This window comes from Flavobacterium yafengii (assembly GCF_030010375.1).
Lineage (GTDB): Bacteria > Bacteroidota > Bacteroidia > Flavobacteriales > Flavobacteriaceae > Flavobacterium > Flavobacterium yafengii.
Window position 1 is genome coordinate 115,344 of record NZ_JASCRY010000001.1, and the last position, 115,343, is coordinate 230,686.

The window sequence follows — 115,343 nt, forward strand, 5'->3', positions numbered from 1 at the left end:
GGCGAGATACACAATTCAGCCATAGTATGGAAAAGATACACCAAAATCAACCAAATCATACTTACTGAAGCTGTTTTTGCACCCGCTTCGATTCCGCTTGCGCCAAAAGCTACACAAGCCATACCAAGCGCTAATAATCCCATTCCGATTCCGTATTTTAAATTAGCTGCAGGATTGTATTTACTTTCCCACCATTTTGAAAATAATGGCGCTAACGAAATAATAAACAAGGAGTTTAAGGTAGAAAACCAGGTGGCTGGAACTTCGGTTAATGCAGTCGTAACTTTATCAATTTTCAACGCTTGCAAGGTGTCATCTGACAATGATAAATATCCTGCAGTATAATAATCTTTAGCCAACATCCATATTGCTATTGCCCAAATAATTATAAAACTCACACTTAGAATAATATTTGCAATAGCATAAAATTTAAACGTTTGTTTGAATAATAAAATCAATACCCAAGTGATAATTACTAATGGTAAAATAGTAATCAATGAATTCATTACTAAGAATACCACACTCCAATTACCTGTTAAAACTCTATCCGTATAATCATTCGCAAAAATGGTTAAACTGTTTGGAGATTGTTCGAAAATTGCCCAAAAGAAAATAGTCAGAAATGCGAAGAATGTAACCGCTATTAATTTTTCTTTAGTAATTTTAGAATATTGAGTAAATCTATAAATCAACAATATAATAAATACAACCAGTGCTGAAACTATAGCAATAGAGTTCCCGCTTTCGCCAAGGAATGAAAAAATATTTACTTTCCCTCCCGATATTTTGGAAGCTGGATCATTTAAAAGCCACAATAAAGCTAGTAATGATGAAAATGCAATAGCTGCTAATTGTATTGGTGAAAAAGGATTTCTTTTATCTGTATCCAAAGCTTCTGCTTTAGCTTTACTTTCTTTGTTTGGTTTTAAACCAATGTCTCCAAAGATATTTTGAGACAACCAAAACTGTAACATTCCAAAGAACATAAAAATTCCAGCTAAACCAAAACCGTAAGTCCACCCAACTTTTTCTCCTAAATAACCACAAAGTAAAATACCAAAGAAAGCCCCGGCATTTACACCCATGTAGAACAAAGTATATGCACCATCTTTCTTTTCAGGACGGTCTTTGTACATTTCAGATACAATTGATGTCATGTTTGGTTTAAAAAAACCATTACCAAAAACCAACAATACTAATCCTAAATAAATAGAAAATTCTGTTTCAACAGCCATAGAAGCGTGTCCTAAAGTCATCAAACTAGCTCCAACAACAACAGCCCATCTAAAACCAATTACTTTATCGGCAAAATAACCACCTAACATCGTGGATAAATAAACCAATCCTACGTAGGATCCAAATAATGCAGAAGCATTTTCACGAGTCCATTCCCAACCACCGTCTGTAAAGGAAGCGGTTAAAAATAATATCAATAAAGAACGCATTCCGTAGAATGAAAAACGCTCCCACATCTCTGTGAAGAATAAAACGAATAATCCCGCTGGATGTCCTAGAACGGTACTTTTAAAAAATTGGTCTGTAGTATTTTCACTCATATTATTAATTATTTAATTCTTTATCTACTCCGTGCATTAATTTTTTGATTATTGGCGAAAGTACTAATAGTAGTAATCCGAAACCAAGTCCTGTATAAAATAAATATTCAAAAAGTACTAAGTAACTCTGTTTAGCTAAGTTCAAATCAGGTGCTGTACCATTTGAAGTATCGACAGAAGCAATATTAGCTAAAATGGAAGCAATAAATTCAGAACTGGCTGTTGCCAAAAACCAAACGCCCATCATGAACCCAACGATTTTTGCCGGGGATAATTTAGTCACTGCAGAAAGTCCTACCGGTGATAGGCATAATTCCCCACAAGTGTGTAAAAGATACGTAAGAATCAACCAAATCATGGCTACTTTTCCCATTCCTGACAAACTAATTCCTAAAACTAAAGACCCAAAACCTAAACCTACCAACAACAATGCTATTGAAAATTTCACTGCTGTATTTGGATTGTATTTCCCTAGCTTTACCCACAACCAAGCAAAAACCGGTGCTAATAAAATTATAAACAATGCATTAAAACTCAAAAATTGGCTAGCGGTTATGGTATATCCAAAAACTGTTCTGTCTAAAATACGGTCTGCAAATAAATTTAATGAAGTATACGCTTGTTCAAATAATGCCCAAAAGATAATCGTAAAAACAATCAAAATGGTTAAAGCCATTAATTGCTCTCTTGCTTTTTTATCCAATTGCGTAACGGCATAATAGACAATATAAATAAACGAAACTGCTCCAGCAAACATCAAGGAATAGGAAACCACTTCATGACGTTGCACCATTTGCCAAAAAATCAATGCCGAAGAAGCACTTAGCAAATAAATTAGCCATTCGTTCTTTATCCCGAACGATCTTTTTTCCAAAATTTCAGGCACGGTAGTTTCCCCTTTCCCCATTAATAATTTCCTTCCGGAAATAAAAGTCAATAGTCCAAAAAACATTCCTATACCGGCTGCTGCAAAACCATAACTCCATCCATAAGTTTCTCCAAGCCAACCACAAATTAATGTAGCCATAAAGGACCCTAAGTTGATCCCCATGTAAAACAAAGTGAATCCAGAATCTCTTCTTTTATCGCCCGTCTCATATAATTCTCCCACTAATGAAGAGATATTGGCTTTTAGAAAACCAACCCCGACAATTATTAAGGATAATGAAAAGTAAAATATTTGCAAGGCGGTTTCGTCCCTTGTAATTTCGCCAGTAATGGATTGTGTGGCGGCATTCCCTTCATAAGCCATTCCTACATGACCTAACACAAGCATTATACCTCCAAAAACAATTGCTTTTCTAAATCCCAGATAGCGATCCGCAATAAAACCACCTAAAACGGGTACTGCATACACCAAAGCAGCGTAGCTTCCAATCAGTAAATTCCCTGAAGTATCCGAAAACAAATGGTACTTTGTCAGATAAAAAATCAACAATGCTTTCATACCGTAGAACGAAAACCGTTCCCACATTTCGGTAAAAAACAATATAAAAAGCGCCTTTGGATGTCCAAAAAATTCTTCCTTATTCAATGCGTCGTTTGTCATAAAGCGCTGTTATAAATTTTCTTTGATAAAATTAGTCATTTTTGTATACAATTGAATTCTGGTTTTTCCACCATAAATCCCGTGATTATTGTCTGGGTAAATTTGCGAATCAAATTGTTTATTAGCCTGAATCAAAGCTTCCATCATTTGCATGGAATTTTGAACATGAACGTTATCATCTCCTGAACCGTGAATCAAAAGAAATTTTCCTTTCAATTTATCCACATGGTTTATTGGTGAATTATCATCATATCCGCTTGCATTTTCCTGTGGTGTCGTCATGTAACGTTCCGTGTACACACTGTCATAGAATCTCCAGTTTGTAACCGGAGCTACAGCAATTGCCATTTTGAAAACATCGTTTCCTTTCATGATACAATTAGACGCCATAAAACCACCATACGACCAGCCAAATATACCAATTCTAGATTTATCAACAAATGCGTAATTTCCTATTACTTTGGCGGCATCAATTTGATCTTCCACTTCGTATTTTCCTAATTGCAATTGAGTCACTTTTTTGAAATCAGCTCCTTTAAAACCAGTTCCGCGTCCATCAACACAAGCTACAATGTAACCTTGTTGTGACAACATCATAAACCAATAATCATCCGTACTGTTCCACTCATTATTTACCTGTTGCGAACCTGGACCAGAATATTGGTACATAAAAACAGGGTATTTTTTTGTTGGATCAAAATCTTTAGGTTTAATCATCCAAGCATTTAGTTCATTACCTTTTGCTGTTTTTAAAACAAAAAACTCTTTAGCCGGCAAATTATAGCTTTTTAGTTTTGAAGCCAATGATTCATTGTTTTCAATAACCTGAACTTGTTTCCCAACTTTAGCCTCGTTCAATGTATACGTCGTAGGTTGAGACGCACTAGAAAATGTGTTGATGTAGTATTGAAAATTCGGGCTGAATGTCGCTGCATTCGTTCCTGTATTTTGTGACAAACGCACTTTGTTTTTTCCATCAAGTCCTATTCTGTAAACATCTCTATTAATAGATCCATTTTCTACAGACTGATAGAAAACTGTATTTGTCTTTTCGTCTAAACCATAGTAATTCGTTACTTCCCATTTTCCTTTGGTCAGTTGGTTTTTCAATTTTCCATTCTTGTCATATAAGTAAACATGATTGAAACCGTCTTTTTCTGAAGTCCAAATAAAACTGTTGTCTTTCAAGAAAGTCAAGTTATCCGTAACATCAACATACGCTTTGTCTTTTTCGTTCAAAACTACTTTTGCAGCTCCTGAATTACCGTCGATAAACAACAAATCCAAATTATTTTGATGACGATTCAATACCTGTGCAGATAATGTATTCGCATCATTCGTCCATTTCATTCTGGCGATATAAAAATCAGTGTAATTCCCCAGGTTTACATTTTTTACTCCATTCAAATTTACATCATAAATATGTAAAGAAACTAAAGCATTCTTTTCACCGGCCTTTGGATATTTAAACGTTTGCATCATTGGATACAATTCTTTACCAAACATGGACATAGAAAATTCCGGAACCTGACTTTCGTCAAAACGAATGTAAGCCACTTTTTTGCTGTCAGCACTCCAATCGAAAGCTTTCACAAAAGCAAATTCTTCCTCGTAAACCCAATCCGTAATACCGTTAATAATGCTATTTTTTTGTCCGTCTGTAGTTATTGGAGTTGATTTATTAGAAGCTAAATCATATACATACAGATTATTTTCTTTAGCGTACGCTATCTTTTTTCCATCAGGTGAAAAAGTAGGTTCCTGAACCTGAAAATCAAATAGTTTTTTTAATTTTTTACTGGCTATATCGTACAAATAATAATCAGCAGTAAAGGAGTGGCGGAAGATTTGATTCGTGTTACACGCCAATAAAATCATTTTTTCTGACGCATCAAATGTGTAACTGTCTATCCCGTTTGAAAGTTCTTTGTGGGATTTTGTATCTATAAGTGTAGCTACTTTTTTTAAAGTTGCAAAATCATACAAATCGATTTGCATACTTCTGGACTGGTTGTCTAAATTCAATACAGTGTATTGATTTGTATTTTTCATGGATTGTAATTCATCCATTCCTTGCGCACGAAAAGTGCCGTTGTAAATTTCATCAATTGTAATTTTTTGTTGGCCGACAACAGTAAAACACAGGAATAAAAATAATGCAATAATTTTTTTCGAATACATGATATTTATTTAAATATAAAAACCGTCAATTTTAGTGAAAAATTTACAATAATTTCACATTCGATGTGTTAAATGTTAAAAACAATATTCTAAACACCCATTTATTGAGGATATTATCATAGTAAACAAAACAGCTAAAATCGTATCTTTGCAAGTATACATATTATAATCTATTGAGAATGAATAAGGCCATTAGCGGATTTTCTAAATTATCCAAAGAAGAAAAAATTAAATGGATTGCCAATCAATATTTTTCAACACCTACAGAAGCCATTTCCTTGCTGAAAAACTACTGGAATTCTGATGAAAAAATACAGAAATTACATGATGAATTCATCGAAAACACGATAACCAATTTCTACATTCCGCTGGGAGTTGCTCCTAATTTCCTGATTAATGGAAAATACAGCACGATTCCTATGGCAATTGAAGAAAGTTCTGTGGTTGCCGCTGCCGCAAAAGCTGCTAAATTTTGGTCCACGCGTGGCGGATTTAAAACAACCGTAATCAACACCGAAAAAATTGGTCAGGTTCATTTTATCTATAAAGGAGATGTTTCCAAACTGAACTTATTTTTTGCCCAAAACAAAAGCAAATTTTTCGCAGAAACAGAATCGATTACCACAAATATGCAAAAACGCGGTGGCGGAATTTTAGACATTGTTCTAAAAGACAAAACTGATTTGTTGCCCAATTATTTTCAGCTGCATGCCACTTTTGAAACCAAAGACAGCATGGGCGCTAATTTTATTAATTCGTGTCTGGAACAATTTTCCAAAACATTAAAAGAAGAAGCACATAATTATGACTTGTTCACTGAAACTGAAAAAGATCTTGAAGTCGTGATGAGCATTCTCTCGAATTATGTTCCAAATTGCATCGTAAGAGCCGAAGTTTCTTGCCCAATTACCGACTTAGAAGAAAAACACATTCTAAATCCACAGGAATTTGCAGAGAAATTTGTTCAAGCCGTTCAAATCGCCGAAGTCGAGCCGTATCGAGCCGTAACGCACAACAAAGGAATCATGAACGGAGTGGATGCAGTAGTTCTGGCAACAGGAAATGATTTCCGTGCAGTCGAAGCCGGAATTCATGCCTACGCTTCCCGAAACGGAAAATATTCCAGTCTTTCCCATGCCAAAATCGAAAATGATATTTTTACTTTTTGGTTGGAAATTCCTTTAGCATTAGGAACTGTTGGTGGTTTAACTTCCCTGCATCCATTGGTAAAATTGTCATTGGAAATGCTGGAAAAACCATCTGCCAAGGAATTAATGCAGTTTGTAGCCGTAGCCGGTTTGGCCCAAAACTTTGCCGCTTTGCGTTCCTTGACTACAACAGGAATTCAGGAAGGACACATGAAAATGCATTTAAACAACATCATCAACCAGTTTGAAGCCAATGATGAAGAGCGCATTTTAATCCTAAAATATTTCAAAAAAAATACTGTTTCACATAGTGCTGTAGTCACTTTTATTGAAAATTTAAGAAAGTAATTTTTATCTAGAAGCAACAAAAAAGAAGATTGCTTCGTTCCTCGCAAAAACAATGAAAAAAACATTCTACAGTAACGGAAAACTTTTAATCACAGGAGAATATCTGGTTCTTGATGGCGCAAAAGCCTTTGCATTACCCACAAAAATGGGGCAAAATCTCATTATAGAAAAAGGAAACAACAAGGAAATCATCTGGAAAAGCTATGATGCGGATGGAAGCATTTGGTTTGAAAACACCCTTTTATTTTCTGATATTTCAAAGGAAATAAATCCTGAAAATGAATCGGTTAAAACTACACTTACGACCATTTTACACGAAGCTTTTAAACTAAATCCTGATTTTATTTTAAATTCAAACGGATACCATATTACTACTGAACTTGGATTTCCTAAAAGCTGGGGCCTGGGAACATCATCGACTTTAATAAACAATATTGCTCAATGGCTACAAATCGACGCGTTTACACTGCTTAAAAACAGTTTTGGAGGAAGTGGTTACGATATTGCCTGTGCTCAAAACGACACTCCTATTGTATATCATCTGGAACACGGCAATCCTATAGTTGAAAAAGTACCCTTTAATCCAGAATTCACACAAAACCTATACTTTGTATATCTCAACAAAAAGCAAAGCAGTAAAACCGCAATAGCGGCATACAACATTAATAAAAAAAACAATCTGGCGAGAACTATTGCTTTAAATGACGTGATAACTTCTGAAGTTTTGAATGCTCCCACGCTTCAATCTTTTGCTACAGCAATACAAAAGCACGAAGTACAAATGAGCATTATTCTGGAAACACAAACTATAAAAGAATCCTTGTTTCCTGATTTTAATGGCGTGATAAAAAGTCTTGGTGCCTGGGGAGGCGATTTTGTAATGGCAATTGCTGCTGAAAATCCCAGCGCTTATTTTATTTCAAAAGGATATAAAACTATCGTTCCGTATAATGAAATGATATTGTCATAGTTTCTATCATTATTACAGCTTTCAAAAACTACATTAAAATAAAAATCCCGATACATTCAACATGTATCGGGATTTTTTATTTTGATTAATTACTTCTTAGAAAATTAGTAATTAAAATCTTTTCTATTGTCTTCAATTTTAGCATTAGCTTTCAATGCAGGAATTACTCTACTTGCATCTGAAGCGCTTTGTGCTTTTAATTTAGTCACATAAGCCGCGTGGCTTTTTAAAGCTGGTGCTTTTACTGTACTTGTGTTTTTCACCACATAAATTCCTGTATTTCCTTCAATTGGAGCAGATAATTTATTAGCCGCTAATGCAAATGCATTTCCAACTACTTTTGGCTCTTGACCAACGCCAGGTAACATAGTATTTTCCATAGTAAGATCAGTTGCTTGTTGCACTGTTCCGCCTACTGCTTTTGCAATTGCTTCAAGAGAAGAACCTGTCATTTTTGCTTTGATAAGTGCTGCTTTTTTCTTGTTTTTAAGAATTGGCTCCACATAAGGTCTAACTACTGAAACTGCTACTAAACCAGAATCGTCGATACTTTTCAATTTTGCAATTACGTGACCTACGTTAGCCACTTCAAATCTTTTTACAGCTCCTACTTTAACACCATCCTCAAAAGCCCATCTTACGATTGTTCTTTGATTTCCTAATGTTCCAAAGTTCTCATCCATTCCTTTCACAGAAACAGCCGGTGAAACTTTAAGTCCCATGTCTTTTGCTACTTTATTAAAATCTTTATCAGTAGCATCCATTTCTAATTTAGTTGCCTGAGTAAATATTTTATCAGAAGTTGCTTCTGAAGCTTCGATTTTTTGAGCTACAGTAGCCAAACGAATTCCGTCTTGTTTGTCCGTAATTTTAATAATATGAAAACCAAAATCAGTTTCTACTAAACCAACTTTACCGATACCATTATTAAAAACAAAATCATTAAAAGGTTTCACCATTTGGTTTGGACCAAAATAACCTAAATCACCACCTTGTTGTGCTGATGAATCATCAGAACTTGTAAAAGCCAACATCATGAAACTATCCGGATTAGCATTTACTTGTGCCAAAATACTTTCTGCTTTTGTTTTTGCTTGTTCTTTTGTTCTTTTTTCTTTTTGGTTAGGAACTTGTGTTCCTTCATAACCAATTAAAATATGACTTGCTTTAGCATTAACTCCTGATTTCATCCCCATAGATTTTGAAATACAGTAGTATTTTCCAAACATATATGGTCCATAAACTGCACCTGGAGCAAGGTTAAATAATTTATCAGCATCTACAGCCGGTAAATCTTTTTTAGCGATATAAGTTGAATCATAAGGAACGTCTGAATTTGAATTAACAAATTCAACCGTGTTTGTAGTAGTTCTAAATCCTGGTAACGTATCGTTTTTACCTGTCGCTTGGTTGTAAACCACACTTCCGGTTAACAATGTATTTATTTTTGTTTTAACTTCAGTTTCATCAGCAGCAGAAGCTTTGTCTTCGATCAAAACATATTCTACTTCACGAGATTCGTCCGCTTTGTATTTTTTTTCATTTTTCTTCATGAAATCAACAATTTCAGCATCAGTAACTTTAACTTCACTGTCTTTAATTGTAGAATATAAACCTGCAACGTAAGCAAAATTTACTTTGTTTGCTTCCATTTCATATTTCAACTTTCCTTCGCTTTCAGTTGTATAAACTGCTGCTTTAATCAAAGTATTATACATTTGGTATTTAGCATTCAAATCAGCATCTTTCTCTCTATCTTTCAAGAATTGAGCTTGTGCAGGATTTGCTTTAAAGTATTCTTTAAATTTTACAACATCAAAAACACCAGCAGCATTTAAAAACAATGGATTTCCACCAATATTTTGATCAGCTTTCAAAACTTCCAACAAGTGTTTTTCACCTACTCTAAGTCCTAATTTATCAAATTCAGAAGTTAGTAAAGCAACAGAAACCTCTTGCTCCCAAACTCTGTTAGCTGCTTCAGTTGACGTAATCCCTTGACCACTTTTTTCAACATTACTTACTTTAACTCTAAAATCTTCAAATGAAATATCTTTTCCATCGATGCTTCCTACATCTTTTGATGTACTGCTAAAACCACCGCTATTGAATATATCACCTATGATAAATGCTAATAAACAAAACCCGATAACGAGTATCAGAAGAAGTGAACGTTGTCTAATTTTTTGTAAAACTGCCATTTTATTGTTGTTAATTTTTATATTCAGTTTGCGAAAATACAATTATCTAATTAATAATTATACTAGTAGCGTTTTATTTTGCAAGAAATTTTATTTTCCTAAAAAAAATCACTCTTGTACGGTCATTTTTACTAATTCTATTTTCTTATTTGTGGCTTCTTCAATTATAAAATGATAGCTGCCTATGGTAATTGCCTCCCCTTTTTGAGGGATTTCTTTTGTAAAATCGACTATAAAACCGCCAAGCGTTCCATAAGAATCACTTTCGGGAATAGCTAATTTATAGGTATCGTTTAAGTATTCAACATCAAAACGAGTTGAAAAAATAAAGACTCCATCACCCAATTCTTTTTCTATCAATTCTTCGTCTGAATCGTGTTCATCTTCAATTTCGCCAAAAAGCTCTTCTACAATATCTTCTATAGTAATAATCCCCGACGTTCCTCCGTACTCATCTAATACTACAGCGACACTTTTTCGCTTTTTAGTAAGCAAATTCATAGCGTCTTTTATGAATATTGTCTCCGGAACAAACTCAACCGAAATCACAATTTCCTTGATATTATTTGGTTTTTTAAACAAATCAAACGAATGGACATAACCAATGATATCGTCGAGTGAATTTTGATACACCACAATCTTAGAATAACCCGTTTCTATAAATAATTCTTTGAGATTTTCAATTGAATCGAATACTTCAACCGCAATAATTTCGGTTCTGGGACTCATCACATCTCTGGCTTTCACACCAGAAAATTCCAAGGCATTTTGAAACATGAGTATTTCAGAATCTACCATTTCGTTGTCCTCCACACTACTCATTTGTTCGGTAATGTAATTCCCAAGTTCTATTCTACTGAAATATAACTGAACGTTATCTCCTTCAGTTTTGAAGAATTTCTTCAAAATAAAATCAGAAATCCCAATAAAAAAAGTAGAAATGAAATAGAAAAACTTATAAAAAACATAAGCTGGAACAGCAAAAATCTTAATTAATGAGTTCGCATAAATTTGAAAAAAAACTTTAGGAAGAAATTCTGCAGTGATTAATATCACGAGCGTCGAAACCAGAATTTGAAGCACTAAACTGAACCAATCTGACAAATGATATCCTAAAGCAGCAAACCAGCGCAACAACAATTCGCTCATAAAATAACCATAAACCACCATCGCTATAGTATTACCAATAAGCATGGTTACTATAAAATTAGTCGGTTTTTCAGTAAGCTTCGTAAGTATTTTTGAAACGAAATTATCTTGTTTTTTTTCAATCTCAAGATAAATTTTATTTGAAGAGACAAAGGCTATCTCCATTCCTGAAAAAAAAGCACTTAGTATTAGACACAATATGATAATACTAATTTCCATTAATTAGGATTTTTTGTTTCGATCATCAAATTTTTTGGCAAATTTTCTTCTAAAGAAAAACATGAAAATAGCCAATCCTGCAATCATGAAACTCAACCAAAACGTTCCTTCGGGATCATTTAATTTAGTAACACCATCGTAAATGAAATAGGCTCCAAAAACAAGGTAAACGTATTGTGTATATTTTAGGTAATTCATAATGTATTTATATTAATCGGCGGATTCTATTTCGCCAGTTATTTTTTGAGAATTAATTACTTTGAAATCTTTACTAAAATCGATTCCTTGTCCATTTGAAGTTCCTTTTGGGTCTGATAATTTAAATTTTCTTTCCGTAAAGAACCATTCGTTTTTTTGATCAAAATACAATTGTTCGGTTTCTAAAGTCTGGCCATCTTCCGTGAAAATTTTTACTTTTCCTTGTAAATCAATAATGCTTGTGCCTTTGTACGAAATAGCATAATTGGATTTGATAAATGTTTTCTTCGCTTTTTTATCAAATAAAGTAACATCGATTCCTTTTGGAAATTCGGTGAAAGGAAAATCAACACTGGAATAATCCAACATTTTAGCACTTACAAGAATTGCAGTAATTCGCCCCGAATCAGTGTATTTCAAATTTACCAAATCAGCGTCACTATTTGGAATAAATTCCGAAAAATTAATCTTCTGAATTTCCTTAAAATTACTTTCGCAACCAAAAAATAGTGTCACAGCAAAAACTGTGACAACTAATTTAAGATACTGTTTTTTGACTAAAGCCATACGCTGAACTTGACCAAGATATTTGGTACTACTACCTATTCTTGTTATTAGTTGAATTTTCGTTTTTCAAACCATTTGTCATTAAGTGAAAAACTCACACTTAAGTTTGCATAGTTCTCCTGAACAAGATTTGCTTTTGTAGTTCCTTTTTTCCCTAATTCGAAACCAAAATTCACATTTGAGAAACTACCCGTTATAGGAAGTCCTAAACCAAAAGTAACTCCCATATCATTTATAGATTCAGAGTTGATAACCAATCCTGTTTTTTCATATTTAAGACCAGCTCTGTAAACAATTCTTTTTGTATAACTAGAAAACGAATTGTAATTAGGAATATAATACCCTCCTAAACTCACGCTGCCATATTTCCCATAACCTACATTAGCTGCATCATTGTATTCATTAGCCTGCCCCGAAGTTTTACCGTAAGAAATCTTACCGCCAACAAGCCATTTTTTAGCCTCTCCAATCCCTGCGCTTAACGATATTTTACTTGGCAATGTTATACTTGCTTCAGTTTTTACATCATCAAGAGCATCAACAACAGCCAAATCAAAATTTGAATTATAGATTACTGTCGAAATATTTCTAGTGTTTTTAGATGTTAAAGTACTTTCCAAAGAATAAGTCAAACTACTGAAAACAGATATTTTTTTGTAAATCTTGGTTTGATACATCATTCCAAGATTAAAATTCACTCCTGATAAATCTGCTGAATTCAATTCGCGTGTCCCAATAGGAACTCCAGTAATAAATTCTAGGTTATTGGTTTCAATTTTTCCAAAGTTATAATTCACATCGGCACCAATGTTAAAATTTGGAGCGATTTTATATCCAACACCAAAAAAAGCTTTATTCAAACCACCTGTACCATTAAAACGCTTGTTGTTTTCTGTGGCACTTTCTGAAATAGATTCAATTTTATACCCAACAGAAGAATATGGAATCAATCCAAAACCAAAACCAAACTTACCCAAAGGCAAACCAACTGCTAAATAATCCAAAGTAGTTCTTCTGGCATTAGCTGATTCAGTATTGTTTTTTAAAGTTGTAGTCCCGTAAGTTCCTCCTAAAGTAAACGTAGTTAATTTAAGATTTGCGTAACTGGCTGGATTTTGTAAGTTCATGTGTATACTATCCTGCTCAACAGCCACTCCTGCCATAGAGCGGTTTTCAAGCGTTCCTTTGAACCTTACATCCCCAATTCCGTAAAAAGAATATGGAGAAGATGTTCCTTCTTGAGCAAAAGACACTAATGATAAAAGCAAACATGCGCTTATTATAATTTTTTTAATCATTTTTGATTTTATATTGAAATGTTTGATTCAAACTCTCCAGAAGAAAATTTGAATTGGCAAATATGGTATTTTTTAATCGTTTAGCCAAAAAATCTGTGTCGCCACCCGTTAAAATTATTATAAAATTTGAATACCTTGCTTTATATTCATCGATAAAACCGTCAATCTCATAGACGAAACCGTTAACCACACCAGAATGAATCGATTCAGAAGTGGATGTTCCAATGAAATCTTTTGGACTTTCTAATGATAACAAAGGAAGTTTGGCCGTAAAATTATGCAAGGCTTCGTAGCGCAATCGCAATCCTGGCGCGATGGCTCCACCCAAATAATTATTTTCTTCATCAATAAAATCATACGTAACACACGTTCCTGCATCAATAACCAATCGATTCTGATTTGGAAACTGAAGCGTGGCTCCTGCTGCAAGAACCATTCGGTCAATTCCCAAAGTTTTAGGAGTCGCATAACGATTCAGGAACGGAAAAGGATCTTCATGGGATAGAAAATGCACATTCAATACATTGTTATAGGCTAAAAAAGACTGTTTTTCGACATCTCCAACAGACGAAACGATCAAATCAGTTATTTTTTCGAATTTTTTTAAAATATTTTCAATATTTTTTTGAAGTTCTATTTTAGAAAAAACAAAAATTTCAAAAAGGGTAGCATCCTCAAAGACAGCCGCTTTAATTCTGGTATTTCCAACATCGACAACTAAAATCATAATTTGGTTTTTGATGTTGCGAAGGTACGAATTGATTTTTTTTAAAAAATGTTTTGGATAAACTAAAAATCATTCTATATTTGCACCCGCAATAGCGAGGTACCTTAGCTCAGATGGTAGAGCAATGGACTGAAAATCCATGTGTCCCTGGTTCGATCCCTGGAGGTACCACAAAACCCGAATAGAAATATTCGGGTTTTTTGTTTTTAGACAATTCCCAACCAGGTACTCCTTTTAGCTACCAGCATTAAACATCTCCAACTCATTTCCCACAAAATATAACGCTTTTAAAATTCTGCCAAAAGCTGAAACCATTCCTAATGTTCTAATTATTTAAAAGAATAATAAGACAAAAACTCCCTCAATCTCCTTTTTTAAAATTACTTAGAATAAAAAAAATTTAAATTAAGTATTTAAATATAAGTATTAATACTTATATTTGCGTAATAATACTTAATTAATTAGATTATGATTAAAGTAATAGTAGTCGGAAACGGCATGGTAGGTTACAAATTTTGCGAAAAATTCATTGCGAAATCAGGACATGAAGAATACCAAATCACCGTATTTGGAGAAGAACCAAGACGCGCTTACGATAGAGTTCACCTAAGTGAATACTTTGCAGGTAAAAGCGCTGACGACTTATCATTATCAACATCAAATTGGTATGAAGAGAATAATATCATCCTAAACACCTCTGAATTAATTACTGATATTAATAGAGAACAAAAAACAATACATACCCATTTAGAAAAAACCCATACTTACGACTACTTAGTTTTAGCAACAGGTTCAGCCGCTTTTGTGCCACCTATTGAAGGAGTGGAAAAAGAAGGCGTTTTTGTATACAGAACCATTGAAGATCTGGATGCAATTATGGCTTACGCCAAAAAAATAAAACGAAATGGCGCTACCGAAGCTGCCGTTCTGGGTGGTGGATTATTAGGATTAGAAGCCGCTAAAGCAGTATACGACTTAGGATTAAATCCTCACGTAGTCGAATTTGCTCCTCGATTAATGCCTAGACAATTGGATAAAGGCGCCAGTGACATGCTACAATCAAAAATCGAAGAACTTAATATTAGCATTCATCTTAACAAATCAACACAATATATTGCTGGAGAGCATGCTATCACAGGAATGATGTTTGAAGGAGATGATTTACTTAAAGTAGACATGCTGGTAATTTCTGCAGGGATAAAACCACGAGATGAATTAGGAAGGGTTTCCGGACTGGAAGTGGGAGTACGAGGAGGAATTGTAGTAAACAACCAAATGCAATCTTCAGATCCATACATCTATGCGATAGGCGAAGTGGCACTTTACAATCATATGATTTATGGTCTTGTAGCCCCTGGATATGAAATGGCCGATGTTGCCGCTGAACAAATACTGAAAGGAGCAAAAACGATGAGAGACACCATCGACATGTCGACACAATTAAAATTAATTGGCGTTGAAGTGGCGAGTTTTGGAGATCCATTTATAGAAAATGAAGAAGTGACCGCCATTGTTTACGAAAATAAATTAAGCGGAATTTATAAAAGAATCAATGTTACTAAAGATTCCAAAACCTTATTGGGCGGAATTTTAGTAGGCGATTCCAGTGATTACAATGCATTATTCCAAATTTACAGCAATGCCATGCCGTTACCTAAAAACCCGGAAGATTTGATTCTTGGTTCGAGAGGTGGCGAAGCAGCTTCTTTTGGAAGTGCAATGGATTTACCGGATACTGCCGTAATCTGCTCTTGCGAAAATGTGACGAAAGGCGCTATTTGCTGCTCTATCGTTGATGAAACTTGCGCTACTTTTGGAGATGTAGTAAAACACACTAAAGCAACAACGGGTTGTGGCGGATGCAAACCAATGGTTGTTGATCTTGTAAAAGCAACTCAAAAATCATTAGGAAAAGAAGTCAAAGATGTGATTTGCGAACATTTTGCATACAACAGACAAGAATTATACGACATTATAAAAATCAACAAATTTACCAGTCACGACGAAGTCTTAGGCGTTGTAGGAAAAGGAGATGGATGTGAGGTTTGCAAACCCCTTATCTCTTCCATATTTTCCAGTATTTATAATGACACTGCTAACAAACACGTTACTGCACAAGATTCAAATGATAGATTCTTGGCAAATATTCAACGCAACGGAACCTATTCAGTAGTACCAAGAATTGCAGGTGGAGAAATAACTGCCGACAAACTTATCGTTATCGGTGAAGTGGCCAAAGAATACAATTTGTACACCAAAATTACCGGAGGGCAACGGATCGATTTATTTGGGGCGCAACTCAATGATTTACCTAAAATTTGGAAAATTCTAATTGACAATGGTTTTGAAAGCGGTCACGCGTACGGAAAATCACTGCGTACTGTAAAAAGCTGTGTGGGTAACGCTTGGTGTCGCTACGGAATGGATGAAAGTGCCGGTTTTGCTATCGAATTAGAGAACAGATACAAAGGACTTCGCTCTCCTCATAAAATAAAAGGAGGCGTTTCTGCTTGTATTCGCGAATGCGCCGAAGCAAGAGGAAAAGATTTCGGATTAATCGCAGTTGAAGGTGGCTGGAACTTATACATCTGCGGTAACGGTGGTGCAAATCCTAAACATGCCGTATTATTGGCCGAACAAATTGACAGAGAGACTTGTATCAAATACTTAGATCGTTTCTTGATGTTTTACATCCGTACAGCGGGTCCATTAGTGCGAACTTCTACTTGGCTGGAAAAACTGGAAGGCGGATTAGATTATCTAAAAGAAGTAGTAATCAATGACAGCCTAGGAATTGTAGAAGCATTAGAAACCGAAATGCAAGGCTTGGTAGATACTTTCGAATGCGAATGGAAACAAGCCATTGAGGATCCTGAAATGATGAAACGTTTTAGCCATTTCACTAATTCTGATGAAGCGGACGACAACATTGCTTTTGTTTCTCTTAGAGATCAAAAAATGCCAAAACCTTGGTAATCTGACATTTTAAAATAAAACGACTACTACATAATACACAACTAATTAACTGTTTTTAGCCTTTGATTCCTCTCCTTTGGAGAGGGGGCCAAGGTGAAAATTAAAAGATTATTCAAATGGAAAACATTCTAAATCAATACGAAACCGTAAACTCAGACGAAGTAAAAGTATGGTTCAAGGCAGGGAAAATAGCTGATTTTCCCAGCAATGGCGGTGGTTGTATTAAATACAAAAACAAACAAATCGCTATTATAAAATTCGACAGAAGAAACGAATGGTACGCCTGCCAAAACTTATGTCCCCACAAAATGGAAATGGTACTTTCCAGAGGAATGATTGGTTCCGCTGATGATATTCCTAAAATTGCCTGTCCAATGCACAAGAAAACATTTTCTCTTGTCGATGGATCAAATTTGAATGGAGATGATTTAAAAATTGCCACTTATCCGGTAAAAATTGTTGAAAATGAGGTCTTCGTAGGCTTTTTGGAATAATTATGTATCTTTGATTTTTAACTTTTCAAATGACGACAACTCCATTCCAAAACGCCAGCGCTTGGATTGATGCAGAAAATGCACAAGATCCAAATCACGAAATCTACCAATCTGTTTCTCATCCAAAGGAGCTATTGTATTCTAACCGAATGTACGAAAGGCTTATGGATTTTTATCCAAATGCATCCGAAACCGTTCAGATTGCATCCAAGGCACAACACATTTGCCGATGGAAAGTAGCCAGAGAATCCTACCCAATGGACCGTGTGGGGTATTTGAAATGGCGCGAAGATTTGAAAAAATTCCACGCTAAAACTACGGCAGCAATTTTAGAAAAAGCTGGATATTCCGAAGAATTTATTGCACGGGTTTCTTTTTTAATCGAAAAAAAATTACTCAAAAAAGATACCGAAACGCAACTCCTCGAAGACGTAATTTGCCTGGTATTTCTAGAATATTATTTAGACGCATTTGTGCACAAACACGACAGGGAAAAACTGAAAAATATCATTCTGAAAACTTGGAATAAAATGTCTGAAAAAGGACATCAGGAAGCACTAAAAATCAACTTCAGCACTACAAACTTTCAATTGATAAAAGAGGCTCTAGGATTGTAATTCGATTTCTTTATGAAAAACAAAGCTGCAACATCCATAGATACCGTTTCATTCAAAAATTTAAGGCGACTGTATTTATTCGCCTTATTGACGATTGCAATAACAGTACTATTGAGCCAGCTTTTGATACAATACAACCTAAACAGTCAGCGAAGCGATTCTCGAATAATCAACATTTCCGGAAAACAAAGAATGTTGAGTCAGAAATTGACAAAGGAGATTTTGATTCTGAATTTTGTAACGGATACTTCCAAAAGCAAGCAGGAAATTATCCGAATCAATGAAATAATCTCACTCTGGAAATTCAACCATAATGCGTTGGAAAAAGGAAATGACAGTCTTGGTTTCCCAAAAGAAAAAAGCCCCGCACTCACTAAATTATTTGTAGCTATCAAACCCAATTTTGATACTATACTTAATGCTGCAACCCGACTTTTAGAAAACAAAAAATCACACACAAAAGAACAGGAGAATCAAAAAGTAGTTCAAACCATTCTTGAAAACGAAAGTATTTTCCTTTCGAAAATGAATGAAATTGTTGGTGAATATGATAAACAAGCCCTTGAAAAAGTAACGTTGCAAAGCAAAACAGAATATGCAATTTTACTGTTTACACTCTTGGTTTTGCTATTGGAATTCATTTTTATTTTCAAACCAACCAACAAAAAAGTAGAGACACTTATTTTTAAACTTTTGTTCTCCGAAAAAAAGGCTTTAAAACTCGCCCACGATACTGAAATCATAAGTGAAATAAAAGAAAACTCAGTCAAAGAATTGAAATCACTCAATTATGCGATGGAAAACACCTTGCTCTATTGTCGCGTTTCACCCGATGGAAAACTGATACACATTGGAGAAAAATTCTCTAAACTACTGCAATACAATCCCTTTATTTCTGACAAAACGTTCTCTCAAGTCGTAACTCCAATAGAGAAAGAACAAATCGGTATTGACCGGATTATTGCTGAAAAACAGCGAAGTGGCTGGCAAGGGGAAATCAACATTACCAATAGAAATGGGGAATCGATTTGGCTGGACTTATCAATGGTTCCCGTAACCATAAAAAAAGAAGAATCCGAATTATTGATTATCTGTTTTGATATTACCGAACGTAAAAAAGCAGAACAGGAAGTCGAGCGATTGAACACTGAAAATGTAACAGACAAAATCAATCAGCAGAAGGTTATTTCGAGTAAAATTGTCGAAAATCAGGAAAATGAACAAAACAGAATTGCACGAGAAATCCACGACGGAATTGGGCAAATGCTCACCGGATTAAAATTCAGTTTGGAAAGCATTAATTTGGACGACAAAGAAAAAGCAGCGCAGAAAATTGAGTACCTCAAAAAACTGTCTTTAGACATTATAAAAGGTGTTCGCACCGCCACATTCAACCTAATGCCACCGGAATTAAGCGACCACGGGATAAACTCTGCGCTTGCAAAACTCACTCAAGAATTATCAAAACTGACGGGAAAGAATATTCTTTTTTACAACAAGACTAATTTTGATAAACGTCTGGATTCTTTAATTGAAATAAATATTTACAGACTTACTCAGGAAGCCATAAACAATGCAATTAAGTATGCCGATTCTTCTCATATTATCGTACAACTTTCGCATAGTAATTCTATTTTGAGCATTACAATAGACGATAACGGAAAAGGTTTTGACATTGAAACGGCAGAAAAGAAGCGAAACAGCGAGTCTGGGATGGGATTGCTTTTTATGAAAGAAAGAATACAATATATTAATGGTCGTGTTTTCTTTAACTCCATTCCTGGTGAAGGAACCCGAATCACCTTCAACATTCCTATTTAAAAGATAAATTTTAGAATTTGGACTTTATTTTTAAGAATTACGTATCTTAGCCTTCCTTTTAGGTTTTTATACGTAAAAATTAGATTTTAAAATTAAGTAAATTATGAGTAATACTATTCGAGTTGTATTGGCAGATGACCATGTATTTGTGAGAGACGGAATTAAATCATTATTGGAAAACGAAGCAAATATAGAAGTTGTCGGCGAAGCGACCGACGGTCTCGAAGCATTGAAAATAGTAGAAAGCTGCAAACCTGATTTATTAATTTTAGACATTCGTATGCCTAATATGACAGGAATTGAAGTTGTCGAAAAACTACGAAGTCAAAACAATTTGGTAAAAATTGTTATGCTGTCCATGCATGAATCAGAGGAATACGTATTAAAATCAATCAAAGCTGGAGCCGACGGATACTTACTAAAAGGATCCAGCAAGGAAGAATTCCTTAAGGCATTACAGACTATTGCTAATGGTGGAAAGTATTTCAGTGGGGACATTTCATCCATATTAATTGGACAACTGAACAACTCCACTTCTATTCAGGAATCAAAACAAATGCCCGACGAAGAGCAGTTGATTACAAAAAGAGAACGAGAAATTCTTAAACTTTTATTGTCAGGTAAAGGAAACAAAGAAATTGCCGAAGCTTTAGATATCAGCAAAAGAACTGCCGAAGTGCATCGTTTTAATTTGATGAAAAAATTAAAAGTCAAAAATTTAATGGAACTTTCCAATAAAGCCAACGAGTATTCCTTGATATAAGTACAATTACAAAAACACTTGTTTTTTAAGAATACGTATGCTATTTTCTTTATTTGTTGTTTAAAACAATCCAAACTCCATATTTAAAAAGAACGACTTTTTTGATGATTTCATAATATATAGATTCAATTATGGCTATTTAGAAATAAATGCATTGAATTTTAAAATATTCATATAAATACGTATTTTTACGTATAATTTATTTAAATTAAGTAATAGTACTTATATTTGTAAAAAATATAGGTACGATGAAAACTTCAAACTCTTTATCCCAATCGCATAAAATTTTGTTTTTAAATACACTGGCATTCACGATATGTTTTGCTTGTTGGACTTTAAATGGTGTTTTGGTCACTTTCTTGGTAGACAACGGTATCTTCAAGTGGAGCGTTGTACAAGTGGGATGGCTTCTGGGAATTCCGATTCTTACGGGTTCCATTATGCGATTACCAATTGGTATTTTGACTGATAAATTTGGAGGAAAATATGTCTTCTCCATACTACTCCTTCTCTGCTCTATTCCCTTATTTCTACTGCCATTAGCGGATAGTTTTTTTATGTTTGCCCTTTTAAGCTTTTTGTTTGGTATGGTAGGAACAAGCTTTGCCGTTGGTATTGGCTATACTTCTATTTGGTATCCAAAAGAATGGCAAGGTAGAGCATTGGGGATTTTCGGAATAGGAAATGCAGGAGCCGCCATAACTACTTTTTTGGCACCTTCATTATTGAATCATTTTTCAATTGAAGATCCGCAAAATGGTTGGAAATTATTGCCTGTTATATATGGTTTTGCTTTAGTCGTTATTGGGATATTTTTCTTAATTTTTGCTAAAAACAAAAAAATAGAGAACCACACCAAAACTGTTTCTCAAATGCTGCAATCCTTAAAAAGTGTGCGTGTTTGGCGATTTGGAGCCTATTACTTCTTGGTTTTTGGATGTTTCGTTGCCTATTCACAATGGTTGTTGCCTAACTTCATGAATGTATACCAAACGAGTCTTGTCATGGGCGGATTATTCGCCACCATGTTCAGCTTGCCGTCTGGGGTGATTCGCGCTTTTGGAGGCTATTTATCAGATAAATTTGGTGCTCGAAAAGTGATGTATTGGGTATTGGGTTCCTCCGTAATCCTAAGCGCGTTGTTGATGATTCCAAAAATGGATATTACCACAACGGGACCTGGAGTTTTGGCCACCAAAAAAGGAACAATCACAATGATTTCTGACTCGAAGGTGAAAATTGGCGATACTGACTTTGCCATTGCTCAAAAGACAATACAACCGCAGCAAAGTTCTATTTTTCCGGTTCGAACATCATGGCAACAAGTTATTGTGAGTCAGAATCAAGATGTAAAGAAAAAGGAATTGATTGCTAAAGGAATTACCCACATTCGTTTTGATGCCAATATGTGGGTGTACTTAGTCTTGGTGATTCTGATTGGTATTTCCTGGGGAATTGGCAAAGCTGCCGTTTACAAACACATTCCTGAATATTTCCCGACAGAAGTTGGCGTTGTAGGTGGAATGGTAGGAATGATTGGTGGATTAGGTGGTTTTTTTGGACCAATTATCTTCAGTTATTTATTGACAGCCACCGGCATTTGGTCCAGCTCTTGGATATTCATCTTGCTTTTTTCAGCTATTTGTTTGATTTGGATGCACTATACAGTAACGAAAATCATGAACGAAAAACAACCTACGCTATCCCGAGAAATGGAACGTAAAAAATAAAAATATACTTTTTTGAATGGGTTATTTGGGTTAAAGAAATTGTTATTCACACACTAATTCCCTATTATACAGTAGAGACGCACTGCAGTGCGTCTCTACATTTCGATTCCTCTAGAAAGTTTTTACTTCATACACAGATATAAGACTAATTTTCCTATTACGGTTTTATGTCTTGTGTAGAAGCTAAAAAAAGTATTCAACCGCAAATTCACAGATTTTAAGTTTGTGGGTTTGCGGTTTTTGTGTTTTAAAAGAATGTGAGAAATCAACGATGAATTTGCTGATTAGCGGTCATTTTTTAATTGCATTTGTGATGTATTTTAGATTAATTAAAATACTTACGAACCAAAAAAACCAATTAACCTATTTATCATATCGACAGTAGAGACGCACTGCAGTGCGTCTCTACAGTGCGTCTCTATAATGTTGCATAAATTAAACACATACACAACAACAAAATCCCTGTAACGTCAAAACATCACAGGGATTCTTACCATAAACAAATTAAATAAAACTAACTTTTATACACCATACCCATATCTTCGATGGAGAATTTATCCGTTAAAAGGTGTAATAATTTATCTCTTAGCTCAATATATTCGGGTAGTTTTACGATTTCGATTTTGTTTCTGGGTCTTGGCAAATGCACTTCTACGATTTCCCTGATGGTGGAAGCCGGACCGTTATTCAGTACTACAATTCGATCGGATAAAAACAAGGCTTCTTCAATATCGTGCGTAATCATAACGATGGTTTTCTCTCGGTTGTTTAAATTCCATAATTTCAACACTTCTAGTTGCATCGAACCTTTGGTTAAGGCATCCAAAGCGCCAAAGGGTTCATCTAATAGCAACACGCCCGGATTGATGGCAAAGGCTCTGGCAATGGCGACTCTTTGTTTCATTCCGCCCGATAATTGTCCCGGTAATTTATCTTTATGCTCATATAAATTAACCATTTTTAGGTTTTTTTCTACGATTTCCAGTTTCTCTTTTTTGGAGCAATCCATAACGGAATCTACCGCTTGAAAAATGTTTTGTTCAACGGTCATCCAAGGCAAAAGCGAATAATTTTGGAATACGATTCCGCGATCCGGTCCCGGTCCTTTTATTTTTTTATTATCTAATACTACTGTCCCTCCTGTTGGCGTAAGCATTCCTCCTATCGCATTCATAATAGTCGATTTTCCACAACCGGAATGTCCAATGATGGAGATGATTTCCCCTTTTTTGATGGACAGATTAATATCTCTTACGGCTACATATTTTCCTTTTGGTGTTGGAAACGAAATTTCCAAATCTTTGATTTCTAAATAACTCATGATTTCTTTATTTAATGATTTAAAGATTGGCTCTAAAAATCGATGTTATTTTATAGTGAATTCTTTGTTTATCGGGTTTGCGTGAGTGATGGCAGTGGAGCTCTTTTTTGAGCCGATTTTTTTCGGCTTAAAAAAAGCGGGAACGTACAGCACGTCCCAAAGTTGCGAGGCGACAGACGAAGCAATCTGAAGGGGCACGCCCAAAAGAAAAACTTCATGATTTTAAAACTACGCTTTGTAAGCTACTTTATTTTCGATAAAAGTGAAGATTCTGTCAAAAAGCAATCCTACAATCCCGATGATAATAATGGCCGAAATTACTTTTTCGAGACTTAGCGCATTCCAGCTGTCCCATACAAAAAACCCGATTCCTGCGCCACCGGACAACATTTCGCCCGCTACAATTACCAACCAAGCGACGCTGATACTCAATCGCAATCCGGTAATGATGTGTGGCAAACTGTACGGAATTAAGATTTTAGTCAAGTATCTCATCTTGGAAAAACCAAAAGCTTTGGCCACATTTTTATGATCTTGCGGAATCGACGCCACTCCAAAAGAAGTGTTTATCAGCGTGGACCATAATGACGTGATGAATACGATAAATATGGTTGCCATTCCGGTATCTTTGAAAACGACCAAGCCAATTGGAAACCAAGCCAGCGGTGAAACCGGCTTGAGCAATTGTACGATTGGATAAAAAATTTGTTTGCAAATAGTGCTTGCTCCCATTAAAATCCCGATTGGAATGGCGATTAAAGAACCCAGCAAAAATCCGGAAAGTACTGTTTTGATAGAGCTAAACAATTGCAATCCAATTCCTTTGTCATTTGGCCCGTAATCATAGAACGGATCGCTTAACATCTCTTTTAAAACGGTCAAAGTAGCCACTGGTCCCGGAAGCGCGTCTTGAGTAAAATAACTCAATACGCTCCAAAAACCTCCAAAAATAACCAAACCAATTCCGGCAAAAAAGCCTGATTTAGATTTTTCAAGTAGTGCATTTACGGCTAATTTGAGTTTATAATTTTCTGCTGCGACACTTTTTTTGCTTTCTGTCGCCACATTGATGGATGAATCTAATGCATCAATAGTTAGTGTGTTTTTATCAGACATGGTTCTAAAATTTAGTTTAATAATTCATTTATCTTTTTACAACTTTCAAATAAGCCGCAGGATTTGCAGGGTCAAAAACCGTTTTGTCCATTGTAAGTGCAAATGGTTTCATATCATCATTTGGCACTTTAATTTTCATGCTTGCCGCTACTTCTTTATACAAATCATCCAAAATCAATTTATCTGCAATTGCTGCATAATTTGGTGCTTCTTTCAAATATCCGAATCTAACAAACTGTGCCATCGCCCATATTGCGTGTGATTTACGGGGAAAGTTCACCATTCCTCCTTTGTGAAACAACATATAATCTTTGGCATATACTTGTGTTCCTTGGTTGCAACCCAAATCATAATTTCCCATCAATCTGTTTTCGATTACATCAGCCGGAGCGTTCACGTATGGCGCTCTACCGATAATCGCCGCTGCTTTTTTACGATTTACAGGATTGTCTAACCAAATGCAGGCTTCCATAACGGCTTTCATTACTTTCACTAAATCGGCTTTGCGTTTGGCACTGAAATCCTTGTTTACTACCAAAGCTTTTTCCGGGTGATCTTTCCAAATATCCTGAGAAGCCACTTGTGTAAATCCAATTCCTTGTTTTACTGCAACGCCGCCCCAAGGTTCACCTACACAAAATCCATCCATATTACCCACTTTCATATTGGCAACCATTTGAGGCGGTGGAATTGTAATGATTTTTACTGCTTTTTGATTCAAACCAGCAATTGACATCCAGTTGCGCAACCATAAATCGTGTGTTCCTCCAGGAAATGTCATCGCAAAAGTCACTTCTTTTTCGGCTTTTAATTTGGCCGCAACAACCGGAGTCACTTTATTCATTTGCTTGAATCCCACTTTTCCACAAAAATCTTTTGAAAGTGTAATCGCTTGTCCGTTTACATTCAACATCATTGCAATTTTCATTTCGGAACCTGCTTTTCCACCTACTCCGGTGTATACTGAAAAGGGCATGGAATACAAACAATGTGCTCCGTCTAATTCTCCTGTCAGGATTTTGTCACGAACATTTGCCCAAGACGATTCTTTGGTTACCACAACCTCAACACCGTACTTCTTGAACAAACCCAATTCTTTTGCCATAACTATTGGCGAGCAATCCGTAAGTGGAATAAATCCTAATCGCACCGGATCATTTTGGGCGGTTATTGTTGTAAAAGCAGAGCTGAATACTACCAAAACCATCAATAGTATGGTTTGGAAAGTCCTTGTTATTTGTTGATTTGATTTTTTCATTTTAAAAAGATTTAAAAGTTGTTTTTTTATTTTTTAGCTAAAAAATTAGGTTTAACATTGACCATCACATACGCAAATTGCGGACTTAAATCTGGTGTTGTAACATTTTTAACCGCTGCAGAAGCCATAGAATTTGTCGCTTTCATGATAGAATAACCTGCTTCAATATTGATCATTTTGGTTAAATTGTATTTCACTAACAAATCCACTTCGGTTCCTAAATAAGAACTTAATTCTCCTCCGGCTCCGTTAGATAATTTATCCGCAGCTTGAAAACCATGAACATCTAAAAAGAGACTCAAATTATCTTTTACATTGTATTTCACTTTGAAGAAATAGTTTAGCAATCCTTGTTTTCCAAAGCCATTCGCCGCATAGAAATAATCCATGCTTCCCCAGAATTTATGTGGTGTTCCGTAAAGCGGATCAAAACGATTATTATCTGACGTCGCCGTTACTGTTTTTGTACCATCATCACCCGATAAATAATCGATTCCGGGACCTACAAATAATTTTCTTCCCACTTGTAAAGTTGAAGTAATCGAAGCCAGATTGGCACTTATAGAACGACCATCTTTGTCCTTTCCACCCTGATGGTAGAGACTTCCCGTAAGATTCAGTTTTCTGGTAATGGCGGAATTAAAATAAAATCCGGTTGTATTGCGGCTCCAAACTCCTTCTCCATATACTTTGGTAGTTACCGCCGGAGCTCCTGAAGTTACAGTAGTGTATTTATTGAAATCATCTTTAAAAAACAGAAAAGACAGGTCTCCAAAGAAGAATTTTCGACCTAAATACGCATACTGAAACGATTTATACATCGTTCCAATTCCGTTTGTACCGGCACCATAAGCAGGATTTGTCCCGTTATAAATGGTGCTTGTGTTTAGTTCTTTATTTTGGTTAAAAGCAGCTCCAACATCGGCAATCCAACCTTTATTTGCAAACTTAAAAACAACCGCATCGTGTCTTCTTCCTTGTTGCAACCAGTCTAAACCGCCCAATACTTTTTGGTCATCATACGAGATCTCCTGGCGTCCAAACTTTACGGATAGATTTTGGATTTTACTAATCGTATCATTCAACATAATCTCTCCCCAAGCTTCATGCAATAAAATTCCGTTATTCGCTTCAGTAGTTGTTCTGTTTATCGTTGAAGCATCTTGACCCCAAACGCGTACGTCTTGCAAAGCCATAAATACTTTAAAACGATACCCAGTATAACCTATATTTAATCTCGCTCTTTGAGAAGTAAACAAACCTGCTTTGTCATCTTCTTTCTGTAACGCTCCCTGTCCTGCTCTAAGTTCTGTTCTTTCTCTTACTTGTCCTGTTGCTGTTAATTGCGCTTTGGTTTCGTTATAACTTAAAAATGTTAAAGCAATGCCTAAGAAAATAGATTTCGAAAGAGTTCTACTTGACATTTTTTCTTTGCTTAATCCTTGAATACGTAATGATGTGGTTTTAATCTTTTGCATAATCATCTGTTTTAATTAGTATGAAACAAATTTACGTAAGTATAAATACTTACGTATAATATAAAAAACAGCTGTAAATAGCTTTTTAATACCAGAAAAAAAGTAGTTATGTCAGTTTAATTTCTGCCTTTTAGCAGTAAATAGCAACAAACACAGCAATAGCTTGAGGTTAGCTGAATTGAATACGTAGAAAAGGAAGTGTAAACTTCTGGGATTTTCTGGAGAGGCATTTTGATAATTGACTTTTAAAGACTTTCGATGTCAATTAAATGGGAAATGAGTGGTGAATCTAATCCGAAATTGAGCACTAAAGGTATTTGTGTTCTTTTATTTCAGATTTTAATTTGTCGGTATTGACCAATCCTATTTTCTTACCGATGGTTGTAATAAGGACTTCTTTCTTTAAACTTGAAATCACTCTAATTACCTGCTCATCAGTAGTTCCTGCAAAATCGGCAATTTCTTTTCTGGATAAATCCAAATCGATAACACCGTTCAACTGACCGAATTTTTTATGAATATACAATAAGGTATCAATGACTCTTTCCCTTACGTTCATTTGGGCAATTTTTCGAATGTTATTCTCGCTTTTATTCAATTCTTCTGCGTAGAACAACATTAAATCAAAGGTAAATTCGGGAACATTATGAAGTATTTCCAGCATATCTTCATTACTGAAATTACACAACATCGTATCTTCTAAAGCATACGCACCAATGTGGTAGCGCTTGCTCGTACCGAAGCCTCTAAAACCAACTGTATCGCCATCTTTGGTCAAACGCACAATTTGTTCTCTGCCGTGAATGCCTGTTTTTACAGTCTTTACTTTTCCTTTGTAAATAAAATACAAACCTTGAATAGGCGCCCCTTCAATTATAAATTGTTGCGATTTTTTACAAGTGAAACTTCGATTTTTATCAATGTACTTTTTCATTTGTTCTAAATGAAGGTGCTTTTTTATAAAACAATTTTCATTTACGCAACTGGTACAAGTGGCTAATTCTTCTTTCATACGTAGCTAAAATTTAAAAATCGTTTACAAAATGATGGGATGCATTCATTTATTTTAACCAAAAATATAAAATAATATTCATTTAATACGTATTAATACGTAAAAATACTTATTTTTACATTTCAATATCTTAGTTAGCGCTCAAATACAGGCTTTCATTATTAATAAAGAAATTCGATAATGCAAAATTCAGAAATCAAAACTACGTGTTCCTATTGTGGAGTAGGATGCGGAATTATAGTAACCAATGATTCTAAAAATGGAGTAACGGTAACTGGCGACAAAAACCATCCTGTCAATAAAGGAATGTTATGTTCCAAAGGGATGAACCTGCATTATGTAGTCAATGATACTTCTGACCGAATCCTATATCCGGAAATGCGATGGAGTAAATCACATCCTATGGAACGTGTGAGCTGGGATACTGCATTGGAACGTGCAGCGGCAGTTTTTACCTCCATCATAAAAAAACACGGTCCTGACAGCGTTGGATTTTATATTTCTGGACAATGCCTTACCGAAGAATATTATTTGGTAAACAAGCTCGTAAAAGGATTTCTGAAGACCAATAATATAGACACCAACTCTCGCTTGTGCATGAGCTCGGCTGTGGTGGGTTACAAAAAAACATTTGGCGAAGATGCGGTTCCCATCGCTTACGACGATATTGAACTCGCCGATACCTTTTTGATAACAGGTGCCAATCCTGCTTGGTGTCACCCAATTCTTTTTAGACGTATCGAACAACACAAAGAAAAGAATCCAAAAGTAAAAATCATTGTAATTGACCCCCGAAAAACAGATTCGGCCTTAAACGCCGATTTGCATTTACAAATCATTCCGGGGACTGACATTATTTTATACCATGCTTTGGCCAAAAGGCTCATCGAACAAGGATATGCCGACACTGATTTCATCAAAAACCACACTGAAAATTTCAAACTATATAAAGATTTAGTTCTTGCAAGCTCGCTAGAGAAAGCATCAAAACTCTGTGGAATACCCGTAAACGACATCAAACTAGCTGCTGATATTATTGGCAAAGCCAAAGGATTTCTTTCGCTTTGGGCGATGGGACTCAACCAAAGTGCCATTGGCGTAGACAAAAACACCGCTTTACTCAACCTTTCTTTACTAACCGGACAAGTAGGAAAACCAGGCTCTGGTCCTTTTTCATTGACGGGCCAACCCAATGCTATGGGCGGTCGTGAAGTGGGCGGAATGGCAAATTTACTCGCAGTTCATAAAGAATTGAACAATCCCGTTCACCGAAAAGAAGTTGCTGATTTTTGGGGAGTGGAAGACATCTCCGAAAAACCGGGATTAACGGCAACAGAAATGTTTGACGCCTTAGAATCTGGAAAAATGAAAGCGATTTGGGTTATTTGCACCAATCCGTTGGTGAGTTTACCCGATTCCCGACGCGTCGAAAAAGCATTGTCGAACGCAAAATTTGTGGTAGTTCAAGAGATTTCCCATAATGCCGATACGTCAAAATTTGCCGATTTATTATTACCCGCTGCTGGCTGGTTAGAAAAAGAAGGTACGATGACAAATTCGGAAAGACGAATTTCCTATTTACCAAAAGGCATCAATGCTCCTGGCGAAGCACTTCCCGATGTGGAAATCCTAACTCGCTTTGCTAAAAAAATGAATTTTAGCGGGTTTAATTTCAACACCACCGAAGACATTTACAAGGAATATTGCCTGATGACAAAAAACACCAGCATTGACATTTCCTTTTTAAATTACAATCGATTAAAAAACGAAGGTACTTTTCAATGGCCGGTTCCCGATTATGGACATCCCGGAACGCCTCGTTTATTTACCGATAAAAAATTCTATACGCCTTCGCAAAAAGCGATTTTTAATCTGCCGACAGCGATTGAGAACACCTCGGAACAACCCAGTAATCAATTTCCGTTTATTTTAACAACGGGACGCATTCGAGACCAATGGCATACGATGACCAAAACGGGAAAAGTATCCCGATTGATGACGCATATCCCAAGTCCGATGCTGGAAATAAATCCTATTGACGCCTACAAAGCAGCCATAAAAAGCGGCGATATTGTGGTGGTAACTAGTAAAAATGGCACTGTTCGCGTGAAAGCAAAAGTATCTGATTCGATTAGAGAAGGCGTACTTTTCTTGCCGATGCACTGGGGAAAACAACTGGAAAATGATTTGAACAGAACCAATAATTTGACCAACACCGTTGTTGATCCAACCTCTAAAGAACCCGATTTTAAGTTCACCACCGTTTCTGTTGCCAAATATGTAAAACCTTTTGAGAAAATCGCAGTCGTTGGTGCTGGAGCAGCCGCTTTCCGATTCATTCAGAACTACAGAGAAATCAACACTTCTGATGAGATTATCGTGTTTTCAAATGAAGAAAATCCTTTCTATAACCGCGTTTTATTGCCGGAATATGTAACGGCGGAACTTTCGTGGGAGCAGCTTTTGAAAATCAAAGACGAAGCCCTGAGCAAGCTAAATATCACGATGAAATCAAATGTTTCAATTGATACCATCAACACTAAAGAAAATACAATTCTTGATAGTGATGGCATCGTTCATACTTTTGATTCCTTGATTTTGGCAACCGGAAGCCGACCTTTTATTCCTGAAAATGCGCAATTGCACTTACCGGGACGCTTCACCATCAGAAAAAAAGAAGATGCAGACCGATTGAAAAACTATCTGGATGACACTAATTTACCTCCCGAAGAGCAACATGTTGTTATTGTAGGCGGTGGATTATTAGGATTGGAATTGGCTGCAGCCTTAAAACATAAAAAAGTAAAAATTACCATAATTCAAAGGGCTTCCCGATTAATGGAACGTCAATTAGACCGAATCTCCAGTAAATTGCTGGCCGAAGAAGTACAGCTTCGGGACATTCAAATTTATTTTGATAATGAAGTCAGCACGGTATTCGAAACCGAAAATTCGAACGAAATTGAAATTGCCCTGAAAAGTGGTCGAATTATTACGGCAAATGCCATCGTATACACCATTGGAACCATTCCAAATATAGAATTAGCCAAAGAATCGGGTATTTCCTGCGGGCGTGGCGTAAGAGTAAACCAGTATTTGCAATCGTCGAATCCAAATATTTTTGCCATTGGCGAAATAGCCGAATTCAACAATCAGTTATTCGGCATCACCTCAGCGGCTGAAGAACAAGCAGATGTTTTGGCAAATTTTATGGCCGGCGACATCAGCAGTTTTTATAAAGGTTCCGTTTTAATGAATATCCTGAAACTCGAAGACATCAACCTATGCAGCATTGGAGAAATTGAAATTCCAGAGAATGATGATTCCTACGAAGAAATTGTGTTTTCTGATTTGGGAAAAAGATACTATAAAAAATGTATCGTCAAAAATGATTTGCTGGTAGGCGCCATTTTGATGGGCGATAAAAATGAGTTTGCCGAATTCAAAACCATGATTGAAAGCAAGATCGAACTATCGGACAAGAGAAATACATTGCTGAGAGGAAGTTCGAATGCGAAACCCGTTTTAGGAAAACTAGTGTGCTCTTGCAGCCAAGTGGGAAGCGGCAATATTGAAGAAGCCATAAAAAGCGGCGTGACTAATTTTACCGAATTATGCAAAACTACCGGCGCCGGACTAGGTTGTGGAAGCTGTAAAACCGAAGTAAAAGAAATTTTAGCAAAAAATAAATAATAGTGGTCAGTGATCGGTGGTCAGTTTACAGTCAGTAACTGAACACTAATTACTGAATACTGAACACTAAATAAACATGGAATTGACAAGACTAATAGTAAAAGGAGGCGTGATTTCACCAGGTGAATTGCGAGAAATTGTAAATATGGGTTTAGAACAAGGGCTGGATTCCATCTCCTTTGGTTCGCGACAGGACATTATATTTCCAAAAGATTTTACGGCGGTAGACAAGGAAAAAGTAGGCAAAAATCTTTTTGTTCATCCCAATGAAAAAAGCGGAAATAACATTGTTTCGTCCTATGTTTCCACCGATATTTTTAGAAACACACCTTGGCTTACGGGAAATAAATTTTTATATATTTTAGAACAATTCAAGCAACATCCTAAGCTAAAAGTTAATATCACCGACCCAAAACAACAGTTGGTTCCTTTGTTTACGGGACACATCAACTTCATTGCTTCGGATCACGAGGATTACTGGTTTCTATACATTCGTTTGCCAAAATGGGACAAAATGGAAATGTATCCCGTACTGATTTACAGCTGGAATATTGCTGAAATATATTATGAAATAGAAAAGAAACTTATTGAAGAACCGGATTCTGTTGAGATGATTTTTCAATTGGTCAGCGATGCTTTGGACACCAATAATAGAACCATAGACAAGCCCTTGAACATTCCTTTTTATCCTTTTCCGTATTACGAAGGCATGAACCGATTGGGAATTGATCAATATTGGCTGGGTTTGTATTGGAGAAATAACCTCTATGATTTAGACTTTTTAGCAGCAATGTGCGATTTGTGTTTTGATTGTAAAATTGGAAAAATATGCATCACGCCTTGGAAATCTTTTATCATAAAAGGGATTCCAAAAGACCGAAAATTAGACTGGGAAAAATTCCTGGGCAAAAAAGGAATTAACGTGCGTCACTCCTTATTGGAACTCAACTGGCATTTACCCGTTGCAATGGAATGGGCATTGAATCTCAAAACTTTTCTGGTTCGAACGCTGGATCAATTTGACATCAGTACGTACGGACTTACTTTTGGAATATCAGAATACAACCGAGACGGACATTATTTCACTTCGATTGTAGTAGAAAAAAATGAGTTGCCAAAAGACTTGGAATCCATCAAAATCAGAGACACCTATAATGTTTTGTATGCCAAAAATTTTGACCCCAATACCAAAGAATACATTGTTCATGCGCAAGATGTCGACAAACTGGAATTGCCTACTATTTTGATTGAATTGAGCAGAAAATATTTTGATGAATTAGGAAATCAAATTGCCGAAGTACCTGCAAAAGCAACTAAAAAAGAGACAACAACACAAGACATTCATCAATGTCCGGAGTGCTTGACTTTATACAATTCAGAATACGGCGATGTTATTCAAGGCATTGAAAAAGGAGTTTTATTCAAAGATTTACCGGAGGATTACTGCTGTTCTTTATGTGAATCTCCAAAAATAAACTTTGTCGTATTAGCCGGAGAAAAACTGGGCACTTTATAAAAAGCCATTTGTAAAAATAAATAACGCATCAAATGAACACCACTTTCAAAACGGTAAGTTCCTCACACATCACCATTTCAGAATTAATGCTGCCTTCGCACACTAATTTTAGTGGTAAAATTCACGGAGGTTACATTTTATCCTTACTCGATCAAATTGCTTTTGCCTGTGCTTCCAGATTTTCAGGGAATTATTGCGTAACGGCTTCTGTGGATACGGTGAATTTCTTGAAACCTATTGAAGTGGGCGAATTGGTAACCATGAAAGCCAGCGTAAATTACGTGGGAACGAGTTCTATGATTATTGGCATTCGTGTGGAAGCCGAAAACATTCAAACCGGAGTCGTAAAACATTGCAATTCGTCTTATTTTACGATGGTTTCCAAAGACAAAGAAGGGAAAAATGCTCCCGTTCCAGGATTAATTTTAACCACTCTAAAAGAAGTGAGTCGGTTTCAAAACTGCGTGAAACAAATCGCTTTGAAAAAAGAAAGAGAATACCAAAGAAGCATTGCGACTTTTGGATCTATTGAAACTATTTTGAGTTTAAATCAGTATAATGTTAAGGTGGAATTGCAGTAAATTCCACAAATTATAAAACACAAAAATGGGTACTTATTCTACAATCTGATTGTAAAATAATTACCCATTACTACTATATAGACTTTACTTATCAAGAAAGAAAGCCGAAGAACTATGCTACTTTCTACTCAAAGCACTGCTGTCCACTCTTGATGGCGTATCTTTTCCGTTTACGATAGTAGCAGAACTGATGGCAATGGCTTTAATGATTTGTGTCATATTCACCATATCAAGAGTTTCTATTTCATCACTTACTTTGTGGTAATTCGGTTCGCTGTCCATTTTAGACGTCGATATCGTATGTGCAGGAACGCCCAGTTTTGCCAGAGTCGCATTATCGGAACGATAGAATAATTGTTGTTCAGGATAAGGATCAGGATAAAACTTAAACGCTGATCCTTGTAAGTTTTTCTGAAGTATTTCTCCCATACTTGATTTTTCAAAACCAGTAATATAAGCCGAGTTTTTACCCCATTTCGATTCCGTTCCAATCATTTCCAAGTTAAACATAGCCATAACTTGATCTGGGTCTAATTGTTTCGAAAAATATTGCGCACCGTAACCGCCTATTTCTTCTGCTACAAATGTGGTAAACAATATCGTACGCTCATTGTTATTTAGTTTTTTAAAATACTTAGCCAGCATGATTACGGCTGTAGTTCCAGCAGCATCATCATTGGCACCATTATAAATAGAATCGGTAGCATCGTGCTCCACTCCTTCTGCAGGGGAACCAACACCTAAATGATCATAATGTCCGGAAAACACAACATATTCATTGGGTTTGCTTTTGCCTTTCAAAACGCCTACTACATTATTTAATGCATTTTTTGTAATTGTATTGGTGCCTTCTATTGAAAATTGAGTCGCATCAGTTGGACCAAAAACAAACACCACCGAATTTCCTCCAGGACTAGCAGTCATTTGCGGAATGTGTCTCATATTTGGGATTCGGGGTTTAAAAGAAGCATCCACAAGAACCAAAAGGTTTTTATCACTCTGGTAATATTCGTAAAACTTTGGGCCAAATTTATCTCCGGCATTTATTTTTACAACCTGAACATCACTTTTTTCAGTCATGGTAAGTTGCGGTTGGTAGGAAAAAGAAACCACATCCGCTTTATCTATCGCTTTACCATCAATCAGCACCTTTAGGGAAACATTTTTAGACTCCGTCATAGAAAATTCCTGCTTGAAATCTTTCGCTCCGTTAAATGTTTGCAGTCCTATTTTCTTAAATTCAGATTCAATATAAGAGGAAGCCTTATCGATACCCGGAGTAAACGCTCTTCGGCCTTGCATATCATCCGCCGAAAGCACTTTCTCTATTTTGGTAACGTCTTTTGTATTGATAATTTTATTGATGTTCTGGGCCTGCAACATACAAGTTGAACAAAGTACAACGGCACTTAAAACAATTTTTTTCATAAAGTATAGCTTTTAATAACAATAGGTTCTACAGTAAGAGTGCAGTATTGAAATTGTGTTACAGTAAAACTACTAAAAAGGTTTGGACCTATTTACAATTTGGAGCAGAATGATTGCCTTTTCAAGAACGAAACCTCCCGCTGTGCGCTGTATCTCTCCACTGCGTTACGAGGATGCCGCTACCATCAGGGCTAGGAATAATGAACTATTTTCATAATACCATTTCAATAGAAACCACACGAAAGGATTCGTGCGGTAGGGGAGAGATTTCGCAGAGCAATCCCTAATTTTAATTATCTTTTCGGTTTTTATGGAACACTTCATGGAGCGGGTTCATTGTAAATTACCAAATCGACCCAAGTACAAAACTTACTTCTCAACGCTACTGCACGAAATGAAATTCGACGAAGTCAATCCTTTCGTGTGGTTCGTTGTCATTAAATAGTAAACATTCTAAAAACAACTACCCCGCTACCGCACGAATCCTTTCATATGGTTCGTTGAAAATTGCCAAATCAACTCAAAGACAAAACTTACTTCTCAACGCTACCGCACGAATCCTTTCGTGTGGTTCGTTATCATTAAATAGTAAACATTCTAAAAACAACTACATCATCAATTAACCCTTTTTGACCTGAATAATCAATAGCACTACTGTATACATAATCTTCTGCTTTATAAACTAAGCCTCCTTCTACAGGGTTATTGTGTACATAATCTATCTTTTGTTGAATAACGGCATTGCTCCACAACTCAATAGGTTGATTATCATGACGCCAAAATTGATAGTGTTTTACATTTGAACTTTTTTCAGCTTCTTTTTTAAAAAAATCCAATAAGAATTCTTTTCTGCTCTCTCTTGGATTTTCTTGTATACTTTTTACAATTGATTGACTGGTAAACCGTTTTAAATCACCAATCAATAATTCAGGCTTCTGATCCTTTATACTTCTAAAAACTAAATGAACATGATTACTCATAATACACCAAGCATGAATTTCTAACCCTTTATTTTTTTGACAAAATGCTACACTTTCAAGAAATAAATCTTTGTACTCATTACGAGTAAATACATCTAACCAACCTACCACTGCAAAACTTATAAAGTACAAACCCTCTGGATTATGACCCGAGACGATAGTCGAACGGACGAAGTAAATTTATAATTTCTACTCATCGTTACTGTTTTTAGGATTAAGTTTAGTTATAATTTATACGAACCACACGAAAGGATTCGTGCGGTAGCGGGGCTAGCAGGAGTTATTTTATATCCAAAAGTTATTTCCGGATTCTTTTAATATATGTGAATAAATTATTCTGTCAATATTATTAATTATTTCATTGACATTTTTAAAGTGTCTTTCAATGTCAATAAATGTTATTGCAGGCGCACCTTGATGAGCAATTGATTCTCTTAAGCTTAAAAAAGATTCTAATGATGTTTTTAAATCTTTTTTTGATTTCTTGTTTAATTCTTTAATTATATCTGTTATCCCAATTCTTAAATATAAGATTTTTAAGTTTTTTACTGAAGGATATTTATTAGTTCCTATAATATTTGTTGAATGGATTTGCGAATTAAAAGTCATTCCATCATCTAATAAATCATAAAAATTATTTTCAATTGATATGCTTTTTAATAGACTCCTTTCATCAGAACTGTTATAATAGTTTCTGAAATGATGCACTTGTTTATCAAGTAATGCCTTTGTCCTTATATTATTCGGGATATTTGATAGTATTGCACCATTAGTTTTATACTTATAAATTAAATCTTCAATTAGAGTTTTAGTATAATCTTCTATTCTTGCACTTAATAAGAAAATACAAGACTGGTTAATTAATTGTTTATGATCATAATTTAATGGTGAAGAATTATAAGAAACTTTTTTGGCAAGTTTCACCAATTTGTTTGATTCAACTTCAAACTCTTCTCTTGCCTTACTTTTCGAATATGGCATATTAAAATATAGTTTGTAAAAAAGCAGTGTAATCAGATATCCTTTTTTTTACAACACGATTATCCGTTGTTCCTTTTGTAATAGTATTATAAAAATCTTCAGTATTCAATAACTCTAAAACTTTGTCAATTACACCTACTTTATTTACAGCTTCAATTTGTTCTAATGTTGGATCAATATTATTCATTGAGAGCATTTGAGCTTCAAATAATGCAGTGTTTGCTTTTAATCTTTTCTTTGTTTCGTCAAAAGTTTTAAATGTAAAATCGCCATACAATAAATGACATTTATTTAAATTTGACTTGAAATTTTCGGACAATATTTCAATTCTGTCTGCAGGCAAAAATCTATTATCTTCAGCATATTTATTTAAAAACACAGTCATTGGTTTCTCGTAATTTTGAAGACGTTCTAATAAAGTAAAATATCTTAAAATTAATTCATCACCTTTCATTCTGTTGTCGTTCGTAGTTGAAGTTAATTTTTTGAAAAGAGAACCTTTGCCTAATTCCTCTATTTCTGTTAAAAATTTACCGCTATATATTCCATGTCTTAATTCTTGAGGATTTAATCTAACAGAACCTGTATTTAGTCTTTCAAAAACATCAAACTTAATTTGAGGATGTGTATCTTTTAAAATAGCAATACATCTAATTGTACGATTAATAATATGTCTTTGAAATCTCGGGTCTAATTCATTAAATGTCAAACCTTCTAATTCAGGATATGTTACTAATCCTGTTAATGGAAATTCATTGTTTAAAAACAAACTGATACTTGTTAATCTTTGGTTTCCATCAATTACTGATAGAGTTTCGTCGTTATTTTGACTTAAATATATAACTGGAATTGGACATTGTATAATTAAAGATTCGATAAGTCTTGATGCTTGAGCTCTATTCCATACATAACCACGTTGAAAATTTGGAATAACAATATGTTTATTGTTTATATATTCAACAATTGTAGAGACTGTAAAATCATAAGTTTCGGTTATCAATTTCCTTTTTTCTGCAGGGATATTTATGACTTCAACCTCAAAATCATCATTGTCTGGAAAAATTCTATTTGCTAATACCGTTGATTTATTGTCCATATTTTCCCTTATTAATTATTTTTATTTTCTACTGCTATATAATGTCTGCCAACTAGCGTATAGGTCTGAAAATCGTCATACATTACTTATTTCAAATGTAACATTTAATTACCGAAAACACTTATAATAACTAATTAAGCATTATTTCTTTTTCAAAAATAATTCCTTCTTACTTGTAAACTTTACGGGAAACCGCATTCATTTTCTTTTTTGCGCAAAAGCCCTAGCCCCGGTAGCAGTTAAAAGCGGGTTGTAACGAATAACGGACCCGAGTGAAACGAACAGACGAAGTAATTAGCTCCCAATAATAATGAAGTATTAACCGCCAATAGCAATCATGCTGCGGTTGTCTTGATTCAAAGCGGGATTGTTTACATCCTCGATAGTAGTCATTCCTGCGCGTACTTTCTTTTTGTTTTTAATGGCAAAAGCAATCATGTCTTCTATCGCTTCGCCATTTCTGAAAGGTGTCAATACATCTGTTTCGGAGTTGGAGAACAGACAGTTTTTAATTTTCCCGTTGGCTGTAAGGCGAATTCTGTTGCAACCGTCACAAAAAGGATTGGTTATCGAACTGATAATCCCAAAACTGCCCATGTAGTTTTTTATTTTGAATTCTCTGGCGGTGAAGTTTTTATCGTCTTCTAATTTCTCTACATCCGATTCTGGGAAATGACGTTGCACCTGATCCAGAATCTCCTTTTGAGAAACCATTTTGCTCTTGTCCCACTCATTTCCTGCAAAAGGCATGAATTCTATAAACCGAATCGAAATGGGTAAAAATTGGGTGAGTTTAATAAAATCAATGATTTCATCGTCATTGAATCCTTTGATCAAAACCACATTGACTTTGATTTTGAAATCATTGTTCAACAACAAGTGTAAATTATCAATAACACTCTGAAACTGGTTTCTAAGCGTAATCGAATGAAATTTTGAAGCCACCAAAGTATCTAAACTCAAGTTGATTTTCTTAACATTAAATTGCTTTAAAACGTCTATATGTTTGTCAATCAGAATTCCGTTTGTAGTGATGGAAATCTCGGTTTTAAGCGACCCCAGTTTGGCGATTATTTCAGGAAAATCTTTTCTTAATAGCGGTTCTCCGCCGGTCAATCTTATTTTGTCAACACCATTATTGACGAATGTTTGGGCGATGGCGTAAATTTCGTCAGCCGTCATCAAGCTCGCTTTTGGACTTAATACAATTCCATCGGCTGGCATGCAATAGGTACAACGCAAATTGCATTTCTCAATTAGAGAAATACGCAAATAGTTGTGTTTACGTCCAAAATCATCCGTTAAAACAGTATTATTTGGTGTCATGATTATTGCCTTTTAAAATATGAAAAACATGCAGCACATGAGGAAATATGGCGTCCATAGATTCCTTTGCGCCATTGGTTGAGCCCGGTAAAGCCAGTACCAACGAATTGCCTAAAGTTCCCGCAACGGTTCTGGAAAGCATGGAATACGGCATGCGTTGTTGCCCGTAATTGCGTATGGCTTCCTCAATTCCCGGGATTCTGGTTTCTAATAACGGTTCCAGTGCTTGCGGCGTAACATCTCTTGGCGAAAGCCCGGTTCCTCCTGTAAAAATGATCAATTGATTTTCTTTTGCGAAAGCTTTAGTTCGCTCTTGAATCACATCCATTTCATCAGGTATGATTTCGTAATGCGTAGTTTCGACTCCGCTAATTTCCAGTTTTTCGACAATTATTTTACCGGAACGATCTTGTTTATCTCCCGCAAAAATAGAATCGGAACAAACGAAAACCGCCGCTGTAATGGTGAATGGAAATCTATTTTTGAAAGACGATTTCCCGCCTTCTTTATTGATTAATTTTATCGTCGAAATCTCGATGTTTTTGTCAATAGGTTTCAGCATATCATACATCGTAAGCGCCACAATCGAAGCACCGTGCATCGCCTCGACCTCAACTCCGGTTTTATAAACCGTTTTCACATTGAAAATAATATCAATGCTCAATTCGTTGATTTCATATGCTACCGATGTAAATTCAATTGGAATAGGATGACAATCCGGAATGGATAAATGCGTGTTTTTCACCGCAAATAACCCGGCAGTTTTTGCCATTTCCAGCACGTTCCCTTTTGGCACCAGATTATTCACAACGGCATCAATAGTTTCTTGCTTGCTGACTATAACTGTTGCTTGAGCTGTTGCGGTGCGGAGCGTAATTATTTTATGTGTGATATCAACCATTTTTATATGTCTAAAGTTTTAAAGTCTAAAGTTGCAAAGTCAGCCTCTTGGAAACAATAAAACCGTTATTTTTAATTCGTTTGGATTATTCTATTTATAGTATTCAAAAAGACTTTCGACTTTATGACTACAAACTATTTTTCTTCCAGGTAAAAGTACTATTTTCAAATATTTCTTTACCAAAAATAGGTACATCAGTTTTTATCCAATTCACAATCGTTGCCGTAGCTTCATACACTTGCTTTCTTCTCGTTGCCGAAACAAAGACAAACAAACAGATTTCGCCAGCTTTCACCGTACCCAAACTGTGATAAATGTGCATGCAAATCAAATCGAATTGCGCGAAAGCTTTCTCTCTAATCGCGCTCAGTGCTTCGTCTGCCATTTCCTCATAAGCAGTATAATCAATTGCTGCTACGGTTTGGCTGTCAATTACATCGGCTCTGACCTGACCCAAAAAAATATTGTGTGCTCCAATAGTGGTTTTCGATTGGTGTTTGGCAATCGACTGCCCTATAAATTCCGAAGAAATGGGTCCTTGAATGAAAACAGTTTTGGTACTCATGATTTTATTTTATTAATACTTACAAAGTCTCCAAAACCTTGTAGACATCTATTTTATCTAATGCTTTAGCGCCACCGGCAATACTTTTGGCATTCATGAAATTATTATTTCTAAGAATCTCCACTGCCTTTTTACTTCTAATTCCGGATTGGCAAAAAACAAGCAACGTTGCATTCGGTTCCAGTTGATGCAATTCAGATTCTAAACGGTCTAACGGTATTTGAATCCCATTTTTGATTGTTATTTTTGGATACTCCTCTGAATTTCGAACATCAAGAAAAACAATTGCCGGATTGCTTATTTGTTCCATTGCAAGAGCTGCACTGATTTCAAGAGTTGCAGTTTCAACTGAGCTATATTTATTTTCGAAAGCTAGTAAATCAATAGTATGCATCGCTTTTTTTGAAAACTCAAACTTCTGTTGTTCGTTAGTCAACATATTATACACCAATAATTTTCCAGACAACAAATCCCCTATTCCCAAAACCATTTTCAATACTTCATTTGCTTGAAACATGCCGATGATTCCCACCGATATTCCCATAACACCCGCATCATTACAGTTCTTAACCTCATTGGATTCATCAGGAAATAAACAGCGGTATGTAGGTCCGTTTTCATAATTAAAAACAGAAACCTGCCCTTCAAATTTATAAACAGAGCCGTAAACAAAAGGTTTGTTGGTTACGCCACACGCGTCATTAATCAAATATTTAGTGTCCAGATTATCCGTCGCATCGACTATAATATCATAGTGTTCGAATAACAAAATTGCATTTTTCGAATCTAATTTTTCAGTGATTGCGTTTATTTTTATCGAAGGATTGAGTTCCAAAGCCATTGCTTTTGCTTCGAGAACCTTACTTTTCCCCACGGAACTGCTTTTGTAAATCACTTGGCGTTGCAAGTTGGTCACTTCGATTCTATCATCGTCAATAATTCCAATTTCCCCTATTCCGGCTGCAGCCAAATACGGTAAAACAGCCACACCCAATCCACCTGCGCCAACAATTAAGACTTTGGCTTGCTGCAGTTTTTGTTGCCCTTCAATTCCTACTTCAGGAAGTATAATTTGTCGGTTGTATCGTGCTGTTTCCATAAATTTAGTCTTTTATATTTCCCCTTTAGTGGTTAGGGATTTTATCCTCCCGCAAATGGAGGCAATAAAGCTACAATATCGTTACTTTTTAGAATATAATTGGTAGTATCTTGTATTATTTTTTGGTTAATGGCTACGCTAAATGAAAGCAAATCCAATTCGTATTTATATTTCAATACAGACAACAAATCTTGTAAAGGCATATTCGAAAAAGAAAATTCTTCTCCCTGACTTTTTGTTTTCTCGGCTATGGCGCCAAAATATTTAACTGCTATCATGACATTACATTTAAATTTTGAAAAATAAACTCATCTTCTAAATTCTCCTCTTGAAAATAAGCCGTTAATTTTGAAGCATTTCGCACCACTTCACCAATGACGATGATTGCAGGAGAGGAAAGTTGGTGCTCTTCCACTAATTTCGCAATCGAACTGATAGTCCCCACTACCTTTTTCTCCGTGTCTTTTGTTCCGTTTTGAATGATGGCAACGGGCAAATCATCGGTTCTGTTGTTTTGATAAATCGAAATAATTTCGTCCAATTTATTCATGCCCATCAATATCACCACCGTTGCTGATGATTGTGATGCCAAAGCCACGTCTTTAGACAATTTATGATCTGAAGTAGTTCCAGTAATTACCCAGAAACTTTCGGCAATTTTTCGTTGTGTTAAACTGATTCCGTTAGACGCCGGTACACCTAAAGCCGATGAAATTCCAGGAACAATAGCAGTTTCTAAATCAAATTTTTCAGCATATTCTATCTCTTCGCTTCCTCTTCCAAAAACAAATGGATCGCCGCCTTTCAACCGAACAACATGACCAAAACGTTTTGCCATCGATACAATCAATTCATTAATTTGATCTTGACTGTAGGCGTGACAACCAAAACGTTTTCCCACAAAAATGATTTCTGCATTCGACGCATATTGTAATAATTCTTCATTTACAAGAGCGTCATACAAAACAACATCAGCACTTTCCAGCGCTTTGATAGCTTTTAAAGTAATCAACTCTACATCTCCGGGACCTGCCCCTACGATTGTCAATTTTGGTGTATTTGAATTTTTCATTTTAACTGGGATAAATTGGTATTCAATTCGTTCAACTCGGCAACAGAATTTATATTTTTAAACAAGTGTCTTTTGGCATCCGTAATCGGAATCAATTGATGTTTTACATTTGAAATGAAGCGCATCATTTTCAAATCATTTACATCAATTGCCTCTTTTAAAACAGGTAGTATTCTTTTTGAATATATTCCTATCAAAGGATGAATCCGATTTGTATCTTCAAAAACAGAAACATCAAAATTTGCACCATGCTTTTCAATCAACTCCAATATTATTTCGCTAGAAATCAATGGAATGTCGCAACTCAATATCAAATTCATTTCTGTTTCTGAATGAACCAGCGCGGTATATATTCCGCCCAAAGGTCCTTTATCAACTACTATATCTTTTATTTTTTTGTATGCTAAATAATCGTAATCGTTTGTATTGGTAATCAATTGAATGTTACTTGAAATTGGCAAAACCGCATCAATAATATGCTCGATAAAAGGTTTGTTTTGGTACAATACCAATCCTTTCTCCGACTGCATTCGGCTACTTTTCCCTCCACAAAGAATTGATACTTGCATAAAAAATAATTTAATGATTAAACGATTGTTTAGCTACAACTGCTTCTACATTCTTGAATCTTTCAATAAAAAAAAATTCACGCTCTTTCTAACTATTATAGTTTCTATCCGCTATCAATAAAGCGGTATAACCTGTACTTCCTGATCTTTTGCAATATCTACCACATCATAAGGCAAATAAATTAAAGCATTCGCTGTTGCAAAAGTGTTTAACATTGCTGAACTTTGACTTTCTAATATAGTGACTTTTTCATCGTCATACAACCCTTTCAAGAACACTGTTTTTCCGGATGTATTTTCAAACGGAACCGTAATTTTTCGTTTAATTTTTGGCAAATAAATGGATTCAAAACCCATACTTATTTTTAGCGCCGGATGAACGTAAATATAAAAACCGGTCAATGTTGACGCTGGATTTCCAGGCAATGCAAAAACTATCGTTTTGTCTTTTTTTCCAAAAAACAAAGGTTTTCCCGGTTTCTGATTGATTTTATAAAACAACTCTTCTACTCCATTTGACAAAAGTGCCTCTTTTACAAAATCATAATCCCCAACCGAAATTCCGCCAGAAACCAAGACCACATCAAACGCAGAAAGACAGCTTTTCAACACTCTTTTTGTCGCTTTCAGATTATCCTTTACACGGAATACTTCTATTTTCTTAATCCCTATTCCCTGCAAAGCGGATTGCAGCATAATCGAATTACTTTCGTAAATCTTTCCTTGAGCTAATTTTCTTCCGGCTTTCACCAATTCGTTTCCCGTGACTACAATGGCAACTTTTGGTTTGACATAAACTGTAATTTCCGTGATTCCCAAACAAGCTAAAAAACCAATAGCAGCAGGAGTAATCAAAGTATTCTTTTCTAATACGAGTTCGTTTTCTTTGATTTGCTCGCCTTTGTTTCTGACATTGGCAAAACGAACAGGCATTTTAGTTATTTCAACCTTTTTATTTTTAACCGCAGTATGTTCCTGCATCACAACCGTATCCAAATCATCAGGAACATAAGCCCCCGTAAATATTCGAATCGCCTGATTTTCCTTAATTTTTTTATTCGAAAAGTCACCTGCCTGCGAAGTGCTTACTACATCCAATTGCTGCAATTCACTATGTATAAAAGCGTAACCGTCCATCGCTGATTGCCTGAAAGGCGGCATATCCATTGGCGAATAAATTGTTTCCGCCAAGATAAAACCAAGTGATTTTGCCACTTTAATTTTTCTGATGGGCATCTTGCAACTATTCTTTGCAATTATCGATAAGGCTTCTTCGACTTGTACCATAACACTTTTTAAAAAATAAGTATAAATACTTATTACAAATATAAGTACTTTTATCTAGTTAGATTGTTTTTTATGAAAAAATTTTACAGCAAAAATTTCATGCCATCGAGTTACTGAATATAAAACAAAAGATACTATTGCAAACAAAGCGATTTCAAAACACATTTGGGATTCTAAACAATCGCTTTATTTTAAATGAGGTAAAATTTATCAAACACACACATTTTTTTCAATAAAAATGCGCCTTTAATAAATTTAAAACGATTTTATTATATAATTCTCTTTTATATAGTTGCTAAATTACTATATTTATGCAAAATTTATATATATGGAACTTTTAACGTGTCCGAAATGCCAAAGCAACCACATTATAAAAAGTGGTATAATCAACAGTAAACAAAGGTATTTATGTAAAAAATGTAATTATTTTTTTACGGTAAATAAAATAGGCAAAAAGATCGATGATTACTATGTAACCAAAGCATTACAGCTCTATCTTGAAGGGTTGAGTTTTCGTGAAATTGAGCGAATTATTGGGGTTTCCCACGTCACAGTAAGCAATTGGGTAAAGACGTTTAACATAAAAAAACCGTCTCATGCCAACTACCATCCTACTTATAAGATTTTTAACCATTTAGAACTGGTGGAATATCTAAAAAATAAACAATTACTTTCCGGTGCAGGTATGATAATAACGGAACTTGGAGATAAATTTATGCTCATAAAATGGGAAAGATTTAAAGATTAGCTATATACATTTACACATAAATATATCTAAATTTTTTTTCAGAATAAAATAATAGAATTTGGCACTTTATTAACCAACCATTTAACAACCAAAATTTTATTTATGAAAAAAATATTTTTTATAGCGGCAGTGCTCCTATTGTCCCTAAAAGGTTTTTCACAAGGCTCAGTTGACTACGGCAGCGGAATGAAATTCAATTTGAACGAAGATGGTTCAAAATACATGCGATTTATTGCATGGAACCAAATATGGTTTCGTTCCAGCCAAATGAACCCCGGAACAATGATTGGAAATGAAGCGGCAACAAACGGAACCGACATTGGAAACAGACGTTTGCGTTTTCTTGCCTACTCTCAATTATCTAAAAGATACATGATTGTAACGCACTTTGGAATCAACAATCAAACCTTTACTAATGGTGGTGCAGCGGGAACTTCAGGAACTGGCGGATACGGTGCCGGAAAAAAACCGGGTTTGTTTTTTCACGATGCATGGAATGAATACGCATTAGTTTTACCTGAAAAAGACAAAAAATTCAGCTTATCTCTTGGTGGAGGATTACATTATTACATGGGATTATCCAGAGCAACAATGGCCTCTACATTAAACTTTTTAACAATTGATGCGCCTATCTTCAACTGGCCGTTAATTGAAAACTCAGATCAGTTTGCCAGACAAATGGGTTTATTTGCCAAAGGGAAATATGGTAAATTAGAATACCGATTGAGCTACAATAAACCATACGCAACAAATCTAGTTCCTACTAATGTAACTACAGCAGATAATGCGGTAGCCGTTGACAACAGTGGTAATACAAAATGGTCTAAAGCAGGTTATTTTGAATATCAATTTTTAGATCAAGAGGCTAATTTATTGCCTTATAAAGTGGGCAGTTATCTTGGAACTAAAAAAGTATTTAATATTGGTGCTGGTTTTTACACTGCGCCAGATGCTACTAAATCTTCCGTAAACAATACAATTAACAAACACAACATCAACCTTTTTGCAGCAGATGTTTTTCTTGATTTGCCTGTTGGAAAAAAAGAAAACAAAATGGCTGTAACTGGATATAGTGTTTTCTATGATTATGATTTTGGACCAAACTATTTACGTAATGTAGCCATTATGAATATTGGTTCCGTTGACCCAAACTTCACAGGAAACAGAGCATTGGCTGGACCTGGAAATGCACAAGCTACGATTGGATCAGGAAATATCTGGTACACACAAGCCGGAATTTTATTACCAAGCAAAGTAGACAAACCTAAAGTACGCGTACAGCCTTTTGGAGCATTTACTTATAAAAGCTTTGACGCTTTAGATAAGTCCAGTACCCAATTTGATCTTGGAACCAACTTTTTCTTGGACGGACAACACGCCAAAATCACAGCACAATATTCAACAAGACCCGTTTACACGACTCCATCTAATATCTCAGGATCAAAAGGGGAATTCATAGTACAACTACAAATCTATCTATAAACTAATTTTAAAATATATAATTTATGAGTACTAAATCAACAAAAGGAATTTGGAAAGTCATTTCCGCATCCTCAATGGGAACAATGATCGAATGGTATGATTTCTACATCTTTGGAAGTTTAGCCGTTGTAATTTCAACTAAATTTTTCCCTTCAGATAATCCTACAGCAGCTTTCTTGTCAACCTTGGCAACATTTGCAGCCGGATTTGTAGTGCGCCCTTTCGGAGCCCTTTTCTTCGGAAGATTAGGAGATTTAATTGGAAGAAAATACACGTTCATGGTTACGTTGTTATTAATGGGTGGCGCGACATTCTTGATTGGGTGTATCCCGAGTTATGAAACTATTGGATTCATGGCGCCTTTATTAGTATTAATTCTTCGTTTGCTTCAAGGTCTTGCTTTGGGTGGTGAATATGGCGGAGCCGCAACGTATGTGGCTGAGCATGCTCCCGTCGGACAAAGAGGATACTGGACTTCTTGGATTCAGACTACTGCAACGGTTGGATTATTCATCTCTTTGATGGTAATTTTAGCCACCAGAAACATTCTTACTCCAGAACAATTTGACGCATGGGGATGGAGAGTTCCGTTTTGGGTTTCTATCATCATGGTATTTGTTTCCTATTTGATTAGAAAAAACATGGATGAGTCTCCTGTTTTTGCTAAAGCAAAAGCGGAAGGAAAAACAAGTACAAATCCATTGAAAGAAAGTTTTGGAAACCGTTACAATTTGAAATTTGTCTTGTTGGCTTTATTTGGAGCAACCATGGGACAAGGGGTTGTTTGGTACACTGGCCAATTTTACGCTATGAATTTCATGAAAACCGTAATGTCTATTGATTCTTCTCAAGTAGACACATTACTTGGAATTGCATTAATACTTGGCACACCATTTTTCATCTTTTTTGGTTGGTTAAGTGATAAAGTAGGTCGAAAATACATTATGATGGGCGGGATGTTACTAGCTATCATATTATACAGACCTATCTACAAAAGTATGTACGAAACTACATCGGTAGCTAATAAAACTGAAATGGTAGAAAAAACAACTCTAATTGCCGAGTTGAAAGAAAACAAAAAGCAAACGATGGACTCTATTTATACTACCAATAAAGAGTATGTAGATGGAACTACTTTTCAAGAAATAAAAACCGTACATTTAGAAAACGGAATAGCTATAGTTGTAGATGGCAAAGCAAAAGTAGATACCAAAACAACAATTAAAATCACCACTGCTGACGAATGGGCATTAATATTTTTAGTATTCGTTCAAGTCCTATTTGTTACTATGGTTTATGGCCCAATTGCGGCTTTCCTTGTAGAAATGTTCCCAGTTAAAATTAGATATACTTCTATGTCATTACCATATCACGTAGGAAATGGAATTTTTGGAGGTTTACTTCCTGCAATTTCCACCTATTTTGTTATAAATGCAAAAGAAGCCGGAAATCCGGAATTTTATCTCGAAGGCCTTTGGTATCCAATAGTTATTGCTGCTGTCAGCTTTGTAGTTGGAATGGTATATATTAAAAATAAAGACAAAAACGCTCACATTTAAAAAAATAGCTATGAATCAAATAAAAAGAATTTTAGGATTAGTTTGGATTGCATTAGCAGCTGCTGCAGCCTATTTTTGCATCTTCACTTTCGGATTACCCAAATTTGTATCCGGTAAACAAGAGGATTTAGTATTCGGGATTATCATCCTATTCATACTTACCCCACTAATTGTTTTAGGGTTAGGCACTTTTGGATATTATGCCTTAATGGGTGATTACGATGAAAAAAACGATTAATTAAATCCATTTACAGTAGACAATCTCTGCATTTATTTGCAGAGATTGTCTATTTTTATCACTATAAATCGGAATAATTCAAGAATAGAAACACGCCGTAAAACAGCGATTCTACATTCCGCTGAAAAGCAAATTTTATCTTAACATGAACAAAAGACATGAACAAAAGTTAGTTATACTTTCAATGCTACTATTATTGGCTTTGAATGTGCCGCTTTTGCTATTGTTTGACAGCTCAAAACCTCTTTTTGGATTTCCAATTATATACATCTATATTTTTTCGGCATGGTTATTTTCAATTGCTACGTCTTATTTAATCATAAAAAGATATTATGAATAGCATTGGACTTTTGGTAATACTGGTACTTTATTTATCCATTCTTTTTTACATTGCCTATTGGTCAGAAAAAAAAAGTCATTCAAAATGGACCAATAATCCCTACGTCTATTCTTTTTCACTTGCCGTGTACTGCACTGCTTGGACCTATTATGGCAGCATTGGCGTAGCAGCAGAATCAGGATTAGGCTATCTCCCCATTTATTTAGGGCCAATATTAATTATTCCTACTTGGATGATTATCTTAAAAAAAATTGTTCGAATTTCAAGAGTGAACAAAATATCGAGTATTGCTGATTTTATTTCTTTACGATACGGAAACAGTAGATTTCTTGGTGCATTAGTCACTATGATTTGTATTTTTGGAATTTTACCGTACATCTCTTTACAACTAAAATCAATTTCAGATACGTTCCATATTGTGACAAAAACCCAGTCGAGTGATAATATTTTCACGGACACCACGACTTATGTTTGTCTTGCTTTAGCTTTATTTGCCTCTTATTATGGTACAAAATACGTAGATGCTTCCGAAAAAAGACGCGGTATTGTAACCGCTGTAGCGATGGAATCCATCCTGAAATTAATTTTCTTTCTGATCATAGGTATTTATGTAACTTTCTTTGTTTTTGACGGATTTGATGACATTTACCAAAAAGCATCTGTCCTTAAAGATTTTGACAAAAAAAATACAATTGGTGGCATCACAAACGGAATCAACTGGTTCTTCCTTTGTGTTTTGTCTATGTTTGCTATTTTTCTTTTGCCAAGACAATTTCATACGGCAATAGTAGAAAACAATAAGGAAAACCATATTCGAACAGCGATCTGGCTTTTTCCATTGTATCTATTACTTTTTAATATTTTCGTGTTTCCAATAGCCTGGGGCGGAAACATTCTTTTTGAAGGCAGAGGACACAATTCAGATACCTATTCATTATTGATTCCTCAGTTTTTCAACAATAATTTATTGACCGTTTTAGTATTTCTAGGAGGATTCTCAGCAGCCATATCCATGATTATTGTTTCCTCAATAGCATTAGCAACTATGCTGAGCAACAACTTATTGATACCCTATGGATTCATTGGTTCGCTACAAAATTATTCACAAGAAAAAAACAATAAACGAATCTTGATTAGCAGAAAAATAGGGATTTTTTCACTTATTATTTTGGCGTATGCCATATACCGAATTTTCATTCTGGATTATTCCTTGGTTTCTATCGGATTAGTAGCTTTTGTAGTTATCGCGCAATTAGCCCCGTCCTTTTTTGGTGCCATATTCTGGAAAAGAGGCTCTAAGAATGGTGCTATAACCGGAATTATTCTTGGTTTTTTAACTTGTTTTTATACGCTTTTAATTCCTTACGCCATTGGAATTACTGAATCAACAAGCCTATTTATTCAAGAGGGACCAGGGGGAATTGAATTATTAAAACCATTTCAACTTTTTGGATTGGATTATTTAGAACCCATACCACATGCTGTTTTTTGGAGTTTATTAATCAATTTGATGAGTTATTTGGCCGTTTCCGTAAGTTTCAAAGGAAATTATAGAGAACGCAATTATGCCGAAATGTTTGTGGATATTGACAAATACATTACCAATCACGAAAATGCTTTTGTATGGAAAGGAACCGCTTACATCTCTGACATTCAAAAAGTGCTGCAGCGATTTCTGGGCGAAGAAAGAACAAAACGAGCGCTTACTATTTTCAATTTAAAATACAATATTGATAAAAATATCACAACAGCAGATGCCCGATTTATAAAATTTGCCGAGAATTTATTGACGGGGCATATTGGTACAGCTTCCGCCAAAATATTAATATCAAGCGTAGTCAAAGAAGATAAAATCAGCTTGCCCGAAGTGTTGCGAATTTTGGAGGAATCCAAAGAAAACATCATTATCAACAAGAAGTTGACGGACACTTCGAATGAATTAAAAAAAATATCCGAACAGTTAAAAAATGCCAATCAGGAACTGGTCAACAAAGACATTCAAAAAGATGAATTTCTGGATACGGTTACCCATGAATTGAGAACACCAATAACGGCTATTCGTGCCGCAAGCGAAATTCTTCACGACGATGATGACATTCCGGAAGAGTTGAGAAAACAGTTTTTACAAAACATCATATCCGAGTCGGATCGTTTGAACCGTTTGATTGATAAAATTCTGGATTTAGAAAAATTTGAAACCGGAAAACAAAAGATTTATTTGTCCAGAAATAACATTACAAAGACCATTAAAAACACGTTACATTCCCTGAATCAATTAATTAAAAACAAAAATATAAGTATTGAATTCGATGGTTCAAACAAAGAAATAAGAGCTTTTTACGATGAAGAACGAATTATACAAGTGATTCATAATTTATTGTCGAATGCGATAAAATTTTGTTCGGAAATAAATGGAAAAATAGTCCTTTCTATCCTTGAAAACGAAACCAATATAGAGGTCAAAATTCACAATAACGGTAAAATAATTAAAAAAGAAGATGCCGAAGCGATTTTTGATAAATTCTATCAATCCAGAAACCAAAACATTAAAAAACCAATAGGAAGCGGTTTAGGTTTAGCCATTTGTAAACAAATTATAGAACATCATAAAGGAAGTATTTGGAGTGAAAATAATGTAACTGACGGAGCCACTTTCATTTTTACATTACCAAATTACAATACAACAGAAAATAGTTGAAAAATGAAGAAGATTTTAATTGTAGATGACGAGCCAAACATTGTTATGGCACTGGAATACACCTTCAAAAAGAATAATTTTGAAGTTTTTATAGCACGCGATGGCCAAGAGGCATTAAATATTTTAGAAGTACAACTCCCGGATGTGATTATTTTAGATGTGATGATGCCTATGGTCGACGGTTTTGCCACATTGGAACAGATAAAAAAAGATGAACGCCTGCGGCATTGCAAAGTTATTTTCCTATCGGCAAAAAACAAAGAGAAAGACATTGAAAAAGGACTTTCATTAGGCGCTAATTTATATGTAGTCAAGCCCTTTTCAATCAAAAAATTAGTAGAACAAGTACAGGATTTAATTCAATAAGGAACAAATTCAACACCATGAAATACGAAGAAATTTATACCAGAAGCATCGAGAAACCAGAAGCATTTTGGGCAGCGCAGGCCGATGAAATTGAGTGGTACAGTAAACCGGAAACGATTTTGTCGAAAGATGAAAACGGCTATCCGCTTTGGTACAAAGATGGCGAATTGAATATTTGTTATCTCGCATTAGACAAGCATATTCAGGACGGATATGGCGATCAAACTGCCTTTATTTATGATTCCCCAGTAACACAAACTGTAAAAAAATACACCTATTCAGAAGTAAAAACCGAAGTGGCAAAATTAGCCGGAGGCATGCAATCACTTGGATTAAAAAAAGGAGATACTGCCATAATTTATATGCCCATGATTCCTCAAACTGCATTTGCCATGTTAGCTTGTGCGAGAATTGGAGTGATTCATTCGGTTGTTTTTGGAGGTTTTGCGCCGCATGAATTGGCCATCAGAATTGATGATTGCAAACCCAGAGCAATCATAACAGCATCATCCGGAATTGAGATTGACCGATTAATTGCGTACAAACCTTTGGTAGATGAAGCCATTGCACTTGCTTCACACCGACCAAAAAAAGTAATTGTTTTCAATAGAAAATTAGGCGCCCGAATTCCGTTTAAAAAATATGATGTAGATTACGATGCATTAGTTTACGGTTCCGAAGAAACGCCTTGTGTTCCTTTGCATTCGAATCATCCGCTGTATATTTTATACACTTCCGGAACTACGGGAAAACCAAAAGGGATTGTAAGAGATACCGGTGGTTATGCCGTGGCATTGAAATTTTCCATGAAATACATCTATAATGTAAAGGAAGACGAGACTTTTTGGGCGGCTTCAGATATGGGCTGGGCAGTGGGTCACAGCTACATTCTTTACGGACCGTTATTGAATCGAAATACCACTATAATTTTCGAAGGAAAGCCTATAAAAACTCCTGATGCGAGTACGTTTTGGAGAATAATTTCAGAGCATAAAGTAGGCACCATGTTTACCGCTCCAACCGCCATTCGAGCCATCAAAAAAGAAGATCCTGACGGAGAATTTATCAAACAGTATGATTTAAGCGCCCTAAAAAATCAATTTTTGGCGGGAGAACGTTGTGACAATGCCACATTAGAATGGTACCAACAACACATTCCTATTCCTGTAATTGACCATTGGTGGCAAACAGAATCGGGCTGGCCAATGATTGCCAATTCTCTTGGTATTGAAAAAATGCCGGTCAAATCCGGTTCAGCAACAAAAGCAGTTTGCGGGTATGATATTCGGATTTTTAATGAAAACGGAGAAGAATTAAGCGCCAATGAAGAAGGTTTGGTCGTAGTAAAACTACCTTTACCTCCAGGAAATATGTTGGGCATTTGGGAGAACGAAGTTCGCTTTAAAGCCAGTTATTTCAGTAAATTTGACGGTTATTATCTCTCCGGCGACGGTGGTTACAAGGATGAAGACGGTTATATTTTCATCACCGGAAGAACGGATGATGTCATTAATGTAGCTGGACATCGTTTATCGACCGCGGAAATGGAGGAAGTTGTTGCTTCCCATCAGTCCGTTGCTGAATGTGCCGTTATTGGAATTCACGACGAACTAAAAGGGCAAATTCCTTTGGCTTTGGTGGTAACCAAATTAGGAGATGAAATCGAACATTATCAATTGGAACAAGAAATCATTAAACTGGTTCGCCAACAAATTGGGGCAGTTGCTTCGTTGAGAAATGTAGTCATTGTACAGCGATTGCCCAAAACGCGCTCGGGGAAAATCCTCCGAAAACTAATGCGCAGTATTACAGATGGAGATGAATTCCAGATTCCGTCAACTATCGATGACGAATCCATTGTGGAAGAAATCATTGCAACATTAAAAAAATATAAAATAGGCGTTTATAATTTATAAAATTTATCAATAATCATGAGTTACTATAAAATTAACAATTTAGAAGAATACTTCAAACACTACAAAAAATCAATTCGCGAGCCAAGAAAATTTTGGGATAAAATTGCTTCCGAAAACTTTACTTGGTACCAACAATGGGATAAAGTAGTTGATTTTAATATGGCTGAAGCCGAAATAAAATGGTTTACCGAAGCTAAAGTAAACATTACAAAAAACTGTATCGACAGACATCTTGCTAAAAAAGGAGACAAAACGGCTATCATTTTTGAGCCGAATGATCCAAATGAAGAAGCATTGCATATTTCGTATAATGAATTGCACGAGCGCGTTTGTAAAATGGCAAACGTATTGAAAGAACAAGGCATCCAAAAAGGAGATCGTGTTTGTATTTACTTACCAATGATTCCTGAATTAGCCATTACTACTTTGGCTTGCGCCAGAATTGGAGCCATTCACTCGGTTGTTTTTGCAGGATTTTCCGCTTCGGCAGTTGCTGCAAGAATAAATGACAGCAAATGTAAAATGGTCATCACTTCAGATGGTGGCTATCGTGGGAATAAAACAATCGATTTAAAAAGTATCGTTGATGAAGCTTTATTGAATTGCCCTTGTGTGGAGAACGTTTTGGTTGCCAAAAGAATCAACTCAACTATCAATATGAAAGAAGGTCGTGATCAATGGTTGCAACCTCTTTTAGACAAAGCTTCGGATAATAATGTAGCCGAAATCATGGATGCCGAAGATCCATTATTCATCCTTTACACTTCTGGTTCAACCGGAAAACCAAAAGGAATGGTACATACTACAGCCGGTTATATGGTATATACTGCTTATACATTCAAGAATGTTTTTAATTATGAAGACAATGATATTTTCTGGTGTACCGCTGATATTGGTTGGATTACCGGACATTCTTATATTCTTTATGGACCGTTATTGAATGGAGCAACAACTGTAATTTTCGAAGGCGTTCCATCTTATCCTGATTTCAGTCGTTTTTGGCAAACTATCGAAAAACACAAAGTTACTCAGTTTTACACGGCTCCAACAGCCATTAGAGCCTTGGCAAAAGAAAGCATTGAATACGTACAACGCTACCAATTAACTTCTTTGAAAGTGATTGGATCTGTGGGAGAACCTATCAATGAGGAAGCTTGGCACTGGTACAACAACCACGTAGGAGATAAAAAATGTCCTGTTGTAGATACGTGGTGGCAAACAGAAACCGGAGGAATTATGATTTCGCCAATTGCTTTTGTAACCCCAACAAAACCTACATATGCTTCTTTACCATTACCGGGAATTCAACCCGTTTTGATGGATGAAAAACGCAACGAAATTGAAGGCAATCAAGTTACCGGAAGTTTATGTATTAAATTTCCTTGGCCGGGAATTGCCAGAACCATTTGGGGCGATCACCAGCGTTATAAAGACACGTATTTTTCTACCTTTCCAGGCAAATATTTCACCGGAGACGGCGCTTTGCGTGACGAAGTTGGGTATTATAGAATTACGGGTCGTGTAGATGATGTAGTTATCGTTTCCGGGCATAATCTAGGTACTGCACCAATAGAAGATGCCATCAATGAGCATCCCGCAGTTGCCGAAAGTGCTATTGTAGGTTTCCCACATGACATCAAAGGAAATGCCTTGTATGGTTTTGTAATTCTAAAAGAAACGGGAGAATATCGTGACAGAGAAAACCTTAGTAAAGAGATTAACCAACACATTTCCGATCACATTGGACCCATTGCCAAACTTGATAAAATTCAGTTTGTTTCTGGTTTACCAAAAACACGTTCGGGAAAAATCATGCGCAGAATTTTGCGTAAGATTGCCGAAGGAGATTACTCTAATTTTGGTGATATCTCAACATTATTGAATCCTGAAATTGTGGAAGAAATCAAAGAGGGTAAAATTTAGATTTTAGTTTTAATTGTTGTTAAAAACTGCTTCATTCATGGAGCAGTTTTTTTATATAAAAAAGGCTGTCTTTGTAGAGACAGCCTTTCAAACATTTAAAACAAACAAACCGTATTATTCCTTAATGAACTTCAATACCTGAACTCCATTATTCTCATCATACGCTTTTACTATATAAAAACCTTGATTCAAATCACTAATTATATATTGATTCCCTTCAGATTGATTTGCATCAAACGTTTTTACCAATTGTCCTGTTATAGAAAAAATCTGAACTTTAGAAGTCGCTGCATTTAAAGTAAAATAACTCGAAGCCGGATTTGGATATAACAAAACTGTTGGTGTTTTTTCATAATCAACTATTGCCAAAGAAGCCGTTTTGTTTCCATAGATTCGGTATTCACCTGCCGGAATTGTTATTGGATCATTTACATTAGTAACTGTAATTATTGTATTATCCATCAAATTGTACCATTGTCCTGTGTAAGGAAATCCAGTTGCTACATTTTGCGTGGTTACATTAAAATTAGCCAAGATTAAAACATCTTTAAGTTGGCTTGACGCCAAAGTGCTATTGGTAATTTTGATATTTGGATATAACGAACTGGTATTCGACATGGTTGCAGTTCCTGAAAAAACAGGTTCTACCGTTTTCATCGTAATCATTTTGGACCAATCGTTATAAATTTTACTTCTATTCGTATCTCCAAGCCAATTATTAACCCATTGTGGTTGCTGTTTGGTATCTAATTTACAATCCCCAGATGTTGCATCTGACGAAGTGTTTACCGTTCCATTGTTACAAGCAAAAATAGAATTTTCCCAACCTAATTCCCCAAAATGCCAAATCATCTTTGGTCCTGGAACCAATAAAGAAACTGCTCCAATTGCTGACATTCTAGACAAAGCTACATTTAGTGTTTTTACATTATGGGCTGCATTGGCACTATTCCCGAATTGTAAATTTTTATACATTAATCGTTCCTCATCATGACTTTCAGCATAACCCATCAATCTGTTTGTGGTAAAACCTCTGCTCGTACTATTCATACGAGAAATATTTCCAGAATACCCCATAGACAATTCATTGTATTGACTGGTCATTATTCCCCACATCATAATTCCTTTACTTGGCGTTTCATTAATTCTGTAATTCGCCCAAAGCTGCTCTTCATCATCATTCCCTAAGTGTTCAAAAATAGTATAATGAGTTGGGTCTAAACTCCAAGAATAATCAGCATAGGTTTTCAAAACATCTACACGATCTTGTTGTTTAACATTGGTACATGGATCTTGACCACCAACGACATTCGAAGGGCAATTTTGCGTAAATCCCTTGGTTAAATCCCAACGTAATCCATCAATTTTATATTCTTCAACCCATTGTTTAACGACTCTTTTTACGTAGTTCTGCGTTCTAAGCTGTTGATGGTTAAAATCCTCACCCACACTATAACTGTGCATTGCCGTTGTATTAAAATAAGGATTTTCAGTTGAAGGAGAACCCCAACCATCTCCGTCAGGATCATTCATCCACATACGAAGCATTGGATTTCTTCCAAAAGCATGATTCAATGCCACATCAAGAATAACGGCAATTCCGTTTTGATGGCATAAATCAATAAACTCTTTTAACTTATCAGAAGTACCGTAAAATTTATCCAAGGCCATGTGAAAAGAGGTATTATAACCCCAACTTTCATTGCCTTCATATTCCATTACAGGCATTAACTCAATCGCATTTATTTTCAAATTTTTGAAATAATCGATTTTATTAATCAAGTCTTGATAGCTTCTATTGGCATCAAAATCGCGAACCAACAATTCATAAACCACTAAATTTTCTTTAGCAGGTTTAATAAAATTTGTAGTTGCGCTGCTCCAAGCGTAAGGAGTTTTTCCTGTTTGTAATACCGTCACTTCTCTATCTTGACCTACTGGATAAACCGGAAGACCTGGATACGTAGAAGCTGGAATAAAAGGATCATCATCAGGAGACAAAACAAGTGTCGAATACGGATCGGCAGTTTTCACTAAAGAAGGCGTTCCTGCAATAGGAGTAGCATCAACTACCCAATACTGATAGGTATAATTTGTACCTGAAACCAATCCGGTTAATTCTAACCAAAACTTACCTGAAACAGGATCTTTTTTCATCGCATAAGAAGCTGTAGGTTGCCAATTATTGAAACTTCCCGCTACATAAACAAAATCTTTGAACGGCGCATCCAACACTAAAGTTGCTCTTGTAGCATCAGCAGCGTTATAATTGATTCCGTCTAATAAACCGGTCGGCATTGTCTCACTAACCACATTTGGATTAACTACAGCACTGAATTTTTTAGTGATTACAGTTGTTCCTTGGGTTACCAGCAATTCATAATTTTGATTTCCTGTAATATTCGTATGATTATACGAGTAACTGGAAGTGGCAGCATTTGTATTTAAAGTTGTACCGTTTGCCTTTAGCACATAACTGGCATTTCCACCGGTATTAGTAGCTGCAATATTCAAACTTCCACCTGAAGCAATAATTGTTGAACCATTTTCAGCCGGAGTAGTTAGTGTAACTTGATACGCACCAACTTCAACAAAATTATCTTGCGATTTTTTATCTCCAGTTCCATCCTTTGCTTTAACAAGAAAACCTATTTTACCAATTCCGTTTCTATTGTAAAAGGTATTTGGAGTAACTGTTTTAGTATAGGTATCTGAAACTGAATTGTAAGTAAACCTATTCGCTTCATTAGACGCAGTCCAAGAACCGTTAGTAGGACAATCAAGACTGTTCGCATCATTGATATCAAAAGACCATGTCCACATGTATAATGCGTTTCCGGTAACTCCCCAGGTTCCTTCATTTACACTATTCCCATTGATGGTAATGGTAATAGCAGTTGTCTCCTCAAAAGTAGCCGGACTAACAGTATAACTAATAGCTTGTTGTTGAGCTGAAGCGACAATTGAAAGGAAAAACAATAAAAAAAGTATAGTTTTTTTCATGGTTTAATGTTAATTAAATTAAAAACTAAAAAAAAGGGCTATCCCACAGATAGCCCTTTTTTTTTATAGAAATAAATTATTCTTGATTAGGAATCATTAAATAACTACCATCTAAATCGTTGAAATAGATTTTGTATTTTGATTTAGCAACTGGCAAATCACCTCCGCTAGCTCCATTATTTGGAAATCCAGAAAAAGCAGTGTTACCACCCCAACTTACATCCCATGCATTATTTGCTCTGAATTTAGCTTTACCATCATTTAATGGTAATACATTCGATGACCAAACATGTGAATTAAATGTTGATTGAGTCAATGCTGTTGAAGCATCCCATCCTAATGGTGTGCTGTCTCCAATAATACCTACTGTCGTGAAAGTTGCAGCAGCAGCTGCATTATACGCTACTAAAGTATACTTTAATGTTTCCGTATTCATTGTGAAAGTATAATATCCTTCAGTTGCGATTTCAAAAGATGATGGATCTGGATCAGCTTCTGTAGGCCTGGCTACAATAGCTCCATTATCACCTTTACCATACATTGGAGCCCATTGTCCAGGTTTAGAAATCAATTTGAATGCACCCGCTTTAAAGAATCCAGTGAATTGATATAAATTAGGATTTGTTCCACTTCTAAATAAAGGTTGGTGTTTCGTATCTGCATTATTAGTCCAGTCTCCTTGAACTGCTGCACCAATTAGGTACCAATCAGTAAACTCATAAGGAATTAATCCTGTGTACGCATTAACTAAAATAGTTAATGGAGTTTCAGACATCATTTTTTCAATTCCTGCAAGGCTTGACACCACTTTAATATCATAAGACCCTAATTGATCAGGTGTACCACCCAATTCAATTACTGCTTGATTTAATATTTTTACTGTAACTTCGGTTTGAGTGGCACCAGATGTCCCTCCTAATTCGATTGCTTTTGTAAAATCACCCCCTTTAACATCTATCAAAAGTTTGTATCCTATTTCAACATCACCGGCATACGTTGCTTTGGTCCAAACAAAACGCTCTGCAACATCGTCAGCATTTTCTTCAAGTAATACATATGATTTATCATTTTCAGGCGCAACTAATTCAGGAGTGTCAACTCCTTGAATTACTGGTCTATCTTCTACATCTTCAACGCTACAAGACAAGGCAAGTACCGCGAATAAAGCAATTACTGATTTAGTTATATTTTTCATTTTTCTATTTATTTTTTAATATTATTAATATCCAGGGTTTTGTTGTAATTTACTGTTTGATGACAATGCCGTAGCAGGAATAGGAAATAAATTTCTAAACGCTTGAGTTGGCGCTCCACCTGCTACATTTCCTTTCCAAGGCCATATATAACTACCGCCTGAAAATTTACCAAAACGAATTAAATCCGTTCTTCTGTGACCTTCCCAGTGTAATTCTTTTGCTCTTTCGTCAAGAACTAAGTTTGCACCTGTAGCATCAGCAGTAAGAGAAGCTATCGTTGAAGCATTTGCTCTGGTTCTCAAAGCATTTACATATCCTCTAGCGGTTCCAAGATCACCCACTTTACCAACTACCACACACTCAGCATACATTAAATACGCATCTGCCAAACGGAAAATTGGAAAATCCGAATCAGAGAAATCTCCCGATTTATCAGAACCTTGCACTCCATTAACAGTTACATTCCTGAATTTTTGAATAGCATATCCATCCGTAAATGAGCTAATATCAACGATTTCTTTCATTTGTCCATCCGTGTAGAATTGCCCTCTTGCATCTGTAGTGTTTGCACTAAACTTATCTACAAATGCCGATGTAGTTCTGATTCCAGCCCAACCACCATTGATTCCAAATTCAGAAGCTTTCATAGTACCACCAACCGGTGCATGCGTCAAGAAAGTAGTTCCTCCATAAGTTTGAGTTCTAAGACCATCAAAAGCAATTGCAAAAATGAACTCGTTTTGAGCTCCATTTCTATCATTGTCTGCTAAAAACAATTGATTGTAATTAGTATGTAAAGAATAACTTGTTCCAATTACTTTAGTGATTAATGGCAATGCCCCTGCATAGTTATCAGTACCAATATATACTTTGGCATTCATATACAATTTAGCGTGTAACATCCAAGCAGCTGCTTGGTCTGCACGATACGCTTCATTGGTTTTTGGCGCTTTCAATTCTGGAGTAATCGCTGTTAATTCCTCATCAACAAACTTGTATAATTCTGCTCTTGTAGCATATTCAGGGTAAAAGAATGTGCTTGGAGAATTTTCAGTAACTAAAGATCCACCACCAAACATATCGATTAAGTGCCAATACGTCAATGCTCTTAAGAAACGTGCTTCTGCTCTGTACGTTTTAATTTCTGCTATTAGACCTGCATCAAGTCCTCTAGATGCTAATTTCTCATCAGTAGTTTGTCTTAAAAACTCATTGCAGTTTACAATTTGAAAAGAGAAACGTGCAAAAGTAGCCGTGATAAAACGGTCTAAAGAAGTCCATGTTTGAGAATGAAGATCTTTTATTGTTCCATCATTCCAACCGATAACAGCTTCGTCTGTAGTCAATTCCTGTAGTAACCAAAATCCTCTGATATACTGACTTTCTCCTTCATCAATTCCAGAGATATCAGGAGAACCAGCTGCAGTTTGACCTGAGGTAGCAAATCCTGCGTAAAGTTTAGCTAAATATTGTTTATATGATTCCGGTTTGCTAAAAAATTCTTCCCCAGAAACAACATCATCATTGTCTGGCGATTGTGTCAATTCATCTGTACACGATGGGAATAACATCACCAACAGTAACAAAGAAATACTCAATATTTTTATTTGTGTCTTTTTCATTTTTCTCTTTATTTGTATTAGAAATTAACGTTTAAACCTAACGTGAAAGTTATTGGTCGTGGGTATAAATTTCCGTCTATACCTCCAGAAATTTCTGGATCTAATCCTTCATATTTAGTAATTACCAAAACATTTTGAGCTGATAATATCAATTTAACTAATGAACTTGAATTCTCTTTTTGATTGAAAGTATATCCAACACTTACGTTATCCAATCTAATAAACGAAGCATCTTGAATGTAGTAATCAGATTCGAAACGTTTGGTATCATTTGATCTGAAACCTGTTTCCAAAAGATTTTCAACACCGTTAGCCAAGTCTGTATTTCTTATTAAAATGTTATTGAAAGAACCTTTACTAGAATCTACATTATTGTAATTATAATTACCCCATGATCCTCTCCAATTCATTCCCATATCAAAGTTTTTGTAGGTTACGCTTGTATTGAAACCGTAAAAAACATCAGCTGCTGGTTTGTGAAAGCGGTATTTGTCTTGTTGCGTAATCAATCCATCTTTATTTCTGTCAATATACACCCCATCTAATGGTTTTCCATCTACGCCATACGCTTGTTCATATACATAAAAAGAACTTGGCGCATATCCTACTTGGTGATTTTGAATCGTATTTCCTGTAGCACCTTCATAACCTCCAATATTAATACCCGGAGTATTAGGTTGCGTAGTTGTCAATTTAGTAATTTTAGAATCTTGGAATGTTATGTTTCCTCCAATTCTCCATTCAAAATTGTCATTGCGAACAGGAATAACTTCTGCAGCAATTTCAATTCCCTTATTTTCGATTGTTCCTACGTTGTAATTATCAAAGTTTGAAAACCCAAAGAATGAAGGGTTTTGTGTGTACAATAATAAATCTTCAGTAGTTCTTTTGTATAAATCAACACTACCAGTAATCCTATTGTTTACAAATCCAAAATCTAAACCTGCATTAACAGTAGTGGTTTGTTCCCATTTCAAGTTACTGTTATACGGCTGAGGTCTGAAAGTGGTATAATATTCACTTCCAAATTGGTATTGTGCAGCATCGTTAGAAGCTAAATACAAAGGAATTGATGGATAACCATTTCCTCCAATATCTTGTTGTCCTGTAATACCCCAACCTCCACGAAGTTTCAAAGTAGAAATACTTGTTACATCTTTCAAGAAGTTTTCTTCATTCAATTTCCAAGCTAAAGCAACTGCAGGGAAATTTGCCCAACGATTTTCTTCTGTAAATCTTGAAGTACCATCACGTCTGTAAGACACTGTCAATAAATATTTATCAGCAATACTTATGTTTGTTCTTGCGAAATAAGACTGTAGGTTGATACGAGTTGGTATAACAGGATCAGTGGTAACTGTGTTATTTTGAAAATTAAAACGTGAAGAATTAAAAGACTCTCTAAAATCTTGGTATGAATACCCTCCAGTTACATCAAAAACAGTATTGATAGCTTCTACTTTTTTGTTATAATTTAAAAACAAATCCATCAACTTATTGAAACGTGATTGTGTTCTATCTGTAGTATTGTTATATCCAGAACCCGCAAGTCCATTTCTGTAATTTGGCGCAATAACCTCATTGTAGCTTCCAGTTAATTGGTCGTATCCAAGATTAGCTACCGCTTTTAATTCCGGTAAAAAATGCATTTTGTATTCTGTTTGGATATTACCAATACTTCTGTATGCATTACCAGTTCTATTAACCTGATCAATCATAGCAACTGGATTTAAGCCCGCTAGAGGATTAATATCTAATCCTCCTGAACTATTCAATGTATACCATTGAAAATAAGTTCCATCAGCATTTTTTACCGACTGAGTTGGATCAAAACGGATTGCCGCACCAATAGCATCACGATTACTGTAAACACTATTTATAAGCGAAGTATTATTATTCAATTCAATTTTTAAATGCTTATCCAAAAAGTTTCCTGTTACACCAACACCTAATGTTGTTCTCTCCATATTATCCTTCTTCAAGATACCATTAAGATTAGTGTATCCTACAGATGCTCTATACACAACATTATCAGTACCACCGCTTAATGCAATGTTATGATCAGTTCCAATAGCTGTTCTGTATATTTCCTCTTGCCAATCAGTATCAGCAGCACCAACTAAAGCTTGTTGTGCAGCATTACCATTAGCTGTTATGAAATCTCTAAATTGCGTACTTGACAAAGCATCCACTTTGTTTGTGATTTCAGATACTTGAAAATTTCCGTTATAATTTACCTGTAAATCACCCGCTTTTCCTTTTTTGGTAGTAATGATAATTACACCATTAGAAGCACGAGATCCGTAAATTGCAGTTGCCGAAGCATCTTTCAAAACTGAAATAGATTCAATATTATTTTGGTTGATTGTGGACAATGGATTTCTACTTCCCTCTACTCCACCAGCAGCAACCGGTACACCATCAATTACATATAAAGGGTCGTTGTTTGCATTTAGAGAAGATCCACTTCTGATTCTAATTGTAGCACCCTCACCTGGAGAACCTCCACCATTAATAATTTGCAAACCAGCAACTTTACCTTGAATCATTTGATCCGCAGAAGTTACAGGTCCTTTATTAAAATCTTTAGTTGTCAATACGGTTACAGCTCCTGTAGCATCTTTCTTCTTAACTGTTCCGTATCCTACTTGGATTACAACTTCTTTTAATTGATTCGCATCTTCTTCTAAAGAAACGTTTAATGATTTTTGGGCAGCATAATCCACTACAGTATTTTTATATCCGATATAAGAAAATACTACTTTATCACCTTTCTTAACATTAGATAACAGATATTTACCATCAAAATCAGTAGAAACACCATTAGCGGCACCTTGTACATTTACATTTACCCCCGGAATTGGCTGTCCTGACACTTTATCAAGAACAGTTCCGCCAACAGTATTCTGAGCCAGAATACTAAAAGGGAGTAGCAGTAATAAAATTAACAACTTTTTATAAATTGTTTTCATACTTTTTGTTTAAATTAATTTAATTTTTTGTTGAGTTTTCAACCTTAACTATTACTTCGAATGTTAAATTTATGTAAATTTCACCACGCCCGACAAGGCCTGTTTTTATTTGACTTACGAAAACGTAATAGTGTTGAAAACTTTCTGATTTACATAAATTTTTATCAGTTTAATTACCATTTATAAAATTTAATTTTATCTTTATTAAGAAATAATTTTTTACCAGATCTTCACCATGAAAAGGAAAATAACGCTTAAACAAATTGCAAAAGAATTAGATGTATCCATTTCTACCGTTTCAAAATCCTTGAGAAATAGCCTCGAAATAGGTGAAGAAACCAGACTAAAAGTTCAGGCATTTGCTAAATTTTACCACTACAAGCCAAACAATATTGCCCTTAGTTTAAAAAATAGGAAAACCAAAACTATTGGAATCATCATTCCCGAAATAGTCCACCATTTCTTTTCAACAGTTATTAACGGAATCGAACAGGTTGCAAATGAAAATGGATATAGCGTTATCATCTGTCTCTCAGACGATTCATTTGACAAAGAAGTCTTAAATATGGAAATGCTTGCTAATGGCAGTATTGATGGTTTCATCATGTCACTTTCAAAAGAAACCCAATTCAGAGGCGATTTTCATCATATTACAGAAGTCATTAATCAAGGAATGCCCGTAGTGATGTTTGACAGAGTTACAAATGAGATTCTTTGCGACAAAGTTATCATAGATGATAAATATGCCGCTTATGAAGCTGTTCAAAGCTTAATTGATAAAGGAAGAAAAAAAATTGCCCTAGTTACTACCGTTGATTATGTGAGCGTAGGAAAACTAAGGACTGATGGGTACACAAAAGCACTTCTTGATAACGGAATCCCTTTTAATGAAAACCTAATTATCAAAATTGAAGACATTGACACCTGCGAAATAACCATTGGAAAACTATTGGAAGACAAAGCTATTGATGCTGTTTTTGCAGTAAATGAACTTTTTGCAGTTACCATCATCAAAACAGCTAATAAAATAGGACTTAATGTCCCTAATGACTTAGCGGTTATTGCCTTTACAGATGGTATAATTTCCAAATATTCTACACCTACTATTACTACCGTAAGTCAGAGTGGAATAAAAATGGGAAATAAAGCCGCAAAAATGCTAATTGAAAGACTCGAATCTGAAGAGGATGAAGAGGACGAAAACTATAAAACCGAAGTAATTGAAACCCATTTGATAGAAAGAGAATCAACTAATTAATTTTTATTTGTTAGTTTATTCATTACTACAACCTTGTAGTTGAAAATGTTTCCTTTTATTTCTTTCTGAAAAACAAAAGTTTGAAATATATTTTTATATTTACCCGTTCAAAGCTTCAACTTTTACTTCGAAAATAAGATAAGTTTTGATAAGCATAGCGCTTATCGTATTAATTTTTTAAATTACGATAATGGAAAAGCGTAAATTAAGTTTCTGGCAAATTTGGAACATGAGTTTCGGTTTTCTAGGAATACAATTTGGTTTTGCACTGCAAAACGCAAACACTTCAAGAATTTTTGAAACATTAGGTGCAAAAGTTGATGAAATCCCTATTTTATGGATTGCTGCTCCTGTAACAGGTTTAGTTATCCAACCCATAATTGGTTATTTTAGCGATAGAACTTGGACAAGATTAGGCCGACGCAGACCTTATTTTCTGATAGGCGCCATTTTATCATCGATAGCTTTGTTCATAATGCCCAATTCGCCTACGTTGTGGATTGCCGCAGGAACATTATGGATGATGGATGCCTCAATCAACGTTTCGATGGAACCTTTCCGTGCCTTTGTTGGGGATAATTTACCCGAAAAGCAGCGTACCTTAGGTTTTGCCATGCAAAGTTTTTTCATTGGATTGGGTGCCGTTGTCGGTTCATTACTTCCTTACATTTTCACAAACGTTTTTGGCGTAAGCAATACTGCAGCTGAAGGAATCATCCCAGATTCTGTAAAATGGTCCTTCTATATAGGAGGAGTTGTTTTTCTACTGGCTGTATTGTGGACGGTTTTTAAATCTACTGAATATTCTCCTGCAGAATTAGAAGCTTTTGAACAAAAAGACAGAGACACTAAAGAAGTAGCTCCAATTGAAACTGAGTTGGAGGCTAAAGCAAATATCAAAAGACAATTCAATTTAGGACTTGTAATGACTTTATTAGGAAGTGTCATTTCTTTTATTATTTACGAAAACGAACTTACTAAAGAGCTATACATTTTATTTGTAGGCTTAATTGTGATTGGAATTTTATTCATGGTTACCGCCAGACTTAGAGTTGTCCAAATAAAAAATGGTTTTACAATCATCATGACCGATTTATTGAACATGCCCACCACAATGAAAAAATTGGCTTGGGTTCAATTTTTTTCTTGGTTTGCACTTTTCTCCATGTGGATTTACACGACTCAAGCCGTTACACAACATATTTTTGGAACAACAGATACAACTTCAAAAGTGTATAATGATGCTGCTGACTGGGTATCCGTACTTTTCACTGTTTATAATGGAGTAGCCGCTGCAGTTGCTTTTCTATTGCCTGTAATAGCAAAAAAAGTAGGCGTTCGATCCACCCATTTATTGGCATTGTGCTCTGGTGGTGTAGGATTACTTTCTATTTATTTTATTGGAGACAAATATTTATTATTAATTCCAATGTTAGGAGTTGGTATAGCATGGGCCAGTATTTTATCAATGCCTTACGCTATGTTATCAGGTGCTTTACCCGCTGCAAAAATGGGTTATTACATGGGAGTTTTCAACTTTTTTGTAGTTATTCCTCAAATTGTTGCCGCAACAATCTTAGGTTTTATTGTCAAACAATTTTTCCAAAACGAACCTATTTACGCATTATTAATTGGCGGAGTATCGATGATATTTGCCGGTTTACTTACCCTTAGAGTAAACAACAGAACAAAAATTGAAATTCATGAATAATAGAAAAGCATTCATATTTGACCTGGACGGAGTGATTGTAGACACAGCAAAATACCATTATTTAGCGTGGCAAAAAATCGCAAATGAGTTAAATATTGAATTTACACTGGAACATAATGAATTATTAAAAGGAGTAAGCCGCGTGCGTTCTTTGGATATTATATTAGAATTAGGAAAAGTGGAAGCTTCGCAAGAAGACAAAGACAGATGGTTAGTTCAAAAAAACGAGGATTATTTATCCTATTTAGTTGACATGGACGAAAACGAAATTCTCCCTGGCGTTTTTCCAGTTTTGAAATTTCTAAAAGAAAAAAATCAACCGATAGCATTGGGTTCAGCCAGTAAAAATGCGAGACCCATTCTGGAGAAAACTGGAATATTATCTTATTTTGATGCTATCGTAGATGGAAATGATGTTACCAATGCTAAACCTGATCCTGAAGTTTTCCTGATTGCAGCTAAATTATTAGACACAAAACCGGAAAATGCCTTTGTTTTTGAAGATTCAGTGGCAGGAGTTCAAGCGGCCAATATTGGAAACATGACCAGTATAGGAATCGGGGAATCTGGTATTTTGCATGAAGCAAAATACATCTTTAAAGATTTCACAGCAATAGACACCAACTTCATAGAAGATTTAATAAACAGATAGAATAAAAAATAAGAGGTTCCATAAACGGTGGCAAAACCATAACAGAGAACCTTTAAACCATACATTTTTCAAACTTTAAACAACAAAGAAAGAATGAATCAAGATTATATAAAACCAGATAATTGGTCCATCATAGAAGAAGGATTTGATGTAGAGAGCGTAAAATCATCTGAAAGTTTGTTCAGCATTGGGAACGGTGCAATGGGACAACGTGCTAATTTTGAAGAAAATTATACTGGTGAAACATTCCAGGGAAGTTATATCGCCGGAATATATTATCCGGACAAGACTAAAGTGGGCTGGTGGAAAAACGGTTATCCGGAATATTTTGCCAAAGTTCTAAATGCTCCAAACTGGATTGGAATCGACATCGAAATCAACGGAGAAAAACTGGATTTGAATGCCTGTACCGAAGTCAAAAATTTTCGTCGTGAGCTGAATATGAAAGAAGGTTGGTACAATCGTTCTTTTGAAGCGACTTTAAAAAACGGAACCGAAATCGCAGTTACTATTCGTCGTTTTCTTTCTATCGTTCTGGATGAAATTGGGGTTATCAATTATGAAATCACACCTTTGAACAAAGATTCAAAAATAGTTTACAAACCGTATATTGATGCTGGTGTAACCAATGAAGATGCTAACTGGGAAGAAAAATTTTGGGAACCGCTTGACGTAAAAAAATCAGGAAATGAAGCTTTTGTAACGGCTCAAACGTTCAAAACACATTTCAAAGTAACTACTTTCATGCAGAATAGCATTTTGTCTAATGGCGAAAAAACGGCTATTTCTCCTTCCAATATTGATGCAACTTCTGATAAAATTCAATTTAGTTATGATGTAATTGTGGCTCAAGGCCAAAAATCATCCATCCAAAAAATTGGGGGTTATACTGTTTCTTTAAACCATGAAAATACCGTTACTGCAGCTGAGAAAGTGATTCAATCTGCATTAGCATCAGGATACGACAAAATGTTACAGGACCAAATTGATGCTTGGGCAAAAATTTGGGAAATGTCAGACATCACCATTGATGGCGATGTAAAAGCACAACAAGGAATCCGTTTCAATATTTTTCAGTTGAACCAAACCTATTTAGGAAAAGATTCTCGTTTAAATATTGGACCAAAAGGATTCACAGGAGAAAAATACGGTGGATCTACGTATTGGGATACCGAAGCATACTGCATACCGTTTTACATGGCGACCAAAGACCAAGAAGTAGCTCGAAATCTATTGACATACCGCTACAATCAATTGGACAAAGCCATAGAAAATGCTGCCAAATTAGGATTTACTAACGGTGCTGCTTTGTACCCAATGGTAACAATGAATGGCGAGGAATGTCATAACGAATGGGAAATTACTTTTGAAGAAATTCATAGAAATGGAGCCATTGCATTTGCCATTTATAACTTTTACAGATACACTGGCGATTACAGTTACATTCCTGAAAAAGGACTGGAAGTATTAATAGGAATTGCTCGTTTTTGGCATCAAAGAGCTAACTTTTCAACTAATTTAAACCAATACGTAATTCTTGGTGTTACAGGTCCAAACGAATATGAAAACAACGTAAACAATAATTTCTACACGAATTATATTGCAAAATGGTGTCTGGAATATACCTACGAGCAAATTCAAAAAGTGTCTCTGGAATATCCTTCAGATCACAAAAGAATTACCGAAAAAGTAAAAATATCGGATTCAGAATTACAATCTTGGAAAAAAGTTTCGGATAATATGTACTTCCCTTTTTCGGAAGAACATAACGTGTATTTGCAACAAGACGGTTTCTTGGACAAAGAATTAGTTCGTGTAGCTGATTTGGATAAAAGCCAAAGACCAATCAATCAAAAATGGTCTTGGGACCGAATTTTACGTTCGCCGTACATCAAACAAGCCGATGTTTTGCAGTGCTTCTATTTCTTTGAAGATCATTTTTCGAAAGAAGAACTGAAAAACAATTTTGAATTTTACGAATCATTTACCGTTCATGAAAGTTCACTTTCACCTTGCGTGCATTCGATTCAAGCGGCTTTATTAGACAAAATGGATATGGCATACACGTTCTATTTGAGAACTTCTCGTCTGGATTTAGATGATTATAACAAAGAAGTGGAAGAAGGTTGTCACATTACCTCAATGGCCGGAACCTGGATGAGTATCGTGGAAGGTTTTGGCGGAATGAGAATTAAGGACGACACACTTCATTTTTCTCCAAAAATTCCAAAAGAATGGGAAGGGTATTCCTTTAAAATCAATTTCAGAAATCAAATTCTGAAAGTGACGGTGAATCATACAGAAACTTCATTTTCAATTATTGGAAACAAAGAATTGGAAATCGTAGTAAATGGCAAGACTCTTGTGGTCACTGCAGAAAATTTAGTTACCGTAAACTAAACAATTGCTAGAACTTGTAGTTAATTCTATCATTTGATCCCAAGCCTCGCTAGGCTTACTAACAATCCCAATAACATTGGGATTGTTTAATTGATAACTGTTCTTAATTCAAATTTGAGCATTTCAATTTCTATAAAATCGGCTGACTAGTTTAAAGTAAAAAACTTTATTTTAAGTTAGCGAAAAATCTAAATGTCAATAAAATATATTTCACAATGCATAAAACAGGTTCGTTTCCGTTCATAAATAGGAGCTTTCTAAAAAAAATAACCTTATTCCTTTTTTTTATGTCTTTAACTTTAAATGCTCAAATCGACAAAATTGAACCGCCTTTTTGGTACGCAGGAATGCAAAATCCAGAACTGCAAATTCTTTTTTATGGCAAAGACATTTCTCAATACCAAGTCACAGTTTCTAATGGCATAAAAATAACTAACGTTAAAAGAACGGAAAACTCCAACTACATTTTTGTTACCATTGACACCAAAAAAGTGGCTGCCTCTGATTTCGTTTTTACTTTTAAAAACAACAACAAAGAAACGTTTACACAAAAATACAGCTTGCGCCAAAGAAGAGAAAATTCAGCGCAACGCAAAAGCTTTGATTCTTCGGATATGATGTATTTATTGATGCCGGATCGCTTTGCCAATGGAAACAGAAACAACGACAGTGAAAACGCCACCCAAGAAAAATACAATAGAGAATCACCTGGCGGAAGACACGGTGGCGATATTGAAGGCATCATAAAAAACTTAGATTATATAGCAGAACTGGGCGCAACGACCATTTGGAGTACGCCACTTTGCGAGGATAATGACGCTAGACATTCGTATCATACCTATGGTCAATCTGATGTTTATAAAATAGATCCACGTTTCGGGACTAATGCAGATTATGTTCGATTGGCTGCCGAAATGCATAAAAGAGACATGAAACTCGTGATGGATTATGTGACGAATCACTGGGGAATTGAACATTGGATGATGAAAGATTTACCTACAAAAGAATGGATCAATCAATTTGACACCTACACACAAACCAATCATAAAAGAACGGTCATTCACGACACCAATGCAGCTGAAATTGATAAAAAAGTAGCGATAGACGGTTGGTTTGTTCCATCGATGCCCGATTTAAATTTAAAGAATCCTTTGACTTTAAAATACCTGATTCAAAATGCCATTTGGTGGATTGAATATGCTGATTTAGATGGTTTCAGAGTCGACACGTATAATTATTCAGACCCAAAAGGAATCGCAAAATGGACAAAATCCATTACGGATGAATACCCAAATTTTAATATTGTAGGGGAAGTTTGGATGCAAAGTCAAGCGCAAATGGCGTATTGGCAAAAAGACAGTAAAATTGCTGAAATACAAAATTACAACTCGTATTTACCTAGTGTAATGGATTTTACATTATATGAGGCAACCAGCAAAGCGTTCAGTGAAGACGAAGGAACTTGGGACAAAGGAGTGGTGAAAATGTATGATAATTTTACAAATGATTTTCTGTATCCAAACATCAATAATATGTTGATTTTTGTTGAAAATCACGACACGAATCGTTTCAATCAAACCTACGGAAACGACATCAGAAAATACAAGATGGCAATGACTTTGATGGCTACCGTTCGTGGAATTCCTCAATTGTATTATGGAAGTGAAATAGGTATGGCCGGTGATAAAAACAAAGGCGATGCTGATATTCGTCAAGATTTCCCTGGCGGTTGGGAAGGCGATCAAAACAATGCTTTCATCAAAGAAGGAAGAACTCCGGGACAAAGCGATTATTTTAATTTTACTTCTAAATTATTCAATTGGAGAAAAACAAAAGCGGCGGTTCATTTTGGAAAAATGACACATTACATTCCGGAGAATAATATCTACGTTTATTTTAGATACAACAAAGATGAAACGGTGATGGTTCTAATGAACAATAGTAATGAGACCAAAACTGTCAATACACATCGTTTCAAAGAAAACATCAAAGACTTTAAAACCGGAAAAGATGTAATTTCTGAACTTACATTTGACGTTACAAACGAAATTATAATAGAACCTAAGTCCGTTTTGATTTTAGAACTTAAGTAATTTGAACCTTGTAAAGCATTTAAGCGATTTGATAATTCCTTATATGTTTCAAAAAAAAATAATCATTTAATGCTATAAAAATGAAAAAATATTCAATCCCACTTTTACTATTAACCATGACAATAATAAGTAGTTGCTCCAGTACACAAACAGTTGCTGAGAGTAACAAAACACCTTTCGTTTGGGAAGGAGCGAATGTTTATTTCTTAATGACAGACCGTTTTAATAATGGCGACACTTCAAATGATATAAACTTCAACAGAACCAAAACAACGGGAAAACTTCGTGGTTTTGAAGGTGGTGATATCAAAGGAATTTCTCAAAAAATTGACGAAGGTTATTTTGATAAATTAGGAATTAATGCCATTTGGTTTACACCAATAGTGGAGCAAATTCACGATGGTGTTGATGAAGGAACCGGTTTAAGTTATGGCTTTCATGGCTATTGGGCAAAAGACTGGACGAACTTAGATCCTAACTTTGGAACAAAAGAAGATTTGGCTGCATTAGTTCAAAAAGCACACGCACACGGAATCCGAATCATTCTTGATGGCGTAATCAATCATACCGGTCCCGTAACTCCCAAAGATACGGTTTGGCCAAATGACTGGGTGCGAACAGGACCCAATTGCGATTACAAATCGTTTGAAAATACAACTGCGTGTACGCTGGTTTCTAATCTTCCGGATATAAAAACAGAAAACAATCAAGCTGTCGCTTTACCTCCTTTTTTAATCGAAAAATGGAAGAAAGAAGGACGTTACGAACAAGAAATGAAAGAACTTGATGCGTTTTTTGCGCGCACGGGATATCCAAGAGCGCCAAAATATTACATCATCAAATGGTTGACGGATTATATTACGGATTACGGAATTGACGGTTATCGTGGCGACACGGTAAAACATACCGATGAAACGGTTTGGGCTGATTTCAAGACCCAATGTGATTATGCTTTTGCAACTTGGAAGAAAAACAATCCGACAAAAGTTTTAGATAATAATCCTTTTTACACCATTGCTGAAGTTTATAATTATGGTATCAGCGGCGGACAAGATTTTGATTTTGGAGACAAAAAAATAAACTATTTTAAAAATGGTTTCAACAATATGATCAATTTTGAGTTCAAATGGGATGCACAAAAAGACTATGAATTTATATTTTCCAAATATTCTGATAAGTTAAACAATGACTTAAAAGGATATAGTGTTTTGAACTATTTGTCTTCACACGATGACGGCGGACCATTTGATGCAAATCGTACCAAAACTATAGAAAGCGGAACAAAATTATTACTGAGTCCTGGACTTTCTCAAGTATATTATGGTGATGAAAGCGCTCGTTCTTTAGTTATCGAAGGAACAAAAGGCGATGCAACATTACGTTCATTTATGAATTGGGAAGCTATCAAATCAAATCCTGAAACCCAAAAAACATTGTTGCATTGGCAAAAATTAGGTCAATTCAGGAAAAACCATCCTTCGATTGGAGCAGGAATTCACAAGCAAATTTCGGCTCAACCGTATGTTTTTAGCAGAACTTTCTCTAAAGGAGATTATACAGATAAAGTAGTTGTTGGATTGGATTTGGTAATTGGTACAAAAGAACTTGCTGTAGATTCAATTTTCGCAGACGGCACATCATTAAAAGATGCCTATTCCGGAAAAGAAGCAATTGTTTCCAATGGAAAAGTGACAATCAATACTGAATTTGATATTGTTTTATTAGAATTGAAAAAATAATTCGAAAATAATTTCATCCAAACGCCTTTAGAAATGAAGGCGTTTTTTTTATGTTTACCTTTACCAAAAAATAAAAGACAATGCTCAAAATTGGACATCGTGGTGCAAAAGGACATGAACCCGAGAATACCTTTATTTCGTTCCAAAAAGCATTAGACATGCAAGTGGACGGCATTGAACTTGACGTGCATTTGAGTGCTGATGGCGAAATAATGGTTATTCATGACGAATCTATTGACCGAACGACCAACGGAAAAGGTTTTGTAAATGCATTATCTTTGCGCGAATTGAAAGCCTTTAGAATAAATGGAGAGCAGCAAATCCCAACTCTGAAGGAGGTTTTTGATTTGGTAAACCAAGATTGTTTTATCAATATTGAGCTCAAAAGTTATGAGGCAACCGATAAAGTAGTTTCGCTTATTGAAAAATACGTCACTAAAAAAGGATGGAAATACGACCGGTTTTTAATTTCCAGTTTTGATTGGAATGCGCTGCAACAAGTGGCGTTTTTAAATGATAAAATCCCTATTGGCGTTTTAACGGAAACCGATTTAGACTTGGCTTTGGCTTTCGCCAAATTCATTCAGGCAAAATCCATTCATCCGCATTTTCATTTATTGACAAAAGAAAACACGGCAAAAATACAGGAAAAAGGATTGCAGGTTTTCCCTTGGACCATCAATGAATTAGAAGACATTCAAAAAATAAAAACATTCAACGTAAACGGAATCATCACTGATTTCCCAAATAGAATATGAACCAGAATTACGATATAATAATAGTAGGCGGCGGTGCGGCAGGTTTTTTTACAGCGATTAATATTGTGGAAAAAAATCCAAAATTAAAAGTTGCAATTCTGGAACGCGGAGCTGAAGTATTGCAAAAAGTTAGAATTTCCGGTGGCGGAAGATGCAACGTAACGCACGCTTGTTTTGAACCGAATGAATTGGTGAAGTTTTATCCGCGTGGCGAAAAAGAATTACGCGGTCCTTTTCATCAGTTTTGTTCTGGAGATACGATTGAATGGTTCGAGAAACATGGCGTAGAACTCAAAATTGAAACGGATGGACGCATGTTTCCCGTTTCGAATTCATCTCAAACAATTATTGATTGTTTCCTGAAAGCAACACAAAAACTAGGAATTGCAGTGCTTACGGGACAAAGTGTGCAATCTATTTTCAATGCCGAAGTTTCGGGAGGAAATTTTTGGAAAATTGAAACCCAAACCGAAAATTATCTTGCCGAAAAGCTGATTTTAGCCACAGGGAGCAATCCTAAAGTATGGGAAATGTTACAGAATTTTGGTCACGCAGTTATCAGCCCGGTTCCTTCCCTATTCACTTTCAACATCAAAGATTCCAGAATAAAAGAATTACCCGGAGTTGCGGCACAAGTTACCGTAAAAGTAAAAGACACCAAACTTACTTCAACGGGACCGTTGTTAATTACCCATTGGGGAATGAGCGGGCCCGCAATTTTGAAACTCTCCGCTTGGGGTGCCCGAATCTTGCATGACAAAAATTATCAGTTTACCATTTTCGTAAATTGGTTGAATGATGAAGACACTGCTGATGTCGAGAAAAAGCTAAAAGATTTAAAACAAGAACACGCTAAAAAATCAGTTTCAAAAAAATCACCTTTCGAATTAACCAATCGATTATGGGAAAGTTTAGTGCTTGCTTCCGGAATTGAAGTGGAGACGAAATGGGCCGATTTATCTAAAATACAATTGCAAAATCTAGCCAATCAGTTGACGAATGGGACTTTTCAGGTAAACGGAAAAAGCACGTTTAAGGAAGAATTTGTAACTGCTGGCGGGATTGATTTAAAAGAAATCAACTTCAAAACAATGGAAAGCAAACTACACGAAAATCTTTATTTTGCTGGTGAAATCGTGAATATTGATGCCATTACAGGCGGATTCAATTTTCAGAATGCGTGGACCAGCGGGTTTATTGTGGCAAATGCCGTTTAGACCAAAGTCATTATACTACAAAACTTTAATTAAGAGAACTTTAGTTTTTGATTAACATGAATTTATTATTCTGTTTTCATTTTCACCGAATGATTTGAATATGTTTGTAATCAAAATATTACGAATGATTAAAAGCTACTTTTTTGTTTTCTTACTGTTTTTTGTACTTCAATCTGGTTTCTCACAAACCGAAAAATTAATTCACGGAAAAGTTTTACACGAACAATTTCCAGTGGAAAAAGTTGAGGTTGCTAATTTTAGTTCTAAAAAAATCACCCTTACTAATGCATCCGGGGAATTTTCTATTTTGGCAAAATCGGGTGACGAACTCATTTTTATTTCGAAAAACCATGATGTCAAAAAATTTGTCTTGGATGAAAAGACCATTAGCAAAAACAACCTCATCATTTTGTTAATCCTAAAACCAGAAGAATTAAAAGAGGTTATGGTTACAAAAATGCCTTCCATTAAATTAAGCACTGATAAAGCGTATGAACAAGGAAAGCTTGATAAATTAGCTTTAGAGAAAGCCGCAAGAACTCTAAAAAACTCCGGAGTTTACACCGGAACTATTGAAAACGGCATGGATTTTATGCGAATTGGCGGAATGATTTTAGGACTATTCAAAAAAGAAAAAGAGGAAGTTCCAGAAAATAAGCCACAAATTGAATTCAAACAATTGGCAAAAAGCAGCTGTGATGAAAAGTTTTATTTTCAAACTTTAAAATTAAAACCAGACCAAATAGATCTTTTCCTCGAATTTTGCGATGCAGATCCAAAATCAAAAACAGTAGCTGAAAGCAACAATGTATTAAGTGTAATGGATTTTTTGCTTGCGAAAAATATTGAATTTAAAAAACTATAAACAGAATACTATCGATTCAACCACCAAATACTTCCATTTAAAACGGCGGCAAAACTTACCCAAGCCAAATACGGAAGGAATAAATAGCCCGCAATTTTATTGATTTTGGCAAATTGAACGTACGTTTCAAAAATCATCAACCACAATACAATAATTTCTAATCCGGCTAGCATTGGGTTGTGTAATCCAAAGAATAAATACGACCATAAAGCATTTAATGCCAATTGTATCGCAAAGAAAACCAAAGCTTTTTTCACAACTTCTTTTTCAGTTTCTATTCGATCCCAAACTAATCCTGCCGCAACACCCATCATCACATAAAGCATACTCCAAACGGGTGCAAAAATCCAATTGGGCGGATTAAAACTTGGTTTTATTAAAGTGGGATACCACGTTGTAATGGCAGAACGAGTAACTATTCCAGAGAAATAACCAATGGCAAGACACGTAACAACAACTGCTAATATTCGGGTGATTTTATTCATTTTTATATTTTTCTAATGCGAGCCAAATTTAATCAAAAGTTTAGTACAATTCGACAAATAAACAAATCTGCTTGTAAATCAAAAAAAGTATCTTTGCGTAAATTTATACATTCATGATTTCAGTAAACGATTTTATTCCATCAAAATATACGCATTCGATTGAAAAGGGAAATTTTCAATGGAGCGCACCCAGCAACATTGCCCTTGTAAAATATTGGGGAAAAAAGGACAATCAAATTCCAGCGAATCCTTCGGTGAGTTTTACCTTGAATAATTGTAAAACGATTACCAAATTGGCTTTCGCCAAAAAAGAAAACGATGATACATTTTCATTTGATTTACTTTTTGAAGGACAACCAAAAGAAGATTTCAAACCGAAAATTCAAAAGTTTTTGGAACGAATAGAAATCTATTTGCCGTTTTTAAAAGAATATCACTTTACGATTGACACGGAAAATACCTTTCCACACAGTTCCGGAATAGCTTCATCAGCATCTGGAATGGCAGCTTTGGCGATGAACTTGATGAGTTTAGAAAAAGCGTTACATCCTGAAATGACTGAGGAATATTTCTATCAAAAAGCATCTTTATTAGCGCGTTTGGGTTCTGGAAGCGCTTGTAGAAGTGTAAAAGGACAAGTGGTAGTTTGGGGTAATCATGCAAATATTTCCGGAAGTTCTGATTTATTTGGAGTTGTATTTCCAAATGCGATTCATACTAATTTTAAGAATTTTCAAGATACTATTTTACTGGTTGACAAAGGTGAAAAACAAGTTTCAAGTACCATTGGGCATGATTTAATGCACAACCATCCTTTTGCCGAAAGGCGATTTGCACAAGCCCATGAAAACTTGGATCAACTAATTTCAATTTTTGAAAGTGGAAATCTGGACGAATTCATCAAAATTGTAGAGAGCGAAGCCTTGACTTTGCATGCCATGATGATGACCTCGATGCCTTATTTTATATTGATGAAACCGAATACTTTAGAGATTATAAATGCGATTTGGAAATTTAGAAATGAGACTAAAATTCCGGTTTGTTTCACGCTGGATGCTGGTGCAAATGTGCATGTTTTATATCCTGAAAATGTTGCCAAAACAGTTTTACAATTTATTAAGAACGAATTAGTTGGCTATTGTCAAAATGGTCAGTACATTTGTGACGAAATTGGAAATGGGGCTTTGTTGATTTAATTTGTTTTTTTCCTATCTTTATTTTTTAAAGAACTAAAATTATGGATATTCAATCCGAGAAATTAGAATTGATAAAAATGTTGTTAGAAACTGACGACAAGACTATAATCGAGACTATCAAAAACATTTTCAAAGCACAAAAAAAAGATGTCTGGAAAGAATTATCTCCTGAACAACAAGAAGAAATTGATCTTGAAATTCTAGAGGCAAATCGAGGAGACCAAGTTGATTTATAAAAACTATTTGTTACAACATATAATTATCAAGCTTAAATTGTTAATTTACACCCCAATATGAAAGGACCTTTATTTTATTCAAAAATATTACTCTTTGGAGAATACGGAATCATTCGTGACTCAAAAGGGCTTTCAATTCCATACAATTTTTATAATGGTGCGCTTAAAAGAGATGAAAATCCATCTGAAGAAGCCATCAAATCTAATGGTCACTTGAGACGTTTTGTAACTTATTTAGAAACTTTGCAAAACGAACAATCTGACTTAGTTACTTTTGACCTGACTGCATTGAAAAACGATGTTGAAACTGGAATGTATTTTGATTCCAGTATTCCTCAAGGCTATGGCGTAGGCAGCAGTGGCGCGCTTGTAGCGGCTATTTATGATAAATATGCACAAAATAAAATCACTGTTCTGGAAAATCTGACCCGTGAAAAATTATTGCAGTTAAAAAATATATTTTCTCAAATGGAGAGTTTTTTCCACGGAAAAAGTTCTGGCTTAGATCCTTTGAACAGTTATTTAAGCATCCCGATTCTGATTAATTCTAAAGACAATATTGAAGCAACCGGAATTCCTACTCAAAGTTTTGACGGAAAAGGCGCAGTGTTTTTATTAGATTCAGGAATTGTAGGTGAAACTGCTCCGATGGTGAATATTTTCATGGAAAGTCTGAAAGACAAAGGTTTCCGTGCGATGTTGAAAAATCAATTTGTAAAATACACGGATGCTTGTGTGGAAAATTTCCTTGGCGGAGACATGAAATCATTGTTCATGAACACCAAGAAATTATCAAAAGTAGTTTTGAATAACTTCAAACCAATGATTCCGGAACAATTTCACGGAATTTGGCAACAAGGAATTGACAGCAATGATTATTATTTAAAATTATGTGGTTCTGGCGGTGGCGGTTATATCTTAGGTTTCACCGAAGATTTAGAAAAAGCCAAAGCGTCTTTGAAAGATTACAAACTAGAAGTAGTCTATCAGTTTTAAAAATTTCCAACTACTACAAATTTAAGCTGACAGCACAATTTTGTGTAATAAATAGTATTCAGTTGGCATCCTATAGATATATATTCCATTTTTTTGGAAAACAACTAATTTCAAATTAGAAAAACACGAATTTACTGGGTCAAATAACCTTGTAACATTCGTGTTTTTTTATGCTTCCGTGGCAATGCGTTTATTGAAAAATAATATGTTTTTTGGCAAAACCTTAAAAACAAAAATTAAATTATTCAATACAAATAAATTTGAAATAAATTTAAACCAAATCTTACATTTCAATAAAAACAGCTTATCTTTAAGCATCTGATTTTTTTTGCCCCACTACCTACAAAAAAACTATATGACTGAAAATAAAATTCTTGAAAATTTTAAGCGAAGTAATATTTTCATTCCTCTGATTATAATAATTATATCTTGCTCTTCGTTGATTATCATCAACTACCTGACCATTAAAATCTTGTCGGCATCCAGAGCGTATGTAAATGGAGAATCTCATTATTCTAAAGGACAAAAAGATGCAACACGCCACCTCATCACTTATTTATTTACTAATGACACCACTCAATGGAAACTATTCCACGAAGAATTGAGTGTTCCTATAGGAGATAAAACTGCACGAATTGGCTTAGTTAACAATAGCGATATTGAAATAATCAAAGATGGATTTAGAGCTGGTCGAAATGACGAGAGAGATCTTGATGATATAATTTGGTTATTTAAACATTTTCACTCCGTTCCTTTTTTAGCAAAAGCGATCAATGAATGGGAAAAAGGAGATCAATTAATTGACCAATTGGCATTGATTGGAAATGAAGTCCATAAAAAAATAAGTGCCAATACTTTAAGCCCAGACGAAAAAGAAAAAATTTTGCAACAGATAAATAGCATTACCTATAAACTAACTATAAATGAGCGTAATTTCTCTGATTCACTAGGAGAAGGCACTCGCTTAATTAAAACCTATCTTCTTTTTACCAATATCTTTTTTACGTTAATAATCATTGGAAGTGTCAGTATTTATTACTCCGTAATGATTAACAAGCTCAGACGCTCGAAACAAGAAACAGAAGATAAAAACAGAAATTTAATACTAGCCAATAAAGAACTTGATAAGTTTGTATACAGCGCTTCTCATGATCTAAGGTCGCCCATCTCTTCCTTGAAAGGATTAATAGAAATTATAAAATTAGAAGATGATTTGGATGAAATTAGAGATTATTTAGACTTAATGCATCAAAGTCTTGATAAGCAAGATCAATTTATAAGAGAGATAATCGATTACTCCAGAAATAAAAGAAAAAAAGTAACTGCTGCTTCTGTTAGTCTAAATGAAATTATAGATGAAATTATTTCTCAACATTTTTATATCAAAGGAACCAATGAAATTGCCATCAAAAAAGACTTATCCGTTGATGAAGTCCAAAGTGATGGTTTGCGATTAAAGATTATCTTAAATAACTTACTATCAAATGCTATCAAATATTCTGACGAGAAAAAAGAGAAACGTTATATTTCTATTAAAACGTATACCAAAGGGGAATTTTACAAAATAGAAATTGAAGATAATGGCATTGGAATTAATAAAGAATACCAAGTCAAAATTTTCGAAATGTTTTTTGTAACCAATAACAATAAGAAAGGTTCTGGTTTAGGTCTTTACTTAGTAAAAGAAGCTGTTGAAAATCTTAAAGGAAACATAACCGTAGATTCAAAAATGAATATAGGAAGTAAATTTATAGTAACGATACCTATACAACATGAGTGCCAATTATAAAGTTTTGATAATTGACGGCAATGTAATTGATCAAATTGTCACGAAACAATTACTAAGGAAACACTGGGTGTAACTGAAATAAGCACTGCAAATAATGGCGAAGAAGCAATTCAATGGCTTACTAATTACAGAATCAGTCTGAAGAATCGCTACTTATTCTGTTAGACATTAAAATGCCCGAAATGGATGGATTCGAATTCCTTTTAGCATATGAAATGCTCTCCGGAGAATTGAAAAAGGAAACTCAAATTTTCATGCTTTCCTCCACATTAGACCCAAACGATATTACACGTGCAAAAAGAATAAATACGTCAAAACTCTTTTGAGTAAACCTTTACCAATTAAAAAATTTGGCGAAATGATTTATCCTCATTGTTCCCTATAATAATGCAATTGATTTTGAATCAAATGAAATTAGATTTATCTCCAATAGAATTATCCAAAATAAGGGTAGTATTTCCCAATATCCTCTTAAAAGAATTCCCGTTTATGAGTTTTTGTAAAGAAATCAAGTTGATTTTAAAAACAAAAACCTAAATTTGAAAATGAATAGGCAAGTTTGCTATAACAATTTAAAAACTTGACAAAAAACTACTAATAAACAATGTTAAGCAGGCAACATAAGCTTTTAGTGATGAAAATTGTCAGTTTATTCTCTGTAGTAAGAGGATATAACATTCCAATAATAATTTTGGCGCAATACCTTTCCGCTATATTTATTTTGGCTCCAGAAAAAAGAGCGTTGGACATTCTGCTCGATTTCAATTTATTTATTCTGGTTTTTGCTTCTTCGCTAACAATTGCTTCTGGGTATATTATCAACAATTTTTATGACAGTCGAAAAGATTTAATCAATCGTCCTAATAAGTCGATGCTGGATCGATTAGTGAGTCAAAAAACAAAACTGAGCGTCTATTTTACGATCAATTTTATTGTGGCTTTAATGGCTATGTTTGTTTCCTGGCGGGTACTTTTATTTTTTTCAGGATATATCTTTTTCATCTGGTTTTATTCCCATAAAATAAAAAAATACCCAATAATAGGAAACCTGACTGCTGCATTACTGGCTGTTTTACCTTTTTTTGCCATACTATTGTATTTTTATACTCGGATTCCATATGAAGAGATTGAAAATTACAAAAGACAATTAGGCGTGATTTTTTCTCATGCTGTTTTTTTATTTTTGTTACTATTTATTCGGGAAATGATTAAAGATTTAGAAAATCTAAAAGGTGACTTAGCCAATGATTATAAAACGATTCCTATAGTTTACGGTGAAGAGATATCAAAAAAAATCATTACTGTTTTAACAATTCTAACTATTTTTCCAGTGTACGCTTTAATCGATATTTACGATGTGGGTTACATGGATGTTTATTTTTATTCTTGTCTGATTATCCTGATTTTTTTCTTGGTTTACTTGTGGAAATCAAATGCTAAGCCACAGTTTTTGATGCTTCATAACACCTTAAAATTCCTTATTGTAGCTGGTGTTTTTTGCATTGTATTGATTAATCCGAGTGTTTTATGGCACGGAAAAAGATTGTTGATGGCGGTTTAGATTATTTCTGCTTTGGAATTATAAAAGGTTAAAATCAATTTTCTCAAAAATTCCCAAATACCTCTATTTGGTTAGCCCCGATTACAACGGCATCCTTTTTCTTTTTTCTTTAAAAAGAAAAAGATAGAGTGGAAAGCGGGAAATAGCTCCAAAAAACGAAACTAAAACGAAACTAAAACGTATTAATTAGCTTATTAACTAGATAGTTAGCGTTTTTATAATTGGCTGTTATTGATTGTCAACTATATAAATAGTATCTTTGCACAAATTATTGGAATATTATGAATAACAAGGAAGGCAATAATAAGAAAAGTGGTCCTAGAGCAGCTAGCTCAAGACCAAGTTCGAATAAGCCAAAACCTGCCATGCAGAAGCGCGCTCAAGGGCCGAAAAAAGTTAAAGTAAATACTAAAGTTGCCGATATCGCTACTGATAAAGTAGAGAAAAAACCAAATCAAGCACCAAAGAGACCGAAAGTAAAAGACGAAATTCGTTTGAATAAATACATCGCTAATTCTGGTGCGTGCTCGCGTCGTGATGCTGATATTTATATTCAATCCGGGACTGTAAAAGTAAACGGAATTCCTGTTACCGAAATGGGATACATGGTAAAACCAGGAGATGTTGTGAATTTTGACGGTGCCACTTTGACTCCGGAGAAAAAAGTATACATTTTACTGAACAAACCTAAAAACTTTACAACTGCCATGGACGAAGGTCAGGAGTATCGTAATGTATTGGAACTAGTAAAAGGTTCTACGACTGCAAAAATTGGCGCAGTAGGAAGAATGGACAAGAATACAACTGGTTTGTTATTGTTCACGAATGACACGGATATGATTCGTAAATTTACGTTACCTAGTCAAAAATCATCTAAAATTTACCAAGTTTCATTAGATAAAAACTTAAAATTTGAGGATTTAGAAAAAATAAACAAAGGGTTGACTCTTGACGGACACCGCGTTTTTGTGGAAGATGTAAGTTACATTGACGGAGAAGCTAAAAGTGAAATTGGTCTACAATTAAGATCATCTAACGTAAAAGTGGTTCGTAATATTTTTGAACACTTTAGTTATGATGTATTGCGTATTGACAGAGTTTCTTTTGCCGGTTTGACCAAAAAGAATTTACCAAGAGGAAACTGGAGATTACTTACCGAACAAGAAATTATCAATTTGAAGAACGTTTAATATTTCTTTGAAATTATAAAAATGAAATCCCTTTCGCATAGCGAAATGGGATTTTTTTAATTAAAAATTCAATCCTAAATAAGTATGACACCAGAAAAATTACAATCAATTGCTTTTAAATGGTTTGAAACTTTCAATAATAAAGAATTAGAAAAACTATTGTCTTTGTATGACGAAGATGCCGTGCATTTTAGTCCAAAACTAAAAATGTACAAACCAGAAAGTAACGGTTTTGTTACCGGCAAAGAAGCTTTACGAGAGTGGTGGAAAGATGCTTTTGAGCGTTTACCATCTTTAAATTATAAAGTAAAATCACTTACTGCCAATGGCGACCGCGTTTTTATGGAATACACAAGAACAGTTACTGGCGAAGAAGATTTGCTGGTGGCGGAAGTATTGGACATTAGAGAAGACAAAATAATTGCTTCCCGAGTGTATCACGGATAAGACCTTTTTAGAAGAGCAACAAAAAACCCTACAACAAATTATTTATGTTGTAGGGTTTTTAGTTTTAAAAGAAAATGGACTTATCCTTTTACTTTTTTAAGTGGTTCTGCTTTTTTGTCCAGACCACGTTTTCTCAACAGCGGCTCGATACTTGGTTCGGCACCTCGGAAACGTTTGTACAACACCATCGGATCTTCGGTCCCTCCTTTTTCTAAAACATTCTCACGGAATAATTTGGCTTTTTCAGGATTGAATAAAGTAGTTGTCTTGAATGCTTCAAAAGCATCCGTATCTAAAACCCCTGACCAGATGTAGCTGTAATATCCGGAAGAATATCCTCCAGAGAATATATGACTGAAATACGTACTACGGTATCTTGGAATGATCGATTGAATTAAACCAATTTTTGTCATTGCTGCTTTTTCGAAAGCGTTTGCATCAACGGTAATGTCTTTGGTTTGAGAATGGTATTCTAAATCTAATAAAGAAGCCGCAAGATATTCCGTTGTTGTAAAACCTTGATCAAAAGTGCCAGCTTTCTTCAATTTATTCACTAAAGTTTCTGGTATTACTTCGCCAGTTTTATAATGCTTAGCATACATTTTCAAAACCTCTGGTTCAGCCGCCCAATTCTCCATAATTTGAGAAGGAAGTTCCACAAAATCTCTTGGAACACTTGTTCCCGCTAAACTTTTGTACGTCACATTCGACAATAAACCATGTAAAGAATGTCCAAATTCATGGAAGAAAGTCGTCACTTCATCAAAAGTCAAAAGTGCCGGAGCATTTGCTGATGGTTTTGTAAAATTACAAACGATAGAAACTACTGGAGCAACACGTTTCCCATCAACCGTTTTCTGACTTCTGTATGAAGTCATCCATGCACCGCCACGTTTCGATTCACGCGGATGAAAATCCATATATAAAACACCCAGATGAGTACCATCTTTTTCTGTTACTTCCCAAACAGTTGCGTCTTGATGGTATTTTGGAACATTAGTCAACTCTTTGAATTGTATTCCGTATAGTTTTTCAGTTACCTGAAAAACACCCTTTCTAACATTCTCTAAACTGAAATACGGTTTTAATTCTTCTTCGTCTAAATCAAAACGCTCTTTCCTGATTTTCTCTGTGTAATATCTCCAATCATATGGCTGTACCGCGCCTTTCACTCCTTCTTTATCCATCATTTTCTGAATATCTGCGGCTTCCGTTTTAGCTATTTCCAAAGCTGGTTTCCACAAATCATTCAGCAGCTTGTTTACATTTTCCGGTGTTTTAGCCATCGATTCTTCCAACACATAATTAGAATGCGATTTATAGCCTAACAATCGTGCTTTTTGTCCACGAAGATTTGCTAACTCAACTGCATTCTTCTTATTATCAAATTCATCGTCATGGTTGCCTCTGGTTTGGTACGCATTCCAAATTTGCTTGCGCAATTCTCGATTCGCACTGTATTGCAAAAACGGCATTACACTGGAATTAGAAAGCGTAAAAACCCATTTTCCTTCTTTACCTTTTGCTTTAGCATCAACAGCGGCAGCATCAATTAATCCTTGTGGCAATCCGGCTAAATCTTTTTTGGCATTAATAACCAACTCATATTTATTGGTCTCTGCCAAAATATTCTGTCCGTACTTTAAGCTGGTAATCGAAAGTGCTCCGTTTATTTTCCGTAATATTTCTTTGTCTGCATTCGATAAATTGGCTCCACTTCGAACGAAATCTTTATAGGCATTATCTAAAATTTTAGCTTGCTCTAAATTAACACCCAACGTTTCTTTTTTGTCCCAAAGCGTTTTTACTCTTGCGAATAATTTTTCGTTCAGGTAAATATTATCTCTATGAGCGGAAAGATTTGGTGCTATTTCTTTGGCAATATTCTGAATCTCTTTATTGGTATTCGCCGAATTCAAATTAGAAAAAACCGTATTCACATTTGCCAATAATTCTCCTGCATTTTCCATAGCAAGAATCGTATTCTCAAAAGTGGCCGGTTGTGTATTATTTGCAATAGCGTTAATTTCAGCTTGATGTTTACTGATCCCTTCTAAAATAGCGGGTTTAAAATGTTCATTTTTAATTTTGTCGAAAGGCGGCACATTAAAAGGCGTGTCGTAAGCTTTAAAAAATGGATTCATAGTCGTGTTTTCTTTTTTCTCTTGGGCTTCAATTGTTAGCATATTTCCGATGACCAACAAAATGAAAAAGGATTTTTTTCTCATTTACGTGTAAATTATTAGAACAGTAAATTTAGAGGAAATCTATTTAAAATAAGCACTCCAATGACGCGTTAACTAAATTTTATGAGAAAGAAAAACCGCTTTTTTAAACATATAAATACTGTTATATTATAAATCGAAAAAAAATGAATAAATTAGCTAAATCTATTATCAAACATTCATTATGAGAAAAATAAGCGCACTTTTCATTACATTGACAACTTCTATATTGCTGGTCAACTGTAAACCCGAAGATAAAAAAGAAAGCTTTAGCAGTTTAACAGAAAACTATTTTGACGATAGAAATGCGATGAGCCCTTTGGATGCAACGCAAAATGGTCAAAATGAGTATAACGATCAGTTGCAATTTGAAATGACGGACAGCTACAGAAAGTCGCAAGAAGCATTTTTTGACAAATACCAAACTGCCTTAAAAACTATTAACAAAGAAAACTTATCTGAAGAAGAAAAAAATAGTTATGAAATCATAAAATGGGAAGTTGAGATTGGTAAAAATTTACTAAGACAGCCTACAAATCTTCTACCAGTTCATCAGTTTTGGGGAACGCACCTAACGATGGGACAGTTTGCGGGAGGTACCAGCGCGCAACCTTTTAAAACAGAAAAAGACTATACTAATTTCCTGAAAAGGATGGACAAATATGCTGTTTGGATAGATTCTGCAATGGTGTACATGAAAAAAGGGATGGTAAAAGGAATTGTGCTGCCAAAATCATTAACAACAAAGTTAATTCCACAATTTGCTGAAATGGCTACGCCAAAAATTGAAGATAATTTATTTTACTCCTCGATAAAATTAATGCCTGCCACTTTTTCTGATGCTATAAAAAAAGACTTAACCGCAAAATATACAGCAACCATCAATGATAAATTGATTCCGCAATATAAAAAAATGGCTGATTTCTTGACCAATGAATACCTTCCTGCATCAAGAGCAACCAGCGGAATAGGAAGTTTCCCTTTCGGAAAGGATTTGTACGCTACGTATGTAAAACAATGGACTACAACCGAAATGACTCCGGAGGAAATTCATGAATTGGGATTAAAAGAAGTAGCCCGATTGAGTGCCGAAATGGAAAAAGTAAAAACTCAAGTAGGCTTCAAGGGCACTTTATTGGAATTCTTTGAAGAGGTTAGAAACAAAAAGGAATTAAAACCTTTCACAAAGCCAGAGGAAGTTATTGCCAATTTCCAAAGTATTTATACCCGAATTAAACCGAATGTAGACAAATTATTCGCACTACAACCCAAAACAAAATTTGAAATTAGAAGAACTGAAGCGTTTAGAGAAAAAACGGCAAGTGCCGAATACATGCAAGGAACAGCTGATGGTTCTCGTCCTGGTATTTTTTATGTTCCAATACCGGATGTAGCCAATTATAATCTTTATGGAGATGAAGATTTATTTTTGCACGAAGCCATTCCAGGACATCACTTCCAGATTTCATTACAACAAGAAAATGCCAGTCTTCCTGATTTTAGAAAATTCAATTGGTTTGGTGCTTACGGTGAAGGTTGGGCTTTATATACCGAAAGTTTAGGAAAAGAGCTTGGATTGTATCAAGATCCATATCAATATTTTGGAATGCTTAGTAATGAAATGCACAGAGCAATCCGATTAGTTGTAGATACTGGATTACATTCCAAAGGATGGACTAGAGAACAAGCTATAAAATATTCGTTAGCAAACGAAGCCGAAAGTGAAGCAAGTATTATTCCAGAAATAGAGCGTTATATGGCAATTCCAGGTCAAGCTTTATCTTATAAAATAGGTCAGTTAAAAATTATTGGACTTCGTAAAAAAGCCGAAGCCAAAATGGGTACAAAATTTGATATTAAAAAATTCCACGAAAAAGTATTAGAATCTGGAGTAATGCCTTTAGCGTTATTAGAGATGAAAATTGACGCTTGGATAGAAAGTAAATAATTTTCACTAATACATACAAAAAAAGCTTCTCGATTGAGAAGCTTTTTTTTGTGCGGATAATAGGACTCGAACCTACACGCCTTGCGGCACCAGATCCTAAGTCTGGCATGTCTACCAATTTCACCATATCCGCGCAATTGTGGGTGCAAAGATAAACATAACTTCCAATTTTCAAAGTAAATTTCACAAAAAATATTCATACTCTTTTTTGTACTTTTGAAATATAAACAAAATTCAAATAATGGAAAATATTAAAGCATACGTTCAAGAACACAAAGATCGCTTTATCAACGAGTTAATCGAATTATTGAAAATTCCGTCCGTAAGTGCTGACACTGCTTATTCGCATGATGTTTTTGAAACTGCAGATGCCGTAAAAGCCAGTTTAGAAAAAGCAGGCTGCGATTTTGTTGAAATTTGTGATACTCCAGGTTATCCAATCGTCTATGGTGAAAAAATCATAGACAAATCATTACCAACAGTTTTGGTTTATGGTCATTATGATGTTCAACCACCAGACCCAATGGAATTATGGACTTCACCTCCCTTTGAGCCAGTAATCAAGAAAACAGAAATTCATCCCGAAGGCGCTATTTTTGCCCGTGGATCTTGTGATGACAAAGGCCAAATGTACATGCACGTAAAAGCATTAGAATATATGGTTCAATCCAATACTTTGCCTTGTAACGTAAAATTTATGATTGAAGGCGAAGAGGAAATTGGATCAAAAAGCTTGAGTTGGTTTGTAGAACGCAATCAAGAAAAATTAAAAAACGATGTGATTTTAATTTCGGATACCGGAATGATTTCTAATCAGCAGCCGTCAATTACAACAGGTTTACGTGGATTAAGTTATGTAGAAGTAGAAGTTACGGGACCAAACCGTGATTTGCATTCCGGACTTTATGGTGGTGCTGTTGCAAATCCAATCAATGTTTTAGCAAAGATGATTGCTTCACTTCATGATGAAAACAACCACATTACCATTCCCGGGTTCTATGATAATGTAGCAGAATTATCACTTGAAGAAAGAGCCGAAATGGCTAAAGCGCCTTTCAATTTAGACAATTATAAAAAAGCATTGGACTTAAATGACGTTTATGGCGAAAGCGGCTATGTAACTAACGAAAGAAATTCCATTCGTCCTACACTGGACGTCAACGGAATCTGGGGTGGTTACACCGGAGAAGGTGCCAAAACGGTTATTGCGAGTAAAGCTTTCGCCAAAATTTCGATGCGTTTGGTACCTAATCAAGATTGGGAGCAAATCACTGAACTTTTCACAAAACATTTTACAAGCCTTGCCCCTGCCGGCGTTACCGTAAAAGTAAAACCGCATCATGGCGGTCAGGGATATGTAACCCCAATAGACAGCATTGGCTACAAAGCCGCAAACATGGCGTATACTGAAACCTTCGGCGTTCCCGCAATTCCGGTGCGTTCCGGAGGAAGTATTCCTATCGTAGCATTATTCGAAAAAGAACTGAAAAGCAAGACTATTCTAATGGGATTTGGTCTGGACAGCGATGCCATTCACTCTCCAAACGAACATTTCGGAATCTTTAATTACCTAAAAGGAATTGAAACCATTCCGTTGTTTTACAAATATTTTGTAGAACTGTCTAAATAATAGTTAGCGATATCGTCAGTTCGAGTTTTTTTGTAAAGAGAAACGGAACAAAAAAGTATCGAGAACCTTCATTAAATTTTATATCCGCTCTTATAAACAGAGCGGATTTTTTTTGGGCGTTCCCCGCTGAAAAAAGCGGGTCAGGCTGTCCATTCTCAATCTTTTTATTTTTTGAAACAAAAAAATGAAAAGGATTTCCACTCCCATCCTTAACGCAAACCGCTGACTACCAAAATATTTTTCTCTAAAAACTTGTTTATCTGATTTTATATTCTACATTTGTAGAGCAATGTTTTAATCTGTAGAAATGAAAAATCAAAACAAGTATACAATCATCATCATTCTTTTGTGCATAAGCCTCACTAGTTGCAAAATTAATCAAACCAAAAACGGATTAAAAACTGGAAAATGGATCCAAACCGAAAAATTCATGAACATCGAATCTGTCGCAATAGGAAGATACAAAAAAGGAGATAAAACAGGAACTTGGAAAGAATTCATGAGCGATAGATTACTTTCAAAAGAAAAATATAAAAAAAACAGTTGCCACGTCATCAAATATCATAATACAGGAAAAATTCAACAAATAGGAGTTTCCAATAAAGCCATAATAAATTCAAAAATAGAATGGCTGCCCACTGGAGAATGGAAATTCTATGACTCCGAAGGAATACTACTTGGAACAAAAATCTATGAAAAAGGAATACCTATTCAAGAAATTTACACAAAATAAAAATAAACATGCAACAACTAACAAACGCCGAAGAACAAGTAATGGAGCACCTTTGGAAACTCGAGAAAGCCTTTATGAAAGACTTGCTTGAAGCCTATCCAAAACCAAAACCGGCTACCACAACTGTGGCTACTTTATTAAAAAGAATGATCGATAAGCAATTTGTAGCCTACAGGGAGTTTGGGAACTCACGAGAATATTATCCTTTGGTCAAGAAAACCGATTATTTCTCGAAACACGTCAACGGATTGATTAGTAATTTCTTCAACAATTCGGCATCGCAATTTGCTTCTTTCTTTACCACCGAAACGAATTTGTCTCAAACGGAACTGGAAGAACTTAAGAAAATAATAGACAGTGAAATTCAAAAAAAGAAAAAATGAGCGACTTTCTAATCAAATCGACAATTACTTTATTCATGCTATTGGCGGTGTATTATTTGTTTTTGGAAAAAGAAAAAATACATGTATTCAATAGGTTTTACTTGTTGTTCAGTCTTGTTTTCTCGATGGTGATTCCATTTATAACTATTGAAGTTATTCAGGAAATAACACAACCTACAGTCAATCCGGGAAATATCCAAATACTGCAAGGAAACGCTGTAATACTGGAGGAAACTAACTATCTGGCAATAGGATTATGGAGTTTGTATGGTTTAGTAACACTTATTTTGGCGATACGTTTTATCAGCAATATCAATAAGATTTCGTCTAAAATGAAGTCGACTACACCTATTGACTATAAGAATGCCAAATTGATTTTGGTTCCCGAAAAAACCTTGCCGCATACTTTCCTGAATACGATTTTCATCAACGAAAAGGAATACAACAACCGTCAAATTGAAGCTGAATTGTACACGCACGAACTCACTCATGTATCCCAAAAACACACTTTAGATATTTTGTTCATCGAACTATTGAAAACCGTTTTTTGGTTCAACCCTATTTTTATTTTTTACAAAAAAGCCATACAACTCAACCACGAATTTCTTGCCGATGAGAAAGTAGTGACCTTCTATAACAATGTTCCGTTCTACCAATCTTTATTATTATCGAAAGCAAACGAGAACCAAACTTTTTACTTGGCCAGTAATTTGAATTATTTAATAACTAAAAAACGATTACTCATGATGACAAAAACCACATCAAAAACAGAAGCTTTATTAAAAAAAGCAATGCTAATTCCTGTAGTAACTTCCTTATTGTTTTTATTGTGTACGAAAGTCATTGCACAAGAAACCAATGTAAAAAAAGAAACTACTCCTAAAAAATCTGAAAATTTAATTAAAACGTATTACGACAAAACTACTTTTAAAATCAAAGATGAAAAAGGAAAGGTTGCCAGCGAAAAAAAATACAATGAACTAACTCCTATAGAAAAGAGGGCAATACCTTCTATCCTATCCAAGCAAAAAGAATTGCCTACAAACGAGGAACTTCTGGGGATTTTAAGTAAAGGAGCTCCTGAAGTAATTGAAATTGATGCGTACGATTCTGAAAATCAGTTTGTCCAAAAAGGGGAAAATGAAGTCTATAATACTGCTGGAATAACCGAAAAACCAGATTTTCCGGGAGGAATTATGGAATTTTACAAATTTGTCGGCAATAATTTTAAAACTCCAGAACAACCTAATTTAAAAGGAAAAGTATACATCACCTTTATAATAGAAAAAGACGGCAGTTTAAGCGATATAAAAAACATACGAGATATTGGTTTTGGAACGGGTGAAGAAGCCATACGTGTTTTGAAAATATGCCCGAAATGGATTCCCGGAAAAATGAACGGCGTTCCTGTGAGAGTAATGTATAGCTTACCTATAACTATTCAATCTGGAAAGGCGTAATTGTAAAAAAAGAAATCCGCTTCTTTGAAGCGGATTTATCAAACTAAGGTTTTTGCTTTGAGATAGTGGTGAATTCGTAAGCTTTCAATTTTTGACTTAACAAAGAGTTTATGCGAAACTGTAATTACATTTAAACACACACTATATCAAACAGCTGGTTAGTTGCCTTTGTTTAGTATGTTTCAGAATCTTTAATTCCGTATTTTATTCTTATGTCTTTCAATATTTTGGTAATCCTTATTGCTAAAACTATAAACGCTACGTCATAATTATATTCCTCTGCATACTCAATTGATTGATCAATATGGTATTCAATTCGTGAATAGTAGAACTGGTACATTTTTTTAATGAAGAGTTTCTTATTCTGTTCATTAAGATTGCTGTTTTCTAGTTCCTCAATAAAGTATTGTATTAAGTACAGAACATATTTAAATTGATATTCAAAAGTTATATTGCCCTCTTGTCTAATTTCTAAATCCCGACAGTAAACATCAATTGGAGATTCAAAAACAATATCTTTAAGATTTTCGTGAATTTCTTCTTTGCTAAAGCCAACAAGATGAAATTCTTTTTTTATTTCCTCATAGTCATTTCTAAATCGGTCAATATTCTGATTTTCTATTTGTTGTGTATTTGCTTTTACTTGTTCTTGAAATGAGATATAAATTAAAATCGCACCTAAAATATTTACTAATGGCGCTGTAATTCCCCCAATAGTATCTCCTATTGCTCCAGATTCAGCATTAAATGATATGATTCCGCTAAATTGAGTTAATACTATAGGAGAGACAACAACTAAAAGAAGGAGTCCAATGATTAAGTATTTATAAGATTTGTTCAAAGTTTTTTTAAAATTGCAGAGCTCTTGTGCTACAGCGTGTTTGGGACTAAATTAAGACCTATTTTCGGATTTGCCAAATCTCACAAATACAAAACCAACTTTTCACTAAGCCTATCGCCCAAATCCGTTATTGTATTCTTGTTGGCAGTTTTTATGCAGTTATAAACCTTAAAAATCGTCTTCCAGTGTCTGTAAATTTATAAAGCGCTTCAGGTTTATGAATAATATCGTACGATTCTAATAAAGCGATTAATTTAGTTGTGGTTGCATCATTTTGGATTCTGTAATTATTTTGAATTGCTCTTGTAAGAGTATTAAAAGCCTCTAGTTCATAACTATTATTCATTATTCTTTCTGCTAGCTTTTCAAGTTCAGAATTTGAATCATCTATTTTTTCATCAACTTTTTCTACAGTTTTGTCACTTTCAATTTGTTTTTTTAACGATTCAATTTCTGAATTTTTGTCTTGAACTAATTTTGAAAATCTTTCTTCTTGTTTAAAGATTTGTTCCCTTAATTCAATTGATTGTTCAACGGTTAATAACTGTTTACTTTCAATTAAATTTTTATGTTTTGATTTCCAGTTTTCAAAATTGATTGATAGCCAATATGCGCCGTTAGAAAGAAAAGGAATAATGGTCAGTAATATAAGAGTTGATATTAAAGGATAAGTTATCAAATAATGAGTGTCATTATAATTAGCAATTATGTATTCAATTTTATTGATTTTAAATTTATTTTCAGAAACAAAAAAACTTAAATATGGGATTTTCCAATTCCATAAAAGCCAAGAAACTATAAAAGTTCCGAAAAGTGGACTGGTAGTTCGCTCGTATAAAATTGCACTAATCGATTTTTTTATTTCTTCCATAATATTAATTTCATTAATTCTGTTCTTTGAAATTGCCTACAACTTCTATAAAGCCGAAACAAACCCTCTTATACACACCTAATTTTGTGTAGATTAGAGAAAATATGTTTCGCTCTGTGTTTTCCAAATATAATCAAATTTTCTTACAATTTAGTAAAAAACGGCGCATCATTGTAATGCGCTGCGTGAGGGATGGCAGCGAAAATCCTTTATGTTTTTTCTTTAAAAACATAAAGATTGCACCGAACAGCCCGACCTGAAGTTGCGAGGAGGAACGACGAAGCAATTTGCAGGGTCACGCCCATACTTCGGCTACGCTCAGCATAAATAAAGAATTTTAAAAAACAAATCCGCTTCAAAAGGAGCGGATTTATCAAACTAAAAATCTAAAAAAAACTACTAACTAAACTCTTTATCAGGATTATATCCTAAATACGACATGGATTGTTCTTTGAAAACAACACCATATTCCTCTAATTCTTTCAAAATAGGCTCATAGACTTCCTTACGAATAGGCAATTGAACTCCCGGAGTCGTAATTTTACCATTCAATATTAATAAAGTCGCCATGGCAACTGGTAAACCCACTGTTTTTGCCATAGCCGTATACGTTTGATCGTCGCCAATACAAACCATTTTGGAATCTATTTGTTCTTTCTTGCCATGTATTTCGTATCCAAATTTATGATACATGACAATCATATCTTTATCTTTAGGTTGAAGTGTCCAACTATCACTGAGTATTTTCTCTAAAATTTGAGCTGGAGTAGCATTCTTCAACCCTACTTTTTTATCCCGATTGAACAAATCCAATTCTAATAATTTGTCCCACATGATATCATCTTGGTCAATCTTGAGAATCAAACGCGTTTTAATTTCTACAGAATCCGTGGGATGATATGGCAGGAACGAATTCACAAATTCTCGGTAACTCATGTTTTCCGAATCCTCCATAACGTAACTATCATCCGTCATTCCTAATTGCACAAACATATTCCATGCTTTAGAAAAACCAACTCTTCGGATTGTTCCTCTGTATAACGTAAGCACATTGTCTAAGCCATACACACTTCTATATTTCAAGGAATCCCGATTCGAATACGCTTCAAATCGACCATAACCCTCAACATCCAAAAACTCGGTTCTACGGAATAAATTACAATACGGAATGTATTTATAAGTTCCTTCCTGAATAAATTTGGCAGCGCCACCTTGACCGGCAAGAACAACATTTCGTGGTGCCCAGGTAAATTTGTAATTCCAAAGATTCGTATCGGATTCCGGAGCTACAAGTCCGCCACAAAAGGATTCAAAAAGAAGCATTTCTCCGCCTTTTTCCTTAATATCATCAATCACTTTCATCGCACTCATGTGGTCAATCCCAGGATCCAATCCAATTTCATTCATGAAAATCAGATTATTTTCCTTTGCTGCAGCATCTAATTCCTGCATGGCATCACTCACGTAGGAAGCGGTAACCAAATGCTTTTTGTAAACAATACAATCCTTAGCTACCTCAATATGCAAATGAGCCGGCAACATCGAAATAACAATGTTGGCTTTCTCAATAGCTGCTTTTCTTTGATTTTCATCAAAAATATCTAAGGCAATCGCCGTTGCATTGGGATGATTATTTGTCTTTTTTTCAGCTAATGCCAATGACAAATCACCAATAATAAGATGCAAGTTCTCTTTTTCTGATTTACTTAAAAGATAATGTATCAAAGATGAAGCTGATCTTCCTGCCCCGATGATTAAAATTGTTTTCATTTTTTATAATTATAACACAAACATACAAAATTGTTGTATTTATAACAAATAGTGTTGCGAAAAAAATTATACGAGTTATAAAACCTGATTTAGGATAAATCAACCGCTAAAAAGTATCTTACAAAACGTTTTTAATTTAAAGTGAGATGAGATACTTTTGCAATAAAAACAATACTAACATGGACAAAAAGATAATTTCAACAGGAGCTATTTTAGGAATGATTGCTATAATTCTTGGTGCTTTTGGCGCGCATGCCCTAAAAAAAGTACTGTCTATTGAACAATTATCGACTTTTGAAACCGGTGTACGCTACCAAATGTACCATGCACTATTTTTATTGTTTTTTGGACTAATGAAAGACATCCCTCAAAAAACAAAAAAAGCAATCTATTTTTTAGTTCTTTTTGGTGTAATTTTATTCTCTGGGTCTATTTATCTATTAGCGACAAACGACCTTACTACTTTTGATTTTAAAATTATAGGATTCGTGACTCCTATTGGCGGACTCCTATTAATACTGGCCTGGGGCGTTTTATTGATGAATATTATGAATAAAAAATCACAAAATTAGAAGAATCAAACTGTATCTGAAATATAATTTCTACTTTTGCAGTCTATAAAAAGAAACTACACAACAATAAATTTATGGACAATAACACGCTTTTCTCGCAATCGATTTCGTTAAAAGAATTAGGAATTGAAAATGCAAAAATTCATTACCAGTTATCCCCTGAAGAATTACACGACATAACAATAAAATTAGGTCAAGGAATTGAAAGCTCAACCGGTGCATTAGCAGTAAATACAGGTGAATATACTGGTCGTTCTCCTCAAGACCGCTATATAGTAAAAGACAGCATCAGTGAAAATCAAGTTTGGTGGGGAAAAGTAAATATCCCTTTTGAATCAGATGCTTTCGAAGCACTTTACAATAAAGTAACCTCTTATTTATCCAATAAAGAGGTTTACGTAAGAGATTCATATGTATGTTCTGATCCAAATTACAGATTAAACGTTCGCGTAATCACAGAAACTCCTTGGGCAAATTTATTTTGTTACAATATGTTTTTGAGACCTGAAATGGACGAATTAGCAAACTTCGATCCAGAATGGACTTTACTTTGCGTGCCTAGCTTTATGGCAGATCCAGCGGTAGACGGAACGCGTCAAAGCAATTTTGCAATTCTTGACTTTACAAGAAAAGTAGTTTTGATAGGCGGAACTGGCTACACAGGAGAAATGAAAAAAGGAATTTTCTCTGCATTGAATTTCATTTTACCAGTTTTCAAAAATACTTTACCAATGCACTGTAGTGCCAATGTTGGAAAAGACGGTGATACTGCTATTTTCTTTGGATTATCAGGAACTGGAAAAACAACTTTATCTGCAGATCCAAACAGAAAATTAATTGGTGATGATGAACATGGTTGGACTAATGAAAATACAGTTTTCAACTTTGAAGGAGGCTGTTATGCAAAAGTCATCAACCTTTCCGAAGAAAACGAACCAGACATTTTTAGAGCTATAAAAAAAGGGGCAATCCTAGAAAACGTAGTAATCAATAAAGACACTAATGAAGTTGACTTTGAGGACATTTCTATCACTCAAAACACCAGAGTAAGTTATCCTATTTATCATATTGATAACATTCAACCTGGTTCTATTGGGAAAAACCCAAAGAATATATTTTTCTTAACTGCCGATTCATTCGGAATATTACCTCCAATTTCTAAACTGACTCCAGGACAGGCTGCCTACCACTTTATTTCTGGTTATACGGCAAAAGTTGCTGGAACTGAAGCTGGAATTACAGAACCTCAGCCTAATTTTTCTGCTTGTTTTGGCGCACCATTTATGCCATTACACCCAACAAAATATGCTGAAATGTTGGGTAAAAAAATGAAAGATGCCAATGTAAAAGTTTGGTTAATCAATACGGGTTGGACAGGTGGTCCTTACGGAATAGGAAGCAGAATGAAATTAAAATACACGCGTGCCATGATTACCGCTGCATTAAACGGAGAATTGGACGACGTAGCGTATGAGAATCACAAAGTATTTGGAATTGCAAAACCGCAAACGTGTCCAAATGTTCCTAGTGAAATATTGAATCCGAGAAATACATGGGAAGACCCTGAACTATACGATAAGAAAGCGGTAGAATTAGCTCAAAAATTCAAAGCTAACTTCGCCAAATTTGAAGAATTTGCCAATGCCGAAATTATGGCAGGAGCACCATTAGCTTAAGTTAATATTAATTCAAAACCAATAGAGCCGTTCGTAAAGAGCGGCTCTATTTTTATATATAAAAATCGTTAATTAAAAACATATCAAGTATTTATACCAATATTCATTTTTTGGCGTTAAATTTGCAACCATCAATCAATCAAAAAAATCAATCATGTTAAAACAATTTTTCATCCTTTGTTCCGGAGCTGACAAAGACCTTCTTGAAGGCTGTTCCGAAGGCGAACAAACCAAATATGTAGGTATTGGCGCCACTGTTTTCTTCACCGCAGTGATGGCTTTACTAGCCAGTTCTTATGCACTGTTCACCGTCTTTGACAGTATTTATCCCGCAATCGCATTTGGTATCGTTTGGAGTTTACTTATTTTTAACCTGGATCGTTTTATTGTTTCCACTATTCGAAAAAGAGACCAGTTTGGAAGTGAATTTTTACAAGCTACTCCCCGAATTATTTTGGCGGTAATCATTGCCATTGTAATTTCGAAACCATTAGAAATTAAAATCTTCGAAAAAGAAATTAATACCGTTTTATTGAAAGAAAAAAATGCTATGGCTTTGAATAACAAAAAGGAAGTGGCGAATTATTTCAAATCGGATTTAGACAAGAACAAAGCCGAAATAGCAGGTTTGAAATCGGAAATTACTAAGAAAGAAAAAGAAGTCAATACGCTTTACGAAACGTACATCACAGAGGCTGAAGGAACCGCAGGAACCAAAAAATTAGGCAAAGGACCTGTTTTTAAAGAAAAAATTGCCAAACATGATTTGGTAAAGAAAGAACTGGACACCTTACAAAAAACCAACTTGGCTAAAATTGCTGAAATGGAGAAAAACACCAAAAACCTTCAAACTGACTTAAACAAGAAAGTCACCGAAACCCAGCCTATCATTGATGGATTTGACGGTTTAATGGCACGAATCAATGCCTTGAATAAATTACCTTGGTTGCCTTCGTTTTTTATTATGTTGTTGTTTCTGGCTATAGAAACTTCCCCTATTATTGCTAAACTTTTATCTCCAAAAGGGGAATACGATTATAAATTAGAAGATTTAGAAACAGCCTTAAAAGCAACAATCGAGCAAGACAAATACCAACGCACTTTATTGGTAAAAACTAGTGCAACGATGCACGACAAAGTTTACGGAGACATTGCTGACGACAAGCAATTGTATGATTTACAACGAAAAAACGCTACCGATCTACTAGAATTACAATCTAATAATTTCGTAGAAAAGCAAAAGAGAACTCTTTAGTCTGAATATTAGAAAGTCGAAAGTCATAAAATCAAGAGGTAGTGAAATATCTTTTGATTTTATGACTTTCGGCTTTAAGACTAATTACATAAAACACTACATTCAATTTGAAGCTTGAACAAGAGTTTGATCTATTTTAAATCATAAAAAGATCTAGTGTAAGGATGTCTGGAAAGCTCCAATAAAAGAAAGACAATTTTGTAGTCCTATCGAGTTTTCTGAAACTGATGGGTGTAAATCCATAAAACAGTTTAAAAGCTGCCGAAAAATGAGACACATCTTTGTAGCCACACTTATAGGCTACTTCCCCTACATTTGTAGCCTTATTTTTGAATAAGTTTTTAGCATATTCCATTCGGAGTTTAGTGATGTAGCCTTTTACTGTTGTTTCAAAGCAAGATTTAAATCCTTTTTTTAGTTTAAATTCATTCAGCGATATTGCTCTGGAAAGTTCCGGAAGTGATGGCGCATTTGTAAAATTAGCTTCTAAAATTAATTTGGCTTTCTGAAGTTTAAGATAGTCTTCCTCATTTATAAGTACTTTTTCTAGAGGTTTTTTTACCAAGGTATCCAGTTGTAAAATTAAAAGCTCTTTTATTTTAGCCTCAAGATACATTTTCTTGATAGCCCCTTTGTAGGTACAGTTTTTTATTTCGTGAATAACCCATTGCATAACAGGACTAAACGGAACGTATTTTGGAGTTAAATAACCGGATTTTTTTTGAATAATAGTTGCAGAGAATTTTTGATGAAGTCCCCAATCTTCATTGATTAATTGATAATAATAATCCAACGATAAAATAATGGACAAATAATTAATCTCTTCAAAAGCAGGAATTTCAAAGGTTCCATTAAAGTTGTCTGTGTATAGAATATTATGGGTATTTTCCTTTGTATATTTCTCGCTTTCTACTTGGTCTATAGTCGCTTCTACATTGTTGCAACAAATAAAATTCATCACAATAGATTCGCCAATTATTTCAGATTGTATCGTTTGTGGAGTCGAAAAACACATTTTAAAATCCAGAATCACTACACCTTCACAAATCAAATTAGCGCTCGTTATTTGCTCCATTTTTCCATTCTGGATACTAATTTTCTCTTCGACAAAATGGCTTTTTTGATTATACGAATCCCCTATTTCCAGATCAATCAGTGGTTTTTTGTGTGCTAATATTTTCGATTTAAGTTTCAAAATAATAATCCGTTTTTACAAAATAATAATCCGTTTTTCCCTACCTATTTTATGGATGTTAATAGTAGTTTTGCAGCAAAGTTATTTATAATAAGTCTAATTAAGAATAGTTTTTAGTTAAATATTACATTAAAAAATACCATGTTTAAAAAATATACCTCATTCATTTTATTTCTGTTAACGATTCTCCCCGTAGTATCGCAAACAAGTAATCCTAAAAATAAAGCCCTTAAAATCGAAAAAACCGCAACAAAAGATACTTTAGTAAAAGCCCTTAAAAATGTAACAATACAAGGAAAACCTAAAAAACAAAAAATTGAAACTAGTGGTTTTGCCGTAGCAATTATTGAAACTAAAGAAGCTTCATTACGCAACTTAACTACTAATGAATTACTTGATAGATCTGTTGGAGTACGCGTAAGACAAAACGGCGGTATAGGCTCGAACGTGGAATACAACTTAAATGGAATGTCTGGAAGTGCAATAGGGATATTTATTGATGGAATAGAAATTTCAACTTTTGGTTCCTCATTCAATTTAAATAATATTCCGCCTTCAATGATTGAGCGAATTGAAGTTTACAAAGGAATTTTACCCTCATACTTAACAGGAGATTATGTGGGTGGTGCCATTAATGTGGTTTTAAAAAAGGATGTGTCTAAGAATACTGCAACTGCAGCAGTTTCTTATGGCTCGTTTCAAACTTTTCAATCTGATTTGGGAGTTACCTTACGAGATAAAAAAACGGGACTTTCTTTTAGAGGATCTGCTTTTTACACTTATACTGATAATAGTTTTGAAACCTGGGGCAGGTCTACCACGTTTGTAAATCATTTACAACAAATCACGAGACCCTACAGAGCCAAACGTTTCAACAATACTTATAAAGCAGTAGGAGGCCGTTTTGAAGCCGGAATTACTGATACTAAATGGGCCGATCAATTTTTTATTGGATACAATGGCTCTAGCAATTATACTGAGATTCCGCATGGAATAACAATGGCCGTACCATATGTAGGAAGATTTAACGAAACCAAAGCACATGCACTACTTTTAAATTATACGAAGAAAAATTTTTTAGCTCAAAACTTAGCTCTGAATGTTAACGCAGTAAGAAGCGAACGCAGTACCTACTTACAAGACACCATCAGTTATGCCTATAATTGGGACGGAAGCATAAGAGAAGTAATTGAGTTTGGAGAAAGAGTCCCTTTGCGCACCAATGGAGGACAGCAAGGTCCAAAAACAATAACAAATACCGATAGAAAAATCACAAATGCTAGATCAAACTTGGGGTATTTGATAGCTAACGGACATCGTATTTCTTTGAATCATAAATACGAAGCAACAAATAGAAAAGATGAAGATTTATTAAATCCAACTTTAAGAGAACTGGCTACTAAAAGTCTGGTTACAAAAAACATCCTTTCATTAAATTATGAAGCCGAAAATTTCAACAGGAAGCTGACAACAAATATTTTAGGGAAATACACTAGCAATAGAACCAATCAAACAAAATTTGACATTGCTACCACTGATGGCGTTAATTCAATAGTAAAAAGTAAAAGCACTACCTCAAACTATAATTTTGGGTATGGTGCAACAGCTTCGTATCAAGTAATTGAGAAACTCTTTGTCATTGGTTCCACCGAAAATTCATATATAATGCCTACCGAAAATCAATTATTTGGAGCGCCTGAAATTAACATTTTATCCAATCTTGAATTAGAGCCAGAAAAAAACATCAACTACAATTTAGGTTTTAGATGGGGACCAATAGATTTTAAAAAACACAAAGTATCCTTTTATGCAAATGCCTTTTGGCGTAATGGATTCAATAAAATAACACAACAAGCAGTAGATGTATCCGAAATTGAAGAGGAATCTGATGCTGATATTCAAACCACCCGATATATAAATCTAGGAAAAACACAATCTCGAGGTTTTGAAGCAGAAATTATCTACGTGTACAATAACAAATTGAATGCCTCTGTAAACTTTTCTAAATTCAATAATGTGTTCAAGCTAGAACGAGATAATAATGGTCAACCTCATACTTTTTTTGGACAACAGGTTCCAAACGAACCCTTTTTAACTGCCAACGCAAATATTCAATACCGCCTAAATAGTGTATTTCAGAAAAAGTCAATACTTAATCTTTATTACAACACTGGTTATGTAGGAGAATATTATGTGGTGTGGGGACAGCCAGAATGGTCCTTAACTCCGAGTCAATTTACACATGATCTGGGTATAAGTTATGGATTTCCATCTAAAAAACTCATTGCAAGTATAGACGTAAAAAATATTATGAACGCAGAAATATATGATAACTTTTCTATACAAAAACCCGGAAGGGGCATTTACTTCAAATTGAATTACACTTTTAGCAAATTTTTATAATCAAATTAAAATCAATATCATGAAAAAAAATCTATTTAAAATAGCAGTATTAAGTACTGTAATTACAGCATTTGCATTAGGAAGTTGCAGCAATGACGACACCGGTACTGAGACAACTCCAGTAGTTGATACTGCAAGATGGATCACGCTAACAGGTTCATTTCCTGACGCAACAGGGACCGCAGGAAATGGTGGGACTCGTGCCTACGCTATAACGCCACAAAATGCCGCTAATCCAGATTATGTAGTAGATTTATTTAAGTTGAACGGATCAACATATGTTGAAGGTTTCGCTTTAAAATCAAGCCGAACTGCCCGAGTGCAAGCATCAGCAGATGGAAAATTTTTATACAACATTCAATACACCGGAACTGAAGGTGGTGTTTTTAACAAATACAGCGTAACTAGCGCAGGAAAATATGAAGAGGTAGGATTTGAATTAAATACCTCGGTAATTTTAGGAACTTCACCGCGCTGGGTTAAAGCTGCCGAAGGTGTGGGAGTTGGAGTCTCTTTTGGTGATGCACTTGAACCTTACACAGGAACCGCTCCTAATTATGTGTATAGAAATCCAAAAGGAGTAATTAAAATTGCAAACATTGACTTAAACAATACGGCAATTACTAATACTGGAGCTATTAACGTTGATCTTGGAGCTGAATTAGAATCAAAGGGATATCATATCTGGAGAGCTGATGTACCTGTTTTAAATGAAGCTAAAACAAAACTGTACATTGGTGTGGGTATTAGAAGACATAATACAAGCGGAACAGTAACAACAAACGCTACATCTGGAGCCATTACAGGTTGGGCAACTACTACAAATAGGGATCTAGGAACTGTGTCCTATGTAGTTGATTATCCGTCATTAAAAAATCCAAAAATTATCATCTCTGATAAAAGTATCATTGATAACTTAGGCTACCGCACCTTGACACAGTATGTAGGTACTGATGGAAATCTATACCAAGCTACTGCAACATCAGGTCCAGATATTCTTCGTATTAGTAAATCAACAAACGAATATGATGCATCATTCCATTTTAATTTAAACACTGCTTTGAACACAACTGGAGCAACTATTAAAGCTTGGAGATACATTAAAGACGGTATAGCAATTGTTATGTACACCGTAACGGGAACAAATGGCGGGTATGTTGCACTGGTAGATTTAAATACTAAAACAGCAACTAAATTAGCTACAGAATTAGAAACTGACCCAGCATTAACAACTACATTTGGTCAATTTCAAAACATAGGTCTTATTGGTGATAATGTGTATTTACCCTTTACGCCTGCAGGTAAAGACGGGAATATTTATATTGTAAATTGGAAAACCAAATCGATTACAAAAGGTGCAAAACTAAAAGCAGCTTCGGGTAGTTTTTATTTAGGTGCCTACTAAATAATTAACTTTTGTTTCAAAAAAAACACTTAAAAAAAAGTGAAAATCCTAAAGTCAAAAGAAGAGAATATCTTTTGACTTTAGGACTTTCTAACATTAAGACAAATTACATAAAACTCAAAATTTCTTTTTTGAAAGCATCATATTCGCCTTGTAAAATCAATCCGTTGTCCAATAATTTTTTATAATTCTGTAGTTTTTCAAAAAGTTCGTCTTGAGATAAATCATTTAAAGATTTGTCTTTTGGACTTGTTGAAATGGCTTCGAATTCCTGATTTTCAGCAGTAAAATTGGGTTGTAAAACTGGCATTATTTCAGCAAAATTAGTCACTTCTTCCGTTTCCATTTCTTCGATAATCTCCACTTCTTCTTCTATCGAAATCACAGGAACTTCATCGATAACCGTTGCGTTTAATGCGGAACCACTTTTCAAAATATCCAATTGTTCTTTGGCGTAAGTAAAAATCTTTCGCGCTTGAATTTTAGGAATATAATCAATTGAAACCTCCATATTAGTTCTCGTAGTAAAAGAAAACTCAGAACCCAAAATATTTTCTTTCACAAAAGTGCCTTCAATCTCGTCCCAAGTGTAATCAATAAAATTCATTGAAAGTCCCAGATTTTTGGGTTGACAAATGATAATTCTTTTATTCGTCATCACAATACTATCCGGCAAAACCGTAATCGCTGGCTTTTTTTGAACAGCAATATATCCGATTTCTTCATTTTTCATCAATAAATCACTCAATTTTGAAGCGATTTTTTCAATAGCTTTTGGGTCTTGTTCTTCGTTTAAAAACTTCTTAAATTGTTCTTTCATATGATATGCTGAATTTATTTCAGTAGGTATTTATAATTTTTATTCTGAATTTCTTCGCAAAAGTAATGCCTAATTTTCTAATTCTTGAATTCCACTCTGCAATTTCTTTGTTAAACTTTTGAAAACCAATTCATAGGAATGATCAACCAACTCTTTGACTAGCGCATCCGAAACTGATTCATTTACAGCAATTGTATTCCAATGGGTTTTACTCATGTGAAAACCGGGCTGAATGTCATCGTATTCAGCACGCAATTCCTGAGCGTGCTCAGGATCACATTTTAAATTAACTGAAGGTTGCCCTTTCTCCCACTGACTTAAAGACGACAATGCAAACATTTTTCCGCCTACTTTAAAAACTAAAGTATCTTCATCAAAAGGAAAATGCTCTGTTACTCCTTTTTTAGACAAGCAATATTCGTAATATGTTTCTAAGTTCATTTATGAAATTATTTTTTCATCATTTAAAATAGCGTACAAAACTGGCTTACTGGGACTCGCATCATTCTCAAAAGATGCGATTTGTAAATTCAATAAATAACTGCCGTCTTTCACCTCATCTGAAACAAAAATCATTTCGGTAATCGTGCAATCCAATCGTGCATCTGCATTTAGATTGTTGACATCTTTTATATTCCAAAAAGCTTTGTGTGCCAATAATTTTCCATCATCTTTTTCTTTATCGACACTTGGCAAATCAATCAATAAATGCTGAATTCCGCTTTCGCGAATGAAACGCGCTGCATCTTCATCCAGATAAGGCGGATTGGTATTCGAATATTTTAAAGATTTTTTTATTTTAAAATTAGGAAGAGTTCTAATAATTATGGCTTCTCTTGGAGTACCTAACTTCAATGTCAAATCGAGCGCAGTCGAGATGCTATCCAAAGTAATCACCAAATCTTCTCCTTGCAATTCCGGCACAACCGAAATCAATTCAGCCAAAAAGAAAAACTGTTTCAACGACTGATTAATACTGTAAAACTCTCTTGTAATATGACCCAGACATTCGGTGTGAGTTCCATGTCCGTGTGGATTGAAGAAAATATTATTGAAATTGGTAGACGATTTCCCTTCCGAAACTTTGCCTATCCAATCCCCAAAAACCACGGGTTCTATGACTGGTTTATCGATATACCAAGCAATTGGATTCTCATCGGTATTTGTCAATGGAATCGAAATATCAATAGGTTTTGATAGGTCGACTTTAAAGTTATCAATAGTTGCAATCATAATTATTTAACCACAAAGGGCACTAAGATTATCACCAAGATCACAAAGCATCGTGGACTTTGTGCCATCTTTGCGTTCTTAGTGGTTTATGTTATTCCAAATTTAAGTAAAACAAATCACTTGCAATTCCATCCGTCAAAAACTTTCCTTTTGGTGTTGGTTTCAAGATATTGTTTTCGATAAAAACTAAATCATCATCAAGGAATTTCTGAGTCTGTTTATTCAAATATTCCAAATATTCACTTCCAAATTCAGTTTTGATTCTATCCAAAGAAACGCCCCAAATCGTTCGCAAACCCGTCATAATATATTCATTGTAACGGTCCGTAATCGAAAGGATTTCTATTTCATTTGGCAATTTATCTTCTTCAATAGATTTTAAATACAGCGCATTATTCGAAACATTCCAACTTCGGGAAATGCCATCATAACTGTGCGCCGAAGGACCAATTCCAATGTATTTTTTCCCTAACCAATACGCCGAATTATTTTTTGAAAAATAGTTTTCCTTCCCAAAATTCGATAATTCATAATGAATAAAACCATTACCTTCGAGCGTTTCTACCAAAATAGCAAAATGTTCTTGCGCAACATCGTCCTTAGGTGCTGCAATTTTTCCGGTTTGTATCAGTTTATTCAAAGCCGTTTTTGGTTCCACTGTCAACGCGTAACTCGAAATATGAGGAATCCCAAAACTCAATGCCGTTTCAATGTTTTGTTTCCATTTCTCATTGCTCATTTCCGGAATTCCGTAGATTAAATCAAGGGAAATATTGTCGAAATACTGAGTTGCTTCTTCTAAGCATTTTTTGGCTTCGGCCGAATTATGAGCGCGGTTCATCAGTTGCAAATCTTCTTCAAAAAAAGACTGAATTCCAATGCTTAATCGGTTGATTTTGCTTTTAGACAATTCGATTATTCGTTCACTTGACAAATCATCCGGATTGGCTTCCAGTGTAATTTCAGGATTTTCTGAAACAGAATAGTTTTTATACACTTCTGCTATCAGGAAATTAATTTCTTCAGAAGTTAAAACACTTGGCGTTCCTCCGCCAAAGTAAATGGTCTCAATTTGTTCCTTTTCAAACTCGCTTTTGCGCATTTGAATTTCTTTGGCAATAGCCAAAACCATTTCTTCTTTCTTCTTCATCGAAGTCGAAAAATGGAAGTCGCAGTAATGACACGCCTGCTTGCAAAAAGGGATATGAATATAGATTCCTGACATAATTAGTGGTCAGTAATCGATGATTAGCGGTCAGTTCTGCAAACTGAATACTGATTACTGATTACTATTTTTTAACTCGTTCTTCGTTTTGTTTTACAAAAGCATCCCAACCGGTATAACTTTTGGCGCCAACCACTTTCCCAGAATTGAAAAAATGACAAACCGCCGCGGCCAATCCATCCGTACTATCGAGGTTTTTAGGCAATTCCTTCAATCCCAAAAGTTGTTGAAGCATTTTGGCAACTTGTTCTTTGCTGGCGTTTCCATTTCCGGTAATCGCCATTTTTATTTTCTTTGGTTCGTATTCGGTAATTGGAATATCTCTCGAAAGTCCCGCCGCCATGGCCACGCCTTGTGCACGTCCTAACTTCAACATCGATTGTACGTTTTTACCAAAGAAAGGCGCTTCAATTGCAATTTCATCTGGATTATGCGTATCAATCAACTCAATCGTACGCTCAAAAATGATTTTCAGCTTTTGATAATGATTGTCGTATTTGGACAATTGCAGTTCATTCAATTGCAAAAACTCCATTTTTTTATTGACAATTTTTATCAATCCAAAACCCATAATCGTCGTTCCCGGGTCAATTCCTAATATGATGCGTTCGTTTGCCAATTTTAATTTGTTATTTTGCAGTAATGATTACAATTCCACACAAAACTAAGCAATTCCTCGTACTTCTAATCAAACTTTTGATTGTGGGCGGTGCGTTTTATTTTATTTACAATCAATTGGCCAATAACGACAAACTGGATTGGCAAAAATTCATTGTTTTATTCCAGAAAAACCAGTCCATTGGTGGAATAGCCTTTATTTTGTTATTGAGTGTTTTGAATCGGTTTTTTGAAATCTTGAAATGGCAAAACTTAGTTGGATTTATCCATAAAATATCTTTGGGCGAAGCAACAAAACAAGTTCTTGGTGCATTAACCGCGGGACTTTTTACGCCGAATGGAGTTGGAGAATATGCCGGGAAAGCATTGTTTTTTGACAAAGCAAACACTAAAAAAGTAATTTTCCTAAACCTGATTTGCAACGGAATCCAAATGATATTGACCGTTATTTTTGGAATTTTCGGGTTGTTGTATTTCAATGCGCAGTACAATGTAATTACTACAAAAACGGTTATGATTCTGTTTGGCATTTGTTTTTTGGCATTTGGAACCTTGTTTTCTTTAAAAAAAATAAACATTAAGGGCTATTCGATCGAAAAACTGATTCATAAAATTAACGAAATCCCAAAATCGATTCATCAAAAAAACATCTTTTTAGGCATTTGTCGCTTTCTGGTTTTTTCGCACCAATATTACTTTTTGTTCCTGGCTTTTGATGTTGACTTACCTTATTTAATAGCCATTGCCACGATTACAAGCGTTTATTTTCTAGCTTCCTCTTTGCCTACTTTTCAGTTTTTGGACTTTGCCGTAAAAGGAAGTGTAGCAGTTTATTTCTTCGGGATTCTTGGCGTAAACGAATGGATAGTAATTTTTATAACTACACTTATGTGGTTTTTGAATGTAGTTTTACCGGTAATAATTGGCAGTTATTATGTGTTGAATTTTAAAACACAAAAAACTACATGATTTATGGTTTATACCTCATAATCCTCATGTATTGCTTGACGATAATCGTACTGATTTATGGTTTTACAAAAGTGAATACAATTGAATATACCGGGGTAAAGCCAAAAACAAAATTCTCGATTATTGTTCCTTTCCGGAATGAAGCCGAAAATCTACCCATTCTATTAGAGAGTTTGTCGAAGTTGAATTATCCGATGGAATTGTTCGAAGTGATTTTGGTTGATGATTTTTCTGAAGAAGCGTTTAAAATTCCAACTTTAAAGTTTAAAGTTTCGGTTATAAATAACGTCAGAGTTACGAATTCGCCCAAGAAAGATGCGATTGTAACCGCAATGCAAATTGTAACTACGGACTGGATTATCACCACCGATGCCGATTGTACAGTAAATACAAACTGGTTATTGACATTGGATAATTACATTCAGCTTCATGATGTTGCTATGATTGCCGGAGCGGTTACGTATGATTGTGGCAATTCATTTCTGCATCATTTCCAGCAATTGGATTTGGCGAGTTTACAAGGCGCAACCATTGGCAGTTTTGGAATCAACAAAGGGTTTATGTGTAATGGCGCCAACTTTGCGTATACCAAATCGTTATTTCAAGAACTGAATGGTTTCAATGGAAACGATGCAATTGCCAGTGGCGATGATGTTTTCCTGTTGCAAAAAGCGATTGCGAAATCCCTTGAAAAAGTGCATTATCTAAAATCTCAAAATAATATTGTCATCACAAAACCATTGGATGATTGGAAATCATTATTCTATCAGCGCGTTCGATGGGCTTCAAAAACAAGTTCGTATCAAAGTTCTTTCGGAAAAGGATTGGGGCTGTTAGTATCTGCGGGAAATCTGAGTTGGCTTTTCGTTCTTGGGTCTTGGGTCTTGGGCCTAACTGCTTTTCAAAACTTCTTTATAATATGCGTTTTAAAGTTCTCTGTTGATACTGTTTTGATTTATAAATCCAATGAATTTTTAACCAAAACCAAAACCAAAATACAGTATTTGATTTTGAGCAGTTTATTCTATCCTTTTTTTAGTGTGAGCGTAGCTTTGTATTCTTTGTTTGGAAAATATGAATGGAAAGGCAGAAAATTTTAACTTACACTAATGCCCTAGCCCAGATGGAAACGGCATCCTTTTTCTTTTTTCCTTTAAAAAAGAAAAAGATACAGTGAACAGCTGGAAGCAGCTCCAGAAAAACTACTCTACTTTTAGAATAACCGGAAGTATAAATTGGGTTTTTACGGGAATTCCGCGTTTTATGGCGGGGTTAATTTTTGGAAAATCAACTAAACGGACTTTAAGAATACTGTCAATTTTGATTTTATCGTAGGCAACTGAATCTTTTGGAAATTGAGGTTCGAATTGCATCGTTGCATTTGGAAAAACAGTAACCTTTACTTCAATCGTATCCAGTTCAGGATAGAGGACCGAAAGGGTGTCGATGCTCAATTTCTCCTGAATCAGCTGCGTTAAAACTTCGAAAAAACACTGTTGGCGTTGTTTTTTATCCTCTATTTTTTCGCAATCCACTACCGATGGGTATTCATCGACTTCTTTCCAGTTGATGGATTTCAGTTCCTTTTGCAACAATTCCTTTTCCGAAGGGATTTGCTTGTCAAAGTATTGACAGGAATTAAAAAATATAAATACTAAAAAGAGGTAATACTGCTTCAAGGTTTTGTTTTTGAATTGGACTAATATTCTATAAAAATACAATTATTTTTTTTGAGAGGCTTTCGAAAGCAAATAATCTTCATAGTTTTCAGCAAACCATTTCTTTTTGTTTTCGGCTGCGATTTCTTTTTGATCTGGATACAAAGTCGCCAATCGGCCTGAAAAAACAGCAATCTGAATCGTGTATTTATAGAATTCTTCTTTTGTTAATACTAAATTGGGATTTGATTTTTTATCGGAAAACTCAAAAAAAAGCGCATCAAACTCTTTCAAAGAAAAATTTAATACTTTTACTCTATTCTCGTTGTAAATAGCTTCCTTTAAAAGTGCATCAGTGCTATTTACAATTTTTTCTTGGGCATTTACAGTCCAAAAAGAAAAAACGAAAAAGAACATAATCGAAAATAAAATACTTAATTTAATCCCTTTCATAAGCTAGCTAAATGTTGCTTTTGTGTTTTCAAAATTACTAAAAATAAATTTATGGATGTACTGCTTTTGGTTCTTGGTTTTATGTGTGTGATTTTAGGCATTTTTGGTAGTTTTTTACCGGTTTTACCTGGGCCTGGCATCAGTTGGGTCGGATTGGCATTACTTTATTTCACGAATGCTGTTCCGGCTAACTATTGGATTTTAGGAATTGCATTGTTAGTTACCGTAATCATATCGATTTTAGATTACGTGATTCCGGCCAAGGGAACCAAAAAATTTGGCGGAAGCTCTTATGGCATCTGGGGAACTAACATTGGATTGATTGTTGGGATTCTAGCCCCTGTTCCTTTTGGATTCATTATCGGCCCTTTTGTCGGTGCGCTGATAGGTGAACTTATTTATGATTTTAAAGACCACAATCGGGCTTTGAAAGCAGCCGCGGGATCCTTTGTAGGTTTTCTAGCTTCCAGCTTCATGAAATTTGTAGTTTGCGTGATGTATTTGGGATTGTTTGTGTGGATTGTCTGGAACTATAAATCCGAGTTGTTTTAATGTACCATTAGTTTTAGAACTATATCTAAAAGAAAAAGCCTTTCAGTTACGAAAGGCTTTCCGCTAAAATAATCTCGTTTTTGAAACGAGAGGACTCTAACCCGTCTCGTCCCAAAAGACGAGATGACAGGCATATGTTCTATTCAACTTGAAAACTCCTTATTAATCTTTCTATCGAAGCAACATTAAGCTTTTTCAATCGCAATTCTTCTTTTAATGCTTCTGTTTTTGTTTCAAATTCTTTGAAATAAACCAAAACCCATGGACTTTTTCCAGAAGTGTATCGGCTTAAATCATTATTGTGTTCTAAAATACGCTTACCAAGATCTTGTGTAAATCCTTTGTAAAATAATCCTTGATGATTTTTTATGATGTAAACAAAATACATATCGATTGCTATTTGAATTTTACAAAAACAAAAAAAGCTTTTCTATTACGAAAAGCTTTTTGTTACTGGTCTTGTTTTTGGAACGAGAGGACTCGAACCCGTCTCGTCCTAAAAGACGAGATGACAGGCATGTGTTCTATTCAACTTGAAAACTCCTTATTAATCTTTCTATCGAAGCAACATTAAGCTTTTTCAATCGCAATTCTTCTTTTAATGCTTCTGTTTTTGTTTCAAATTCTTTGAAATAAACCAAAACCCATGGACTTTTTCTAGAAGTGTATCGGCTTAAATCATTATTGTGTTCTAAAATACGCTTACCAAGATCTTGTGTAAATCCTTTGTAAAATAATCCTTGATGATTTTTTATGATGTAAACAAAATACATATCGATTACTATTTGAATTTTACAAAAACAAAAAAAGCTTTTCTATTACGAAAAGCTTTTTGTTACTGGTCTTGTTTTTGGAACGAGAGGACTCGAACCCGTCTCGTCCTAAAAGACGAGATGACAGGCATGTGTTCTATTCGACTTGAAAACTCCTTATTAATCTTTCTATCGAAGCAACATTAAGCTTTTTCAATCGCAATTCTTCTTTTAATGCTTCTGTTTTTG

At 35.0% G+C, this 115,343-nt stretch carries 95 protein-coding genes and 2 tRNA genes (2 of these 97 cut by a window edge); 50 read left to right on the forward strand and 47 right to left on the reverse strand.

The genetic code is table 11. The features are described from left to right. The 3 genes in view from QLS97_RS00495 to QLS97_RS00505 are tightly spaced (at most 9 nt apart) and all read right to left on the reverse strand, a layout consistent with a single transcriptional unit that may run on beyond the window. A protein-coding gene (locus QLS97_RS00495; protein ID WP_282713742.1) for a peptide MFS transporter crosses the window boundary here: on the reverse strand, nt 1–1,556 show its 5' portion. It extends 250 nt beyond the left edge of the window; only the first 1,556 of its 1,806 coding nucleotides appear in the window; the start codon lies at nt 1,554–1,556; the stop codon falls past the left edge of the window. A 4-nt stretch (nt 1,557–1,560) separates the two neighbouring features. After that, nucleotides 1,561–3,105 carry a peptide MFS transporter gene (locus QLS97_RS00500; RefSeq protein ID WP_282713743.1) on the reverse strand — a complete coding sequence of 515 codons (1,545 nt, stop codon included), beginning with the start codon at nt 3,103–3,105 and terminating at the stop codon, nt 1,561–1,563. A gap of 9 nt (nt 3,106–3,114) precedes the next feature. Beyond that, a complete protein-coding gene (locus QLS97_RS00505; protein ID WP_282713744.1) occupies nt 3,115–5,286 on the reverse strand; it encodes a S9 family peptidase in 2,172 nt (723 codons plus the stop codon). 179 nt (nt 5,287–5,465) lie between these two features. Here QLS97_RS00505 and QLS97_RS00510 point away from each other — a divergent pair, with 179 nt between their 5' ends. Both QLS97_RS00510 and QLS97_RS00515 read left to right on the forward strand, forming a co-directional pair. Further along, nucleotides 5,466–6,782 (forward strand): hydroxymethylglutaryl-CoA reductase, degradative, encoded by a 1,317-nt coding sequence (locus QLS97_RS00510; RefSeq protein ID WP_282713745.1) that lies wholly within the window; start codon nt 5,466–5,468, stop codon nt 6,780–6,782. A 52-nt stretch (nt 6,783–6,834) separates the two neighbouring features. Next, nucleotides 6,835–7,752: a GYDIA family GHMP kinase gene (locus tag QLS97_RS00515; RefSeq protein WP_282713746.1), complete on the forward strand. Its 918-nt coding sequence runs from the start codon at nt 6,835–6,837 to the stop codon at nt 7,750–7,752. 104 nt (nt 7,753–7,856) lie between these two features. Here the strand turns inward: QLS97_RS00515 and QLS97_RS00520 are convergent, their stop codons facing one another. The 6 genes from QLS97_RS00520 to QLS97_RS00545 form a co-directional block, all read right to left on the reverse strand. Next, the gene (locus QLS97_RS00520; RefSeq protein WP_282713747.1) at nt 7,857–9,953 is read right to left on the reverse strand and encodes a peptidylprolyl isomerase; all 2,097 of its coding nucleotides are present in this window, start codon (nt 9,951–9,953) and stop codon (nt 7,857–7,859) included. Between the two features lie 108 nt (nt 9,954–10,061). Then, complete coding sequence (locus QLS97_RS00525; RefSeq protein ID WP_282713748.1) at nt 10,062–11,321, reverse strand: hemolysin family protein; 1,260 nt, start codon at nt 11,319–11,321, stop codon at nt 10,062–10,064. A gap of 3 nt (nt 11,322–11,324) precedes the next feature. Next, a complete protein-coding gene (locus QLS97_RS00530) occupies nt 11,325–11,519 on the reverse strand; it encodes a hypothetical protein (RefSeq protein WP_099713633.1) in 195 nt (64 codons plus the stop codon). A gap of 12 nt (nt 11,520–11,531) precedes the next feature. After that, nucleotides 11,532–12,086, reverse strand: a complete 555-nt coding sequence (gene lptC / locus QLS97_RS00535; protein ID WP_282713749.1) for an LPS export ABC transporter periplasmic protein LptC — start codon at nt 12,084–12,086, stop codon at nt 11,532–11,534. 47 nt (nt 12,087–12,133) lie between these two features. Continuing rightward, nucleotides 12,134–13,384 (reverse strand): BamG family beta-barrel-assembly machinery protein, encoded by a 1,251-nt coding sequence (bamG, locus tag QLS97_RS00540; protein ID WP_282713750.1) that lies wholly within the window; start codon nt 13,382–13,384, stop codon nt 12,134–12,136. Then, entirely contained in the window at nt 13,377–14,111 is a 735-nt protein-coding gene (locus QLS97_RS00545; protein WP_121340845.1) for a type III pantothenate kinase, read from the reverse strand. The genes bamG and QLS97_RS00545 overlap by 8 nt, the downstream gene beginning before the upstream one ends. Before the next feature lie 98 nt (nt 14,112–14,209). Here QLS97_RS00545 and QLS97_RS00550 point away from each other — a divergent pair. The 7 genes from QLS97_RS00550 (at nt 14,210) to QLS97_RS00580 (ending at nt 22,512) form a co-directional block, all read left to right on the forward strand. Then, a tRNA-Phe gene (locus QLS97_RS00550) sits at nt 14,210–14,282 on the forward strand. 297 nt (nt 14,283–14,579) lie between these two features. Next, nucleotides 14,580–17,087 (forward strand): nitrite reductase large subunit NirB, encoded by a 2,508-nt coding sequence (gene nirB / locus QLS97_RS00555; RefSeq protein WP_282713751.1) that lies wholly within the window; start codon nt 14,580–14,582, stop codon nt 17,085–17,087. A 116-nt stretch (nt 17,088–17,203) separates the two neighbouring features. After that, nucleotides 17,204–17,581 (forward strand): nitrite reductase small subunit NirD, encoded by a 378-nt coding sequence (nirD, locus tag QLS97_RS00560; protein ID WP_282713752.1) that lies wholly within the window; start codon nt 17,204–17,206, stop codon nt 17,579–17,581. Between the two features lie 29 nt (nt 17,582–17,610). Beyond that, on the forward strand, nt 17,611–18,198 hold the full coding sequence (locus QLS97_RS00565) for a DUF4202 domain-containing protein (RefSeq protein ID WP_282713753.1): 588 nt from the start codon (nt 17,611–17,613) through the stop codon (nt 18,196–18,198). A 12-nt stretch (nt 18,199–18,210) separates the two neighbouring features. Continuing rightward, nucleotides 18,211–20,019: a sensor histidine kinase gene (locus QLS97_RS00570; RefSeq protein WP_282713754.1), complete on the forward strand. Its 1,809-nt coding sequence runs from the start codon at nt 18,211–18,213 to the stop codon at nt 20,017–20,019. Nucleotides 20,020–20,122: 103 nt separating this feature from the next. Next, nucleotides 20,123–20,782 carry a response regulator gene (locus QLS97_RS00575; protein WP_282713755.1) on the forward strand — a complete coding sequence of 220 codons (660 nt, stop codon included), beginning with the start codon at nt 20,123–20,125 and terminating at the stop codon, nt 20,780–20,782. Between the two features lie 248 nt (nt 20,783–21,030). Then, a complete protein-coding gene (locus tag QLS97_RS00580; RefSeq protein WP_282713756.1) occupies nt 21,031–22,512 on the forward strand; it encodes an MFS transporter in 1,482 nt (493 codons plus the stop codon). A gap of 514 nt (nt 22,513–23,026) precedes the next feature. Here the strand turns inward: QLS97_RS00580 and QLS97_RS00585 are convergent. The 5 genes from QLS97_RS00585 to QLS97_RS00605 form a co-directional block, all read right to left on the reverse strand. Then, a complete protein-coding gene (locus QLS97_RS00585; RefSeq protein WP_282713757.1) occupies nt 23,027–23,833 on the reverse strand; it encodes an ABC transporter ATP-binding protein in 807 nt (268 codons plus the stop codon). 228 nt (nt 23,834–24,061) lie between these two features. Beyond that, nucleotides 24,062–24,949, reverse strand: coding sequence for a nitrate ABC transporter permease (gene ntrB, locus QLS97_RS00590; protein WP_282713758.1), 888 nt, complete (start codon nt 24,947–24,949; stop codon nt 24,062–24,064). A 28-nt stretch (nt 24,950–24,977) separates the two neighbouring features. Then, nucleotides 24,978–26,207, reverse strand: a complete 1,230-nt coding sequence (locus tag QLS97_RS00595) for a CmpA/NrtA family ABC transporter substrate-binding protein (protein WP_282713759.1) — start codon at nt 26,205–26,207, stop codon at nt 24,978–24,980. A 26-nt stretch (nt 26,208–26,233) separates the two neighbouring features. Next, nucleotides 26,234–27,685, reverse strand: a complete 1,452-nt coding sequence (locus tag QLS97_RS00600) for an alginate export family protein (RefSeq protein ID WP_282713760.1) — start codon at nt 27,683–27,685, stop codon at nt 26,234–26,236. A gap of 307 nt (nt 27,686–27,992) precedes the next feature. Continuing rightward, nucleotides 27,993–28,697 carry a Crp/Fnr family transcriptional regulator gene (locus QLS97_RS00605; protein ID WP_099713648.1) on the reverse strand — a complete coding sequence of 235 codons (705 nt, stop codon included), beginning with the start codon at nt 28,695–28,697 and terminating at the stop codon, nt 27,993–27,995. Between the two features lie 180 nt (nt 28,698–28,877). Between QLS97_RS00605 and QLS97_RS00610 the strand changes: the two genes are divergently transcribed. The 3 genes from QLS97_RS00610 (at nt 28,878) to QLS97_RS00620 (ending at nt 34,487) form a co-directional block, all read left to right on the forward strand. Continuing rightward, complete coding sequence (locus QLS97_RS00610; protein ID WP_282713761.1) at nt 28,878–32,390, forward strand: nitrate reductase; 3,513 nt, start codon at nt 28,878–28,880, stop codon at nt 32,388–32,390. 76 nt (nt 32,391–32,466) lie between these two features. Continuing rightward, the gene (locus QLS97_RS00615; RefSeq protein ID WP_282713762.1) at nt 32,467–33,906 is read left to right on the forward strand and encodes a rubredoxin; all 1,440 of its coding nucleotides are present in this window, start codon (nt 32,467–32,469) and stop codon (nt 33,904–33,906) included. Nucleotides 33,907–33,938: 32 nt separating this feature from the next. Then, nucleotides 33,939–34,487 (forward strand): acyl-CoA thioesterase, encoded by a 549-nt coding sequence (locus QLS97_RS00620; RefSeq protein ID WP_282713763.1) that lies wholly within the window; start codon nt 33,939–33,941, stop codon nt 34,485–34,487. Nucleotides 34,488–34,604: 117 nt separating this feature from the next. On the opposite strand, the gene QLS97_RS00625 is transcribed toward QLS97_RS00620, so the two are convergent. The 12 genes from QLS97_RS00625 to QLS97_RS00680 all read right to left on the reverse strand — a co-directional run bounded on the left by QLS97_RS00625 (nt 34,605) and on the right by QLS97_RS00680 (nt 45,791). After that, on the reverse strand, nt 34,605–35,915 hold the full coding sequence (locus tag QLS97_RS00625) for a M20/M25/M40 family metallo-hydrolase (protein WP_282713764.1): 1,311 nt from the start codon (nt 35,913–35,915) through the stop codon (nt 34,605–34,607). A 581-nt stretch (nt 35,916–36,496) separates the two neighbouring features. Next, the gene (locus QLS97_RS00630) at nt 36,497–37,027 is read right to left on the reverse strand and encodes a transposase (RefSeq protein ID WP_282713765.1); all 531 of its coding nucleotides are present in this window, start codon (nt 37,025–37,027) and stop codon (nt 36,497–36,499) included. 153 nt (nt 37,028–37,180) lie between these two features. After that, nucleotides 37,181–37,876 carry a HEPN domain-containing protein gene (locus tag QLS97_RS00635; RefSeq protein WP_282713766.1) on the reverse strand — a complete coding sequence of 232 codons (696 nt, stop codon included), beginning with the start codon at nt 37,874–37,876 and terminating at the stop codon, nt 37,181–37,183. 1 nt (nt 37,877) lies between these two features. After that, nucleotides 37,878–38,972, reverse strand: coding sequence for a DUF262 domain-containing protein (locus QLS97_RS00640; RefSeq protein ID WP_282713767.1), 1,095 nt, complete (start codon nt 38,970–38,972; stop codon nt 37,878–37,880). A 318-nt stretch (nt 38,973–39,290) separates the two neighbouring features. Beyond that, nucleotides 39,291–40,298, reverse strand: coding sequence for a GTP 3',8-cyclase MoaA (gene moaA / locus QLS97_RS00645; protein WP_282713768.1), 1,008 nt, complete (start codon nt 40,296–40,298; stop codon nt 39,291–39,293). Further along, on the reverse strand, nt 40,285–41,199 hold the full coding sequence (gene moaCB / locus QLS97_RS00650) for a bifunctional molybdenum cofactor biosynthesis protein MoaC/MoaB (RefSeq protein WP_282713769.1): 915 nt from the start codon (nt 41,197–41,199) through the stop codon (nt 40,285–40,287). The genes moaA and moaCB overlap by 14 nt, the downstream gene beginning before the upstream one ends. A 127-nt stretch (nt 41,200–41,326) precedes the next feature. Beyond that, on the reverse strand, nt 41,327–41,764 hold the full coding sequence (locus QLS97_RS00655) for a molybdenum cofactor biosynthesis protein MoaE (protein WP_282713770.1): 438 nt from the start codon (nt 41,762–41,764) through the stop codon (nt 41,327–41,329). Nucleotides 41,765–41,783: 19 nt separating this feature from the next. Next, on the reverse strand, nt 41,784–42,863 hold the full coding sequence (moeB, locus tag QLS97_RS00660; protein ID WP_282713771.1) for a HesA/MoeB/ThiF family protein: 1,080 nt from the start codon (nt 42,861–42,863) through the stop codon (nt 41,784–41,786). A 41-nt stretch (nt 42,864–42,904) separates the two neighbouring features. Then, nucleotides 42,905–43,141, reverse strand: a complete 237-nt coding sequence (locus tag QLS97_RS00665; protein ID WP_282713772.1) for a MoaD/ThiS family protein — start codon at nt 43,139–43,141, stop codon at nt 42,905–42,907. Beyond that, nucleotides 43,138–43,935, reverse strand: coding sequence for a uroporphyrinogen-III C-methyltransferase (gene cobA / locus QLS97_RS00670; protein WP_282713773.1), 798 nt, complete (start codon nt 43,933–43,935; stop codon nt 43,138–43,140). The genes QLS97_RS00665 and cobA overlap by 4 nt, the downstream gene beginning before the upstream one ends. Beyond that, the gene (locus tag QLS97_RS00675; protein WP_282713774.1) at nt 43,932–44,504 is read right to left on the reverse strand and encodes a molybdenum cofactor guanylyltransferase; all 573 of its coding nucleotides are present in this window, start codon (nt 44,502–44,504) and stop codon (nt 43,932–43,934) included. Before QLS97_RS00675 ends, cobA begins: the two co-directional genes overlap by 4 nt. 114 nt (nt 44,505–44,618) lie before the next feature. Further along, a complete protein-coding gene (locus QLS97_RS00680) occupies nt 44,619–45,791 on the reverse strand; it encodes a molybdopterin molybdotransferase MoeA (protein ID WP_282713775.1) in 1,173 nt (390 codons plus the stop codon). A gap of 328 nt (nt 45,792–46,119) precedes the next feature. On the opposite strand from QLS97_RS00680, the gene QLS97_RS00685 reads away from it, so the two are divergent. The 8 genes from QLS97_RS00685 to acs all read left to right on the forward strand — a co-directional run bounded on the left by QLS97_RS00685 (nt 46,120) and on the right by acs (nt 57,061). Next, a complete protein-coding gene (locus QLS97_RS00685) occupies nt 46,120–46,539 on the forward strand; it encodes an IS1/IS1595 family N-terminal zinc-binding domain-containing protein (RefSeq protein ID WP_282713776.1) in 420 nt (139 codons plus the stop codon). Between the two features lie 102 nt (nt 46,540–46,641). Next, on the forward strand, nt 46,642–48,021 hold the full coding sequence (locus QLS97_RS00690) for a porin (RefSeq protein WP_282713777.1): 1,380 nt from the start codon (nt 46,642–46,644) through the stop codon (nt 48,019–48,021). A 23-nt stretch (nt 48,022–48,044) separates the two neighbouring features. Then, nucleotides 48,045–49,580: an MFS transporter gene (locus QLS97_RS00695; protein ID WP_282713778.1), complete on the forward strand. Its 1,536-nt coding sequence runs from the start codon at nt 48,045–48,047 to the stop codon at nt 49,578–49,580. A gap of 10 nt (nt 49,581–49,590) precedes the next feature. Beyond that, a complete protein-coding gene (locus tag QLS97_RS00700) occupies nt 49,591–49,818 on the forward strand; it encodes a DUF6814 family protein (RefSeq protein WP_282713779.1) in 228 nt (75 codons plus the stop codon). A gap of 332 nt (nt 49,819–50,150) precedes the next feature. Further along, nucleotides 50,151–52,856, forward strand: a complete 2,706-nt coding sequence (locus QLS97_RS00710; protein ID WP_282713781.1) for a sensor histidine kinase — start codon at nt 50,151–50,153, stop codon at nt 52,854–52,856. A 3-nt stretch (nt 52,857–52,859) separates the two neighbouring features. Beyond that, a complete protein-coding gene (locus QLS97_RS00715; protein WP_282713782.1) occupies nt 52,860–53,222 on the forward strand; it encodes a response regulator transcription factor in 363 nt (120 codons plus the stop codon). Further along, nucleotides 53,219–55,138 carry a propionyl-CoA synthetase gene (locus tag QLS97_RS00720; RefSeq protein WP_282715516.1) on the forward strand — a complete coding sequence of 640 codons (1,920 nt, stop codon included), beginning with the start codon at nt 53,219–53,221 and terminating at the stop codon, nt 55,136–55,138. Before QLS97_RS00715 ends, QLS97_RS00720 begins: the two co-directional genes overlap by 4 nt. Before the next feature lie 15 nt (nt 55,139–55,153). Further along, nucleotides 55,154–57,061 (forward strand): acetate--CoA ligase, encoded by a 1,908-nt coding sequence (gene acs, locus QLS97_RS00725; RefSeq protein ID WP_282713783.1) that lies wholly within the window; start codon nt 55,154–55,156, stop codon nt 57,059–57,061. 114 nt (nt 57,062–57,175) lie between these two features. Here the strand turns inward: acs and QLS97_RS00730 are convergent, their stop codons facing one another. The 4 genes from QLS97_RS00730 to QLS97_RS00745 form a co-directional block, all read right to left on the reverse strand. Beyond that, complete coding sequence (locus QLS97_RS00730; RefSeq protein WP_282713784.1) at nt 57,176–60,064, reverse strand: alpha-amylase family glycosyl hydrolase; 2,889 nt, start codon at nt 60,062–60,064, stop codon at nt 57,176–57,178. 76 nt (nt 60,065–60,140) lie between these two features. Then, entirely contained in the window at nt 60,141–61,259 is a 1,119-nt protein-coding gene (locus QLS97_RS00735; protein ID WP_282713785.1) for a SusE domain-containing protein, read from the reverse strand. A gap of 24 nt (nt 61,260–61,283) precedes the next feature. Further along, nucleotides 61,284–62,882 carry a RagB/SusD family nutrient uptake outer membrane protein gene (locus QLS97_RS00740; protein ID WP_282713786.1) on the reverse strand — a complete coding sequence of 533 codons (1,599 nt, stop codon included), beginning with the start codon at nt 62,880–62,882 and terminating at the stop codon, nt 61,284–61,286. Nucleotides 62,883–62,899: 17 nt separating this feature from the next. Then, nucleotides 62,900–65,854 (reverse strand): SusC/RagA family TonB-linked outer membrane protein, encoded by a 2,955-nt coding sequence (locus QLS97_RS00745; protein ID WP_282713787.1) that lies wholly within the window; start codon nt 65,852–65,854, stop codon nt 62,900–62,902. Nucleotides 65,855–66,089: 235 nt separating this feature from the next. Here QLS97_RS00745 and QLS97_RS00750 point away from each other — a divergent pair, with 235 nt between their 5' ends. From QLS97_RS00750 to QLS97_RS00790, 9 genes are all read left to right on the forward strand, one after another. Beyond that, the gene (locus QLS97_RS00750) at nt 66,090–67,112 is read left to right on the forward strand and encodes a LacI family DNA-binding transcriptional regulator (protein ID WP_282713788.1); all 1,023 of its coding nucleotides are present in this window, start codon (nt 66,090–66,092) and stop codon (nt 67,110–67,112) included. A 190-nt stretch (nt 67,113–67,302) separates the two neighbouring features. Beyond that, complete coding sequence (locus QLS97_RS00755) at nt 67,303–68,823, forward strand: MFS transporter (RefSeq protein ID WP_282713789.1); 1,521 nt, start codon at nt 67,303–67,305, stop codon at nt 68,821–68,823. Next, the gene (gene pgmB, locus QLS97_RS00760) at nt 68,816–69,475 is read left to right on the forward strand and encodes a beta-phosphoglucomutase (protein WP_282713790.1); all 660 of its coding nucleotides are present in this window, start codon (nt 68,816–68,818) and stop codon (nt 69,473–69,475) included. The genes QLS97_RS00755 and pgmB overlap by 8 nt, the downstream gene beginning before the upstream one ends. A 93-nt stretch (nt 69,476–69,568) precedes the next feature. Next, nucleotides 69,569–71,875, forward strand: coding sequence for a glycoside hydrolase family 65 protein (locus tag QLS97_RS00765; RefSeq protein ID WP_282713791.1), 2,307 nt, complete (start codon nt 69,569–69,571; stop codon nt 71,873–71,875). 287 nt (nt 71,876–72,162) lie between these two features. Further along, complete coding sequence (locus tag QLS97_RS00770; protein ID WP_282713792.1) at nt 72,163–73,968, forward strand: glycoside hydrolase family 13 protein; 1,806 nt, start codon at nt 72,163–72,165, stop codon at nt 73,966–73,968. Between the two features lie 80 nt (nt 73,969–74,048). Further along, a complete protein-coding gene (locus tag QLS97_RS00775; RefSeq protein ID WP_282713793.1) occupies nt 74,049–75,707 on the forward strand; it encodes an alpha-amylase family glycosyl hydrolase in 1,659 nt (552 codons plus the stop codon). An 80-nt stretch (nt 75,708–75,787) separates the two neighbouring features. Further along, nucleotides 75,788–76,465 carry a glycerophosphodiester phosphodiesterase gene (locus tag QLS97_RS00780; RefSeq protein WP_282713794.1) on the forward strand — a complete coding sequence of 226 codons (678 nt, stop codon included), beginning with the start codon at nt 75,788–75,790 and terminating at the stop codon, nt 76,463–76,465. Beyond that, nucleotides 76,462–77,682 carry a BaiN/RdsA family NAD(P)/FAD-dependent oxidoreductase gene (locus QLS97_RS00785; RefSeq protein ID WP_282713795.1) on the forward strand — a complete coding sequence of 407 codons (1,221 nt, stop codon included), beginning with the start codon at nt 76,462–76,464 and terminating at the stop codon, nt 77,680–77,682. Before QLS97_RS00780 ends, QLS97_RS00785 begins: the two co-directional genes overlap by 4 nt. A 124-nt stretch (nt 77,683–77,806) precedes the next feature. Next, nucleotides 77,807–78,547, forward strand: coding sequence for a hypothetical protein (locus QLS97_RS00790; protein WP_282713796.1), 741 nt, complete (start codon nt 77,807–77,809; stop codon nt 78,545–78,547). An 8-nt stretch (nt 78,548–78,555) separates the two neighbouring features. Here the strand turns inward: QLS97_RS00790 and QLS97_RS00795 are convergent, their stop codons facing one another. Then, nucleotides 78,556–79,032, reverse strand: a complete 477-nt coding sequence (locus QLS97_RS00795; RefSeq protein WP_282713797.1) for a TspO/MBR family protein — start codon at nt 79,030–79,032, stop codon at nt 78,556–78,558. Nucleotides 79,033–79,145: 113 nt separating this feature from the next. Between QLS97_RS00795 and QLS97_RS00800 the strand changes: the two genes are divergently transcribed. The 8 genes from QLS97_RS00800 (at nt 79,146) to QLS97_RS00835 (ending at nt 86,447) form a co-directional block, all read left to right on the forward strand. Then, nucleotides 79,146–80,228, forward strand: coding sequence for a diphosphomevalonate decarboxylase (locus QLS97_RS00800; RefSeq protein ID WP_282713798.1), 1,083 nt, complete (start codon nt 79,146–79,148; stop codon nt 80,226–80,228). Nucleotides 80,229–80,269: 41 nt separating this feature from the next. Further along, a complete protein-coding gene (locus tag QLS97_RS00805) occupies nt 80,270–80,464 on the forward strand; it encodes a hypothetical protein (RefSeq protein WP_282713799.1) in 195 nt (64 codons plus the stop codon). A 57-nt stretch (nt 80,465–80,521) separates the two neighbouring features. Then, nucleotides 80,522–81,460 (forward strand): mevalonate kinase family protein, encoded by a 939-nt coding sequence (locus tag QLS97_RS00810; protein ID WP_282713800.1) that lies wholly within the window; start codon nt 80,522–80,524, stop codon nt 81,458–81,460. 355 nt (nt 81,461–81,815) lie between these two features. Further along, the gene (locus QLS97_RS00815; protein WP_282713801.1) at nt 81,816–83,249 is read left to right on the forward strand and encodes a sensor histidine kinase; all 1,434 of its coding nucleotides are present in this window, start codon (nt 81,816–81,818) and stop codon (nt 83,247–83,249) included. Nucleotides 83,250–83,431: 182 nt separating this feature from the next. Further along, nucleotides 83,432–83,575, forward strand: a complete 144-nt coding sequence (locus QLS97_RS00820; protein ID WP_282713802.1) for a hypothetical protein — start codon at nt 83,432–83,434, stop codon at nt 83,573–83,575. Nucleotides 83,576–83,853: 278 nt separating this feature from the next. Continuing rightward, nucleotides 83,854–84,810: a geranylgeranylglycerol-phosphate geranylgeranyltransferase gene (locus QLS97_RS00825; protein ID WP_282713803.1), complete on the forward strand. Its 957-nt coding sequence runs from the start codon at nt 83,854–83,856 to the stop codon at nt 84,808–84,810. Between the two features lie 281 nt (nt 84,811–85,091). Then, nucleotides 85,092–86,000: a pseudouridine synthase gene (locus QLS97_RS00830; protein ID WP_282713804.1), complete on the forward strand. Its 909-nt coding sequence runs from the start codon at nt 85,092–85,094 to the stop codon at nt 85,998–86,000. Nucleotides 86,001–86,084: 84 nt separating this feature from the next. After that, on the forward strand, nt 86,085–86,447 hold the full coding sequence (locus QLS97_RS00835; RefSeq protein WP_282713805.1) for a nuclear transport factor 2 family protein: 363 nt from the start codon (nt 86,085–86,087) through the stop codon (nt 86,445–86,447). A gap of 80 nt (nt 86,448–86,527) precedes the next feature. Here the strand turns inward: QLS97_RS00835 and QLS97_RS00840 are convergent, their stop codons facing one another. Further along, nucleotides 86,528–88,675, reverse strand: coding sequence for a M3 family metallopeptidase (locus tag QLS97_RS00840; protein WP_282713806.1), 2,148 nt, complete (start codon nt 88,673–88,675; stop codon nt 86,528–86,530). Between the two features lie 181 nt (nt 88,676–88,856). Here QLS97_RS00840 and QLS97_RS00845 point away from each other — a divergent pair, with 181 nt between their 5' ends. Continuing rightward, entirely contained in the window at nt 88,857–90,620 is a 1,764-nt protein-coding gene (locus QLS97_RS00845) for a DUF885 domain-containing protein (protein WP_282713807.1), read from the forward strand. A 51-nt stretch (nt 90,621–90,671) separates the two neighbouring features. Here the strand turns inward: QLS97_RS00845 and QLS97_RS00850 are convergent. After that, nucleotides 90,672–90,753 (reverse strand) — tRNA-Leu (locus tag QLS97_RS00850). 108 nt (nt 90,754–90,861) lie between these two features. Here QLS97_RS00850 and QLS97_RS00855 point away from each other — a divergent pair. The 4 genes from QLS97_RS00855 to QLS97_RS00870 all read left to right on the forward strand — a co-directional run bounded on the left by QLS97_RS00855 (nt 90,862) and on the right by QLS97_RS00870 (nt 94,826). Continuing rightward, nucleotides 90,862–92,250: a dipeptidase gene (locus QLS97_RS00855; RefSeq protein WP_282713808.1), complete on the forward strand. Its 1,389-nt coding sequence runs from the start codon at nt 90,862–90,864 to the stop codon at nt 92,248–92,250. A 307-nt stretch (nt 92,251–92,557) separates the two neighbouring features. Then, complete coding sequence (locus QLS97_RS00860) at nt 92,558–92,983, forward strand: hypothetical protein (protein WP_282713809.1); 426 nt, start codon at nt 92,558–92,560, stop codon at nt 92,981–92,983. A gap of 8 nt (nt 92,984–92,991) precedes the next feature. Then, nucleotides 92,992–93,366, forward strand: coding sequence for a BlaI/MecI/CopY family transcriptional regulator (locus QLS97_RS00865; protein WP_282713810.1), 375 nt, complete (start codon nt 92,992–92,994; stop codon nt 93,364–93,366). Next, the gene (locus QLS97_RS00870; protein ID WP_282713811.1) at nt 93,363–94,826 is read left to right on the forward strand and encodes a M56 family metallopeptidase; all 1,464 of its coding nucleotides are present in this window, start codon (nt 93,363–93,365) and stop codon (nt 94,824–94,826) included. Before QLS97_RS00865 ends, QLS97_RS00870 begins: the two co-directional genes overlap by 4 nt. A gap of 172 nt (nt 94,827–94,998) precedes the next feature. Here QLS97_RS00870 and QLS97_RS00875 read toward each other — a convergent pair whose 3' ends face one another. The 3 genes from QLS97_RS00875 to QLS97_RS00885 all read right to left on the reverse strand — a co-directional run bounded on the left by QLS97_RS00875 (nt 94,999) and on the right by QLS97_RS00885 (nt 98,308). Beyond that, nucleotides 94,999–95,667 (reverse strand): hypothetical protein, encoded by a 669-nt coding sequence (locus tag QLS97_RS00875; RefSeq protein WP_282713812.1) that lies wholly within the window; start codon nt 95,665–95,667, stop codon nt 94,999–95,001. A 151-nt stretch (nt 95,668–95,818) separates the two neighbouring features. Beyond that, nucleotides 95,819–96,538, reverse strand: a complete 720-nt coding sequence (locus QLS97_RS00880; protein ID WP_282713813.1) for a coiled-coil domain-containing protein — start codon at nt 96,536–96,538, stop codon at nt 95,819–95,821. A 399-nt stretch (nt 96,539–96,937) separates the two neighbouring features. After that, complete coding sequence (locus tag QLS97_RS00885) at nt 96,938–98,308, reverse strand: saccharopine dehydrogenase family protein (RefSeq protein WP_282713814.1); 1,371 nt, start codon at nt 98,306–98,308, stop codon at nt 96,938–96,940. A gap of 179 nt (nt 98,309–98,487) precedes the next feature. On the opposite strand from QLS97_RS00885, the gene QLS97_RS00890 reads away from it, so the two are divergent. From QLS97_RS00890 to QLS97_RS00900, 3 genes are all read left to right on the forward strand, one after another. Then, nucleotides 98,488–98,880: a DUF423 domain-containing protein gene (locus QLS97_RS00890; RefSeq protein ID WP_282713815.1), complete on the forward strand. Its 393-nt coding sequence runs from the start codon at nt 98,488–98,490 to the stop codon at nt 98,878–98,880. Between the two features lie 74 nt (nt 98,881–98,954). Continuing rightward, a complete protein-coding gene (pckA, locus tag QLS97_RS00895) occupies nt 98,955–100,556 on the forward strand; it encodes a phosphoenolpyruvate carboxykinase (ATP) (RefSeq protein WP_282713816.1) in 1,602 nt (533 codons plus the stop codon). Between the two features lie 154 nt (nt 100,557–100,710). Next, nucleotides 100,711–101,811, forward strand: coding sequence for a DUF4407 domain-containing protein (locus QLS97_RS00900; RefSeq protein WP_282713817.1), 1,101 nt, complete (start codon nt 100,711–100,713; stop codon nt 101,809–101,811). A 136-nt stretch (nt 101,812–101,947) separates the two neighbouring features. Here the strand turns inward: QLS97_RS00900 and QLS97_RS00905 are convergent, their stop codons facing one another. Beyond that, nucleotides 101,948–103,006, reverse strand: coding sequence for a helix-turn-helix domain-containing protein (locus QLS97_RS00905; protein ID WP_282713818.1), 1,059 nt, complete (start codon nt 103,004–103,006; stop codon nt 101,948–101,950). Nucleotides 103,007–103,147: 141 nt separating this feature from the next. On the opposite strand from QLS97_RS00905, the gene QLS97_RS00910 reads away from it, so the two are divergent. Next, nucleotides 103,148–105,409, forward strand: a complete 2,262-nt coding sequence (locus QLS97_RS00910) for a TonB-dependent receptor plug domain-containing protein (RefSeq protein WP_282713819.1) — start codon at nt 103,148–103,150, stop codon at nt 105,407–105,409. Between the two features lie 19 nt (nt 105,410–105,428). Further along, nucleotides 105,429–106,814, forward strand: coding sequence for a hypothetical protein (locus QLS97_RS00915; RefSeq protein WP_282713820.1), 1,386 nt, complete (start codon nt 105,429–105,431; stop codon nt 106,812–106,814). Between the two features lie 106 nt (nt 106,815–106,920). Here QLS97_RS00915 and QLS97_RS00920 read toward each other — a convergent pair whose 3' ends face one another. The 5 genes from QLS97_RS00920 to ruvC form a co-directional block, all read right to left on the reverse strand. Then, entirely contained in the window at nt 106,921–107,634 is a 714-nt protein-coding gene (locus tag QLS97_RS00920) for a PH domain-containing protein (RefSeq protein ID WP_282713821.1), read from the reverse strand. A 69-nt stretch (nt 107,635–107,703) separates the two neighbouring features. Beyond that, on the reverse strand, nt 107,704–108,075 hold the full coding sequence (locus QLS97_RS00925) for an MmcQ/YjbR family DNA-binding protein (protein WP_282713822.1): 372 nt from the start codon (nt 108,073–108,075) through the stop codon (nt 107,704–107,706). After that, on the reverse strand, nt 108,076–108,867 hold the full coding sequence (locus tag QLS97_RS00930; RefSeq protein ID WP_282713823.1) for a cyclase family protein: 792 nt from the start codon (nt 108,865–108,867) through the stop codon (nt 108,076–108,078). A gap of 91 nt (nt 108,868–108,958) precedes the next feature. Next, on the reverse strand, nt 108,959–110,092 hold the full coding sequence (hemW, locus tag QLS97_RS00935; protein ID WP_282713824.1) for a radical SAM family heme chaperone HemW: 1,134 nt from the start codon (nt 110,090–110,092) through the stop codon (nt 108,959–108,961). Nucleotides 110,093–110,156: 64 nt separating this feature from the next. After that, entirely contained in the window at nt 110,157–110,711 is a 555-nt protein-coding gene (ruvC, locus tag QLS97_RS00940) for a crossover junction endodeoxyribonuclease RuvC (protein WP_091172893.1), read from the reverse strand. Between the two features lie 23 nt (nt 110,712–110,734). Between ruvC and QLS97_RS00945 the strand changes: the two genes are divergently transcribed. Then, nucleotides 110,735–111,679, forward strand: coding sequence for a hypothetical protein (locus QLS97_RS00945; protein ID WP_282713825.1), 945 nt, complete (start codon nt 110,735–110,737; stop codon nt 111,677–111,679). Beyond that, the gene (locus QLS97_RS00950) at nt 111,676–112,779 is read left to right on the forward strand and encodes a glycosyltransferase family 2 protein (protein ID WP_282713826.1); all 1,104 of its coding nucleotides are present in this window, start codon (nt 111,676–111,678) and stop codon (nt 112,777–112,779) included. The genes QLS97_RS00945 and QLS97_RS00950 overlap by 4 nt, the downstream gene beginning before the upstream one ends. A 102-nt stretch (nt 112,780–112,881) precedes the next feature. Here the strand turns inward: QLS97_RS00950 and QLS97_RS00955 are convergent, their stop codons facing one another. Together QLS97_RS00955 and QLS97_RS00960 are read right to left on the reverse strand one after the other, a co-directional pair. Continuing rightward, a complete protein-coding gene (locus tag QLS97_RS00955) occupies nt 112,882–113,358 on the reverse strand; it encodes a hypothetical protein (protein ID WP_282713827.1) in 477 nt (158 codons plus the stop codon). Between the two features lie 42 nt (nt 113,359–113,400). Beyond that, nucleotides 113,401–113,790 carry a hypothetical protein gene (locus QLS97_RS00960; protein WP_282713828.1) on the reverse strand — a complete coding sequence of 130 codons (390 nt, stop codon included), beginning with the start codon at nt 113,788–113,790 and terminating at the stop codon, nt 113,401–113,403. Nucleotides 113,791–113,841: 51 nt separating this feature from the next. Between QLS97_RS00960 and QLS97_RS00965 the strand changes: the two genes are divergently transcribed. After that, the gene (locus QLS97_RS00965; RefSeq protein ID WP_282713829.1) at nt 113,842–114,342 is read left to right on the forward strand and encodes a DUF456 domain-containing protein; all 501 of its coding nucleotides are present in this window, start codon (nt 113,842–113,844) and stop codon (nt 114,340–114,342) included. Between the two features lie 139 nt (nt 114,343–114,481). On the opposite strand, the gene QLS97_RS00970 is transcribed toward QLS97_RS00965, so the two are convergent. The 3 genes from QLS97_RS00970 to QLS97_RS00980 all read right to left on the reverse strand — a co-directional run. Next, nucleotides 114,482–114,730, reverse strand: coding sequence for a GIY-YIG nuclease family protein (locus QLS97_RS00970; RefSeq protein ID WP_121340787.1), 249 nt, complete (start codon nt 114,728–114,730; stop codon nt 114,482–114,484). A 136-nt stretch (nt 114,731–114,866) separates the two neighbouring features. Continuing rightward, complete coding sequence (locus QLS97_RS00975; protein WP_282713830.1) at nt 114,867–115,115, reverse strand: GIY-YIG nuclease family protein; 249 nt, start codon at nt 115,113–115,115, stop codon at nt 114,867–114,869. A 136-nt stretch (nt 115,116–115,251) separates the two neighbouring features. Then, a protein-coding gene (locus tag QLS97_RS00980) for a GIY-YIG nuclease family protein (protein WP_121340787.1) crosses the window boundary here: on the reverse strand, nt 115,252–115,343 show its 3' end. Its footprint extends 157 nt past the window's final position; the window shows 92 of its 249 coding nt (coding positions 158–249); the start codon falls outside the window, past its right edge; its stop codon occupies nt 115,252–115,254.

Coding starts and splice junctions, on each gene's coding strand:
- QLS97_RS00520 (WP_282713747.1), bottom strand. CDS start 9,953: ATGGCAGTTTTACAAAAAATTAGACAACGTTCACTTCTTCTGATACTC.
- QLS97_RS00780 (WP_282713794.1), top strand. CDS start 75,788: ATGCTCAAAATTGGACATCGTGGTGCAAAAGGACATGAACCCGAGAAT.
- QLS97_RS00675 (WP_282713774.1), bottom strand. CDS start 44,504: ATGCAAGTATCAATTCTTTGTGGAGGGAAAAGTAGCCGAATGCAGTCG.
- QLS97_RS00900 (WP_282713817.1), top strand. CDS start 100,711: ATGTTAAAACAATTTTTCATCCTTTGTTCCGGAGCTGACAAAGACCTT.
- lptC (WP_282713749.1), bottom strand. CDS start 12,086: ATGGCTTTAGTCAAAAAACAGTATCTTAAATTAGTTGTCACAGTTTTT.
- QLS97_RS00775 (WP_282713793.1), top strand. CDS start 74,049: ATGAAAAAATATTCAATCCCACTTTTACTATTAACCATGACAATAATA.
- QLS97_RS00820 (WP_282713802.1), top strand. CDS start 83,432: ATGGATGGATTCGAATTCCTTTTAGCATATGAAATGCTCTCCGGAGAA.
- QLS97_RS00920 (WP_282713821.1), bottom strand. CDS start 107,634: ATGAAAGAACAATTTAAGAAGTTTTTAAACGAAGAACAAGACCCAAAA.
- QLS97_RS00585 (WP_282713757.1), bottom strand. CDS start 23,833: ATGAGTTATTTAGAAATCAAAGATTTGGAAATTTCGTTTCCAACACCA.
- QLS97_RS00915 (WP_282713820.1), top strand. CDS start 105,429: ATGAAAAAAAATCTATTTAAAATAGCAGTATTAAGTACTGTAATTACA.
- QLS97_RS00970 (WP_121340787.1), bottom strand. CDS start 114,730: ATGTATTTTGTTTACATCATAAAAAATCATCAAGGATTATTTTACAAA.
- QLS97_RS00615 (WP_282713762.1), top strand. CDS start 32,467: ATGGAATTGACAAGACTAATAGTAAAAGGAGGCGTGATTTCACCAGGT.
- QLS97_RS00515 (WP_282713746.1), top strand. CDS start 6,835: ATGAAAAAAACATTCTACAGTAACGGAAAACTTTTAATCACAGGAGAA.
- QLS97_RS00750 (WP_282713788.1), top strand. CDS start 66,090: ATGAAAAGGAAAATAACGCTTAAACAAATTGCAAAAGAATTAGATGTA.
- QLS97_RS00610 (WP_282713761.1), top strand. CDS start 28,878: ATGCAAAATTCAGAAATCAAAACTACGTGTTCCTATTGTGGAGTAGGA.
- QLS97_RS00755 (WP_282713789.1), top strand. CDS start 67,303: ATGGAAAAGCGTAAATTAAGTTTCTGGCAAATTTGGAACATGAGTTTC.
- pckA (WP_282713816.1), top strand. CDS start 98,955: ATGGACAATAACACGCTTTTCTCGCAATCGATTTCGTTAAAAGAATTA.
- QLS97_RS00860 (WP_282713809.1), top strand. CDS start 92,558: ATGAAAAATCAAAACAAGTATACAATCATCATCATTCTTTTGTGCATA.
- QLS97_RS00565 (WP_282713753.1), top strand. CDS start 17,611: ATGACGACAACTCCATTCCAAAACGCCAGCGCTTGGATTGATGCAGAA.
- QLS97_RS00640 (WP_282713767.1), bottom strand. CDS start 38,972: ATGGACAATAAATCAACGGTATTAGCAAATAGAATTTTTCCAGACAAT.
- QLS97_RS00665 (WP_282713772.1), bottom strand. CDS start 43,141: ATGATAGCAGTTAAATATTTTGGCGCCATAGCCGAGAAAACAAAAAGT.
- QLS97_RS00575 (WP_282713755.1), top strand. CDS start 20,123: ATGAGTAATACTATTCGAGTTGTATTGGCAGATGACCATGTATTTGTG.
- QLS97_RS00595 (WP_282713759.1), bottom strand. CDS start 26,207: ATGAAAAAATCAAATCAACAAATAACAAGGACTTTCCAAACCATACTA.
- QLS97_RS00710 (WP_282713781.1), top strand. CDS start 50,151: ATGAATAGCATTGGACTTTTGGTAATACTGGTACTTTATTTATCCATT.
- QLS97_RS00960 (WP_282713828.1), bottom strand. CDS start 113,790: ATGAAAGGGATTAAATTAAGTATTTTATTTTCGATTATGTTCTTTTTC.
- acs (WP_282713783.1), top strand. CDS start 55,154: ATGAGTTACTATAAAATTAACAATTTAGAAGAATACTTCAAACACTAC.
- moaCB (WP_282713769.1), bottom strand. CDS start 41,199: ATGGTTGATATCACACATAAAATAATTACGCTCCGCACCGCAACAGCT.
- QLS97_RS00910 (WP_282713819.1), top strand. CDS start 103,148: ATGTTTAAAAAATATACCTCATTCATTTTATTTCTGTTAACGATTCTC.
- QLS97_RS00855 (WP_282713808.1), top strand. CDS start 90,862: ATGGAAAATATTAAAGCATACGTTCAAGAACACAAAGATCGCTTTATC.
- hemW (WP_282713824.1), bottom strand. CDS start 110,092: ATGTCAGGAATCTATATTCATATCCCTTTTTGCAAGCAGGCGTGTCAT.
- QLS97_RS00715 (WP_282713782.1), top strand. CDS start 52,860: ATGAAGAAGATTTTAATTGTAGATGACGAGCCAAACATTGTTATGGCA.
- QLS97_RS00745 (WP_282713787.1), bottom strand. CDS start 65,854: ATGAAAACAATTTATAAAAAGTTGTTAATTTTATTACTGCTACTCCCT.
- QLS97_RS00700 (WP_282713779.1), top strand. CDS start 49,591: ATGAATCAAATAAAAAGAATTTTAGGATTAGTTTGGATTGCATTAGCA.
- QLS97_RS00525 (WP_282713748.1), bottom strand. CDS start 11,321: ATGGAAATTAGTATTATCATATTGTGTCTAATACTAAGTGCTTTTTTT.
- QLS97_RS00815 (WP_282713801.1), top strand. CDS start 81,816: ATGACTGAAAATAAAATTCTTGAAAATTTTAAGCGAAGTAATATTTTC.
- QLS97_RS00945 (WP_282713825.1), top strand. CDS start 110,735: ATGATTACAATTCCACACAAAACTAAGCAATTCCTCGTACTTCTAATC.
- QLS97_RS00735 (WP_282713785.1), bottom strand. CDS start 61,259: ATGAAAAATATAACTAAATCAGTAATTGCTTTATTCGCGGTACTTGCC.
- QLS97_RS00965 (WP_282713829.1), top strand. CDS start 113,842: ATGGATGTACTGCTTTTGGTTCTTGGTTTTATGTGTGTGATTTTAGGC.
- QLS97_RS00695 (WP_282713778.1), top strand. CDS start 48,045: ATGAGTACTAAATCAACAAAAGGAATTTGGAAAGTCATTTCCGCATCC.
- QLS97_RS00890 (WP_282713815.1), top strand. CDS start 98,488: ATGGACAAAAAGATAATTTCAACAGGAGCTATTTTAGGAATGATTGCT.
- ntrB (WP_282713758.1), bottom strand. CDS start 24,949: ATGTCTGATAAAAACACACTAACTATTGATGCATTAGATTCATCCATC.
- QLS97_RS00930 (WP_282713823.1), bottom strand. CDS start 108,867: ATGATTGCAACTATTGATAACTTTAAAGTCGACCTATCAAAACCTATT.
- QLS97_RS00625 (WP_282713764.1), bottom strand. CDS start 35,915: ATGAAAAAAATTGTTTTAAGTGCCGTTGTACTTTGTTCAACTTGTATG.
- QLS97_RS00510 (WP_282713745.1), top strand. CDS start 5,466: ATGAATAAGGCCATTAGCGGATTTTCTAAATTATCCAAAGAAGAAAAA.
- QLS97_RS00570 (WP_282713754.1), top strand. CDS start 18,211: ATGAAAAACAAAGCTGCAACATCCATAGATACCGTTTCATTCAAAAAT.
- QLS97_RS00785 (WP_282713795.1), top strand. CDS start 76,462: ATGAACCAGAATTACGATATAATAATAGTAGGCGGCGGTGCGGCAGGT.
- moeB (WP_282713771.1), bottom strand. CDS start 42,863: ATGGAAACAGCACGATACAACCGACAAATTATACTTCCTGAAGTAGGA.
- QLS97_RS00580 (WP_282713756.1), top strand. CDS start 21,031: ATGAAAACTTCAAACTCTTTATCCCAATCGCATAAAATTTTGTTTTTA.
- nirD (WP_282713752.1), top strand. CDS start 17,204: ATGGAAAACATTCTAAATCAATACGAAACCGTAAACTCAGACGAAGTA.
- QLS97_RS00730 (WP_282713784.1), bottom strand. CDS start 60,064: ATGAAAAAAACTATACTTTTTTTATTGTTTTTCCTTTCAATTGTCGCT.
- QLS97_RS00635 (WP_282713766.1), bottom strand. CDS start 37,876: ATGCCATATTCGAAAAGTAAGGCAAGAGAAGAGTTTGAAGTTGAATCA.
- cobA (WP_282713773.1), bottom strand. CDS start 43,935: ATGAAAAATTCAAATACACCAAAATTGACAATCGTAGGGGCAGGTCCC.
- QLS97_RS00795 (WP_282713797.1), bottom strand. CDS start 79,032: ATGAATAAAATCACCCGAATATTAGCAGTTGTTGTTACGTGTCTTGCC.
- QLS97_RS00765 (WP_282713791.1), top strand. CDS start 69,569: ATGAATCAAGATTATATAAAACCAGATAATTGGTCCATCATAGAAGAA.
- QLS97_RS00800 (WP_282713798.1), top strand. CDS start 79,146: ATGATTTCAGTAAACGATTTTATTCCATCAAAATATACGCATTCGATT.
- QLS97_RS00790 (WP_282713796.1), top strand. CDS start 77,807: ATGATTAAAAGCTACTTTTTTGTTTTCTTACTGTTTTTTGTACTTCAA.
- QLS97_RS00505 (WP_282713744.1), bottom strand. CDS start 5,286: ATGTATTCGAAAAAAATTATTGCATTATTTTTATTCCTGTGTTTTACT.
- QLS97_RS00530 (WP_099713633.1), bottom strand. CDS start 11,519: ATGAATTACCTAAAATATACACAATACGTTTACCTTGTTTTTGGAGCC.
- QLS97_RS00600 (WP_282713760.1), bottom strand. CDS start 27,685: ATGCAAAAGATTAAAACCACATCATTACGTATTCAAGGATTAAGCAAA.
- QLS97_RS00500 (WP_282713743.1), bottom strand. CDS start 3,105: ATGACAAACGACGCATTGAATAAGGAAGAATTTTTTGGACATCCAAAG.
- bamG (WP_282713750.1), bottom strand. CDS start 13,384: ATGATTAAAAAAATTATAATAAGCGCATGTTTGCTTTTATCATTAGTG.
- QLS97_RS00680 (WP_282713775.1), bottom strand. CDS start 45,791: ATGGTACAAGTCGAAGAAGCCTTATCGATAATTGCAAAGAATAGTTGC.
- moaA (WP_282713768.1), bottom strand. CDS start 40,298: ATGACACCAAATAATACTGTTTTAACGGATGATTTTGGACGTAAACAC.
- QLS97_RS00685 (WP_282713776.1), top strand. CDS start 46,120: ATGGAACTTTTAACGTGTCCGAAATGCCAAAGCAACCACATTATAAAA.
- QLS97_RS00655 (WP_282713770.1), bottom strand. CDS start 41,764: ATGAGTACCAAAACTGTTTTCATTCAAGGACCCATTTCTTCGGAATTT.
- QLS97_RS00950 (WP_282713826.1), top strand. CDS start 111,676: ATGATTTATGGTTTATACCTCATAATCCTCATGTATTGCTTGACGATA.
- QLS97_RS00830 (WP_282713804.1), top strand. CDS start 85,092: ATGAATAACAAGGAAGGCAATAATAAGAAAAGTGGTCCTAGAGCAGCT.
- QLS97_RS00605 (WP_099713648.1), bottom strand. CDS start 28,697: ATGAAAGAAGAATTAGCCACTTGTACCAGTTGCGTAAATGAAAATTGT.
- pgmB (WP_282713790.1), top strand. CDS start 68,816: ATGAATAATAGAAAAGCATTCATATTTGACCTGGACGGAGTGATTGTA.
- QLS97_RS00740 (WP_282713786.1), bottom strand. CDS start 62,882: ATGAAAAAGACACAAATAAAAATATTGAGTATTTCTTTGTTACTGTTG.
- nirB (WP_282713751.1), top strand. CDS start 14,580: ATGATTAAAGTAATAGTAGTCGGAAACGGCATGGTAGGTTACAAATTT.
- QLS97_RS00620 (WP_282713763.1), top strand. CDS start 33,939: ATGAACACCACTTTCAAAACGGTAAGTTCCTCACACATCACCATTTCA.
- QLS97_RS00825 (WP_282713803.1), top strand. CDS start 83,854: ATGTTAAGCAGGCAACATAAGCTTTTAGTGATGAAAATTGTCAGTTTA.
- QLS97_RS00845 (WP_282713807.1), top strand. CDS start 88,857: ATGAGAAAAATAAGCGCACTTTTCATTACATTGACAACTTCTATATTG.
- QLS97_RS00975 (WP_282713830.1), bottom strand. CDS start 115,115: ATGTATTTTGTTTACATCATAAAAAATCATCAAGGATTATTTTACAAA.
- QLS97_RS00690 (WP_282713777.1), top strand. CDS start 46,642: ATGAAAAAAATATTTTTTATAGCGGCAGTGCTCCTATTGTCCCTAAAA.
- QLS97_RS00870 (WP_282713811.1), top strand. CDS start 93,363: ATGAGCGACTTTCTAATCAAATCGACAATTACTTTATTCATGCTATTG.
- QLS97_RS00925 (WP_282713822.1), bottom strand. CDS start 108,075: ATGAACTTAGAAACATATTACGAATATTGCTTGTCTAAAAAAGGAGTA.
- QLS97_RS00835 (WP_282713805.1), top strand. CDS start 86,085: ATGACACCAGAAAAATTACAATCAATTGCTTTTAAATGGTTTGAAACT.
- QLS97_RS00840 (WP_282713806.1), bottom strand. CDS start 88,675: ATGAGAAAAAAATCCTTTTTCATTTTGTTGGTCATCGGAAATATGCTA.
- QLS97_RS00880 (WP_282713813.1), bottom strand. CDS start 96,538: ATGGAAGAAATAAAAAAATCGATTAGTGCAATTTTATACGAGCGAACT.
- QLS97_RS00885 (WP_282713814.1), bottom strand. CDS start 98,308: ATGAAAACAATTTTAATCATCGGGGCAGGAAGATCAGCTTCATCTTTG.
- QLS97_RS00545 (WP_121340845.1), bottom strand. CDS start 14,111: ATGATTTTAGTTGTCGATGTTGGAAATACCAGAATTAAAGCGGCTGTC.
- QLS97_RS00770 (WP_282713792.1), top strand. CDS start 72,163: ATGTCTTTAACTTTAAATGCTCAAATCGACAAAATTGAACCGCCTTTT.
- QLS97_RS00865 (WP_282713810.1), top strand. CDS start 92,992: ATGCAACAACTAACAAACGCCGAAGAACAAGTAATGGAGCACCTTTGG.
- QLS97_RS00810 (WP_282713800.1), top strand. CDS start 80,522: ATGAAAGGACCTTTATTTTATTCAAAAATATTACTCTTTGGAGAATAC.
- QLS97_RS00805 (WP_282713799.1), top strand. CDS start 80,270: ATGGATATTCAATCCGAGAAATTAGAATTGATAAAAATGTTGTTAGAA.